At 64.4% G+C, this 114,432-nt stretch carries 106 protein-coding genes and 2 pseudogenes (2 of these 108 cut by a window edge); 52 read left to right on the forward strand and 56 right to left on the reverse strand.

All coding sequences use genetic code 11. The features are described from left to right. Positions 1–448 carry the end of a LysR family transcriptional regulator gene (locus QO014_RS04460; RefSeq protein WP_266347414.1) on the forward strand. The gene continues 458 nt to the left of window position 1, outside the view, so the window shows 448 of its 906 coding nt (coding positions 459–906); its start codon lies off the left edge, out of view; its stop codon occupies positions 446–448. A 90-nt stretch (positions 449–538) separates the two neighbouring features. Here the strand turns inward: QO014_RS04460 and QO014_RS04465 are convergent, their stop codons facing one another. Beyond that, complete coding sequence (locus QO014_RS04465; protein ID WP_266347415.1) at positions 539–1,033, reverse strand: lipocalin-like domain-containing protein; 495 nt, start codon at positions 1,031–1,033, stop codon at positions 539–541. A gap of 148 nt (positions 1,034–1,181) precedes the next feature. On the opposite strand from QO014_RS04465, the pseudogene QO014_RS04470 reads away from it, so the two are divergent. Continuing rightward, positions 1,182–2,043: pseudogene (locus QO014_RS04470) on the forward strand (LysR family transcriptional regulator); the annotation flags it as partial. A 210-nt stretch (positions 2,044–2,253) separates the two neighbouring features. Here the strand turns inward: QO014_RS04470 and QO014_RS04475 are convergent. The 3 genes and pseudogenes from QO014_RS04475 to QO014_RS04485 all read right to left on the reverse strand — a co-directional run bounded on the left by QO014_RS04475 (position 2,254) and on the right by QO014_RS04485 (position 3,995). Then, positions 2,254–2,589 carry an Atu4866 domain-containing protein gene (locus QO014_RS04475; RefSeq protein WP_266347795.1) on the reverse strand — a complete coding sequence of 112 codons (336 nt, stop codon included), beginning with the start codon at positions 2,587–2,589 and terminating at the stop codon, positions 2,254–2,256. 133 nt (positions 2,590–2,722) lie between these two features. Beyond that, a pseudogene (locus tag QO014_RS04480) lies at positions 2,723–2,854 on the reverse strand (nuclear transport factor 2 family protein); the annotation flags it as partial. Positions 2,855–3,071: 217 nt separating this feature from the next. After that, positions 3,072–3,995, reverse strand: coding sequence for an AraC family transcriptional regulator (locus QO014_RS04485; protein ID WP_266347417.1), 924 nt, complete (start codon positions 3,993–3,995; stop codon positions 3,072–3,074). 162 nt (positions 3,996–4,157) lie between these two features. Here QO014_RS04485 and QO014_RS04490 point away from each other — a divergent pair, with 162 nt between their 5' ends. Together QO014_RS04490 and QO014_RS04495 are read left to right on the forward strand one after the other, a co-directional pair. After that, positions 4,158–5,471, forward strand: a complete 1,314-nt coding sequence (locus QO014_RS04490) for an MFS transporter (protein ID WP_266347418.1) — start codon at positions 4,158–4,160, stop codon at positions 5,469–5,471. A 263-nt stretch (positions 5,472–5,734) separates the two neighbouring features. After that, positions 5,735–6,709: an oxidoreductase gene (locus tag QO014_RS04495; protein ID WP_266347419.1), complete on the forward strand. Its 975-nt coding sequence runs from the start codon at positions 5,735–5,737 to the stop codon at positions 6,707–6,709. A gap of 180 nt (positions 6,710–6,889) precedes the next feature. Here QO014_RS04495 and QO014_RS04500 read toward each other — a convergent pair whose 3' ends face one another. Continuing rightward, positions 6,890–7,723 (reverse strand): SDR family oxidoreductase, encoded by an 834-nt coding sequence (locus tag QO014_RS04500; RefSeq protein WP_266347420.1) that lies wholly within the window; start codon positions 7,721–7,723, stop codon positions 6,890–6,892. 94 nt (positions 7,724–7,817) lie between these two features. On the opposite strand from QO014_RS04500, the gene QO014_RS04505 reads away from it, so the two are divergent. The 3 genes from QO014_RS04505 to QO014_RS04515 all read left to right on the forward strand — a co-directional run bounded on the left by QO014_RS04505 (position 7,818) and on the right by QO014_RS04515 (position 10,104). Continuing rightward, positions 7,818–8,717, forward strand: coding sequence for a LysR family transcriptional regulator (locus QO014_RS04505; protein WP_266347421.1), 900 nt, complete (start codon positions 7,818–7,820; stop codon positions 8,715–8,717). A 122-nt stretch (positions 8,718–8,839) separates the two neighbouring features. Continuing rightward, on the forward strand, positions 8,840–9,298 hold the full coding sequence (locus QO014_RS04510) for a MarR family winged helix-turn-helix transcriptional regulator (protein WP_266347422.1): 459 nt from the start codon (positions 8,840–8,842) through the stop codon (positions 9,296–9,298). Continuing rightward, on the forward strand, positions 9,295–10,104 hold the full coding sequence (locus QO014_RS04515) for an NAD-dependent epimerase/dehydratase family protein (protein ID WP_266347423.1): 810 nt from the start codon (positions 9,295–9,297) through the stop codon (positions 10,102–10,104). Before QO014_RS04510 ends, QO014_RS04515 begins: the two co-directional genes overlap by 4 nt. A 112-nt stretch (positions 10,105–10,216) precedes the next feature. Here the strand turns inward: QO014_RS04515 and QO014_RS04520 are convergent, their stop codons facing one another. Then, positions 10,217–10,474, reverse strand: a complete 258-nt coding sequence (locus QO014_RS04520; RefSeq protein WP_266347424.1) for a hypothetical protein — start codon at positions 10,472–10,474, stop codon at positions 10,217–10,219. Positions 10,475–10,749: 275 nt separating this feature from the next. Further along, positions 10,750–11,631, reverse strand: coding sequence for an AraC family transcriptional regulator (locus tag QO014_RS04525; protein WP_266347425.1), 882 nt, complete (start codon positions 11,629–11,631; stop codon positions 10,750–10,752). Between the two features lie 135 nt (positions 11,632–11,766). Between QO014_RS04525 and QO014_RS04530 the strand changes: the two genes are divergently transcribed. Then, a complete protein-coding gene (locus QO014_RS04530) occupies positions 11,767–12,738 on the forward strand; it encodes an aldo/keto reductase (RefSeq protein WP_370877094.1) in 972 nt (323 codons plus the stop codon). Between the two features lie 541 nt (positions 12,739–13,279). Here QO014_RS04530 and QO014_RS04535 read toward each other — a convergent pair. Beyond that, entirely contained in the window at positions 13,280–14,173 is an 894-nt protein-coding gene (locus QO014_RS04535; protein WP_266347427.1) for an AraC family transcriptional regulator, read from the reverse strand. A 275-nt stretch (positions 14,174–14,448) separates the two neighbouring features. Between QO014_RS04535 and QO014_RS04540 the strand changes: the two genes are divergently transcribed. After that, complete coding sequence (locus QO014_RS04540; protein ID WP_266347428.1) at positions 14,449–15,204, forward strand: SDR family NAD(P)-dependent oxidoreductase; 756 nt, start codon at positions 14,449–14,451, stop codon at positions 15,202–15,204. Positions 15,205–15,445: 241 nt separating this feature from the next. On the opposite strand, the gene QO014_RS04545 is transcribed toward QO014_RS04540, so the two are convergent. Continuing rightward, the gene (locus tag QO014_RS04545; RefSeq protein ID WP_266347429.1) at positions 15,446–17,275 is read right to left on the reverse strand and encodes an extracellular solute-binding protein; all 1,830 of its coding nucleotides are present in this window, start codon (positions 17,273–17,275) and stop codon (positions 15,446–15,448) included. Positions 17,276–17,535: 260 nt separating this feature from the next. On the opposite strand from QO014_RS04545, the gene QO014_RS04550 reads away from it, so the two are divergent. Then, entirely contained in the window at positions 17,536–18,267 is a 732-nt protein-coding gene (locus QO014_RS04550; protein ID WP_266347430.1) for an invasion associated locus B family protein, read from the forward strand. A 79-nt stretch (positions 18,268–18,346) separates the two neighbouring features. Here QO014_RS04550 and hspQ read toward each other — a convergent pair whose 3' ends face one another. The 4 genes from hspQ to QO014_RS04570 all read right to left on the reverse strand — a co-directional run bounded on the left by hspQ (position 18,347) and on the right by QO014_RS04570 (position 20,835). Beyond that, positions 18,347–18,679 (reverse strand): heat shock protein HspQ, encoded by a 333-nt coding sequence (gene hspQ / locus QO014_RS04555; RefSeq protein WP_266347431.1) that lies wholly within the window; start codon positions 18,677–18,679, stop codon positions 18,347–18,349. A gap of 76 nt (positions 18,680–18,755) precedes the next feature. Beyond that, entirely contained in the window at positions 18,756–19,925 is a 1,170-nt protein-coding gene (locus QO014_RS04560) for a UbiH/UbiF family hydroxylase (RefSeq protein ID WP_266347432.1), read from the reverse strand. Beyond that, positions 19,925–20,398, reverse strand: coding sequence for a DUF6691 family protein (locus tag QO014_RS04565; protein WP_266347433.1), 474 nt, complete (start codon positions 20,396–20,398; stop codon positions 19,925–19,927). The genes QO014_RS04560 and QO014_RS04565 overlap by 1 nt, the downstream gene beginning before the upstream one ends. Beyond that, on the reverse strand, positions 20,398–20,835 hold the full coding sequence (locus tag QO014_RS04570) for a YeeE/YedE family protein (protein ID WP_266347434.1): 438 nt from the start codon (positions 20,833–20,835) through the stop codon (positions 20,398–20,400). Before QO014_RS04570 ends, QO014_RS04565 begins: the two co-directional genes overlap by 1 nt. 203 nt (positions 20,836–21,038) lie before the next feature. On the opposite strand from QO014_RS04570, the gene QO014_RS04575 reads away from it, so the two are divergent. The 5 genes from QO014_RS04575 to QO014_RS04595 all read left to right on the forward strand — a co-directional run bounded on the left by QO014_RS04575 (position 21,039) and on the right by QO014_RS04595 (position 26,218). Further along, on the forward strand, positions 21,039–21,734 hold the full coding sequence (locus QO014_RS04575) for a CDP-alcohol phosphatidyltransferase family protein (RefSeq protein ID WP_266347435.1): 696 nt from the start codon (positions 21,039–21,041) through the stop codon (positions 21,732–21,734). A 100-nt stretch (positions 21,735–21,834) separates the two neighbouring features. Further along, entirely contained in the window at positions 21,835–22,572 is a 738-nt protein-coding gene (locus tag QO014_RS04580; protein ID WP_266347436.1) for a TerC family protein, read from the forward strand. Positions 22,573–22,743: 171 nt separating this feature from the next. After that, on the forward strand, positions 22,744–23,934 hold the full coding sequence (locus QO014_RS04585; protein ID WP_266347437.1) for an MFS transporter: 1,191 nt from the start codon (positions 22,744–22,746) through the stop codon (positions 23,932–23,934). A gap of 114 nt (positions 23,935–24,048) precedes the next feature. Then, positions 24,049–25,215 (forward strand): MFS transporter, encoded by a 1,167-nt coding sequence (locus QO014_RS04590; protein WP_266347438.1) that lies wholly within the window; start codon positions 24,049–24,051, stop codon positions 25,213–25,215. A gap of 25 nt (positions 25,216–25,240) precedes the next feature. Continuing rightward, on the forward strand, positions 25,241–26,218 hold the full coding sequence (locus QO014_RS04595) for a quinone oxidoreductase family protein (protein ID WP_266347439.1): 978 nt from the start codon (positions 25,241–25,243) through the stop codon (positions 26,216–26,218). A gap of 7 nt (positions 26,219–26,225) precedes the next feature. Here QO014_RS04595 and QO014_RS04600 read toward each other — a convergent pair whose 3' ends face one another. Beyond that, positions 26,226–27,206: a LysR family transcriptional regulator gene (locus QO014_RS04600; RefSeq protein WP_266347440.1), complete on the reverse strand. Its 981-nt coding sequence runs from the start codon at positions 27,204–27,206 to the stop codon at positions 26,226–26,228. A gap of 233 nt (positions 27,207–27,439) precedes the next feature. On the opposite strand from QO014_RS04600, the gene uraH reads away from it, so the two are divergent. From uraH to QO014_RS04655, 11 genes are all read left to right on the forward strand, one after another. Next, complete coding sequence (gene uraH / locus QO014_RS04605; protein ID WP_266347441.1) at positions 27,440–27,790, forward strand: hydroxyisourate hydrolase; 351 nt, start codon at positions 27,440–27,442, stop codon at positions 27,788–27,790. Between the two features lie 3 nt (positions 27,791–27,793). Further along, complete coding sequence (gene xdhA, locus QO014_RS04610; RefSeq protein ID WP_266347442.1) at positions 27,794–29,278, forward strand: xanthine dehydrogenase small subunit; 1,485 nt, start codon at positions 27,794–27,796, stop codon at positions 29,276–29,278. After that, positions 29,265–31,586: a xanthine dehydrogenase molybdopterin binding subunit gene (gene xdhB / locus QO014_RS04615; RefSeq protein WP_266347443.1), complete on the forward strand. Its 2,322-nt coding sequence runs from the start codon at positions 29,265–29,267 to the stop codon at positions 31,584–31,586. The genes xdhA (QO014_RS04610) and xdhB (QO014_RS04615) overlap by 14 nt, the downstream gene beginning before the upstream one ends. Beyond that, positions 31,586–32,596 carry a xanthine dehydrogenase accessory protein XdhC gene (gene xdhC / locus QO014_RS04620; protein WP_266347444.1) on the forward strand — a complete coding sequence of 337 codons (1,011 nt, stop codon included), beginning with the start codon at positions 31,586–31,588 and terminating at the stop codon, positions 32,594–32,596. The genes xdhB (QO014_RS04615) and xdhC overlap by 1 nt, the downstream gene beginning before the upstream one ends. Position 32,597: 1 nt before the next feature. Then, positions 32,598–34,190, forward strand: a complete 1,593-nt coding sequence (locus tag QO014_RS04625; protein WP_266347445.1) for an ABC transporter ATP-binding protein — start codon at positions 32,598–32,600, stop codon at positions 34,188–34,190. Then, entirely contained in the window at positions 34,174–35,259 is a 1,086-nt protein-coding gene (locus tag QO014_RS04630; RefSeq protein WP_266347446.1) for an ABC transporter permease, read from the forward strand. The genes QO014_RS04625 and QO014_RS04630 overlap by 17 nt, the downstream gene beginning before the upstream one ends. Before the next feature lie 5 nt (positions 35,260–35,264). Next, positions 35,265–36,185, forward strand: a complete 921-nt coding sequence (locus QO014_RS04635; RefSeq protein ID WP_266347447.1) for an ABC transporter permease — start codon at positions 35,265–35,267, stop codon at positions 36,183–36,185. Positions 36,186–36,268: 83 nt separating this feature from the next. After that, entirely contained in the window at positions 36,269–37,339 is a 1,071-nt protein-coding gene (locus QO014_RS04640; protein WP_266347448.1) for a BMP family ABC transporter substrate-binding protein, read from the forward strand. A gap of 173 nt (positions 37,340–37,512) precedes the next feature. Then, the gene (locus tag QO014_RS04645) at positions 37,513–38,694 is read left to right on the forward strand and encodes a urate hydroxylase PuuD (RefSeq protein ID WP_266347449.1); all 1,182 of its coding nucleotides are present in this window, start codon (positions 37,513–37,515) and stop codon (positions 38,692–38,694) included. A gap of 137 nt (positions 38,695–38,831) precedes the next feature. Further along, the gene (gene uraD, locus QO014_RS04650) at positions 38,832–39,353 is read left to right on the forward strand and encodes a 2-oxo-4-hydroxy-4-carboxy-5-ureidoimidazoline decarboxylase (protein WP_266347450.1); all 522 of its coding nucleotides are present in this window, start codon (positions 38,832–38,834) and stop codon (positions 39,351–39,353) included. Continuing rightward, positions 39,350–40,627 (forward strand): allantoate amidohydrolase, encoded by a 1,278-nt coding sequence (locus QO014_RS04655; protein WP_266347451.1) that lies wholly within the window; start codon positions 39,350–39,352, stop codon positions 40,625–40,627. Before uraD ends, QO014_RS04655 begins: the two co-directional genes overlap by 4 nt. Positions 40,628–40,679: 52 nt before the next feature. Here QO014_RS04655 and QO014_RS04660 read toward each other — a convergent pair whose 3' ends face one another. Genes QO014_RS04660 through QO014_RS04670 form a run of 3 tightly spaced genes read right to left on the reverse strand, consistent with a single transcriptional unit; the run spans position 40,680 to position 42,803 of the window. Beyond that, positions 40,680–41,180, reverse strand: coding sequence for an isoprenylcysteine carboxyl methyltransferase family protein (locus QO014_RS04660; RefSeq protein WP_266347452.1), 501 nt, complete (start codon positions 41,178–41,180; stop codon positions 40,680–40,682). Then, complete coding sequence (locus QO014_RS04665; RefSeq protein WP_266347453.1) at positions 41,177–42,307, reverse strand: type III polyketide synthase; 1,131 nt, start codon at positions 42,305–42,307, stop codon at positions 41,177–41,179. The genes QO014_RS04660 and QO014_RS04665 overlap by 4 nt, the downstream gene beginning before the upstream one ends. Before the next feature lie 46 nt (positions 42,308–42,353). Then, positions 42,354–42,803 (reverse strand): tetratricopeptide repeat protein, encoded by a 450-nt coding sequence (locus QO014_RS04670; RefSeq protein ID WP_266347454.1) that lies wholly within the window; start codon positions 42,801–42,803, stop codon positions 42,354–42,356. A 225-nt stretch (positions 42,804–43,028) separates the two neighbouring features. Between QO014_RS04670 and QO014_RS04675 the strand changes: the two genes are divergently transcribed. Both QO014_RS04675 and QO014_RS04680 read left to right on the forward strand, forming a co-directional pair. After that, positions 43,029–43,574, forward strand: coding sequence for an RNA polymerase sigma factor (locus tag QO014_RS04675; RefSeq protein WP_266347455.1), 546 nt, complete (start codon positions 43,029–43,031; stop codon positions 43,572–43,574). After that, complete coding sequence (locus tag QO014_RS04680) at positions 43,561–44,400, forward strand: hypothetical protein (protein WP_266347456.1); 840 nt, start codon at positions 43,561–43,563, stop codon at positions 44,398–44,400. The genes QO014_RS04675 and QO014_RS04680 overlap by 14 nt, the downstream gene beginning before the upstream one ends. A 36-nt stretch (positions 44,401–44,436) precedes the next feature. On the opposite strand, the gene rimO is transcribed toward QO014_RS04680, so the two are convergent. Next, positions 44,437–45,765 (reverse strand): 30S ribosomal protein S12 methylthiotransferase RimO, encoded by a 1,329-nt coding sequence (gene rimO, locus QO014_RS04685; RefSeq protein ID WP_266347457.1) that lies wholly within the window; start codon positions 45,763–45,765, stop codon positions 44,437–44,439. 203 nt (positions 45,766–45,968) lie between these two features. Continuing rightward, positions 45,969–46,547 (reverse strand): MarR family winged helix-turn-helix transcriptional regulator, encoded by a 579-nt coding sequence (locus QO014_RS04690; protein ID WP_266347458.1) that lies wholly within the window; start codon positions 46,545–46,547, stop codon positions 45,969–45,971. 25 nt (positions 46,548–46,572) lie between these two features. On the opposite strand from QO014_RS04690, the gene QO014_RS04695 reads away from it, so the two are divergent. Further along, the gene (locus QO014_RS04695; protein WP_266347459.1) at positions 46,573–47,463 is read left to right on the forward strand and encodes an alpha/beta fold hydrolase; all 891 of its coding nucleotides are present in this window, start codon (positions 46,573–46,575) and stop codon (positions 47,461–47,463) included. 337 nt (positions 47,464–47,800) lie between these two features. Here QO014_RS04695 and QO014_RS04700 read toward each other — a convergent pair whose 3' ends face one another. Then, positions 47,801–48,874: an alpha/beta hydrolase family protein gene (locus tag QO014_RS04700; RefSeq protein WP_266347460.1), complete on the reverse strand. Its 1,074-nt coding sequence runs from the start codon at positions 48,872–48,874 to the stop codon at positions 47,801–47,803. Between the two features lie 161 nt (positions 48,875–49,035). Here QO014_RS04700 and QO014_RS04705 point away from each other — a divergent pair, with 161 nt between their 5' ends. Continuing rightward, positions 49,036–50,142 carry a helix-turn-helix domain-containing protein gene (locus tag QO014_RS04705; protein ID WP_266347461.1) on the forward strand — a complete coding sequence of 369 codons (1,107 nt, stop codon included), beginning with the start codon at positions 49,036–49,038 and terminating at the stop codon, positions 50,140–50,142. Positions 50,143–50,423: 281 nt separating this feature from the next. Further along, complete coding sequence (locus QO014_RS04710) at positions 50,424–52,250, forward strand: glycoside hydrolase family 2 protein (protein ID WP_266347462.1); 1,827 nt, start codon at positions 50,424–50,426, stop codon at positions 52,248–52,250. Between the two features lie 87 nt (positions 52,251–52,337). On the opposite strand, the gene QO014_RS04715 is transcribed toward QO014_RS04710, so the two are convergent. The 3 genes from QO014_RS04715 to QO014_RS04725 form a co-directional block, all read right to left on the reverse strand. Beyond that, entirely contained in the window at positions 52,338–53,264 is a 927-nt protein-coding gene (locus tag QO014_RS04715; RefSeq protein ID WP_266347463.1) for a lysylphosphatidylglycerol synthase transmembrane domain-containing protein, read from the reverse strand. A gap of 131 nt (positions 53,265–53,395) precedes the next feature. Beyond that, on the reverse strand, positions 53,396–54,235 hold the full coding sequence (locus QO014_RS04720) for an MBL fold metallo-hydrolase (protein WP_266347464.1): 840 nt from the start codon (positions 54,233–54,235) through the stop codon (positions 53,396–53,398). After that, a complete protein-coding gene (locus QO014_RS04725) occupies positions 54,228–55,037 on the reverse strand; it encodes a TatD family hydrolase (RefSeq protein ID WP_266347465.1) in 810 nt (269 codons plus the stop codon). Before QO014_RS04725 ends, QO014_RS04720 begins: the two co-directional genes overlap by 8 nt. Before the next feature lie 157 nt (positions 55,038–55,194). On the opposite strand from QO014_RS04725, the gene QO014_RS04730 reads away from it, so the two are divergent. Further along, positions 55,195–56,238 carry a glycosyl transferase family 90 gene (locus QO014_RS04730; protein WP_266347466.1) on the forward strand — a complete coding sequence of 348 codons (1,044 nt, stop codon included), beginning with the start codon at positions 55,195–55,197 and terminating at the stop codon, positions 56,236–56,238. A 178-nt stretch (positions 56,239–56,416) separates the two neighbouring features. On the opposite strand, the gene metG is transcribed toward QO014_RS04730, so the two are convergent. The 7 genes from metG to QO014_RS04765 form a co-directional block, all read right to left on the reverse strand. After that, positions 56,417–57,979, reverse strand: a complete 1,563-nt coding sequence (gene metG / locus QO014_RS04735; RefSeq protein WP_266347467.1) for a methionine--tRNA ligase — start codon at positions 57,977–57,979, stop codon at positions 56,417–56,419. Positions 57,980–58,050: 71 nt separating this feature from the next. Beyond that, positions 58,051–59,124: a DNA polymerase III subunit delta' gene (locus tag QO014_RS04740; protein ID WP_266347468.1), complete on the reverse strand. Its 1,074-nt coding sequence runs from the start codon at positions 59,122–59,124 to the stop codon at positions 58,051–58,053. 9 nt (positions 59,125–59,133) lie between these two features. Next, positions 59,134–59,802, reverse strand: coding sequence for a dTMP kinase (tmk, locus tag QO014_RS04745; protein WP_266347469.1), 669 nt, complete (start codon positions 59,800–59,802; stop codon positions 59,134–59,136). Positions 59,803–59,804: 2 nt separating this feature from the next. After that, positions 59,805–60,983, reverse strand: coding sequence for a D-alanyl-D-alanine carboxypeptidase family protein (locus QO014_RS04750; protein WP_266347470.1), 1,179 nt, complete (start codon positions 60,981–60,983; stop codon positions 59,805–59,807). 105 nt (positions 60,984–61,088) lie between these two features. Continuing rightward, a complete protein-coding gene (locus QO014_RS04755; RefSeq protein WP_307257566.1) occupies positions 61,089–62,360 on the reverse strand; it encodes a septal ring lytic transglycosylase RlpA family protein in 1,272 nt (423 codons plus the stop codon). Positions 62,361–62,885: 525 nt separating this feature from the next. Continuing rightward, positions 62,886–64,076, reverse strand: a complete 1,191-nt coding sequence (locus tag QO014_RS04760) for a CaiB/BaiF CoA transferase family protein (protein WP_266347471.1) — start codon at positions 64,074–64,076, stop codon at positions 62,886–62,888. After that, the gene (locus QO014_RS04765) at positions 64,077–65,342 is read right to left on the reverse strand and encodes an acyl-CoA dehydrogenase (protein WP_266347472.1); all 1,266 of its coding nucleotides are present in this window, start codon (positions 65,340–65,342) and stop codon (positions 64,077–64,079) included. It lies immediately after the preceding gene. Between the two features lie 67 nt (positions 65,343–65,409). Here QO014_RS04765 and gcvA point away from each other — a divergent pair, with 67 nt between their 5' ends. The 3 genes from gcvA to QO014_RS04780 all read left to right on the forward strand — a co-directional run bounded on the left by gcvA (position 65,410) and on the right by QO014_RS04780 (position 67,991). Continuing rightward, on the forward strand, positions 65,410–66,357 hold the full coding sequence (gcvA, locus tag QO014_RS04770; protein ID WP_266347473.1) for a transcriptional regulator GcvA: 948 nt from the start codon (positions 65,410–65,412) through the stop codon (positions 66,355–66,357). A gap of 54 nt (positions 66,358–66,411) precedes the next feature. Continuing rightward, complete coding sequence (locus QO014_RS04775) at positions 66,412–66,861, forward strand: MarR family winged helix-turn-helix transcriptional regulator (protein ID WP_266347474.1); 450 nt, start codon at positions 66,412–66,414, stop codon at positions 66,859–66,861. A 356-nt stretch (positions 66,862–67,217) separates the two neighbouring features. Next, on the forward strand, positions 67,218–67,991 hold the full coding sequence (locus QO014_RS04780) for a ferredoxin--NADP reductase (RefSeq protein WP_266347475.1): 774 nt from the start codon (positions 67,218–67,220) through the stop codon (positions 67,989–67,991). 67 nt (positions 67,992–68,058) lie between these two features. Here the strand turns inward: QO014_RS04780 and QO014_RS04785 are convergent, their stop codons facing one another. The 6 genes from QO014_RS04785 to QO014_RS04810 all read right to left on the reverse strand — a co-directional run bounded on the left by QO014_RS04785 (position 68,059) and on the right by QO014_RS04810 (position 76,147). After that, positions 68,059–68,931: a UPF0280 family protein gene (locus tag QO014_RS04785; protein ID WP_266347476.1), complete on the reverse strand. Its 873-nt coding sequence runs from the start codon at positions 68,929–68,931 to the stop codon at positions 68,059–68,061. Positions 68,932–68,941: 10 nt separating this feature from the next. Beyond that, positions 68,942–70,450, reverse strand: coding sequence for a 6-hydroxynicotinate reductase (locus QO014_RS04790; protein ID WP_266347477.1), 1,509 nt, complete (start codon positions 70,448–70,450; stop codon positions 68,942–68,944). Positions 70,451–70,615: 165 nt separating this feature from the next. Continuing rightward, complete coding sequence (locus QO014_RS04795) at positions 70,616–70,969, reverse strand: ArsC family reductase (RefSeq protein WP_266347478.1); 354 nt, start codon at positions 70,967–70,969, stop codon at positions 70,616–70,618. A gap of 81 nt (positions 70,970–71,050) precedes the next feature. Next, a complete protein-coding gene (scpA, locus tag QO014_RS04800) occupies positions 71,051–73,210 on the reverse strand; it encodes a methylmalonyl-CoA mutase (RefSeq protein WP_266347479.1) in 2,160 nt (719 codons plus the stop codon). A gap of 139 nt (positions 73,211–73,349) precedes the next feature. After that, positions 73,350–74,312 (reverse strand): nucleoside hydrolase, encoded by a 963-nt coding sequence (locus QO014_RS04805; protein ID WP_266347480.1) that lies wholly within the window; start codon positions 74,310–74,312, stop codon positions 73,350–73,352. After that, entirely contained in the window at positions 74,312–76,147 is a 1,836-nt protein-coding gene (locus QO014_RS04810) for a PfkB family carbohydrate kinase (RefSeq protein ID WP_266347481.1), read from the reverse strand. Before QO014_RS04810 ends, QO014_RS04805 begins: the two co-directional genes overlap by 1 nt. A gap of 154 nt (positions 76,148–76,301) precedes the next feature. On the opposite strand from QO014_RS04810, the gene QO014_RS04815 reads away from it, so the two are divergent. Continuing rightward, positions 76,302–77,069 (forward strand): GntR family transcriptional regulator, encoded by a 768-nt coding sequence (locus QO014_RS04815; RefSeq protein ID WP_266347482.1) that lies wholly within the window; start codon positions 76,302–76,304, stop codon positions 77,067–77,069. Positions 77,070–77,104: 35 nt separating this feature from the next. Here QO014_RS04815 and QO014_RS04820 read toward each other — a convergent pair whose 3' ends face one another. The 7 genes from QO014_RS04820 to QO014_RS04850 form a co-directional block, all read right to left on the reverse strand. Continuing rightward, entirely contained in the window at positions 77,105–77,833 is a 729-nt protein-coding gene (locus QO014_RS04820) for a 5-formyltetrahydrofolate cyclo-ligase (protein ID WP_266347483.1), read from the reverse strand. Positions 77,834–77,923: 90 nt separating this feature from the next. Continuing rightward, on the reverse strand, positions 77,924–78,862 hold the full coding sequence (locus QO014_RS04825; protein ID WP_266347484.1) for an ABC transporter substrate-binding protein: 939 nt from the start codon (positions 78,860–78,862) through the stop codon (positions 77,924–77,926). Between the two features lie 74 nt (positions 78,863–78,936). Continuing rightward, a complete protein-coding gene (locus QO014_RS04830) occupies positions 78,937–79,998 on the reverse strand; it encodes an ABC transporter permease (RefSeq protein WP_266347485.1) in 1,062 nt (353 codons plus the stop codon). After that, positions 79,995–80,762, reverse strand: coding sequence for an ATP-binding cassette domain-containing protein (locus QO014_RS04835; protein ID WP_266347486.1), 768 nt, complete (start codon positions 80,760–80,762; stop codon positions 79,995–79,997). The genes QO014_RS04830 and QO014_RS04835 overlap by 4 nt, the downstream gene beginning before the upstream one ends. After that, complete coding sequence (locus QO014_RS04840) at positions 80,759–81,058, reverse strand: hypothetical protein (protein ID WP_266347487.1); 300 nt, start codon at positions 81,056–81,058, stop codon at positions 80,759–80,761. The genes QO014_RS04835 and QO014_RS04840 overlap by 4 nt, the downstream gene beginning before the upstream one ends. Positions 81,059–81,069: 11 nt before the next feature. Beyond that, positions 81,070–81,789, reverse strand: a complete 720-nt coding sequence (locus tag QO014_RS04845; RefSeq protein WP_266347488.1) for a hypothetical protein — start codon at positions 81,787–81,789, stop codon at positions 81,070–81,072. Between the two features lie 187 nt (positions 81,790–81,976). Then, on the reverse strand, positions 81,977–82,822 hold the full coding sequence (locus QO014_RS04850) for a MurR/RpiR family transcriptional regulator (RefSeq protein ID WP_266347489.1): 846 nt from the start codon (positions 82,820–82,822) through the stop codon (positions 81,977–81,979). 133 nt (positions 82,823–82,955) lie between these two features. Here QO014_RS04850 and QO014_RS04855 point away from each other — a divergent pair, with 133 nt between their 5' ends. From QO014_RS04855 to QO014_RS04890, 8 genes are all read left to right on the forward strand, one after another. Then, entirely contained in the window at positions 82,956–83,699 is a 744-nt protein-coding gene (locus QO014_RS04855; RefSeq protein WP_266347490.1) for a 5-formyltetrahydrofolate cyclo-ligase, read from the forward strand. A gap of 122 nt (positions 83,700–83,821) precedes the next feature. Then, positions 83,822–85,132 carry an ABC transporter substrate-binding protein gene (locus QO014_RS04860; protein WP_266347491.1) on the forward strand — a complete coding sequence of 437 codons (1,311 nt, stop codon included), beginning with the start codon at positions 83,822–83,824 and terminating at the stop codon, positions 85,130–85,132. Positions 85,133–85,798: 666 nt separating this feature from the next. Next, entirely contained in the window at positions 85,799–86,671 is an 873-nt protein-coding gene (locus QO014_RS04865; RefSeq protein ID WP_266347492.1) for a carbohydrate ABC transporter permease, read from the forward strand. Next, positions 86,664–87,536 carry a carbohydrate ABC transporter permease gene (locus tag QO014_RS04870; protein WP_266347493.1) on the forward strand — a complete coding sequence of 291 codons (873 nt, stop codon included), beginning with the start codon at positions 86,664–86,666 and terminating at the stop codon, positions 87,534–87,536. The genes QO014_RS04865 and QO014_RS04870 overlap by 8 nt, the downstream gene beginning before the upstream one ends. Further along, the gene (locus QO014_RS04875; protein WP_266347494.1) at positions 87,533–88,477 is read left to right on the forward strand and encodes a carbohydrate kinase family protein; all 945 of its coding nucleotides are present in this window, start codon (positions 87,533–87,535) and stop codon (positions 88,475–88,477) included. The genes QO014_RS04870 and QO014_RS04875 overlap by 4 nt, the downstream gene beginning before the upstream one ends. Next, the gene (locus tag QO014_RS04880) at positions 88,474–89,607 is read left to right on the forward strand and encodes an SIS domain-containing protein (protein WP_266347495.1); all 1,134 of its coding nucleotides are present in this window, start codon (positions 88,474–88,476) and stop codon (positions 89,605–89,607) included. The genes QO014_RS04875 and QO014_RS04880 overlap by 4 nt, the downstream gene beginning before the upstream one ends. An 8-nt stretch (positions 89,608–89,615) precedes the next feature. Then, positions 89,616–90,020, forward strand: a complete 405-nt coding sequence (locus QO014_RS04885; RefSeq protein WP_266347496.1) for a secondary thiamine-phosphate synthase enzyme YjbQ — start codon at positions 89,616–89,618, stop codon at positions 90,018–90,020. 15 nt (positions 90,021–90,035) lie between these two features. Continuing rightward, positions 90,036–90,959: a nucleoside phosphorylase gene (locus QO014_RS04890; RefSeq protein ID WP_266347497.1), complete on the forward strand. Its 924-nt coding sequence runs from the start codon at positions 90,036–90,038 to the stop codon at positions 90,957–90,959. Positions 90,960–91,008: 49 nt separating this feature from the next. Here QO014_RS04890 and QO014_RS04895 read toward each other — a convergent pair whose 3' ends face one another. Then, positions 91,009–91,470: a RidA family protein gene (locus QO014_RS04895; RefSeq protein WP_266347498.1), complete on the reverse strand. Its 462-nt coding sequence runs from the start codon at positions 91,468–91,470 to the stop codon at positions 91,009–91,011. Between the two features lie 63 nt (positions 91,471–91,533). Next, positions 91,534–92,148: an NIPSNAP family protein gene (locus tag QO014_RS04900; RefSeq protein ID WP_266347499.1), complete on the reverse strand. Its 615-nt coding sequence runs from the start codon at positions 92,146–92,148 to the stop codon at positions 91,534–91,536. A gap of 133 nt (positions 92,149–92,281) precedes the next feature. Here QO014_RS04900 and QO014_RS04905 point away from each other — a divergent pair, with 133 nt between their 5' ends. Further along, a complete protein-coding gene (locus tag QO014_RS04905; RefSeq protein ID WP_266347500.1) occupies positions 92,282–93,634 on the forward strand; it encodes a dihydroorotase in 1,353 nt (450 codons plus the stop codon). A 4-nt stretch (positions 93,635–93,638) separates the two neighbouring features. Here the strand turns inward: QO014_RS04905 and QO014_RS04910 are convergent, their stop codons facing one another. After that, positions 93,639–94,322 (reverse strand): GntR family transcriptional regulator, encoded by a 684-nt coding sequence (locus tag QO014_RS04910; RefSeq protein ID WP_266347501.1) that lies wholly within the window; start codon positions 94,320–94,322, stop codon positions 93,639–93,641. A gap of 266 nt (positions 94,323–94,588) precedes the next feature. On the opposite strand from QO014_RS04910, the gene QO014_RS04915 reads away from it, so the two are divergent. The 3 genes from QO014_RS04915 to QO014_RS04925 are packed head-to-tail and all read left to right on the forward strand — an operon-like array spanning position 94,589 to position 98,001. Next, positions 94,589–95,629 carry a nitrilase-related carbon-nitrogen hydrolase gene (locus tag QO014_RS04915; protein WP_266347502.1) on the forward strand — a complete coding sequence of 347 codons (1,041 nt, stop codon included), beginning with the start codon at positions 94,589–94,591 and terminating at the stop codon, positions 95,627–95,629. Between the two features lie 18 nt (positions 95,630–95,647). Further along, positions 95,648–96,976, forward strand: a complete 1,329-nt coding sequence (locus tag QO014_RS04920) for a Rieske 2Fe-2S domain-containing protein (RefSeq protein WP_266347503.1) — start codon at positions 95,648–95,650, stop codon at positions 96,974–96,976. Next, positions 96,973–98,001 (forward strand): PDR/VanB family oxidoreductase, encoded by a 1,029-nt coding sequence (locus tag QO014_RS04925; RefSeq protein WP_266347504.1) that lies wholly within the window; start codon positions 96,973–96,975, stop codon positions 97,999–98,001. Before QO014_RS04920 ends, QO014_RS04925 begins: the two co-directional genes overlap by 4 nt. An 83-nt stretch (positions 98,002–98,084) precedes the next feature. Here the strand turns inward: QO014_RS04925 and QO014_RS04930 are convergent, their stop codons facing one another. From QO014_RS04930 to QO014_RS04960, 7 genes are all read right to left on the reverse strand, one after another. Continuing rightward, positions 98,085–99,029 (reverse strand): dihydrodipicolinate synthase family protein, encoded by a 945-nt coding sequence (locus tag QO014_RS04930; protein WP_266347505.1) that lies wholly within the window; start codon positions 99,027–99,029, stop codon positions 98,085–98,087. Between the two features lie 47 nt (positions 99,030–99,076). Continuing rightward, positions 99,077–99,895 carry an ABC transporter permease gene (locus QO014_RS04935; RefSeq protein ID WP_266347506.1) on the reverse strand — a complete coding sequence of 273 codons (819 nt, stop codon included), beginning with the start codon at positions 99,893–99,895 and terminating at the stop codon, positions 99,077–99,079. A gap of 3 nt (positions 99,896–99,898) precedes the next feature. Then, complete coding sequence (locus tag QO014_RS04940; protein WP_266347507.1) at positions 99,899–100,690, reverse strand: ABC transporter ATP-binding protein; 792 nt, start codon at positions 100,688–100,690, stop codon at positions 99,899–99,901. A gap of 100 nt (positions 100,691–100,790) precedes the next feature. Next, positions 100,791–101,579: an SDR family oxidoreductase gene (locus QO014_RS04945; RefSeq protein ID WP_266347508.1), complete on the reverse strand. Its 789-nt coding sequence runs from the start codon at positions 101,577–101,579 to the stop codon at positions 100,791–100,793. An 89-nt stretch (positions 101,580–101,668) separates the two neighbouring features. Further along, complete coding sequence (locus tag QO014_RS04950; RefSeq protein WP_370877106.1) at positions 101,669–102,664, reverse strand: ABC transporter substrate-binding protein; 996 nt, start codon at positions 102,662–102,664, stop codon at positions 101,669–101,671. A gap of 332 nt (positions 102,665–102,996) precedes the next feature. Continuing rightward, the gene (locus tag QO014_RS04955) at positions 102,997–104,571 is read right to left on the reverse strand and encodes an amidohydrolase family protein (protein WP_266347510.1); all 1,575 of its coding nucleotides are present in this window, start codon (positions 104,569–104,571) and stop codon (positions 102,997–102,999) included. Between the two features lie 34 nt (positions 104,572–104,605). Next, positions 104,606–105,637: a nitrilase-related carbon-nitrogen hydrolase gene (locus QO014_RS04960; RefSeq protein ID WP_266347511.1), complete on the reverse strand. Its 1,032-nt coding sequence runs from the start codon at positions 105,635–105,637 to the stop codon at positions 104,606–104,608. A gap of 186 nt (positions 105,638–105,823) precedes the next feature. Between QO014_RS04960 and QO014_RS04965 the strand changes: the two genes are divergently transcribed. The 3 genes from QO014_RS04965 to QO014_RS04975 are packed head-to-tail and all read left to right on the forward strand — an operon-like array spanning position 105,824 to position 107,827. Next, entirely contained in the window at positions 105,824–106,519 is a 696-nt protein-coding gene (locus tag QO014_RS04965; protein ID WP_266347512.1) for a GntR family transcriptional regulator, read from the forward strand. A 37-nt stretch (positions 106,520–106,556) separates the two neighbouring features. After that, entirely contained in the window at positions 106,557–107,237 is a 681-nt protein-coding gene (locus QO014_RS04970) for an SDR family NAD(P)-dependent oxidoreductase (protein ID WP_266347513.1), read from the forward strand. Then, a complete protein-coding gene (locus QO014_RS04975; RefSeq protein WP_266347514.1) occupies positions 107,231–107,827 on the forward strand; it encodes a Rossmann-fold NAD(P)-binding domain-containing protein in 597 nt (198 codons plus the stop codon). Before QO014_RS04970 ends, QO014_RS04975 begins: the two co-directional genes overlap by 7 nt. Before the next feature lie 7 nt (positions 107,828–107,834). On the opposite strand, the gene xdhB (QO014_RS04980) is transcribed toward QO014_RS04975, so the two are convergent. The 3 genes from xdhB (QO014_RS04980) to QO014_RS04990 all read right to left on the reverse strand — a co-directional run bounded on the left by xdhB (QO014_RS04980) (position 107,835) and on the right by QO014_RS04990 (position 113,195). Next, positions 107,835–110,171 (reverse strand): xanthine dehydrogenase molybdopterin binding subunit, encoded by a 2,337-nt coding sequence (gene xdhB / locus QO014_RS04980; RefSeq protein ID WP_266347515.1) that lies wholly within the window; start codon positions 110,169–110,171, stop codon positions 107,835–107,837. Beyond that, a complete protein-coding gene (gene xdhA, locus QO014_RS04985) occupies positions 110,171–111,634 on the reverse strand; it encodes a xanthine dehydrogenase small subunit (protein WP_266347516.1) in 1,464 nt (487 codons plus the stop codon). Before xdhA (QO014_RS04985) ends, xdhB (QO014_RS04980) begins: the two co-directional genes overlap by 1 nt. A gap of 217 nt (positions 111,635–111,851) precedes the next feature. Next, positions 111,852–113,195, reverse strand: coding sequence for a dicarboxylate/amino acid:cation symporter (locus tag QO014_RS04990; RefSeq protein ID WP_266347517.1), 1,344 nt, complete (start codon positions 113,193–113,195; stop codon positions 111,852–111,854). Positions 113,196–113,524: 329 nt separating this feature from the next. Between QO014_RS04990 and QO014_RS04995 the strand changes: the two genes are divergently transcribed. Further along, a protein-coding gene (locus QO014_RS04995; RefSeq protein ID WP_266347518.1) for a sensor histidine kinase crosses the window boundary here: on the forward strand, positions 113,525–114,432 show its 5' portion. The gene runs 880 nt beyond the window's last position; only the first 908 of its 1,788 coding nucleotides appear in the window; it begins with the start codon at positions 113,525–113,527; the stop codon falls past the right edge of the window.

Raw genomic sequence — 114,432 nt, forward strand, 5'->3', positions numbered from 1 at the left:
GGACATGATCGCGCTGCCGCTAGGCCCGCCGCTTCGCTATGCGATCGTGGCCTCGCCGGATTACATCGAAAGGCACGGTCGCCCGCGGTCACCGCAGGATCTCGTCGACCACGACTGCATCAAGCGCAGATTTCCCGGCGGGACACCGGCCACCTGGCGGTTTTCCGATGGAGATGACGAGATTGAAGTCACTCCAACGGGCCGCCTGATGGTGAGCTCTGCCCACAACGAATTGCAGGCAGCGCTGGCCGGCAGAGGAATAGCCCATGTCTTCGATGGCTATTCCAAACCCCATGTCCTGAATGGCGGGCTCGTCGAGCTGCTCTCCGACTGGAGCCCGACATTGCCGCACTGGTTTCTGTACTATCCGAGCCGCCGCCTGCCGAGCGCCGCCATGCGCGCCTTTCTCGACTATGTCAGGAGCTACGACTGGCAGGCCCGAACGTAACGGCACCCCATCGGGCCGGTCGGGTGAGACGTTCGCAACTTCAGTTAGCGACCACGGCTCGATATTCGGTCAAGCAGCACGCGTGCTGCCTCACTCGACGCGCTGCCATTCGATCCTGATCTCAGTGCCTTCGGGACGCCGAAAATGTTCGGTCATGCGGTCTCCGGCGACGACCAGCGTCAGGTCATCGCGGGTCCGGACGCTGCCGACCCAGTTCGGGAATGTCGCCCCTTCCACGCGGTTTCCGCTGAATTCTCCCTTCTCATTGACGGTGTAGGTTCCGAAAAACCCGATACTGCGCGACATGGCCATCCGATTTTCATCATCCGTTCCCTCACCGCGGGCATCGGAAGCAAACCGCGGGACGCCGGCGTCGGTGAGGACTGCCACGAAGTGCATGTCCGGCGTGAAGACGAGAAGACCGTTGGGTTTCTCTCCGTAGACGGAAATATTATCTCCGCCGGGGTCAATCGCCGCCGATATAATCCGCCAAGTGCCCATCACCTGGTTCTGTGCGGTGGTCTGCGCGAAAGCAGAAGACGAGATGCTGAAGGCGAGAGCCAATACAACCGGTCGAATGAACATGCTGTTTCGTTTCCTGTTCATGAGGGCCGTGCTTCCAAGCCGCTGTCGCGGTTCACGGATCCTGGTTCGTACGCCACCGGATGTAGATCGCGGGCATTGGTGACGTAAGGTCTTCAAAATGGGATGACGCGGTGAAGGGAATTCACGAATGGTATGTCCCAGCTTGAACGATCTGGCCGCTTTCGCAGCCTTGGCCAACCACCGGAGTTTCCGCCGGGCCGCCGACGTGATGGGTGTTTCGCACTCCGCACTCAGCCACGCGATCATCGGCCCGGAAGGAAGCTGGGAGTCCGGCTGTTCAACCGAGCGACGCGCAGCGTGTCGCTAACCCAGGCCGGCGCGCGCCCGCTCGCGCGCCGCGACCCGGTTCTTCAGGATCTCGACCAGGCGCTCGATACCCTTTCGGACGAACGCGGAACCCCCAGCGGCACGCTGCGGATCAATGCGAACAAAAGCGGTGCCCGCATCCTGCTCAAAAACGTCGTGCCGCGATTTCTCGATCTCTATCCCGACGTCGAACTCGATCTGGTTTCGAAGGGGCGCCTCGCCGATATCGCGGAGCTGGGTTTCGAGCCGGCGTGCGCCTGCTGGAGGCCGTGCCGCGAGACATGGTCGCGGTAAAGCTTGGGGGCGATGTGCGCTTCATCGCCGTGGCCGCGCGTGCCATCTGGCGGGTCGCGCAACGCCGACCTGCATGAGCATCTCTGCATCCGTCAACGTCTTCCCAGCGGAAAGCGCTATCGTTGGGAGTTTTCCGAGCGCGGCGCCAAGGTCGCGATGTGCCGGGCAACCTCACCCTCGACGACAATGATCTTCTCGTGCAGGCAGCGGCGGCCGGACGCGGCATCGCTTACGTCCTTGGGCATTTCGCCGAGCCGCTTCTGGAATTGGGTCACCTTGTGACCGTTCTTGACGACTGGTGCCCGCCGACATCGGGCCCAGCGCTCTACCATCCGCGTAGCCGGCACGTACCGTCGCCGCTCCGGGCCTTCATCGACCTGTTGAAGCAGTGGACGGTGCGCCGTCCTCAAGGAGGCGGGCACGGTTCATTCAGACAGGCTGCGCTTCGTCGAACCTCGAACGAGAGGGCGCGGCGTGTGCGCGGCCGGATCCCACGCGAGCCCCGCGAGGTGATCGTCGCGGCGGCGACGTCTATGGTCGGGAAAACGCGCCAAGCCGCTGGATCAGTCAGGCGCGTCGCTTCTGCTGCTTGCAGGTCGTCAGGGCTTCGTGACTGGATCTGCTCGGCGGCGCAATACCATGCCGCCGTGATGCAAGGTGTCTGCGTTCACGAAGTCGCCGTCGGCGGTAAAGCCCGTGTCGTCCCAATATTCGATATGCGTATCGGTCACTTCATAACGGCCTTCATAGGCGCGCTCGCGTGTGCCGCGCGCCTCGATATAGCGACCGGTGGGCAGGAGTTCGTGGCGGACACGGCCGTCGTCGGTTACCCACATGCCGGCATAGGGATGGTTGGTCTGCAATGTGGGCTCCTCGGCATGAACATTTTGGGTCAGAAGTGCGGCGGTCATCAGGATCGCGAATGCATGTCGCATGATCGTGCTCCTCAACATCGGCTGTGGCTGTCAACCGCGAAAGCCGAACTGGCGTCGCGGTAGTTCGGAGGTCGGCCGCCCCGCCCGCGGTGCGCGGAGCGGCCGTGGCAGGGCCGGGCCGGCCGCCATGAGGCTATTGCGGGCGCGGCTCGTTGTTCTCGACGACCTGTTGGTAGGCGACGAGATCCAGAAACGCCTCGGCCTCGATGACCAAGCCGTCCTTCATCCGGAACATCCAGAGGAACTGGTTGCGATAGGGGGCGCCCATCTCGGGAAAGAACTTGTTCGTCGTCTTGCTCGTCATGGCCCCATCCTCTCCGGCGTTGGGGCCTCCGGCAAACCGGGCGGTTCATCTCAAACAAGAACGGGCAGCGATGGCCAAGCGCCAACGCCTGATGACTTAGGGCGACATTTGGATGGTCGTCACGGAACTGCCTGCCAGCACCGTACCTGGCCAACGCCACACCGTGCCGCCCCATCGATCACGCTGAACGCACCGTCCGGCTGGCATATCGATTGTGCAGGCGCTGCTGGGTCAAGGCATCCTGTTTGGGGGCAATGCCGAAGGTTCTCGAATAGTCTCGGCTGAATTGCGATGCGCTTTCATAGCCGACCTTGTAGGCGGCTTCCGCAACATTGGCGGCCTCGGTCACCATGAGGCGGCGTGCCTCGAGCAAGCGCAATTGCTTCTGGAACTGAAGCGGCGTCATCGAGGTCAGTGCCTTGAAGTGCTGGTGAAACGACGATGGGCTCATCCGCGCAATGTCCGCCAGTTGTTCGACACGTAGCGTCTCTGCGAAGCTCGTATGGAGCACCGATACTGCCCTTACGACGCGTTCGATGTTCGATTCCGGCAGGGCCAGTTTGCAGATCTCACCGCCATGCGGCCCGCTCAACAGCCAGTAGCAGATTTCGCGCACGATCGAAGGCGCCAGAACCGGGATTGCCTTTGGCGTCGCCAGCAATCTCACCAGGCGAAGAATGCAGTCCGCCAATGGTTGATCGACTTTGGCAACAAAAGCACATGGGCCGGATGATTCTGATTGGACGGGAAGTGCGTCCAATTGTTCGAGCACGTCCCGCACGGTTGCGACGTCGAAATCGATCAAGACGCCGACGTAGGGGGCTTCCTCGCTCGCTTCGACGATCCGACCGGTTGCCGGAAGCCCTACGCTGACAACGAGGCACTCCATCGTCCCATAGCGAAGCCGTTCCTCTCCGAAGTGGATCTCCTTTCCGCCCTCCAGCACGACGCAGAGCGACGGCCGATAGATGTTTCGCATCGGCATCATCGACTGGAACGAGCGGACGATATTGAAGCCTTCGAGAGCCGTCGGAAACAGGCCTTGGCCGCCGCCCTGTTCTTCTATGTAGGCTGTCACGGCAGCTAGCAGCGGTGCATTCATGCGCGGCTCCCGATGATCGAGGGGCCACGGCAACACTTGGCTCCTCACCGGCACATTCACCTTTTCTGCAGGAATAGGCAAGTTTCTTGAGAGTTCGGGCATTCTGATCATTGGACACTCCATCTAGCTTGCGGGTGCAACCAAGCGAGGAGCAACCTCAAAATGGCAGAAATTGTTACCGCGTCAAGAGATCGTTCAGTAGTCAGGGTGCAACCTCTTGCATCAAGCAATGAATATGCAAGGGGTTGGCGGGTCGCCGCCATATTTTCCGTCCTGCTCTTGATCAATGCATTTTCTCAGATCGACCGGATACTTCCGTTCATTCTGGCCGAAAAGATAAAGGCAGAATTGTTTCTGACGGATACCCAGATGGGACTGTTGACGGGCCTCGCCTTCGCGGTCTGCTACGCGCTTCTCTCGCTGCCGCTGGCTCGTGCCGCGGACCGAGGATCGCCGCGGCTGGTGCTGGTGTCGTGCGTCCTGATCTGGAGCGTGATGACAGCACTTGGCGGTTTGGCGGCGAGCTTCATGTTTCTGGCGCTGACGCGTTTCGGCGTTGCGTTCGGAGAGGCAGGGGCGGTCCCTGCTGGCCATGCGTTGATCGCCCGCAAGATCGAGCCCGACCGACGTGGGCTTGCCATCGGTCTCTTTGCAATGGGAATCCCCCTTGGCACCATGGCCGGTTTCGCGGCCGGCGGCGCCATTGCGGATATCTTTGGCTGGCGTGTCGTGCTGACGAGTGCCGGCGCTATCGGCATCCTGATCGGGTTGCTGACCGTCCTCGTCGCGGGTCCGACGCCGCGCCTGCAGATCGCGGCCACGCGTGACGAACCCTTTCTGCGGACAAGCCTCGACCTCCTGACGTCGCCGGCCTTTCGCTGGCTGTTTATCGGCACGATTTTTCTCGGTTTCGCCGGAGCGCCCTTTTACGCTTTTTCCGTCCCGTTTCTGATCCGCACCCATGAATTCACCGCAACAGAGGTCGGCGTTGTCTTCGGACTGCTTCAGGGGCTGATGGGGATTGTCGGCACGCTGGGCGGCGGGCGCTGGTTCGACCATGCTGTGCGCTCCGGCTCGGGCAAGGTGCTGGGTCCCCCCGCCATTCTCTTCATGATCGCCAGCGTGACGACAACTGCGGCGTTGTTCGCTCCTGCGGGCTGGATGGCCATCGTCTTGTTCGTCCCCGCCATGTTGTCGTTCTCGTTCATGTTGCCCTGGGGTTTCGGTGCGGCGCACCTCGTCGCAGGGGTGGGCCGGCAGGCCCAGGCATCCAGTCTCGTGATGATCGGCAGCGGCCTTGTCGGACCGGCCCTTGGGCCCTTGTTCGTCGGCATGGTCAGCGACGCCGCAAGCGCGGCCGACATTCCGAACGGCCTGGCGCTTGGCCTTCTGATCGTGCCCTTGGCAAGCGTTTTGTCGAGCCTTGCCCTTCTCGTCGCAAACCACCGTGTCGGCGTGTTCCTCCGCCAGCGCTGAACTGACGTGTTGATCCTCATGGGAGCCATCCATGAAACAGCGCTGTCTGCAATGCCGGTCCGTCTGTCTCGGAGCCAGATGCCGGCAATGCCATCGCTTCGGAGGACTATCGAGGCGGCACAACGGGCCCGGATCCTGAAGGCGCTATTCGGGTCCTTGAAGGTCGCGTCCCGTCGGCATCGACCTTTGTCCGCTGGAGACGTCCTGCTCCCCGATACCGCTCCGGCGGACGACCTTGCCGAAAAACGAGAAAGGAACTGATCATGCCGGAACCATGGACACTCGATGACATGCCGTCCCAGAAGGGCCGCACGATCCTCGTTACCGGAACCGGTGGCCTGGGTTTCGAGGACGCCAGTGCATTGGCCAAGGCCGGCGGTGAGGTGATCCTTGCCGGCCGCAACCCGGCGAAAGGTGCCGATGCCATCAGGCGCATCAAAGAGAGCCTGCCCGGCGCTTCCGTCGCGTTCGAGCAGGTCGATCTCGGCAACCTCGCCTCGATCGCGGCCCTGGCCGAGCGTCTGAAGCGCGGCCACGATCGTGTTGACGTGCTCATCAACAATGCGGGCGTCATGACGCCTCCGGTGCGCAAGACGACAGACGACGGCTTCGAACTACAGTTCGGAACGAATTATCTGGGTCACTTTGCCTTGACGGCGCACCTGCTGCCGCTTCTGGTACAAGCACGAGATCCAAGGGTTGTGACGCTGTCCAGCATAGCCGCGCGAAGCGCCGACGCCGCGATCGACTTTGACGATCTGCAGGCCGAGCGAAGCTATCGGCCCATGCCGGTCTACAGCCAGTCGAAGCTGGCATGTCTGATGTTCGCCCTCGAACTTCAGCGACGCAGTGACAAGGCTGGTTGGGGCATCACCTCCATCGCAGCGCATCCCGGCATTTCCCGCACGGATCTGCTTCACAACGCGCCGGGTCGCCACAGTGTTCAAGGACTTATGCGATCGTTGCTGTGGTTCTTGTTTCAGCCTGCGTCCCAGGGGGCACTGCCGACCCTGTTTGCGGCAACGTCTCCCAATGCTCGAGGCGGCGGCTATTATGGTCCTGACAGGCTCGGCGAGACGCGCGGTCGCCCGTCCGAGGCGCGGATACCCCCACAGGCGATGCAAATCGATGTTGCAAGGCGGCTCTGGGAAATCTCGGAGCGGCTCATCGGCCTTTCGTTCTACGCTCGGCTCGTGTCGCCGGTTGTCTCAGACCCTGATGCGCGCTTCGTGGGATAAGAGGGCCAAGGATGGCCCCCTTCGCAGATCTCGTCGACGGAATCGCGCCGAACGGCGTCATTGGCCTGCGCAAAGGCAGGAGACGACATGCCGATGGCGAGAGCCGGTATGAGCCGCTCGAATGGACATGCCGTTTCCTGTCTTGTTCATGAGTCTATGCTTCCAAGACGCCGCGGCGCGTCAGAGATCCTGACGGTCGGCGGAATTCGCCACCTCGCGCTGCGCCTCAATTGCGTCCAGGCGCATGGAGAGCGCCTGTGACATGGACGAAAAGGCCGTGCTTCCCAGCGCCAACCGCAACGGCGGCGCCTCGCTCTCGGCGGCGGAGATGATTGCGGCCACGGTGCGGGCCGCGTCGCCCTTTATCTCGAAGCTGCCATCGCTGATCGCGCGGCGGACGGCGCCGGCGGGGCTCTCCTCGTAGACATCCAGGGGGGCTGCACGGACGAGATTAATTCCGAAATTCGTGCCGGTGGGGCCCGGCTCGGCGATGATGAAGTCGATGCCGAACGGAGCCACTTCCTGCGCCACGGATTCGACGAAGCCTTCGATACCCCACTTGGTCGCGTGGTAAAGGCTGAAGCCCGGATAAGCGATCTGTCCACCTTCGGAGGAAACCTGGACGATACGCCCGCCGCCCTGCCTTCGAAGCAGCGGCAATGCGGCACGGATCAAATGGATGGATCCAGCAAGGTTGGTGGCAATCTGCTGATCGATCTCTTCGTTCGTCAGTTCTTCCGCTGCCCCAAACAAACCATAACCGGCATTGCTGACCAACAGGTCTATCCGGCCATGCCGCTCGAAGGCTCCGTTGACGGCCGATGTGATGCTCTCCGGCTCGACCAGATCGAGCGGAACGACGTCAAGGCGTTCGCCGTATCTCTGCTCGAGTTGCTGCAGCGCGTCGGAACGGCGCGTTGTCGCCACCACCTTGTGTCCCCTGGCAAGTAACTGCTGTGTCATTTCGAGGCCGAGCCCCGAGGAAGCGCCTGTGATGAACCACGTCTTGGTCATGTGAACTCCTTGTCTCTAGATCTCCCATGTAAATCGGCGCTATTGGTGATAGTAGGTCGTCAATATGAGATGACGTGGTGAGGGCAGTGCACGAATGGTGCGTCCCAGTCTGAATGATCTGGCCGCCTTCGCGGCGGTGGCCAGCCACCGCAGCTTCCGCAAGGCCGCGGACGTCATGGGGGTTTCGCGCTCCGCGCTCAGCCACGCGATCATTGGACTGGAGGGGAAATTGGGCGTCCGGCTCTTCAACCGGACGACACGCAGCGTGTCGTTGACCGACGCTGGCGCAGGCCTGCTGGCGCGCTTGGACCCGATCCTTCAGGAACTTGATCAGGCTCTCGATACCCTGTCGGAGGAGCGCGGTACCCCAAGCGGCACACTGAGGATCAGTGCGAACAAAAGCGGTGCTCGCATCCTGCTCAAAGACGTCGTGCCGCGATTTCTCGATCTTTATCCCGACGTCGAGCTTGATCTGGTTTCGGAAGGTCGGCTCGTCGATATCGTGGAACAGGGTTTCGATGCCGGTGTGCGCCTGCTGGAGGCCGTGCCGCGAGACATGGTCGCGGTGAAGTTCGGGGGCGACGTCCGATTCATCGCGGTGGCCGCTCCGTCCTATATGGATGGTAGAGCGACGCCGAACACGCCTGATGACCTGCATGGTCATCGCTGCATCCGCCAGCGTCTACCGAGCGGCAAGCGCTACCGATGGGAGTTCACCAAACGCGACGCCGAGATTGCAGTCGACGTCCCAGGCAATCTTACGCTCGACGACAACGATCTCCTCGTTCAGGCGGCCGCAGACGGGCGGGGCATCGCCTATGTCCCCGAACACTTCGCCCAGCCGTTCCTGGGATCCGGCCAGCTCGTGACCATTCTCGATGACTGGTGTCCGCCGACATCTGGCTTGGCACTTTATTACCCTCGCAACCGACACCTGCCATCCTCGCTTCGCGCCTTTATCGACGTGTTGAGACAGGTGGACAGGGGGCGATGACCTGGCGAGGGCAGGGCGCTGCCCTGTTCCTCATCAACCAACCCCTGAACCCGCCCGTCTTGACGTTTGTTTGCTACCTTGCGAATATCGTATGGTAACAAACGACATAGTGAGGACCTCCGATGCGGGAACAGCCGGACACCCAGCGCCTCTCTGTGGGCGCATGGACCAAGCGCTGTTACTTCGCGGGCCGCGCCGTCATGGACGCGACTTTGCGGCCCTACGATCTCGGCTCCACGCAGTGGTATGTTCTCTGGTACCTCGCCAACAACGGCCCGTCCGTTCAGCGTGACCTTGCAAGGGCACTCGAACTCGAGCGCGCAACCTTAAGTGGGATAGTCGCCACTCTGGTCCGCAAAGAGCTGGTCGAGCAGAGCTCGAGCGGCGAAGATCAGCGGCAGCGCCTGCTGAGGTTGACAGCCGCAGGCGAGGGGCTGTGGCGCCAGCTTCCCGATCTCTCCTTCATTCACGAAGCGGCCTTCGGCGACGCCGATGAGACCGAGTTGGCAACCACGATCCGTGTCCTGAAATCGGCGACTGAACGGCTGCAAAACCTGTTGCGAAAGGACTTAAGCAAATGACCGTACTGATCACCGGTGCAACCGGGCTCGTTGGCGAACGACTTCTTCCCCGGCTGGTGGAGGCGGGTTTTGCCTGCCGTGTCTTGCTCCGGGCGGGCAAAACCTCCCCTGAGGGTGTGGAGGTCGCAACCGGTGACATGCTCGATCCTGCGACCCTCCCGAATGCCGTCCGCGGGGTTTCCGCCATAGTGCACCTGGCCGCAGTGTTTCGCACGCAGGACACCGATCTCATCTGGAAAAGCAACGTTGAAGGGACGCGCAACCTGATTGTCGCCGCGAAGGCGCATGCCCCCGACGTGCGATTCATCATGTCGAGCACCAGCAATGTCTACAACAACGACAATCCGCATCCGGGACGGGAAGACGATCCGGTCGATCCACAGCAGGCCTATCCCGCGAGCAAGGTGGCAGCAGAGAAGGAACTGCGCGACAGTGGTTTGAACTGGTCCATCGTCCGCTTTCCATTCGTGTATGGCGACGGCGACGGACATCTCGAATCTCTTCCCAAATACGTCATCACCTGGCATCCGGCGCAACGAATGAGCACGATCCACCATCGTGACATTGCCACGGCGATCAAGCTTGCATTGGACGGCACATTCGATCGGCGTGTCGTGAACGTTGCCGACGAGGCGCCGACTTCCATTTATGAGCTCCTGAGCGTGTTTGGCGCCGGGATGGAATCGAGTGCCGAGCCTCTTTCGAACCCCTGGTACCTGCACGTCGACAGTTCTCTCGCCCGCAGCCTGGGCTTTCGTGCCAGTGTCCGGACAGTCTATCAGGCCCAGCAAGAGGGCTTGCTGTGACACATGCCGCAGATAATCCGGTCGATACTTATGTCATTTGAACTGTCCCGACCGCTAAACCGAAGTCGGGTGTAGTGCGGTAATGGGAATTGGGCGCTGTCTGAAGGTCCGATCAGACTGCTCCTGTCGCAATCGCGCTTTCAGCGGCAGCAATAATGGTTTCGTCTCCTGACCGAGGCTTCCAACCCAAGACCCGTTCTGCTTTGGCGCTTGAGAACACGTGCTGCCGACCAAGCAAAGGAATGACAAAGCGGGCTGGACGATCGAATAGTGCAGCGATCCTGAGAACGATATCGGGGAGTGATCGCGTCGGGACGCTCCGTGCGGCTTGGCCGAGGTGATTGCGCAACGTCTCGGCGATATCGGCCATCCACTTCCTTCCTGAAGGCTGAAGGCACGGCAACGACATAGTCGTTCGAGCATTCTGGACATGCTCATCTGTGTTCATCGGGACCGCTGCTGATCGCGTCTCGATGGGGCAGCGCCACATCACTTCGGCCGCCGCCCTGAAGAGCCAGCGAGGCCGGCGCGATCCGAGGCCCTGGAACCACACACGACATCTATGCGAGAGGCGGAGCGAACCGCTGCCGAAGGGCTAGCGGAGCCCCGCAAGCCTTCTTGGCCTGCGAACAATGCCGCCGGCCTCTATAGGCCGGCCCCAACAGTTGACTGCAAGGAGTCCGCGTCACGACGCGGTGGGGAGCCGAACAGCCTTTTGTACTCACGCGAGAACTGAGAGGCACTTTCGTATCCAACGGCATAGGCCACGGCGGCCGCTTCGGCATGTTCGGTGATCAGGCGCTGGCGCGCCTCGTGCAGCCGGATGTGCTTCTGGTACTGCAGAGGGCTCAGGCCGGTCACCGCCTTGAAACGACGATGAAACACGGACACGCTCATGCCCGCCGTTGCGGCCATGTCGCCAATGCTCAAGCGCTCGGAATAGTGATGGCGGACAAAGGCCATGGCCCTGCGGATACGCGACAGGCGGCTATCGGCACAGGCGATCTGCCGCAGCAAGGCGCCCTGCGGTCCCGTCAGAAGCCGGAACATCAATTCGCGTTCGAGATGGGAGGACATCATCCGGATTTCCTCGGGACGGTCGAGAAGGCCGGCCAGCCGTCGCCAGGCTTCGAGCAGCGGTGCACCAGCCTTCGAAACACCGAAGCCTGACCGGATCGCGGATTCGGGAACGCTCTCCATGTCGAACAGGATTGCCGAAATGACCGCGGGATCGAGATAGAGATTGAGCGCCAGGTAGGGCTCGTCGGTCGAGGCCTCGCAAACCTGCCCCATGGCCGTCACCTCAGCGGCCACCACCATGCATTCGCCCGCCCCATATTCGAGCATGCCGTCGCCGATGAAGGTGCGCTTTCGTCCCTGGAGGACGAGGCAGACCACGGGCTCGTATACCAGCCCAACGGCATCGGTGGGATGGTCGATGCAATAGATGTGAAGTCGCGGCATTGCCGGGTTCCGGTGGCCGGCATGGCGCTGGGCGATGGCCCGGATGTCGTCGAGTTCTGTCATGCCGACATCCGACAGCGCTTGCCTCAAAAGGTCAAGTGATCGGCAGGATCAGGCAATCATTCAGGAGCATCGGACATATGGAAGCGAGCGTGGCACCCCTAAATTCTCCCGGCACAGGCAGGAAAGGAAATAGAAATGCAGAAGCGCAAACTCGGCATCAACGGACCTGAAGTGTCGGCCATCGGCTATGGCGCCATGGGGTTTCACTTGGCCTACGGCGCTGCCGACTCGCAGTCCGGCCTTGATCTCATCAGGCGCGCCTACGAGCTGGGCGTCACCTTTTTCGATACCGCCGAACTCTATGGCTGGGGCGAGAACGAGAAGTTCATTGGCGAGGCCGTGAAGGGCTTTCGCGACGATATCGTCATCGCCACCAAGTTCGGTTTCACCTTCGATAATGGAAGCTACGGCGTCAACAGTCGGCCCGACCATATCCGACAGGTCACCGAGAACAGCCTGCGCCATCTCGGTGTCGACCAGATCGATATCCTCTACCAGCACCGCGTGGATCCCAGCGTGCCGATCGAGGATGTCGCAGGAACGGTCCGGGACCTGATCGCCGAAGGCAAGGTCAAGTATTTCGGTCTCAGCGAGGCCGGCCCTCAGACCATTCGCCGAGCCCATGCGGTCCAGCCGGTGACGGTCCTGCAGACCGAATATTCCGTCTTTGAACGCGATGTCGAAACGGTGCTCTCCACGACGCGCGAACTGGGAATCGGCTTCGTTGCCTATTCTCCGCTCGGACGTGGCTTTCTCACCGGTGCGGTAAAGCCAGCCGCAGAATATGAAGAAAGTGACATGCGCCGGTTCGATCCGCGCTGGCAGCCGGGGAACTTCGAAAAGAACCTCGAAGCCGTCCGCCAGCTCGGTGAGCTGGCAATTCAAAAGGGCATTACCGTCTCGCAACTGGCCCTGTCTTGGCTGCTGGCACAAGGTGAGGACATCGTGCCTATCCCCGGCACGCGTCGCATCGAAAGGCTGGAGGAGAACATCGCCGCTGCCGAGATCATGTTGTCCGCCGACGATCTGGAGCGCATCCGCAACGTTCTGCCCGAAGGTGCTTTTGGCGCCCGCTACGCCGGCGATATGGTTCCCAACTGGGTCTGATAGATAATGGGTGGCTGGCATTGCCCGCTGCCCATTATTGATCGGCCGGGGGCTTTCCACGAGCTATGTCCGCCGCATGCGGTGGCGCCTCCAAATGGAGAAATTCCAACCGGTCCGCTGGCGAGCCGTCGGCCGAGCACGGCAGCAAAGGCCTCGTAGCGTTCGGCGAAGTCGAAGCTCCAGCCGAACTCCGGTTTGCCGCCGATTTCTCGCTCGAGGCGACAACGCCAGCGCACCATGGGAACATATTGAGAGCGAACCCGGGCCGGCAAGGCGGCGTCGTGACGCCCGCCCTGTTGATCAGATCATTGATGCGCCCATGGGTGTCGCTGACCCTTCTGGCATGGCGGCGACTGACGATAGGTTTCCACGGTCGAGGTCCTCTATAATCACCGCAGTGATGACTGCGCGTGGGCCATAATCTGCCTTCCACGTGACGTGAAAGCGGTCGAACAGCCGGGGTGATATGGCACCGTTGGCGTCACGTCGCTTCGAAGCCGTGTTCCTCGGCAAGGAGCACTCCCAATAACGCCAACAACTCCTAAGCGGCTGGCTGCATACGCGCCTTCACCGCCTTGATGTGGCGGGCGGGCGGCGAACCAAACATCCGACTGTATTCGCGCGTGAACTGCGAGACGCTCTCATACCCTACGGCGTATGCGGCGTTGCTGATCATCTGTCCTTCGGCCAGCATCAGCCGGCGAGCCTCTATGAGCCGGAGCTGCTTTTGGAATTGAAGCGGCGACAACGAGGTGATCGCTCGGAAATGTTCATGGAAGGAGGACACGCTCATTCTCGCGACCTGCGCCAGATGGTCGACCCTCAGAGGTCGAGCGAAGTCCTCGCGGATCAGCGAGACCGCGCGCGTGATGCGCTGGGCGTGACTGTCGACGATACCCAGGGCGCGGATGGCGCCTCCATGTCGACCCGAGAGCAGCCAGAAATGCAGTTCGCGGGTGAGTGCTGTCTGAAGAATGGGAACCGACGCGGGACGGTCGAGAAGTCGCATCAACCGCAAGGCCGAGTCGGTCACTTCCGTTTCGGTGGGGTCGACACGCACAGGCGCGCCGGCGACGAAGGGTGAGAAGCCTATCTCCACAACAAGGCTTTCGATCATGGCGAGGTCCATGTCGATGACAAGTGCCAGATAGGGGGCGGCGAGGCTCGCTTGGGTGATCTGGCTGACCGTCGGCACGTGGGCCGTGATCAGGAGAGAATCCCCGGCGCCGAAGTCGAATGTCTTGCTCCCCATCGTGACCCGCTTGCTGCCTTGAAGCACCATTGCGACGAGCGGTTGGTTGATGGCGTACTGCAGAGCGGTTGGCGCCGTCTCGCGAATGATGGTCAGGCACGGAATGGGCGTTTGGATAATGCTGGTGCCATTCGCGTTTGCTTCTGCAAATCGCCGGACAGTTTCAAGCAGGTTCTGGGTCATGGCCGTTGTCTTAGTTCATGACGCGCGGGCCTTCAATCTTCGTCGGAGAACTGGGCAAGAGGTTCCGACTTTCCGGCAAGTTCGGTCAGCTTGCGGCGCGAGGTGGGATCGGGGCGCGGACAGGCGTGACGCGTCGATCACGATTGGGCAAAAAGGGGGGGGGTTGGTCAATCGCGGAGAAATAGGCAAAAACGACCGACGATCCGGCAACAACTGGAGCCGCCGGCTGACGATAGTGACGTCACCACGACGCTCATCATCAAAGGAGTTATCTGATGACCACTATCTCAATCGTTACCGGCGGCAGTCGCGGCCTGGGTCGTAACACCGCCGTCAGCATCGCCCGTCGTGGTGGTGACGTGATCCTGACCTATCTGAACGGCGCCGACGCCGCTCAGGCCGTGGTTGCGGAGATCGAGGGCCTGGGCCGCAGGGCCGTCGCCCTTCCTCTCAACGTCAGCGACATCTCCACTTTCCCGGCGTTCGTGGAACGCGTCCGCGCGGCGCTGCAGTCGACCTGGGGACGGAGCGATTTCGACCACCTCATCAATAATGCCGGTCACGGCGAAATGGCTGCGATCGCGGAGACGACCGAGGCGCAGTTCGACGGCCTCTTCAACGTGCACGTCAAGGGCGTGTTCTTCCTGACGCAGGCATTGCTGCCGTTGCTCGTCGACGGCGGACGCATCGTGAACTATTCGTCGGGGCTGACCCGCGTCTCCAATCCGGGCTTCTCGGCCTATTCGGCCGCCAAGGGTGCAGTCGAGATCCTCACGCTCTACATGGCCAAGGAATTCGCCGGCCGCGGCATCACCGCGAACACGATTGCCCCGGGCGCGATTGAGACCGATTTCCTCGGCGGCGCGGTGAGAGATACCCCAGCCTATAACGAGGCCTTTGCCGGCATGACGGCCCTCGGCCGCGTGGGCGTGCCGGATGATATCGGCCCAGCCATTGCGAGCCTGCTCGGCCCCGAGAACCGCTGGATCACCGCGCAGCGGATCGAAGTGTCGGGCGGTCAGAACATCTGATCGCGACCGACGTTACCGCAGTCGGAGAGCCGGCTGTACCGTCATGGAAGGCCGCCGCATCCCCCACGGCGGCCTTCATATGTTTCTCCCGCTGCGCGATCCGTATCGGAATCGTCGCCGCGGACTGTTTCGATCGCGACAAGCTCGTCTTGCGCTATGGTGGCGACGGGCCGATCAGACAGCTGGAGCGCTTGGGCTCTCCGTTCTTCGCGACGGCACCCAATCGGCACAGCGGGTCTCTCTATGGCGCCGCGTACCAGGTCCCTAGCGTATAGCCGTAAAGCGACTGCGTCTTTGGGTGGTCGACGCGGGTCCAGCGGGCGACCCATTGGTCGGGCAGGTAATAGAGCGGCACGAAGTAATAGCCCGAGATCAGGATGCGATCGAGCGCATGCACGGCGGCGACGAAGTCCTCCTGGCTGCGAGCGGCGAGCAGAGCATCGAGCATTGCATCGATCGCCGGGCTTTTCGCGCCGGTGTAGTTGTATGAGCCCTGCACATCGGCCTGGGCGCTCGACCAGCGGAAATTCTGCTCGTTGCCGGGCGAGAGCGAGGCGGGCAGGGATGTCATGATCATGTCGAAGTCGAATTCCTGCACCCGGCGCTGATACTGGGCCGAATCGACGGTGCGGACCGTCGCCTTGATGCCGATCCGGGCCAGGGTGCGCGTGAAGGCGAGGGCGACGCGCTCCTGCTCGCGGTTCATCAGCAGGATTTCGAACTGCAACGGCGTGTTGCCGTCCGTCTTGAGGAGCGTATTGCCGTTCAGTTTGTAGCCGGCCTCGCCCAGCAGGCTGAGCGCGGAGCGCAGGACATTGCGGTCGCTGCCCGATCCGTCGCTCTGCACCGGCCTGTAAGTGCCGTCCAGGACGGCCGGTTCCACGGCGCCGGGGAAGGGGGCGAGCAGCGCCTTCTCCCTGTCGTCGGCTGGTATGCCGACGGAAGAGAGGATCGAATCCTCGAAATAGCTGGCATTGCGCTTGTAGACGCCGAAGAAGAGGTTCTTGTTCAGCCATTCGAAGTCGAACAGCATCGACAGCGCCTTGCGGACACGGACATCCTCGAAGATCGGGCGCCGCGTGTTGAAGGCGAAGCCGAGCATGCCCTTGGGCGTGCCGGTGGGAATCGTCTCCTTGACGACCTTGCCGTCGCGGACAGCCGGAAAATCGTAGCCGTTTTGCCAGTTCGCCGGATCAGCCTCCGGGTTGACGTCGTAGAGGCCCTTCTTGAAGGCCTCGAACATGGCGCTGCGGTCGCGGTAATACTCGACCCGGATCTCGTCGAAATTGTCGAAGCCGCGCTTGATGGGGAGGTCCTTGCCCCAATAGTTCGGATCGCGCTTCAGCGTGAAGCGCTCGCCCGGCTTGATTTCGTCCATCACATAGGGGCCGCTGCCGATCAGCGGCTTCAGCGTCGACTGGTCGAACGTCTCGGGGTCGATGGCGTGCTTCGGGAGGACCGGCATCAGGCCGAGCAGCATGGGCAGTTCGCGGTCTTTGCCATCGGCGAAGGTGAACTTGACGCCATGGTCGCCGACCTTGTCGATCTGCTTCACCTTCGAATACCAGGAGCGGTAGTTTGGCCGGCCTTTTTCCCGCAGGATATTAAGCGAGAAGATGACGTCATCCTGCGTGACGGGCGTGCCGTCCGAAAAATGCGCCTTGGGATTGATGTTGAACAGCACCGAACTGCGGTCGTCGGGCACCTCGACGCTCTCGGCGAGCAGGCCATAGAGCGTGAAGGGCTCGTCGCGATTGCGCGTCATCAGGGCTTCGAAGACATTATTGCCGAGCGACACGTCCCAGATACCGCGCGCCGTCGTCTCCGCCCCCTTCACGATGAAGGGGTTCAAACTGTCGTAAGTGCCGACGAAGGCGAAGGTGATGGTCCCGCCCTTCGGCGCATTCGGATCGGCGAAGGCGAGATGATCGAAATCGGCCGGCAGGGCCGGCTCGCCATGCATGGCGAGCGCATGGACGGGGTCCGCTACCGCGGGGAGGGGAGCGATCAGACCCAGACTTGCCGGCAGCAGGAGCAGGGCCGCAAGAGACCATCCGGTGCGAATTGGCATGAGGCGTTCCCCTCGACGGTTTCGTGGCTGTCACCATTCGGCGACTCGACGAAAAAACCGTAGCACGTCGCGCTTGGCAACGGTCTCGCCGCTGGAAATCGGGTTTCGAGCGGGCTATTGATGCGCCGCTGCTGCGACGTCACCGTCTCGCCTCAATTGCTGGTCATCCAGCCCGAAGCGCGCGGATCGGTTCGCTCGGCTGTCTCTGTGCCGGAGGAAGCCGAGGCGCAGGCTTAGAGAAAAACGCAAGGACACGCTCGATGTCGCATCGTTGGAATTCTGGTTTGTTTCGGGTGCCGCATCTGGCTGCAGCCGCGCTGCTCATGATCGCGTCGGCGCCTGCCGCCTTCGCGCAGGACGCGCCGGCTCTGGACCTGACGGCTCCCGCCGCCAAGGCGCCGGCTGCCAAGCCAGCCGCGCCCGACGCAGCCGCTCCGGCCGCTGCCGCCGCCGGCGGTGCGCCGGCCTCCGCCTGGATCAAGGAATGCGGACAGGATCCGCAGTCGAAGAAGAAGCTCTGCATCACCACGCAGGAGCTTCGCGCCGAGACGAATCAGTTCATCGCATCGCTCCAGCTGCGCAAGCTCGATGGCGATCCCAAGATGGCGCTGACCGCGATCGTCCTGACCGGCCAGCTCATTCAGCCGGGCCTCCGCGTCCAGGTGGATGACGGCAAGCCGGCCGAACTCAAATATGTGATCTGCGACCCGACCGTCTGCTACGCGCAGGCCGAGGTCGACGATGCCTTCGCCGCTTCGATGAAGAAGGGCAACAAGGTCGTCGCCATCTCGCTGAACCCGCAGGGCAAGCCGATGGTGTTCCCGTTCACCCTGTCCGGCTTCACCAAGGTGTTCGAAGGCGAAGGTCTCGATCGTGCAGCCGGCAAGGCGCGCCGCGACGCTCTCCAGGAGCAGCTCCAGAAGAACGCCGAAGAGAACCGGCAGAAGCTGATCGAGCAGCAGAACAAGGAACGTGGCGGCTCGGGCAACTAAGCCCGATCCTTACGCCCATCAAAAAGGCGCGCTCGTGGAGCGCGCCTTTTTTGTTTCCGCCATTGGTCGCGGGCTGGTGTCAGTTCAGGCCGCGCCGGTGCGAGACATAGACCGGCCCGTTCTGCTCGACGAAATAATCCTGGATCTGCGAGTGCCGCAGCGGCTCTTCCGAATCGTCGACGACGAGGTTCTGCTCGGAAACGTAGGCGACATATTCGCTTTCCGCATTCTCGGCGAGCAGGTGATAGAAGGGCTGGTCCTTTGAGGGCCGCACCTCCTCCGGGATCGACAGCCACCATTCTTCCGTATTGTCGAAGACCGGATCGACGTCGAAGATCACGCCACGAAACGGGAACACCCGGTGGCGGACGACCTGACCGATCTGAAACTTCGCGTTGCGTGCCTGACCCATTAAAACGCCCCTGATTCGACGGGTTCGCCAAAGGCCACGATTAGCCGGCGCTGTCAATATTGCCGGATCGCCGTCACTAGAGATGCGGCGCCAGTCCCTGCCGCATGACGGCGCGCTTCAACATGGGCACCCGGTCGAGCGCGAACAAGCCGATGCCGCGCATCATCTGTACGGGCAGGAACCCGGTCAGAAGCGTCCGGTTGAGCGCGTCCACAGCCGTGGTCCTCGACAGGATGTCGCCGGTCCGCTGGCGGTCATACGCCGCGAGCGCCTCGGACGCGCCGGGATCGGCAAGATGGTCGCCGACGACGCCGGCAAAAACGGCAGCATCGCGCAAGCCCAGATTCAGGCCCTGGGCACCGATCGGCGGAAAGACGTGCGCCGCCTCGCCGATCAACGCGATGCGACGGGCCGCGAAGTGGCGGGCGGTCTGCCCCGAAAGCGGGAACACCTGCCGCGAGCCGTCGATCCGGATCCGCCCGAGCAGCGCATGCGAACGCCGCTCGAACTCGAGCGCCAGGGCCTCGTCGTCGAGCTTGGAGAGCCGTTCCGCCTCTTCGGGCCGCTCGACACAGACCACCGCCGAATGGAGGCCGGGGAGGGGAACGAGCGTGAACGGGCCGGTCTCGGTGTGAAACTCGGTCGACGTATCATCATGCGGCAAAGCGTGCGCGATATTCACGACGAGCGCCGCCTGGCGGTAGGACCAGCGCCGGACGGGAAGGCCGGCCGCGTCGCGCGCCTTCGAATTGCGGCCGTCCGCGGCACCGACGAGCTTCGTCGTGATCACGCCGCCATCGCTCGCGACGATCTCGACATGCGCGTCGCCGACGCGAAAATCATCAGCGACGCCAAAGTAGCGCGCAATGCCTGCTGCCCGCGCCGCGTCCTCGAGCGCCGCGACCAGATCTCCGTTCGGAATATTGTAGCCGAATGCCTCGCGTCCGATTTCTCCGGCATGGAACTCGACCAGCGGGGCACGCACCAGCCGCCGCGTCGCGTCGACGATCCGCATGGTGCGGAGTGGCGAGGCCTTGGCCTCGATGGCACCCCAGATCCCGGCCTCCTTGAGAAGGTCAACCGATACACCAAGCATGGCGACCGTCCGCTGGTCGCGCGGCGGAGATGCTGGTGCCAGAACGGCGACGTCGGCGCCTTTACGCGCCGCGAGCAGGGCTGCGACCAGTCCTGCCGGACCGGCGCCGACCACCACGACGTCGTGCCGGCTTGCATGTTCCTGTGTCATCAGATCGATCCTTCATCCTCGGCCGCCGCGGCGCCGCGGCTGCGCCCGATCAGGCGAACAATGGTCGCGCCAAGGCCCATCGCCACGATGAATATCAATATGCCTGGAAAGGCCATGACGATATCGGCGATTGCCGGACCGGGACAGAGCCCCGAGAGCCCCCAACCTATGCCGAAGATCGCGGCGCCGATCACGAGCCGCGCATCAATGCGCCGTGCCGGCGGCGCGGAAAATGACGGCGCCGCCAGCGGCTGCCGGCGGCGATGGCCGATCCTTACTGCAGCCATCGTAACGATCACGGCGGCCGCCATGACGAAGGCGAGGCTCGGATCCCAGCCGCCGGACCTCATGGCGCCGATATCGAGGAACGCCTTGACCTTGGCGGGCGAGGTCATGCCGGAAATGGCGAGCCCGAGGCCGAAGATGAGGCCGGCGACAAGCGCGGTCAGATGAAAGACGAGGGGCCGCCGCATCACACGCCATATCTGGCGACGAAGACGGTCGCCATGGCGGTCAACATGAAGACAATGACCGCCACGATTGAGCGTGGCGACAGTCTCGCGAGCCCTGCCACACCGTGGCCCGAGGTGCAGCCATGGGCGAGCGCCGTGCCCATGCCGACCAGCAGTCCCGCGATCGCCAACCCCAACGGGCCGAGGTCAAGTTCCGGCCGCGCCTGCGGCATGTCGGCTATGAGCGCCGGGCCGAGCGCCAGCCCCGTCATCGCGCCGACCGGCAGCCCGACCAGAAAGAGCAGGCGCCAGGGCTGAAAGCCCTCCGGACCCGAGATGACGCTCGCAAAGATATTCGATACGCCCGCGATGCGGCCGTTGACGATCCAGAGCAAGCCGACGCCGAGCCCAATGAGGGCTCCACCGAGCGTTGCGGAGATGGGCGAAAATCCAAGCATCTGTGATCCCTGCGACGGGGGATCGTGGCGGACTGCCATCCGCGCCGCAATCCTGTCTGATGTCGCAGGCGACAGGACGCCGCACAGTCCCTTGCCAGCTTCGCGCGCAGCACGTATCGACAGGACGCCCGGGCGATGCAGGGCAAGACGGCAGCAATCTGGCCGCGCGGGGCGCCGGTCCGTCGAGTGATTTGGGGAGTGACATGGCGACGACGAAGAGCTGGGCCGTCCATCTCCTCACGGCGAGCGGGGCAGGCCTTGCCCTTCTAGCGGCGCTGGCGGTGATGCGCGGTGCGTGGACCGAGGCCTTCATCTGGCTCGGAGCCGCCCTTTTCGTCGACGCCGTCGATGGCCCGCTTGCGCGCACGGTGCGTGTCGGAGACCTCGTCCCGTGGTTCGACGGCGCGATCCTCGACCTGGTGATCGACTACACGACCTATGTCTTCATCCCGGCGCTGATCCTGGCGCGGTCCGACCTGCTGCCGCCATCGCTGGCAGCGCCCGGGGCTGTGCTGGTCGCGGTGATCGGAGCGCTCTATTTCGCGGATACGCGCATGAAGACGCGCGACTATGGTTTTCGGGGCTTTCCGGCCGTCTGGAACATGGTCGTCTTCGTCCTGATGGTCTTCATGCCGCCGCCTCTGGTTTCGGCGGCGATCATCCTGGCCTTCGCGGTGTTGAGCTTCGCCCCGGTGGAATTCGTCCATCCTGTTCGCGTGCAGAAGCTCCGCCCGGTGACGCTGGCGGTGACGCTGGCATGGGCCATTTTCTCGCTGCTTTCAGTCTTTGCCTCGCTGGAGCCGGGCGCGCTCGTCCTCGCCGGCCTCGGGGCGACGACCGTCTATCTGACGGTCATCGGGGCCGTGCTACAGTTCACACGAAACGAAAACGCATACTAACAGTTATGCCATGACCATCCGGGCGTCCTGCGACGCAGCGGCACCGTGAAGCGACGATCTCGACAGCGTGCCCGCATCGACGGGCTGGGGGAAATGACGGATGAACTTCGAGCTTCTGTTCCTGACGAGCACGTGGGCCAGCCTGCTGACGCTGACGGCCATGGAGATCGTGCTCGGCATCGACAATATCGTGTTCATCTCCGTTCTGGTGAGCCGCCTGCCGCCTGATCTCGCCAAGCGCGCCCGCCAGATCGGCCTTCTCCTCGCGCTCGTCTTCCGCATCCTGCTGCTGCTCATCCTCTCCTGGCTGATCGGCCTCACCGAGCCGGTCGTGACGCTGTTCGGACGCGGTCTATCCTGGCGCGACATCATCCTGCTCGCTGGTGGCCTGTTCCTGATCTACAAGGCGACGCACGAGATCCATCAGGGCGTCGAAGGCGATGAGCATGACGAGACCAAGCCCGCCACGGCCGGCTTTGGCGCGGTGATCGCCCAGATCGTCGTCATCGACATGGTCTTCTCGATCGATTCGATCGTCACGGCGATCGGCATGGCCGAGCATGTCGAGATCATGATCGCCGCCGTGCTGATTTCCATGGCCGTGATGTATGCGGCATCCGGTGCGATCGCATCGTTCATCCAGCAGCACCCGACCACCAAGATGTTGGCGCTCGCCTTCCTGCTAATGATCGGCATCGCGCTCGTCGCCGATGGCATCGGCTTCCATATCCCGCGCGGCTATATCTACACCGCCATGGCGTTCTCGGCGCTGGTCGAAGTCCTGAACATCTGGTCCAAGAACAACCGCGCCAAAGCGAGACTTAGGCGGCCGGAATAATCGCCCCAAACAAGCCCGCGCCGTCCCTTATCCGACGGCGCGCTGCTTGCGCAGCAGGCGTATCGCCTCTATAAAAGGCAAATCATCAGAAGGATGGCGAGTCCGTGAGCAGCGGAGATACGCCCCTGTCGCCTTAGCGACAGATTCCGCTCAACATTCGGCAGTTTCGGCATGGCACTCTCCTTCGCTTCCGCGCGCCTCATCATGGCGCTGTTCTTTGTCTATTCCTGCGCATTGTCGAACTGGCTGATCCGTATTCCGGACGTCCAGCACCGGCTGCAGCTCGACCCGGCGGCATTGTCGATCTGCCTGCTCGGCGTGCCCGTTGGCCTGGTCATCTCGATGGCTTTTTCGGGACTCGTCGTCGAACGCCTTGGCCCGCGCCGGGCGATCCGCCTCGGCTTTGTCATCTTCCTCGTGCCGCTGCTGCTGCCCGGCTTCGCTACCAGCTCCACCATGCTGTTCTTCGCGCTCATGCTGGTTGGATTGGGCATGGGTCCGCTCGAGGTCGGCCTCAATGTCACCGCCGACCGGATCGGCACGGCCATTGGCCGGACCGTGATGTCGCGCTGCCATGGCTTCTGGAGCCTCGGCCTGATGGCCGGCGGCATCACCGGCTCGGCCGCCGCGACCTTCGGCCTGGCGCCCGAGCATCACATGGTGTTGGTGGTACTGGTCCTGATCACGCTCGGCGAGTTGCTGGCGCTGCGCCTACCGCCGCTCAGGCCCGAACCCGCCGCGCCGGGCGAAAAGGCGCCGGTCTTCGTCCTGCCGCCCCGCAACATCATCCTGCTCTGCCTTTTCGCCTTCGGCATGCTGCTCGTCGAGGGCGCCATAACTGACTGGAGCGCGATCTACCTGCGCGATGATTTCGGCGCCGTGCCGCCTGTCACCGGCTTCGCCTTCACAGCATTCGGCCTCTTCATGGCCGGCGGGCGCCTCGCCGGCGACTGGCTCTCAATGCGCTATGGCCCAGCCACCATGGCGCGGATCTGCTGCCTGATCGGTCTTGCCGGCATCGCCGCCATGGTGCTGGCCGTCGACCCGATGATGGTCATCATCGGCGCGGCCGCTGGCGGCTTCGGCGTCTCGATCATCTTCCCGCTCGCCGTAACGGCCGCTGCCGCGCGCGGCGGATCGCCGGCCGTGAACGTCTCGGCGCTGTCGCTGCTTTCTTTCACCGGCTTTCTGGTCGGGCCGCCGGTGATCGGCTTCGTCGCGCAGTTCGCCGGATTACGGTTCGGTATCGCGACGCTGTTGCTCGCTGCCGGCATGAGCCTGCTCCTTTCGGGCCAGGTACGCGTTCGCCGGCCGGCAGAGATCGTCGAAGACGCGCCGGTCGGCCAGCGCGAAGCGGCCTGATCGGGCGACGCCCGATCGCGCGGAAATTTGTTGCTGCCTTCGGGCACGCCGCGCCTTAGCATCGAGACAGCGCCGAATCCCGACGCCCTCAATCCAGCATCGAAGTCGTCCGACATGCGCAACGTCCGCCTCATCATGGCGATCTTCCTGATCCAGTCCATCGCGATGGGAAGCTGGTTTCCGCGCATTCCGGAGGTGCAACAGGCGCTCGGCCTCGGGCCGGCCGAACTCGCCATGGCCTTGCTCGGCCTCCCTGTCGGCGTTCTGCTGAGCCTGCCCTTTGCCGGTGGGCTCGCAGCCCGGATCGGGGCGCGTCACACCATTTTCGGTGGCTTCGTGCTCTTCCTCGCCGTTGCGCCGCTGCCGGCCTTGGCCTGGAACATCCAGACCTTGTTTCTCGCGCTGATGCTGATCGGCATTGCGGTATCTGCCCTCGAGCTCGGCATGAATGTCGCCGCCGACGCGATCGAGCGCATGGAGAAACGCAAGATCATGAGCACCTGCCATGGCTTCTGGAGCCTCGGACAGATGCTGGGCAGCCTCATCGGCGTTGGCTTCGCGGCCCTGACGGTCCCAGTGGGGTGGTCGCTTGCGACCGTCTCGCTCATCGTCGTCCTGCCGGCTCTCGCGCTCGCCTGGGCGCTGCCCGATCTATCCGCTGGCGAGCCTGCGCCGGAGGCGAAGAAGAAATCGTCCTTCTCGCTGCCCTCCAAGGCCTTGATCGGCCTCTGTCTCTTCGTGTTCGGCATCGCCATGACCGAGGGGGCGGCCGCGGACTGGTCGGCCGTCTTCCTGCGTGATGTCATCGGTTCGCCGACGGCGCAGGCCGGCCTCGGCTACACCGCCTTCGCCTTCGCGATCGCGGCCGGACGGTTCCTCGGCGACAGCGTGACGCTGCGCCACGGCCCCGTGCCGATTGCGCGCATATGCGGCCTGCTGACGATGATCGGCATCGTCGCGATCGTGACCAGCGGGGGCGCGCCGCAGGCCATGCTCGGCCTTGCCATTCTGGGCTTCGGGTGCTCGGTCGGCTTTCCGCTCGCCGTCAGCGCGGCCGCCGGGCTCGGCGATCGGCCCGCGGCGGCCAATGTCGCCGTTCTCTCGCTGTTCGCGCTCGGCGGCTTCCTCGTTGGCCCGCCCATGATCGGCTTCGTCGCCGAGCATGCCGACCTCCGCTATGGCCTCGCCACCTTGCTGCCGGCGCTGCTGCTGAGCACGCTGCTCGCGGCCGGCCTGCGGCCTCGAGCGTCCGTCAATAAGCTGGCATCGGCGAAAGCCTGAGCCTTTCGAACAAGGAATACGCACCATGGTCCAGGCGATCCGCATTCACGCCAATGGCGGTCCCGAGGCGCTCTCCTGGGATACGATCACGGTTGGCGAACCCGGCCCCGGAGAGGTGAGGGTCCGGCATAAGGCCATCGGCCTCAACTTTATCGACGTCTATTTCCGCTCCGGGCTTTATCCGCCGCCAGCCCCGTTTCCGTTCATCCCCGGCAGTGAGGGCGTCGGTATCGTCGAGGCGGTTGCCGATGGGGTCAGCGAGCTGAAGGTCGGTGACCGCGTCGGCTATGCGGGGTCGATAGGCTCCTATTGCGAGGCTCGTCTCATTCCAGCCGATCGTCTGGTGCCCATTCCCGACACGATCGGCGACAGCACCGCAGCCGCAGTGCTGCTCAAGGGCATGACGGCGCGCTATCTGTTGCGCGAAACCTTCAAGGTCGGGCCGTCGACAACGGTTCTGTTCCATGCGGCGGCGGGCGGCGTCGGCCTCATCGCCTCCCAATGGGCGGCGTCGCTCGGGGGGACCGTGATCGGCACAGTCGGATCGCAGGAGAAGGCGGACCTCGCGCTGGCCAATGGCTGCGCCCACGTCATCAACTATCGGACTGAGGACTTCGTCGCGCGCGTCAGCGAGATCACAGGCGGCCGAAAGGTCGATGTCGTCTATGATTCCGTCGGCAAGGATACGTTTCCGGGATCGCTCGATTGCCTGAGGCCGCGCGGCCTCTGGGTTTCGTTCGGCCAGTCCTCAGGCTCCGTGCCGCCATTCGATATCGGCATCTTGAACCGCAAGGGTTCGCTCTTTGCGACGCGCCCGTCACTCTTCGGTTATGTCGCCGAACGGACAGACCTGCTCAAGACGGCGGCGGACCTGTTCGCGACGATCGCCTCCGGCGCCATCTCCGTGCCGGAGCCGCAGACCTTCGCGCTGTCTGATGTCGCCGCCGCACAGACGGCGCTCGAGGAGCGCCGCACCACGGGCTCCGTGGTCCTGCTGCCATAGCGCCCGCTCAACCCGCGTGCAGGCGCGGATCGTCGGTCGTGTCGAAATAGGTCTTGGCGAGATCGAAGAACGCCGCCGGCGCGAAGCGTAGCCCGCCGCCGACCTTGACCACCATGGCAAAGCGGTTGAGCGGCAGCCCCTTATCCGCGATCGGCCGGAACACGATGTCGCCAGACGCGATTTCGCGCTCGATGCCGAGCGTGGTGATGAAGGCGACGTAGCGGCCGGTCTTGGCGAGTTCGAACAGCATCCGCACCGAATTCGCCTCGACATAGGAGCGGGGCGCGCGTCGGTCATGGTCCATGAACGGGTCGATGATGTCGCGAATGGAGAGGCCGCGTTTCGGCAGCGCCACGGGATGGGCGAAACAGGCATCGAAGGTGAGGGCATCCGCCGAGGCGAGCGGGTGATCGGGCCTCATGACGGCGCCGATCGGCAAATCGCGCCGGATCGCGACGTCGATGTCACGCCGCGGCTTGGTCAGGAAGGTGAAGCCGATATCGACCTCGCCCGAAACCACGAGGTCGACCACTTCCGAGCCGACCACCATGCGGACATCGACATGAAGCCGGGGATAGCGCTGGCCGAATTCCGAGATCAGGCCCGGGAGGATGGTGAGGCCGACGCTCTCGACCGTCGCGACCTTGATCGTTCCCGATTTCAGGCCCGCCAGCAGGTCGAGTTCGGAGACGGCCGATTCGAGCGGCGCCGTCAGGCTCTTCGCGTGGCGCAGCAGCACTTCGCCCGCCGGCGTCAACCGCAACCGCCGCGACTCGCGGGTGAAGAGCGGCATGTCGAGCGACGTTTCCATATGGGCGATCTGCCGCGCGATCGCCGAGGACGCGACGTTCAGCCGCCGCGCCGTCTCGCGCATCGAAAGCGTCTCGGCCACCATGATGAAATAGATCAGCGACGGCGTATGGAACAGGCGCGCCAGCGACGCCGGCGAAAGGCCGAATTTCGCGTTCTGCGACGAGCGTTCCGTCATGACACCGGCTCCTGTTGCTGCCTTTTCGGCAGCACTACGCGCTGCAAGAGGTGATATCATGCGCGGCCGGAGCGACCTAGCATAGGTCGACAGCGTCGAATGTCGGTCTATGGAGACAAAGTGCCGCCATTAAGGGCAGTGGGCGAACCGATATTCCGTTTGATTAAGTCTTGTGCATCTCACTATGGTTGGTTGCGAGCGATGCTCGCGCCGCAGTTCTTGATGGAATGAAGATGGGCCGTCTGACAACGCATGTTCTCGATACGGCCGCAGGCCGGCCAGCAGCCGGGCTGACGATCGAGCTTTATCGCCTGGCGCCCGAGCCGGTGCTGGTGAAGACCGTGGTGACCAATGCCGATGGCAGGGCCGACGGCCCGCTGCTCGACGGCGACGCCTTCACCAAGGGCGTCTACGAGTTGCGCTTCCATGTCGGGGCCTATCTCAAGACCGGCACGGCGGCGCTGCCCGATCCGCTCTTCCTCGATCTCGTGCCGATCCGCTTCGGCATTGCTGAGCCGGGGCAGCACTATCACGTGCCGTTGCTAATATCGCCCTTCGGCTATTCAACCTATCGCGGTAGCTGACCCATGCGCGAGAGCATTCGATTCGTCCGCCAAGGCAAGATCGTCGAGATCGCCGATCTCGATCCGATGGCGACGCTGCTCGATCATCTTCGCCTCACCGAATGTGCCACCGGCACCAAGGAAGGATGCGGGGAGGGCGATTGTGGCGCCTGCACGGTGGCGATCGGCCGTTCGCGCGGCGGCAAGGTCGTCTATGAGGCCGTGAATTCCTGCATCCAGTTGCTCGGCATGGTCGACGGCACCGAGATCGTCGCGGTCGAGGATCTGGCGAGCGGCGATACGCTGCATCCGGTCCAGGCGGCGATGGTGGAGAAGCACGGTTCGCAGTGCGGCTTCTGCACGCCCGGCTTCGTCATGAGCATCTTCGCGCTCTACCAGCATTCGGAAGGCCCCGTCGCACGCGGCGAGATCAATGATTGGATCGCCGGCAATCTCTGCCGCTGCACCGGCTACAAGCCGATCATCGACGCGGCGCTTTCGGTCTGCGAGGGACCACGGGCCGACAAATACCGCGCTGCCAGCGCGGATACGGCCGGGCTGCTCGATTTCCTGTCGGACGACAAGGACATCTTCATCGGCGACGACACGCGCTTCTTTGCGGCGCCCGCCTCGGTCGAGGGGCTTGCCGCGCTCTACCAGAAGCATCCCACCGCCGTCATCGTCGCGGGCGGCACGGATGTCGGCCTCTGGATCACCAAGCAGCTGCGCGACCTGCCGAAGATCATCCATATCGGCCGCGTGAAGGGCCTCGACGGGATCGAGGATACGGGCCGCGAGGTGCTGATCGGCGCGACGGCGACCTATGCCAAGGCCGAGCCCTATATGCGCGCGATCGATCCGGATCTCGGCGAACTCTTCCGCCGCATCGGCTCGAAGCAGGTGCGCGCCAGCGGCACGGTTGGCGGCAATGTGGCCAATGGCTCGCCGATCGGCGACACGCCGCCGGCATTGATTGCGCTCGGCGCCACGATGGAGCTTCGCCGCGGTGATCGCGCGCGCGCCCTGGCGGTCGAGGATTTCTATATCGAATATGGCAAGCAGAACCGCGCCTCCGGCGAGTTCGTCACCGGGCTCATGGTGCCGAAGCTGAAGCCGGGGCAGGTCTTCCGCTGCTACAAGATCACCAAGCGCTTTGACCAGGACATTTCCTCGGTCATGGGCGCATTCCGCTTCACGCTCGATGCGGACAGCGTCATCCGCGAGGCGCGGATCGCCTATGGTGGCATGGCCGGGATCCCGAAGCGCGCCAAGGCGGCCGAGGCCGCCCTGCACGGCACCTCGATCCGCGATTCAGCCGCCTGGTCGAATGCGTTTGCCGCGCTGCGGCTGGATTTCGCGCCGCTCGATGATCACCGTGCGAGCGCCAATTACCGTGCCGAGACGGCGCATGCCCTGCTCGGCAAGGCCCTGCTGGAAGCAGCCGGCACGCCGACGGGACGTACGCGCCTGATCGGTCGCCGTGAGGAGTTCACCGATGCCGCCGAGTGATGTGATGGTCCCCGATGCGGAACTCTCGGTCGTCCGCAAATCCTTGCCGCATGACAGCGCCCCGCGCCATGTGACGGGCTCGGCGGCCTATATCGACGATATTCGCGAGCCGGCCGGCACGCTGCACATTGCGCCCGGCTATGCGCCGATCGCGGCCGGCAAGATCACGGCGCTTGATCTCGACGCTGTTCGTACGGCGCCCGGTGTCGTCGCCGTCATGACGGCCGATGATATTCCCGGTGCGAACGATGTCAGCCCGAAGCTGCTCGGCGACGATCCGGCGCTGGCCGGCGACACCATCCGCTTCCACGGGCAGGTCGTGTTCATCGTCATCGCGAAGACGCGCGATCAGGCGCGCCGCGCGACCAAGAAGGCGAAGTTCACGACGGTCGCCGAGACTCCGATCATCGACGTCGACGACGCAACCGACCTCGTGCTGCCGGACTACGCCTTCATCCAGGGTGATCCGGAGGCGGCGATCGCCACAGCGCCGCGCATCTTCGAGGACAGTTTTCGCGTCGGCGGTCAGGAGCACTTCTACCTCGAGGGGCAGATCGCCATGGCGGTGCCGGGCGAGGCAGGCGAGATGCTCGTCTATTCCTCGACGCAGCATCCAAGCGAGGTCCAGCACCTCGTTTCCCACGCTTTGCACGTGCCTTCGAGCGCGGTGACGGTCGAGATCCGGCGCATGGGCGGTGGCTTCGGCGGCAAGGAGAGCCAGGCGTCACAATGGGCGGTGCTGGCGGCGCTCGCCGCTGCCAAGACCAAGCGCCCCTGCAAGATGCGGCTCGACCGCGACGACGACATGATCATGACCGGCAAGCGGCATGATTTCCGCGTCGACTACCGCGTCGGTTATGATGACGAGGGCCTGCTGCAGGGCGTCGACGTCACCTTCAATGCGCGCTGCGGCCATTCGGAGGATCTGTCCATGGGCGTCGTCGACCGGACGATGTTCCATGCCGATAATTCCTATTTCTATCCGCAGTCGCGCGTGCTCGCCCGCCGCCTGCGCACCAACACCTGCTCCAACACGGCGTTTCGCGGCTTTGGCGGCCCACAGGGCATGGTCTTCGCCGAACGCATGATGGACCAGATCGCCTATCGGCTCGGCAAGGATCCGCTCGACGTCCGCAAGGCGAATTTCTACCGCGATGGCAGCCGCGATCGCACGCCCTACGGCATGCAGGTCACGGATAATCTGCTACACGAACTGGTCGCCGAGTTGGAGACCAAGTGCGATTATCGCGCCCGGCGCGCAGAAATCACGGCCTGGAACGCGCAGAGCCGGATCCTGAAGCGCGGGCTGGCTCTGACGCCGATCAAGTTCGGCATTTCGTTCACGCTGATGATGCTGAACCAGGCCGGCGCGCTGGTGCATCTCTACCGCGACGGTTCGCTGCATCTGAACCATGGCGGCACCGAGATGGGGCAGGGGTTGTTCCTCAAGGTAGCGCAGGTCGTGGCCGAGGAATTCGGCGTCGACATGGGCAAGGTCGCGATCACGGCGACGCGCACCGACAAGGTGCCGAACACCTCGCCGACCGCCGCCTCGTCCGGCACAGACCTGAACGCCATGGCGGCGCTCAACGCCTGCAAGATCATCAAGGATCGCCTCTTCGCCTTCATCGAGGAAAAGTGGCAGGTTCCCCGTTCACAGGTGAAGTTCCGCGACAACCAGGTGTTGCTTGGCAACCGTGTGATGAGCCTCGGCGAACTCGCCAACGCCGCCTATGTCGACCGGGTCCAGCTCTCCTCCGCCGGCTTCTACAAGACGCCGACCATCGCCTGGGACCGTGACAAGGCCGAGGGCCGGCCGTTCTTCTACTTCGCCTATGGCGCGTCCTGCACCGAGGTGACGATCGACACCATGACGGGCGAGATGAAGGTCGACCGTATCGACGTCCTGCACGATGTCGGCAAGTCGCTCAATCCGGCCATCGACATCGGCCAGATCGAAGGCGGCTTCGTCCAGGGCATGGGCTGGCTGACGACCGAAGAGCTGGTCTGGGACAAGCAGGGGCGGCTCAGGACCCATGCGCCGTCCACCTACAAGATCCCTGCCGCCTCTGACATTCCCGAGCATTTCAAGGTCGAGCTGTTCGAGTCGGATGGCGCGCGCGTCGATACGATCTATCGCTCCAAGGCTGTAGGCGAGCCGCCGCTGATGTTGCCGATTTCGGTTTTCTGCGCGATCAACAATGCGGTGGCGAGCGTCAATCCGGGCACGGTGCCGATGCTCGACGCCCCGGCGACGCCCGAGGCCATCATGAAGGCCGTGCGGGCGATGACAGCGGGAGCCGACTGATGCTGGTCTGGCAGCGCCTTCTCGATGCGATCGACCGTCATGGCAAGGCTGCCATGGCGACGGTTATCGGGACGCGCGGCTCGGCCCCTCGTGAAGCGGGTGCGCGCATCGTGGTGCTGCCGGACGCCTCCTTCTTCGGCACGATCGGCGGCGGGACGCTGGAATGGCGGGCGATCGCCGATCTGCAGGCGGCGCTGGCTCGGACGTCCGAGCCCGGTCACGATGTCCGCTCGATCGCGCTCGGGCCGGAACTCGGCCAGTGCTGCGGCGGCCGGGTGGATCTGGCGCTCGAAGTATTCGATCGGTCGCGGCGGGATGAAGTCGCGCGGCTCGCTGCGGCGGAAGTGGAGGGCGCGTTCCGCACCCGCGCGATCCGCGACGGCGATGGCCCGTTGATCCGCGAGATCGATCCGAAGGGCACCGTGCCGATCGGCTCCGTCGAGAAGCATGGGCCCGTCATCGAGGAGGGCTTCGGCGATGATCGCCGCGTGCTCTATCTCTTCGGCGCCGGCCATGTCGGGCGGGCGCTCGTGCTGGCTCTGGCCCCGCTCCCCTTCGACGTCGTGTGGGTCGATCCGCGGCCAGAATCCTTTCCGAGCCATGTTCCCGGCAATGTGCGCTGCGTGCAGGCCGGCGATCCTGCCTCAGTGCTGGAGGGTGCTGCCGATGGCGCCTTCGCACTGATCATGACGCACAATCACGCGCTCGATCTTTCGATCGTGCACAAGGCTCTCGATACGCCGACGCTCGCCTATATCGGCCTGATCGGCAGCGCCACCAAGCGGGCGCGCTTTGCAAGCCAGCTTGCGCAGGCGGGTGTTCCGAAGGAGGATGTCGCTCGGGTGGTAACGCCGATCGGGCTTCCGGGCATCCATTCCAAACTGCCGGCGGTCATCGCCGCGTCGGTTACGGCCGATATGCTGACACGCGACGAGGCCCTGCGGCTTCAGGCGCGCGACGACGCGAATGCATCCTATCCAACATCAACCTTTGCCATGAGAGGCAGCTGAATTGGACGGCACCGGGGGCGGCCGCAGACAGCGGCCACAAGGTACAGCACTCGTCGAGGCGAGAGGCATCACGAAGCTGTTCGGCAGCTTCAAGGCCAATGACGACATCAACCTGTCGATCCGCCCCGGCGAGATCCACGCCCTGCTGGGTGAGAATGGCGCCGGCAAGTCGACGCTGGTGAAGATCCTCTATGGCTCGCTGCAGCCCTCCGAAGGCGAGATCCTCTGGAAAGGCCAGAAGGTCGGCATTCCGAGCCCGTCGGCCGCGCGCCGGCTCGGCATCGGGATGGTATTCCAGCACTTCTCGCTGTTCGATGCGCTGACCGTCACCGAGAATATCGCGCTCGCCCTGCCTGACCGGAAAAGCCGCTCTGCGCTCGCGCGCGAGATCGAGAAGGTCTCGGCCGAGTTTGGATTGCCGCTCAATCCCAATTCGGTGATCGTCGATCTCTCGGTTGGAGAGCGCCAGCGCGTCGAGATCGTGCGCTGCCTGCTGCAGAACCCCGAACTGCTGATCATGGACGAGCCGACCTCGGTGCTGACGCCGCAGGAAGCCGATGATCTCTTTCTGACGCTCGACAAGCTGACCGCGCGCGGCTGCGCCGTGCTCTATATCAGCCACCGCCTCGAAGAGGTGAAGCAGATCTGCCACCACGCGACGATCCTGCGCCATGGCAAGGTCGTGGCGGAATGCGACCCGCAAAAGGAATCGGCCGCCAAACTCGCGAGCCTCATGGTCGGCGCCGAGATCCACGCGCTGTCGTCCGAGGTTCCCGTGCCGGAGAACACGCGCACGCGCCTTTCGATCCGCAGCCTGTCGCTGCCTGAGCCCCACCCCTTCGCGGTCGCGTTGCACGATATTTCGCTCGATGTCCGCGCTGGCGAAATCGTCGGTATTGCTGGCATCGCCGGGAATGGACAGGGCGAGTTCTTCGATGCTGTCTCCGGCGAGCAGCTCGCCGCCACGGCTACCGCCATCAACATTGACGGCAAGCCCGCCGGCCGGCTCGGCGTGACGGCGCGCCGCCGCCTCGGCGCCGCCTTCGTACCCGAAGAGCGCATCGGCCATGGCGCCGTGCCACGCCTGCGCCTGTCGGACAATGTGCTCCTGACCCGTCATTCGACGGGCGACCAGTTGATGCGTGTCGGCGTGATCGATTTCGAGGGCACACGGACGCTCGCCGAGCGCGTCAGCCGCTCCTTCGACGTGCGCAAGGCCTCGTCGGACCCCGAGGCTGGGTCGCTTTCAGGCGGCAATCTGCAGAAATTCATGGTGGGGCGCGAGATTGACCGTCAGCCCGGCGTGCTCGTCGTCAGCCAGCCGACCTGGGGCGTCGATGCGGGCGCCGCCGCCGTCATCCGGCAGGCGCTGATCGATCTGGCGCGCTCCGGCTCGGCGGTGCTGGTGATCAGCCAGGACCTTGATGAGATCTTCGAAATATCGGACCGCGTCGCCGTCATGTCGCGCGGCTATCTCTCGGAGGCGCTGCCGGCCAAGAGCGTCACGCGCGAGGCGATCGGACTGATGATGGCGGGCCTCGGCGAAGGTCGCAGGAGCAATGGAGAGGAACTGGCGCATGCGCATCATTCTTGAGCGTCGCCCGGACCACAGCCAGACCATGGTGCTGCTGTCGCCGGTGCTCGCGATCGCGCTATCACTGGTCTCCTTCTTCATCATCTTCGCCGTCTCGAAGATCGATCCCTTCCAGGCGCTCTATGTCTATTTCATCGAGCCGCTGACGGCGCTCTGGTCGATCGAGGACTTGCTCGCCAAGGCGATCCCGATCATCCTGATCGCGATCGGCCTCTCGTTTTGCTACCAGTCCGCGGTCTGGAACATCGGCGCCGAGGGCCAGCTCGCGGCCGGCGCACTCGCAGGATCGATCATACCGGTGCTGCAGCCGACCTGGCAGGGCCCATTGGTCGTCACGGCCATGATGGTGATGGGCGTTCTCGGTGGCATGGCCTATGCTGCCATTCCCGCCGTCCTCAAGATCCGCTTCAACGCCAATGAGACGCTGACGACGCTGATGCTCGTCTATGTCGCCAACCTCTTCCTCGATTATGTGGCGCGCGGGCCGTGGCGTGATCCCGGCGGCTATAATTTCCCCAATAGCCGCGCCTTCGACGAAGGCCAGATGCTGCCGATCGTGGCCGGAGATTCCATACGCCTTTCGATCGTCTTCGTGATCATCGCCGTGATTGCCGCCTGGTTCCTGACCAGCAAGACGATCACCGGCTTCAAGATTCGCGTGCTCGGCATGTCGCCGCGCGCCGGAGCCTTTGGCGGCTTCAGCCGTAACAAGATGGTGATGATGACCTTCCTGATTTCGGGCGGCCTTGCGGGGCTCGCCGGCATCTGCGAGGTCGCGGGCCCCATCGGGCAACTCCGCACGACGGTTTCGCCAGGCTATGGCTTTACAGCCATCATCGTCGCCTTTCTCGGGCGGCTCCATCCCTTCGGCATCCTCATCGCCGGCCTTCTGCTGGCGCTGTCCTATATGGGCGGAGAGGGGGCGCAGGTAGCGCTCGGCCTTTCCGACCAGACCACCCAGGTCTTCCAGGGCATGCTGCTCTTCTACGTCCTCGCCTGCGACAGCTTCATCTATTACCGGCTGAAGATCGTGCGCCAGCGCGCCGTCGATCCAGCCCTGGCCCGGTGATCGTCATGACCATGCTGGAAGGGATTCTCCTCACCATCGTCACCGCCGCAACGCCGCTGCTCTTCGCCGCCCTCGGTGAACTGGTCGCCGAGAGGGCAGGCGTGCTCAATCTCGGCGTCGAAGGCATGATGGCGGTCGGCGCCGTGTGCGGCTTCGCCGCCTGCAACATGACCGGCATGCCGCTGATGGGGGCGCTCGCCGGCATCGCGGCCGGCATGCTCGCGGCAGGCCTGTTCGGCGTCGTCGCGCTCTTCTTCGTCGCCAACCAGAATGCGACCGGTGTCGCGCTGACCCTGTTCGGGCTGGGGTTATCCGCGCTGATCGGCGATGCCTTTGTCGGCATTCCCGGCGTGGCCGTGCCACGGGTCAACATTCCTTATCTGAGCGACCTGCCGGTGGTCGGTCGGCTCGTCTTCGGCGAGGATCCGTTCGTCTATGTCGCCATCGCGCTCGCGATCGGCGTCTGGTGGTTCCTGTTCAAGACGCGGGCCGGTCTGATCCTGCGCTCCGTCGGCGACAATCACAATTCGGCGCATGCGCTGGGCTTTTCCGTGTTCCGTACGCGCTTTCTCGCCGTGCTGTTCGGCGGTGCCTGCGCGGGTCTCGGCGGCGCCTATCTCTCGCTCGTCTATACCCCGCAATGGACACAGGCGATGACGGCAGGCCGCGGCTGGATCGCGCTGGCGCTCGTCGTGTTCGCGAGCTGGCTGCCGGGCCGGCTCGTCATAGGGGCGCTGCTCTTCGGCGCGGTCAGCATCCTGCAGCTGCATGCTCAAGCCATCGGCGTTGGCATCCCGTCGCAGTTCCTGTCGATGCTGCCTTACATCGTCACGATCGTCGCACTGGTCCTGATCTCCCGGAACCGGGCGCTGCTGAGCGTCAATACACCGGCCTGCCTCGGCCGCCCGTTCGTGCCGGACGTTTAGTGACGGTTCGGGTGCGGCTTTAACGTTGCGCTCGAACCGATTGTTCTACCTGATAAAATGCACCCAGAGAGGGAATAACGGAAATGCGGAAATACCTCGTTGCAATCGGCGCGATCGCGATCGCGGCCGGGGCGGTCAGCGCCGCCAATGCTGCCGACAAGGTCAAGGCCTGCTTCGTCTATACTGGTCCGCATAATGATGGCGGCTGGAGCCAGCAGCATGACGAGGCGCGCCTCGCCGTCGAGAAGCACTTCGGCGACAAGGTCGAGACGGCCTATGTCGAGAACGTGCCCGAGGGCCCCGATGCCGAGCGCGCCATCGAGCGCCTTGCCCGTTCGGGCTGCAACATCATCTTCACGACCTCGTTTGGCTTCATGGACCCGACCCTCAAGGTCGCTGCCAAGTTCCCGAAGGTGAAGTTCGAGCACGACGCCGGCTACAAGATGGCCGAGAACGTCTCGATCTACAACATGCGCTGGTATGAGGGCCGCTACGTCCAGGGCCAGATCGCCGCGAAGATGTCGAAGACGGGCGTCGCCGGCTACATCGTCTCGTTCCCGATTCCCGAAGTCGTGATGGGCATCGACGCCTTCATGCTCGGCGCGCAGTCGGTCAATCCGGACTTCAAGGTCAAGATCGTCTGGGCCAACACGTGGTTCGATCCCGGCAAGGAAGCGGATGCGGCCAAGGCCCTGATCGACCAGGGTGCGGACATCATCGTCCAGCACACGGATTCGCCGGCCGCCATGCAGATCGCCGAAGAGCGCGGCCTGCATGCCTTCGGCCAGTCGGCCGACATGTCGAAGTTCGGCCCCAAGGCCCATCTCGCCTCGCTGATCGACAACTGGACGCCCTACTACATCGAGCGCGTCCAGGCGGTTCTCGACGGCACCTGGAAGTCGACCGACACGTGGGAAGGCATGAAGGCCGACTTCGTGCTGCTGCAGCCGCTGCAGAACATGCCCGATGACGTCAAGGCCATGGCCGAGGACACGATCAAGAAGATCGAGTCGGGCGAACTGCAGGTCTTCAAGGGCCCAATCACCAAGCAGGACGGCACGATCGGCATTCCGGCCGGCACAGTCGCCGACGACAAGACCCTTCTCGGCCTGAACTGGTACGTGAAGGGCATCGACGACAAGCTGCCGCAGTAAGGGCGCACCCGGCTGGCGTTCCGCACGGAGCGCCAGTCCCCCCGGGGCCTGCGTGATCCGAGACCGGTACGCACGGCCCGATCGATCCTGCGATGGCCGGCTCTGGCCGGCCATTTGCATATTCATCGCCATCAGTCCCGTTCAGGTCGCCTCACCAAGGCTGAAGCAGCTTCATGTCCTCATTCTATGTCGAATGGCTGAACCTCCTGATCCGCTGGTCCCACCTGATCGTGGGCATCGGCTGGATCGGCACGTCGTTCTATTTCATCGCGCTCGATCTGAGCCTGAAGAAGCGCGAGAAGATGAACCCCGGCGTCTATGGTACGGCTTGGGAGGTTCATGGCGGCGGCTTCTACCATGTCGAGAAATACCTCGTCGCGCCGCCGGCGCTGCCGTCTGACCTGATCTGGTACAAATGGGAGGCCTATCTCACCTGGGTCTCCGGCTTCCTTCTGCTGATCGTGCAGTATTACTGGAACGCCAACACCTTCCTGATCGATCGATCCGTGCTGCCGCTGCTGCCGTCGCAGGCGATCGTGATTTCGGTGCTGACGCTGGTCGGCGGCTGGCTCATCTACGATCAGCTCTGCAAGTCGCCGATCGGCAAGAACACGCCGCTGCTCGCCGTCTGCCTGTTCGTGCTGATCGTCGGCGCAGCCTATCTGCTGACCCATGTCTTCTCGGGACGCGGTGCGCTGATCCATGTCGGTGCCTTTATCGGCACGATCATGGCGGTGAACGTGTTCGGCATCATCGTCCCGAACCAGAAGAAGATCGTCGCCTCGCTGCTGAAGCACGAGGCGCCCGATCCGCGCCTCGGCGCGATCGGCAAACAGCGCTCGGTGCACAACAATTACCTGACGCTGCCCGTGCTGCTGATGATGGTGAGCAACCATTATCCCTTCCTGACTGGCCATCCGCAGAGCTGGATCCTCGTCGCCTTCATCCTGCTGCTCGGCGGATCGATCCGCCATTTCCTGAACCGCCATGAAGCGCACGATCCGCTGCTCAAATATGTCTGGACCGTGCCCCTGGCGGCGGCCGCCCTCGGCGTATTGCTGGTGATGACGGCGCCGAAGCCGCTCGATATCGATCCGAGCCTCACGGTCAGCGATGCGCAGGTGCTGACGCTGACGGCCAAGCACTGCACCATGTGCCATGCGGCGCGGCCGACCCATGACGGCTTCGACGCGCCGCCAAAGGGCGTGCTGCTGACATCGACGGATCAATTGATCCTGCACAAGGACCAGATCATGGCGCAGGCGGTCAACGGAACAGCCATGCCACTCGGCAATGAGACGCACATGACCGAAGAGGACCGCAAGACCCTCGGCGCCTGGCTGCAGAGCCATTAGGCCGCTACCAGCGGCAGGCCGGGGACCCACGCGCTCCAGCCGCCATGTGTCACATCGATCCGGGCGGAAAACCGGTTTCCACTTTTCCGCCCGATGCTCTAGACAACGGACCGGGATTTTCAACCGTTCGGGACGTGATGCCAAACCAGCCGCTGACGATCGACGCCGTCAACCGCATGGATGAAGTGGCCTTCGTGGCGAGCTTCGGGGATATTGCCGAGCACTCGCCATGGGTGGCGCGCGCGGCTTTCGCGGAGGCTCCGTTCGCGGACCACGCGGCGCTGGTGGCGGCATTTCATCATGCGATCGAATCCGCCCCGCATGACGCGCAACTCGCCCTCCTGCGTGAGCACCCCGATCTCGCCGGCAAGGCGGCGATTGCCGGTACGCTGGCGCCCGAATCTTACAACGAGCAGACCGGCGCCGGCCTCGATCGCATGACGGCGGAGGAGTTCGCGCTGTTCACCGCGCTCAACAACCGTTATCGCGCGCGGCACGGCATTCCCTTCATCCGCGCGGTCAAGGGTTCGACCAAGGCGCAGATCATCGCCGCCTTTCAGGAGCGGGTCGAAAACGAGCCGGAGGTCGAGTTCGCGACCGCGCTGACACAGGTTGGCCGGATCATCCGTTTCCGCCTCGAAGATCGTGTCGCCGCATGACCAGCGAACTGACGACCCGGGCACTCGGCGAGAAGGCCCAGCGCATGATCGACGCGCTGGCGGCCATCTCGGCCAGCCCCGAGAATCTGACGCGCCTCTATCTGACGCCCGAGCACAAGCGCGCGGCGGAACTGGTCGAGGTCTGGATGCGCGAAGCGGGACTTTCCACCCGCATGGACGCGGCCGGCACGATGCGGGGTTCGCTCCCGCCCGGCAAGGCAGGCCGTAGCGGCAACAAGGCGCTGCTGATCGGCTCCCATATCGACACGGTCATCGATGCCGGCCGCTATGACGGCAATCTCGGCGTCGTGGTCGGCATTCTGGCGGTCGAGACGCTGAAGGCGAGGGGGGTCGAGCTGCCCTTCGGCCTCGACATTCTCGCTTTCGGCGACGAGGAGGGGGTTCGTTTCCCCGTCACGCTGACCTCGTCGGCCGTTGTCGCGGGCGTCTTTGACCAGAAGGCGCTCGATGTTGCCGACGAACAGGAGATCACGCTGCGCGACGCTCTCGTCGCCTTTGGCGGCGATCCGAAGCGGCTGCGCGACGAGGCCTATCAGCGGCCATCCGTGCTCGGCTATCTCGAGGTTCATATCGAACAGGGGCCGGTGCTGGAGCGGGCGAACGAGCCGCTTGGCGCGGTCACGGCTATTGCGAGCCAGAGCCGCCACCGCATCCGAATCCGCGGCGAAGCCGGCCATGCCGGCACAGTGCCGATGGGCATGCGCCATGACGCGCTCACCGCGGCGGCCGAGATCATCCTTGCCGCGGAGGAGATCGCGCGGAAGGACAAGAAGAACTCGCTCGTCGCGACCGTCGGCCACGTCGAGGTGATGCCGGGCGCGTCCAATGTCATCCCCGCGGATGTCCGTTTCTCGCTCGATGTCCGCGCCGCCAACGACAAGGCGCGCAAGGAGGCCGTCGAGGCGATCACCCTGGTGGCGCGCAAGATCGACAAGCGGCGCCATGTTGTCGTGGGCGTCGAGACGATGCTGGAGAAATCGGTCGCGGAATGCGCGCCGCGCCTGCAGAAGGCGATCGGCACGGCGGTGACGGCGATCCAGGGCAAGCCGGCGCGGAGCCTGATGTCGGGCGCCGGCCATGACGGGCAATCCATGGTCCATCTCGGCGAGTTCGGCATGATCTTCGTGCGCTGCCGCGCCGGTATCAGCCATAACCCCAACGAATTCGTCACGATCGACGATATGGGCCTCGCCGTCGAAGCGCTGGTCGGCACGATCCTCGAGCTGGCCAAACAGGAAACGGCCGGGCGATAGGGCAGGGCACCTTTCCCGCCCCATCGATTTTCTCGAGGCAGCGCTGGCTTAGTTAGCGCCGCACCGCCAGCACCCTGCCCTCGACACGAATACGATAGGCGAGGAGCGCCAGATTGAGGACGCCAAACAGGGCCGCCAATACGGGCAGGTCGAGGATCAGGGGCAGCAGCGGGATCTCGATCGCCACGACGAGGTAGTTCGGGTGGCGCAGCAGGCGATAAGGGCCACGCCTTTGTAGCGGGGCTCCATCGAGCGTGATGATCCGCGTGGTCCAGTACGGCCCGAGGCTGGCAATGATCCAGATCCGGAGCAGTTGCAGGACGCCGTAAAGGGCCAGCAGGGGCCAGATGACAGGCGGGGCAGGGGGCGTCAGCAGGAACAGCGCCACCAGCCAGGACGTGTGCAGGGCAATGAACATCCAGTAATGGTCGCCCCCGACCTCGCGGCCACCGCGCGCCAACAGGCGCGCGGTGTTGCGACGGGCGTGGACGAGTTCCAGGAGCCGCTGCAGGACGACGGCGCCCAGCAGCAGATAGGCCCATCCGAATGTCACGAAGGACGGCTCGCCTGCGCGACATCGACGATCTGGAACGCCGCCGTGAAGCCTGGCCCAAGCGCGGAAAGCAGCAATCGGCCAGACGCGCCACCGCGCAGCAATTCATCGAGCACGAAGAGAACAGTCGGCGCCGACATGTTGCCGTTCTCGCGCAGGACCGTTCGTTCGGCGTCGAGCTCGCCCGGCCCGTAGCCGAACACCTTCTCCAGTTCGTCCATCACCTTCGCGCCGCCGGGATGGCAGCATGGGCGGTCGATGTCGGAACGCGCGAGGCCGTTGCTGGCGAGGAACCCGTCCAGAGCGGCCGGATAATCGTCGGCGATGATCTGCGGGATGCTCTGCTGGAAGATCACGTCGAGGCCGTTGCTGTCGATGTTCCAGCCCATCACGCCGAGCGTGTCAGGCCAGCAATGCTCGCCGCTCGCGCCGAGCGTGATCGAAGCGCCGTCACCGGGCGCACCGCTGGTCAGCACGGCCGCTGCCGCGCCATCGCCGAAGAGCGCACAGGCGACGAGATTGCTCTTCGTCAGGCGATCATAGCGGAAGGCGAGGGAGGACAGCTCGACCACGATCAGCAAGCAGTTCATGCCGGGCCTGGAACAAGCCAACTGCGCCGCGCGGGTCAGGCCGAGCACGCCGCCGGCGCAGCCGAGCCCGAAGATCGGGAGGCGGATCACGTCGCGGCGGAACGGCAGCAGGTTCATCAGCCGCGCATCGATGCTCGGCGTCGATATGCCCGTGGAGCTGACGAAGACGATGGCGTCGATCTCGTCGGCGGCAAGGCCGGATGCCGCGAGCGCACGCTCGGCGGATTCCTTGGCGAGCGCCGTCGCATGCTCGACATAGAGCCGCGATTTCTCCTCGAAATCCGCCTGCCCCATGAACCACTCGACCGGCAGGCAGGAATGCCGCGTGTCGATCGCCGCATTGATGAAGACCTGCTCCAATTGCGGGAAAAAGGGCATTCGCGACGCGAACACATCGCGGGCGCGTTCGAGTGCGACCTTCTGGGGAACGTGGTTGGGCGGGGTCGCGGTGACCAGGGCACGGATCGACGCGACAGGTGCCGGCGCCGCAAGGGGCGCCGGCTGCCGGACCTGGTCCGGCAGCACGGTGATTGTCATACGCTATGCCTCAAAGGCTTCGGGAAAAGCACTAGGGTCTGATCCCTCAGTCGACCGGCTTGCCGGCGATCGCCGCCGCGAGCTCTTCATACTGCTCGCATTTGGTGTCGCCGCATAGCTGCTTGACGGTGTCGAGCTCCGCCTTGGCGAGTTCGTACTTGCCCGAGCTCACATAGCCTTCGCCCAGATATTCATGGGTGTTGATGTTGCGTGGATCGATCGCCAACGCCTGCATGTAATAGCCGATGCCAACATCGGTCTGACCCATCTTGCGGTGGCTGTAGCCGATATAGGTCAGCACCATCGAATCCTGCTTGTTGTCGACGGCATCGAGGACGTCGAGCGCATCCTGATACTGCCCGGCGAGCGCCATGGCGCGGCCCTGCTGCAGCAATTCCTTGTCGGTCAATCCGCTCGAGCGCGGCTTGACGCAGCGCTGCACGGCCGTGCTCCAGACGAGACCGTTCTTGCAGGTCGGGGTCTGGGGCGACTGCATGCCGCTCCCGCCGCCGCTGCTGCTCCCACCGCCACCGCCGCCGCCACTGGAGGCGAGGGCAGGGCCGGCCGCGGCAAGAAGTCCTGCGAATGCGACCGCGAGGGCCGATCGCGTGGTGCTTTGGAACATGCTAGTCATCTTGATAGTCTCCGGCTGGTACCTCCCGCCGGTCGCGGCGGAAGTCGCACCAAGAACAACCGCACCCGGCGACTTATTCGTTCTTCCATGAACACGAGCAGTCACGAAACAGTGAGGGACGGTCTAGCGACGCATCTCGCCGCGTTGTGGCGCTATGGGCTCGTCCTCTCCGGCAATCGCGACGTCGCGGAGGATCTGGTCCAGGCGACCTGCCTGCGTGCGCTGGAGCGCCGTTCCCAGTTCCAGCCCGGGACGCGACTCGATCGCTGGCTGTTCTCCATCCTGCATTCGATCTGGATCAACGAGGTCCGCGCGCGCGTCGTCCGCCAGGGTGCCGGCTTCGTCGATGCCGAGCTGGCGCTCGTCGTCGATGGCGGGCGCGAGATCGAAACGAATATATTGGCGTCTCAGATGTTAACTGAGATCGGCAGGCTGCCGGAGGCCCAGCGGGAAACCGTGCTGCTGGTCTATGCGGAAGGCTATTCCTACCGCGAGGCGGCCGACCATCTGAATGTGCCCATCGGCACGATCATGAGCCGGCTCGCCGTGGCGCGCGAAAAACTCGCGCAAGCCACCGGCGACCGTCCGGCCAAGGAAGAGGACGAGACGCGAGACCGCGATGAACGACGCTGACCGCCATCCCGACGAGGAACTCGTCGCCTTCCTCGATGATGAGCTCGCCTCGGAAAAGGCGCGCGACATTGTCGACGCGGCGCGAACGGACTCTGATCTCAGGGAGCGTCTCGCCTTTCTCGATTCCGGCGGGCGCCTGGTGCTGCCTGCGCTCGACGCTATTCTCGACGCCGCACCGCACGAACGGCTGCAAGGCCTGCTCGCAGCGGCAATTGCACGACAAGCCGATGATCCCGTGCCGATCGTCTCATCCACCGCGACACGGCCGTCGCCCTGGCAGAGGCTCGGCTGGGGGCAGCTCGCGGCGGCCGCCGCCGTGCTGCTCGTCATCGGTGGCGCCACCGGTGGCCTGATCGCGAGCAATTTCGGGCCCGCCGATCAAACGGAAGTCGTGACGGTGGGGCATGAGAACTGGCGGCAGGCCGTGGCCGAATACTGGCTGCTGACGACCGCCGATACGCTCGCCATCGCGCCGACGCCCGACGTCGCGCGTGAGCAACTGGCGCTGGCGGGCAGGGGGCTCGGACTGGATCTCGACAAGGCCGCGGCGCCCCCGCCTGCCCTCTCGTTTCGCGGCGCGCAACTCTTCGACTTCCAGGGCCGGCCGCTGACGCAGATCGCCTATATCGACCCGGATCACGGGCCGATCGCCTATTGCATCATCAAGACCGGTAACCCCAAGGAAACTGGACTCACCGATGAGACGCTGGACGGCTTCAACATCGTCCATTGGGCCTCGGGCGGCCATTCGCGGATGCTGATCGGCCGCGCGCCGCCGGAAACGCTGCGCGCCTATGCGGAGCAATTCGCCGCCAGCGCGGGGTGAGGGCGTCTCGGACGACCTCCCCGCCGTCGCCTGGCCTCAGACGACCTGGCCGTAGAGATCGTAGGGATCGGCACGTTCGAGCTTGACGGTGACGATGTCACCGACACGGATCGGCCGGCGCGACGTCACATGCACGCTGCCGTCGATCTCCGGCGCGTCCCAGACGGTACGACCCTTGGCGGAAAGCCCATTGCTCTCGTCGATGATGACCGGCACGCGGCGGCCGACCTTCTTGGCGAGCCTCTTGGCGCTGATCGCCTGCTGACGCTGCATGAAGCGGTCCCAGCGGTGCTGCTTGACCTCTTCCGGCACATGCGGGCCGAGATCATTGGCCGGGGCGCCATCGACCGGCTCGAACTTGAAGCAGCCGACGCGATCGAGCTTCACTTCGTCGAGCCAATCGAGCAGGAACTCGAAATCCTCGTCGGTTTCGCCGGGGAAGCCGACGATGAAGGTCGAGCGCACGGCGAGGTCCGGACAGATCTCGCGCCACTTATGGATGCGATCCGCCGTCTTTTCCTGATTGCCGGGCCGGCGCATGGCCTTCAGCACGCTCGGGCTCGCATGCTGGAAGGGAATGTCGATATAGGGCAGGATCTTGCCCTCGGCCATCAACTCGACCACGGCGTCGACATGAGGGTAGGGGTAGACATAGTGCATGCGCACCCAGGCGCCGAGCTCTCCCAGAGCCGCCGAGAGGTCAAGGAACTTCGCCCTCACCTCACGGTCGCGCCACAGGCTGGTCGCATATTTCAGGTCGACGCCGTAAGCGCTGGTATCCTGCGAGATGACGAGCAGCTCCTTGACGCCGGCCTTAACCAGCCGCTCGGCCTCGCGCAGCACGTCGGCGGCGGGACGGCTGACCAGGTCGCCGCGCAGCTTCGGGATGATGCAGAAGGAGCAGCGATTGTTGCAACCCTCTGAAATCTTGAGATAGGCGTAGTGGCGCGGCGTCAGCTTGATGCCCTGCGGCGGCACGAGATCGATGAAGGGATCATGCGCCGGAGGCACGGCCGTATGGACCGCGCCGAGCACGCTCTCATATTGCTGCGGGCCGGTAATGGCGAGCACGTTCGGGAAGGCATCGCGGATCTGCTCGGGCTCGGCGCCCATGCAGCCCGTCACGATGACCTTGCCGTTCTGCTTCATCGCCGTGCCGATCGCCTCAAGCGATTCCGCCTTGGCGCTGTCGAGGAAGCCGCAGGTATTGACGATGACGACATCGGCGCCGTCATGGTGGCGCGAAAGTTCGTAACCCTCGGCGCGCAGATGCGTCAGGATGCGCTCGCTGTCGACGAGCGCCTTGGGGCAACCCAGGCTGACGAAGGAAATGCGCGGGGCGTCGCGAGTGACGGGTTCGGTCATGTGGTGGCTTTCGATCAGGTTCGGTGTGCGCGCCATCGGCTCGGGCACTTGTTCGCGCCGCGTGCGATCAACTGGAAATCCGCGCAATGTTGCGCCTATCTGTCCAAGCCGCGTTGTCGTGTCAATGGGCGGATGAGCTTTGGGCGTCTGGCCAGACGCATCTCGGCGCCTGCACCCGTCGCGCGGGATCGCGCCGTGGCCGGCTACCGGGGCATATCGCCGAGGTCCTGCGCGACCCAGCCCGGCGCGTCCAGCCGCACCGGCGACGGCCCCACCAGCACGGCCAGGCTTGCCTCGAGTCTCGCGAGCTCTTCCGCACCGATCCGCTGTTCCCATTCACGGCGCAGCTCTTCAAAGATCGCCTCGCCTTGCCGCATCACCTCAAGACCGAGAGCCGTCACTTGAAGCAGCTTTCGCCGGGCGTCGTGCGGATCATCGGCCCGCACCACATATCCACGCTCCTGCAGCAGGGCGATGGTCTTGGCAGCCGCCTGTTTCGAGACGGCCAGACGGCGGGCCAGTTCCGACGCATTGCCGGCGCCCGCAGCAATGGCGCGCATAGCGAAATCATGCGCCGGCCGCACATCGTCATAGCCGCGGCGTGACAGCTCCGCGCTGGCCGCATCCGCCAACTGGCGGAAGCCTCCGAGAAGAAGCAATGCGAGATCGGCACCCGTTCTGACCATGAGCCGACAATAGGAGAGCGGCCCCAGAATGACAACCAGGTTGACTGAATGCTGGACATCGACAACCTGATTGTCTATCACTCCCGAGAACGACAACCATGTTGTCTATCTGGAGATTGAAATGAACCTTGCACCAATTGGGTCTACACTTCCGGGCGTCACGCACCATCGCGTTGCGCTCAATGGAGCGGAACTGCACTATGCGGCAGCGGGGCGGGCAGGGCCGCCTATCCTGCTCGTCCATGGGTTTCCCGAGACCTGGTGGGCGTTCCACAAGCTCATTCCGCTGCTTGTCCGGAGCCACCGCGTCTTCGCGGTCGACCTGCGCGGTTTCGGCGATTCGAGCCATGAGCCGGGCGACTACGACAGCGCCACCGTTGCCGAAGACCTGTACAGGCTCATCAAGCATCTCGATGTCGGCCGCGTGCATGTGGTCGGGCAGGATATCAGCGGAGCGGCCGTTTTCCGCCTTGTCGCTTCGCATCCCGACGACATTGTCAGCTTGACCGCTATAGAGATGGGGCTGGCCGGTTTCGGGCTCGAAATGCTTGCCGACGTCACGCATGGCGGCGCCTGGCATATCGGCGTCATGGCCGCTGCCGGCATACCCGAAATGCTGCTCGCCGGTCACGAGCGCGAATTCATCGCCTGGCTTTTCAACTCGATGAGTGCCAATCCGTCTGCGATCGGCGGCGCCGACATCGAGGAATTCGCGCGCAGCTATTCGCGTCCCGAGGGTTGGCGCGGAGCGACCGGTCTCTATCAGTCCATGCTGCGGGAAGGCGCCGAGATCAAAGCCATCGCCGAGACCGGTGCACTGAAGATGCCCGTGCTCGCGATCGGTGCCGGCGGCGGCACCTTCACGGTCGACACCATCTCGAAGGTTGCGGCCGGCCCGATTCGATCCGTCCTGCTTCAGGGCGTGGGCCATTATGCAGCGCTGGAGGCTCCTGATGAGGTGGCAAGCGCCATTGCCGATTTCGTGGCGGGCGGAGACGGCGTATCTGGTTGATCTGCCGACGGAAACTGGTCGACCGCCGCAGTGGGGCTCTTCAGCCTTCGCGCCGTAGGGCCGGTGTCCTTGCCAATCTCGGCGGCCAGCACAAATAAGTTCCATAATATATCTTATGCGAATTGCGGATCTATGGGTCAGGCAGTGCTCGTGGATTGGTGGCAGCGCCTGCCCTGCCTCATGCGGTGCCACGCCGCCTGCTCTATCGCTTGATCCGGGCTGCGCTTTGCCCGGATCAAGCACGCCGCGGCCTGTCGGCGGTCGCGGCATGATCCCGGCTGGCGGCTGTCCTTGATCACGCCATTCTGGCCGGAGCGGCTCGCTCAGGCGCCGGTCGTCACATGCCGGGCTTCAGCATGGTCGTGAACGCGCTCGTGATCAGGCCTGTCAGTTCGGCGTGGATATCGGCGCGCTGTCTGATCCCGCCGTCGTCGCAGACCGTGTCCGTATCGCCGACCGACTTCAGGAATGCGGCGCCGTCCGGCTGGCATAGCGCCAGGAAGCTAAAATGCACTGCGTCATCGACCTGCGCATACCGGCCCTGCGGCGTCAGGCTCGCCAGCGCGTCCGCCTTGACGGCGACCGGGATATTCGCCGGGCGACCGAGATTGATGAACTGCAGCGGGATCGCGATCTCCCTAAGGCTCCCTGCATCATAGGCCTGGGCAACCGACGGATCGACCAGCACGGCGGCACGGATACGCCGATCGAGATTGGACTGCTCGAAGCGGGCCTTGTCGATCATGCGCAGATCGAGCGCCGCTGTGGTCACGGGCGCCCCATCGACAAAGCCCTTGCCGCCGGCGAACCACGCGCAGTCCGGCATGGTCGGATAGGTATCGCAATAATGCGCATAGGCCTCGCGGTTCGCCCGCGCGCCGACAAGCTCCAGTGCTGTCGCGCCGCCCAGCGAAAAGCCGAGCACGCCGATGCGACCAGCCTCGACAGAGGCGCGCCATTCCGGCTCGGTCGTGAGCGCGGTCAGAACGTCCGACATGTCGCGCGTCCGCTCCCAGAGTTTCGGCGTATCGGCCGGCGTCGAGTCGCCGCTGGTCGTGCCTGGATGGTTCGGCCCCGCGACAACGAACCCGGCCTCGACGAGCGGTCGGGCGATCCAGCCCAGATCCCGGATCCGTCCGCCGGAGCCGTGCGAGACCAGGATGAGCGGGAAGGGACCGGGGAGAGCGGGGGCGTCGGCGAAGGCGGGGGCGCCCTGGAAGACCCTGCCCTCGCCCAACAGCGTCGTCTTGCCGCCAGCCGCGGCCGGGTACCAGACGGTAACGGCGAGGTTCTCGCCGCGCTCGGCCGAGGCGACTGCGATCGTGCGGACCCCGACGGCGTCGGCAGAAAGCGCCGGGGCGGCGGCGCCAGCAAGGAACATCAGCGATAGAGCAATGAGAAGAGGTTTCATGTTGGACTCTTGGGAGGCGGTGGACCGGAGGAGGTCGACTTGACCGCCCGTCCCTATTCCCTCGACCTCCCGTCGGCGTCCTCGATCGCGTTTCAGGTCGTCCCGGATCGCGATTCAGATCATGATGCCGGCTCGATCCAGTTACGGTCTGCGGAGCGATCTTGCTTTTCGTGCCTATCCCTTTCGTCGTCGCGCTTCTCCTTATCCTGCTGTTGATCGCGCTACTGCGCCGGGGCGACGAGGCGAGGGGAAGCCGGTCGTTCCTGGCGCTGATCGCGCTCTGCGCCATTCACTCGGTGATCGTCGGCTTGCGCTGGGGCTACGGCATCGCCGAATTGCGCTATCCGCTGCCTATTCTGGCGGCCTGCCTGCCTCCCCTCACCTTTGTGAGCTTCCGCAGCCTGGTCCGCGATGAACGCCCATCCGATCGCCCCGACTATGTGCTCTACGCCGCGCCACCCTTGCTGATCATCGGGCTGTTCTTCACCTGGCCGATCCTGATTGATCTCGTCCTGATCGTTCTCTTCATCGCTTATGCGATCGCGATCCTGGCGCTCGGCCGTTCGGGTCCCGATGCGCTTGATGAGGCACGGTTCGACGATGCGGTCGCGGCCTATCGTGCTTTGCGCATTGCCGCCGCTGCGCTCTGCATGTCGGCGCTGTTCGATCTCCTGGTGTTCATCGATTTCGAATGGACCAAGGGCACGAATGCGGCGGCACTGGTCAGCAATGCCAATCTCCTCGGCCTGCTGCTGATCGGCCTCACGGCCTCGGTCGCGGGGCGAAGCCGAGCCATGCCCGAGACGACGGCGCCCGAGCCGATCGTTCAGCCTCCTCCCGTACTCGACAGCGCCGCGGATCGCGACGTGCTCACCCGGATTGATGGCATGATGCGAGCCGAAGGCCTCTATCGCGACGCCAATCTCAACCTGTCGCGGCTGGCACGGCGCGCCGGAATGCCGGCCCGGCAGATCTCGGGTGCGGTCAATCGGCTGACCGGCTCGAACGTCTCGCAATATGTAAACGATTTCCGGATCGCCGAGGCCTGCCGGTTGCTGGCGGAGACGGATCACACCGTCACGACGATCATGTTCGAATCCGGCTTTCAGACCAAATCGAACTTCAACCGCGAATTCCGCCGCGTGACCGGCCTGGCGCCGGCTGCCTGGCGGGACGAGGCGAAGGTTCGCTCACGCGTCGGCCCCGCAGGCACACGCGAGGCGCGCCCGCCGCCGAGACAGAGTGCGGCGACCGGCGATGCGCGCTAATTGTGAACCCCGCGCGCGAACAATGCGGCGGAGCACCACAGGCGCGAGAATACAGGTCTTCTTCCGTCGCGCGGCCCCTGCGTCGAACTGGGAGCGGATTGACACGATGGCACACCATCTTATCATAATACCATAAGTCGGTACGACGCCGCGCCGGGAGGAGGCGAGGCACGGATTGCGTCGCCCTACCCTCGTTTTCACGCTCCGGCAATCGGATCGTCGAGAACGAGGTTCACATCGGCTTTTCGGCCTCAAACAAAATGCTCTCCAGGAGGAATGCCTTGGCCTATAGCGATCACCCGCGCCCGCAGCTCGAACGCACCGATTGGGTGTCTCTCGACGGGCCGTGGAATTTTGCCTTCGACGACAAAGCCCTGTGGCACGGTCCGTCGGAGCCCGATTTCGCGCTCACGATCAATGTTCCCTATGTGCCGGAGGCGCCGCGGAGCGGCCTTCATGACGAGGCATTTCATCCCGTCGTCTGGTATCGCCGCACCGTCGAGCTACCAGAGGGCCTCGCCCTCGATGACGCGCACGATGTGATCCTGCATTTCGGCGCGATCGACTATGAAAGCGACATCTGGATCAACGGCCAGCATGCCGCCCATCATGTCGGTGGCCACACGCCGGTGCGGGTAGGGCTGCGCGCCTATGGCGCCGGGCCAGACTTCGAGATCGTCGTACGAGCGGCCGATGATCCGCTCGACATGCACAAGCCGCGCGGCAAGCAGGATTGGCTGCGCGAGCCGCATGGCATCTGGTATCCGCGCACGACCGGCATCTGGCAGAGCGTCTGGCTCGAGCGAGTCGGAATCAGCCATATCGACCGCCTGCACTGGACGCCGGACTTTGCCCGCTTCGAGATCCGGCTCGATGCCCGCATCGCGAGGCCGCACGGTCACAAGCTCCGCGTCACGCTTTCCCATGCCGGCACGATGCTGGTCGCCGATGAATATGCCCTGACCGGCAAGGATACGGGGCGCGTCATCGCCCTCCCCGATCCGGGCATCGACGACGCCCGCGCCGACTTCGTTTGGTCGCCCGAGCATCCGCGCCTGCTCGACGCCGAGATCGAGCTGATCGACGCCGATGGCGCGGTGGTCGACAGCGTCCGGAGCTATACGGCGCTCAGGACTGTCGGCATCGCCAATGGCCGCTTCATCCTCAACGCACGGGACTATTTCCTGCGCCTCGTGCTCGACCAGGGCTATTGGCGCGAAGGCGTCATGACGGCCTCGGATGAGGAACTGCGCCGCGATGTCGAGCTCACCAAGTCGCTGGGCTTCAATGGCGTGCGCAAGCACCAGAAGATCGAGAATCCTCGGTTCCTCTATTGGGCCGATGTTCTCGGGCTGCTGGTCTGGGAGGAAATGCCGAGCGCCTATGCCTATTCGAACGAAGCGGTAACCCGCCTCGCCGCTGAATGGCAGGAAGCGATCGAGCGCGACTATTCGCATCCTTCGATCGTCGCCTGGGTGCCCTTCAACGAGTCCTGGGGCATTCCTGAGCTGCCGCGCGTGGCGGTGCAGCGAAGCTATCAGCAGGCGCTCTACCATCTGACCAAGACGCTCGATCCGAGCCGTCCCGTCAGTGGCAATGATGGCTGGGAGCAGATCGCGACCGACATCTTCGCCGTGCACGATTATCATCCGAGCGGCGACGTGCTCGATGGTCGCTACCGCGACGAGACGGTCTTCCGCAACACGCTGAAGACCTTCCGCTCGGCCGGCCGCGTGCTGGAGATCGACGGCCATCCCTGGGCCGGCCAGCCGGTCATGGTCACGGAATTTGGCGGCATCGCCTATTTCCTCGACCAGACGGCGGGCTGGGGCTACAGCCAGGCCAAGGACGCCGAGGACTTCCTCGAGCGCTATGCCGACGTGCTGCGCGGGGTGACCGATTCCGTGTTCATCGCCGGCTATTGCTATACGCAGCTGACCGACACCTATCAGGAACAGAACGGCGTCCTGACCATGGACCGCACGCCCAAGGCCGATGTGGCGCGTATCCGCGCGGCCAATCTCGGCGTTCCGCTCGAGCAGTTGCCGGCCGATCCGCTCGGCTACAATGCGCGCTGGCTGAAGAACCAGGCGCCGCGCAAGCCCTAGAACGGCGAAGGCGGCGGCCCGTCCCCCAACAGGGAGGGCGGCCACCTTTGATCAATCAGGGGGAGGGCAGGTTCCCTGCCCTCCCCGTCAGTCCTTCCGGCCGAGCTGCGTCTTCTCGAAGATGAGGACGACGACCAGCGACATGGCGAACGGGATCAGCAGGTAGAGAAGCCGGAACACGATCAGCGCGGCGAGCACGTCGTTCGGGTTCATTTCGGGCATGGCGGCCAGGAAGGTGACTTCCAGCACGCCGAGCCCGCCCGGCGCGTGCGAGAGCAGCGCCAGTGTGAACGAGGCCAGGAACACGCCGAGCACGATCAGATAGCCGGGATTGCTCTCGGCCGGCAGCGCGAAATAGATGATCGCAGCCGCGCTGGCGAGTTCGATCGGGCCGGCCAGCAATTGCCGCCCGACGATCGGCAGCCGCGGATACTGCAGGAAGAAGCGGCCGAACTGGCGCGGCGGAAAATGCAGCCAGGATCCGACGACATAGAGGATCACCAGGGCGAGCAAGGCGAGGCCGATCACGAAGGACACGGCGACGGGCACATCGACGAGGCGCTGGACCACCTCCGGCTCGATGATCAGCACGAACGCGCCCATCAGCGTCGTGCCGAGCGCGAAGGTGAACGAGCAGAAGACGATCAGGAGGCCGATCTCATGCGCCGTCAGCCCGCGCGTCGAATAGGCCCGATAGCGCACGACCGCGCCGGAAATGACCGAGGCGCCGATATTGTGCGAGAGCGCATAAGTGGTGAACGAACACAGCGTAACGAAGAGCCACGAAACCTTCTTGCCGAGATGCGCGATGGCGATCCGGTCATACCAGGCGAGCGCACCATAGGCAGCCAGCGTGGCGATGATGGCCAGAGCCCAATTATGCAGGCTGATCGCGTAGAGGCTGTCGGCGACGGCCGCAAACGAGATCCTTCGGAATTCGCGATAGAGAATATAGCAAGAGATGACAACCGCCCCGATCCCGAAGATCGACCAGGCAGCGTTACGAATCTTCATCAGGCGGGATCCCCTTCCCTCACGCCGACATCGAGCCGGACCGACACATGGCCGGAGCTTCGCATGTGAAGGCGGACTGAACCAGAGCCGCCGACAGCGAATTATTGCAAAATGTTACTAAGCGTGAACGCTCAAAGCGAGACATCGAGAACCATGCCGTCGAAAGCCGGCTCGACGTCGCCAGGAACCTTTGCCGCGAGCACCCGATAATCGAGGTCGCCATGCATGTGGGTGAGCACGGTCCGGCGGGGGCGCAGCCGCTCATGCCAGCCGAGCGTCTCGTCGACGCTGAAATGGCTCGGATGCGGCCGCCAGCGCAGCGCGTCGACGATCCAGAGCGAGAGCCCGTCGAGCTTTGGGACAGTCTCGGACGGCAGGGCGCTCACATCGCTAGAATAGGCGAAATCGCCGATCCGGAAGCCGAGACTGTCGATTTCGCCATGGATCTGGCGGAACGGCAGGATATCGAGCCGCCCGCCGGGGCCGTCGACGGAAAACGCCGTGCCGGGCTCGATCCGCACGCGCCCGAGAATCGGCGGATAGCTGCCGCCGGCCGGGGTGTGGAAGCAGTAGCCGAACGCCTCCTCGAGCCGTTCCTGCGTGAAATCGTCGGTGTAGACCGGCACCAGGCGGCGCGAATCGAGCCAGAACGAGCGCAGGTCGTCGATCCCGTGCGTGTGATCGGCATGGGGATGCGTGAACAGCACGGCGTCGAGCCGGTCGACGCGCGCGTCGAGCAATTGGTTGCGCATGTCGGGGCCGGTATCGACCAGCACGCGGGTCGGATAGGGGCTGTCATTGCGGAACCCGTCGATCAGGATCGACGAGCGGGTGCGACGGTTCTTCGGCTCCGACGGATCGCACGCGCCCCAGTCATTGCCGATGCGCGGCACGCCGGGCGACGCGCCACAACCGAGCACGGTGATCCTGAGCCGTTCGGCCCGTGGCGCGTTTTCGGCCGCCTCAGCCATGATGCGCGGGCTCCTGCGCATAGGCGCTCGCCGGAACCTTGCTGAACAGGCGGCGGAAATTGGCCGTGGTGATCGCGGCGATCTCATCGGGCGAGACGCCCTTGATCTCCGCCAGCACGCGGGCCGTCTCGCGCACGAAAGCCGGCTCGTTGCGCTGGCCGCGATGGGGCACGGGTGCGAGGTAGGGCGCGTCCGTCTCGACCAGCAGCCGATCCAGCGGCACATCCACCGCCACATCGCGGATGGACTGCGCGCTCTTGAAGGTCAGGATGCCCGAGAAGGAGACGTGGAGCCCGAGTTCAAGCCCGACACGGGCGAGTTCCGGCCCGGAGGAGAAGCAGTGCAATATGGCCGGAAAGGTCCCCTGCCCCATCTCGTCGCGCAGGATCTCGATCATGTCGGCGTCGGCGTCGCGCGCATGGATGACGAGCGGCAACTGGGTGATCCGCGCCGCCGCGATATGGCGCCGGAACCCGACAGCCTGTATCGCGCGATGCTCGGCGCCATAGAAATAGTCGAGCCCTGCCTCCCCGATCGCCACGACCTTCGGATGCGCGGCCAACGCGACGAGCTCATCCGTCGTGATGTCGGGCTCCTCATGCGCGCTGTTCGGATGGGTCCCGACCGAGCAGTAGATCTCGTCATGCGCCTCGGCCAGCGCACGAATGCGGTCGAACTGGCGGACGCGGGTCGAGATGGTCACCATGAGGTCGATGCCGGCCTCATGCGCCCGCTCGATCAGCGCGTCGCGATCGGCTTCGAACTCGGGAAAATCGAGATGGCAGTGGCTGTCGACGAGCATTGTTCTCTGGGGCTGGCATGGCGTTGAACGGGCGCTTGCACAAGGCGTGCCCGATGCTGTGAGTAAACGCTTCGACCGTCCCTGTCGACCGTTCTGGACAGTCTCGGGCAGAGGCCTCACACTGCTGCCCAAAGGACATCCTGTCCGGGATTCGGTCTTGAACCCAGTCGAACCTGCTCTCTTTTCCCTCGTGCCGCGGCCCCTCAAGGAAGAGGTCCTGCTCTGGCGGCTTGGCGACGCCCTCCCCACCATGGCGGAGACGACGCTGCGCCTTTCCTTCGCTCATGGCGCCGAACGCAGCCGGCATCGCTACCAGGTCGATTTCGAGCGTGTCGGCGACCGTCTCATCGTGATTCTCGACCGGCAGCGGCTCGCCCATGACCTGCCGCTCTATCAGATGATGTGGCGCCGGCTGCCGACCTTCGTCCGCCTGCTGTCGCGCGCGGCGCCGAACCTTCCACCGGTCGCGACCAACATTTCCGATGGCGGCGGCAACCAGCCGAACGAACTCGCCTTCTGCTCAGACGAAGAGCGCGCGATCCTGGTGCCCGATCCGGCCTTCATGACGCCGAGCATCTACGAGCCGTTCCGCGAACTGGCCGACAGCCGGCCAGACCGTTGGAACAAGCGCGAGGACACGCTGCTCTGGCGTGGTGCCGTGACCGGCCAGGGCCATACGACGACCGCGGCGATGGACATGGACGATCCGAGCCTGAAGCAGCGGGTCCGCCTCTGCCTGGCGTTGCGCGGCCTTTCCGATGTGGACGTCAAGCTGGTGGTAACCGGTCACGACCGCGGCGCGCACCAGGCGACGGATGCGCTGCGGGCGCACGGCATATTGGGCGAATTCGTGCCGCCTTCGCGCTGGATCGACGTCAAGTTCGCGATCGACATCGATGGATCGAGCAATAGCTGGGCGAACCTCTATACGCGCCTCTTGCTCGGCTGCTGCGTCCTCAAGGTCGCCTCCCCCGGCGGTTTCCGCCAGTGGTACTATGACGAGTTCGTGCCCTGGACCCACTATGTGCCCGTGGCCTCCGACCTCTCCGACATCGTCGAAAAGGTCGAATGGTGCCGCGCCCACGACCAGGCGTGCCGCGAAATCGCCGCCGCCGGCCAGGAATTCGCCTTGAGACGCACGCCGGAATCCGAAACAGTCGCCGCCGTGCAGAAGATCAATGATCTGCTGGCGGGGACGTAGGACAGATCAGGCTCAAGAATGTCGGCGGAACGGATGGCCTGCACGTCCGCACGCAACACGGTCGGTGTTGGCGATGGGTCCGCCGCCAAGGCAGCTCGGTCCGGTGCCTGATCCGACCGTGTGGATGCGCTGAGTGCCCTCCCCGCGAGCGGGGAGGGAATAGAACACGCCCCCTGCCCTAAGCTTCGGACGGCGTCGCCTCAGCCTCGACATAGCGCGGGAATACGCCGGCCGGCGTCGGCAGCTTTGTGCCGGGGACCAGCCTTCCAGCCGGTCCGAGCGCTGCGAACAGGCGGCCCTCCTCGCTGACGCCGAGCAGGTCGAGCAGCTTCGCCGACGAGTCCGGCATGGCGGGCTGGGCGAGGATCGCGATCTGGCGGATCAGTTCGGCCGTGACATAGAGCACGGTCGCCATGCGGTCCGGATCGGTCTTCCGGAGCTGCCACGGGGCATTGTTGGCGAAATAGCGGTTCGCGTCGGCAACGAGCCCCCAGACGGCGTTCAGCGCCTGATGGATCTGCTGGCCGTCAAAGGCGGCGCGGCAGATCGGCAGCAGGCCATCGGCGACGGCGAGGATCGCCTCGTCCTCGGCCGTCAGCGTGCCCGGCGACGGCAGCACGCCGTCGAGGTTCTTGCCGATCATCGAGAGCGAGCGCTGCGCCAGATTGCCGAGATCATTGGCGAGATCGGCATTGATGCGGTTGACGATCGCCTCATGGCTATAGTTACCGTCCTGGCCGAACGGCACCTCGCGCAGGAAGAAGAAGCGAACGGGATCGACGCCGTAATGCTCGACGAGCGAGAACGGATCGATGACGTTGCCGACCGATTTCGACATCTTCTCGCCCCTGTTGAACAGGAAGCCATGCGCGAAGACGCGCTTCGGCGGCTCCAGCCCGGCCGAGAAGAGGAAGGCGGGCCAGTAGACCGCGTGGAAGCGGACGATATCCTTACCGATCACATGCAGATCGGCCGGCCAATAGCGCTTGAACGAGGCGCTATCGACATCAGGATAGCCGACGCCGGTGATGTAGTTGGTCAGCGCATCGACCCAGACATACATCACATGCTTGGGATCGCCGGGCACCGGAATGCCCCAGTCGAATGTCGTGCGCGAGATCGAGAGGTCCTTGAGCCCGCCCTTGACGAAACTCACCACTTCGTTGCGGCGCTCATCCGGCCCTATGAAATCCGGGTTCGCCTCGAAATGGGCGAGCAGGCGATCCTGATAGGCGGAGAGGCGGAAGAAATAGCTCTCCTCCTCGACCCAGTCGACCGGGGTGCCCTGCGGGCCGTAGCGCACGCCATCGGGACGAACTTCCGTCTCGGATTCGGCGTAATAGGCCTCGTCCCGGACGGAATACCAGCCGGCATAGCTATCCTTGTAGATGTCGCCCGCCGCTTCCATGCGCCGCCAGATTTCCTGCGAGGCCGCATAATGGCGCGGCTCCGTCGTGCGGATGAAGTCGTCATTCGAGCAATTGAGCGCGGTCGTCATCGCCTGGAAGTGCGGCACGTTGCGATCGGCGAGTTCACGGGCGGTGATGCCCTCGCGCGCCGCCGTCTGCACCATCTTGATGCCGTGTTCGTCCGTTCCCGTGAGGAAGCGGACGTCAAACCCGTCGAGCCGCTTGAAGCGCGCCAGCGCATCGGTCGCCAGCATCTCATAGGCATGGCCGATATGAGGAACACCGTTCGGATAGGAAATTGCCGTAGTGATATAGAATTTGGGCGCCGTCATCGCCGTCCCGCCTTTCATTTGATCGCGACCAAGGGCTTACGAACCGGCCGAGGCCGGTCGTCAATCAAGCTTCACATTCGGGTCGCGCGGGCGAGCATGGCGAGTGACGTAAGCACGAATTGTTTGCGGTCGAGATTGAGACCCTCGACCTCGGCTGAAGAGTGGCGGACTTTCTCCCATACCTCCGCGAAGCGTGCAAGCGGCGTCGCCGCTATCGCGGCCGGCAGCACGGCTGCATCCGGCTCCGGCAGACCGCGCGCCCGGCGGCCGAGCCAGTCGAACATCAGATCCTGATAGTTCTGGAAGGCTTCGTCCGCCCCGCGCTGGGCGACGATATCGCCGAGCGCATGCGCGGCCGATGCGTCGAAGCGGGGGAACTGCGCCGTGACCCGCGCGAAGGCGCGCCCGATCGCGATGGCGTCATCGTCGAGAAAGCGGATCGCGCGGCGCAGGCTGCCCTCACCGGCCAGTGCGGCGAAACGCCTGACATCCGGCTCGGCATCGGTAAACTGCGCCAGCGCCCGCTCTATCCCCGCTGGCTCGAGGGGCGCGAGATCGAGTCGGCGGCAGCGAGAGCGGATCGTCGGCAGCAGGCGCCCCGGCGCATGGGAGAGCACCAGGAACAGCGAGCGCTTCGGCGGTTCTTCAAGAATCTTCAGCAAGGCATTGGCGGCATTGGCATTCATATCATCGGCCGAATCGATGATCGCGATCCGCCAGCCCGCCTCGCCCGCCGTCGAGCCGAAGAAGGGGATCGTCCGCCGGATCTCGTCGATCGTGAGGCTCGACATGTAGCGCTTGCCCTTTTCATCCCAGGGGCGCGCGAGCGTCAGCACATTGGGATGCGAGCGCGCCGCGATCTTGCGGGCGGCCGGCGCATCGGGCGCGATGGCGAGGCTGTCGACATCCGGCGCTCGCGCGGGATCGGGATGGGTGAGCGCAAAACGCACAAAGCGATAGGCGAGCGTCGCCTTGCCAATGCCGCGCGGCCCGCCAATCAGCCAGGCATGGTGCATGCGGCCACCCCGATAGGCCTCGACGAGAAGCCTCTCGACCCCGGCATCGCCATACCATTCGGCCTGCTCTTCGGGCGCCGGCCAGCCGTCGAGTTGATCGAGACGCGCAATATCCGCGGCTTCCGCCATGCTTCGTTCCTAACCCAGCCTGTCGGCAAAACGCTTGAGCACCACCTGCCAGACCGCTTCGGCGACCTCCTCCTCACTCCGATTGGCGTCGATCACGACACAGCGGTCGGGGTTCGCGGTCGCGATCGACAGGAAGACCTGCCGCCGGCGCTCGTGCCGCTCCACGGTTTCGCGTTCGAAACGGTCGGGCGCATCGCCATCGTCCCTCCGCCGCGCCGCGCGCGCCAAGCCAATCTCGACCGGCAGATCCAGCATGAGCGTCAGATCGGGTCTCACGCCGTCGATCGCAAGCGCCTCGAGGCCGTTGAGCAAGTCCGGGTCGACGCCATCGCCACCCTGATAGGCGCGGGTCGAATCGATGAAGCGATCGCACAGGACCCATTCGCCGCGCGCGAGCGCCGGGCCGATCACCCGGTCGACATGGTCGGCACGGGCAGCGGCGAACAGAACCATCTCGGCCTCTGGCCCGAGTGGCTCCGCAGCACCGGACAGGATGAAGGCGCGCACGCTTTCGGCGAGCGTCGTGCCGCCAGGCTCGCGCGTCAGCACCACGACGAGCCCCTTCTCGCGCAGGCGGGCTGCGAGCCGCTTGATCTGGGTCGATTTCCCGGCCCCTTCTCCCCCCTCGAAGGTGATGAAACGCCCTGCCCGCTCGATTCCGTCCAAGCCTGTCGCCATGTTCAAAGCCAGCCGATCAGCAATTGTGCGACCGCGTCGAGTGCGCGCTGGCGCATCGTGCCGGTGGCCACGTCCGCCGTGGTGAAGACCGGTTTCTCGACGGCGAGGTCGTCCCCGATCCAGACGCGCACGACGCCGACCTGCGTGTCGCGCTTGACCGGGGCGATCAGCGGCCCGGCATAGATGACCCGCGCACGCACCCGGTCGCGCGTGCCCCGCTGCAGCAGGATATCGAGCGGCTCCCGCGTCGCGAGCGCCACCGCACGGACAGCGCCGCCATAGACGCGCGCATCGGCGATCCGCGCGCCGCTGTCGAAGAAGCGGATGCGCTCGAAGGCCGTGCTGGACCAGTCGAGCAGCTTGCGGGCCTCGTCCGCCCTGTCCTTTTCGGTCGCGAGCCCGCTCACCACCAGAACGACCCGGTGTCCGTCGCGCACGGCCGACGCGGTCAGGCCGAAGCCGGAGGATTCCGTATAGCCGGTCGAGAGGCCGTCGACACCGAGATTGGCGCCGAGCAAGGGGTTGCGGTTGCGCTGGTAGATCCGGTTCCAGGTGAACTCCGGCTCGGCGTAGATCCTGTAATAGTCGGGATAGGACTGGATGAGATATTCGGCGATCGTCGCGAGATCGCGCGCATTCACCTTCTGCCGCGGGTCCGGCAATCCCGTCACATTGGCGAAGACCGAACCCGTCAGGCCGAGTGCGCTCGCCTTGTCGTTCATCCGCGTTACGAAGGCCCCTTCCGATCCTGCAATTCCTTCCGCCAGGATGATGCAGGCATCATTGCCCGCCTGGACGATCGCGCCCCGCAGGAGATCGGACACCGGGATCGAGGATTTGAGCGCGGCGAACATGGTCGCGCTGCCGGATGGCGCACCGCCGGTCCGCCAGGCATATTCACTGACCGGAAAGGACTGGTCCAGGGTGATCTGGCCGGCGCGGAGCGCATCGAAGACCACGGCCATGGTCATCATCTTCGCCATGGCGGCCGGCTCGAACAGCGCGTCATCCGCCTTGCGATAGAGCGTCACGCCGGAATCGAGGTCGATCAGGATCGCGTTGGTCGCCTTGCTGTCGAAGCCCTGCGCCTCCGCTGGCCCCGGCCGGGCCAGGCCGACCAGAAGCGCAATCGCGAGCAGAACGACAAACGACCGCAAAGGCGACGATCGAACCAACATCATGACGCCGTTCATTCGGACCAAGGGCGACTTATATCGCGCCGCCTCTGGTTAACAGGCAAGGCAACCGCAAGGCAACGCCGATGCAACGGTCAGCGCGCGTGTTGCTCAACGGGTGAGGATATAGGCCCCGGGGGCGCCAGCTTCGGCGACGACCGCCATGGCGTCCTTTTCACCGAGCGCCCGATCGGTCACCACGAGCTGGACCGATTCCATCGGCCGTCCACCGACGACGATGCTCGTGCCGGTGACACGGCCATAAGCGGCAAGGCGCTGCGAAATCGCGGCGACGTTGCTCTGGTCGGAGAAGACACCGACCTGGATGATGGTGAGATCGGCGCGCCGCTCGGCCGCGATCCGCGCGACGGCCTCGTTCAACGCCGACTGCAAATCGGGCCGTGCCGGAGCAATCGCCAATGCGTTGGCTGCTTCCTGGGCCGGCGTCAACGCGGCATCCGAAGCGTAGGAAGACCGGGCCGAAGCAACCTGCAGCGTCGGGGCGTAATAATACCCCTTTGCCGGAGCGACTGCGGCCGGTTCGATGCCTTCCGAACTGTAGGCCACGGGCTGCGACGTGGTGTAGGTGCCCAGCGTCCGCTCGCCATAGGTCGTGCCGAGGGCCGCATTGTCGGCAGCCTGCGTGCCGTAAACGGCGGCAGCCGGCGCGGCACTGGCCACCGCGACCTGACGGTTCGCCTCCGCGGCAGCGGCAACCTGGAAATGATAGGGATCGAAGGAAGCGTCGCCGACATAGGCCTCTTCCGGCCTCGCACGCGGCACGGGAGCGCTGGCCATGGCCACCACGGCACGCGGCGCCACCACGGGGGCAGCGGCCATCGCAACGGCGACGGTCGGCGTCGTGCGCGGCGCCTTCAGGCTGGCCAGCATTGTATCGCCGGAAACCGTGCTGCCCGGTCCGACATAGGTCGCCAGCAGCATCTGCTTGTCGTGGCCTTCCATGCGGGCGGGGCCGACATATTCGACCTTCACCTTGGCCGTGCCATGACCTTTGACCTCGAGCAATTCCGCGGTCCTCGACGACAGGTCGATCACGCGGTCACGCTCGAAGGGGCCGCGATCGTTGACGCGCACGACGACCGAGCTGCCATTGCGCAGATTGGTCACCCGGGCATAGCTCGGCAGCGGCATGGTGGGATGCGCGGCCGAGAGCATGTCCATGTCGTAGACTTCGCCATTGGCCGTCCGTCGACCATGGAAGGCGGAGCCATACCAGGACGCGTAGCCCACCGATTCATAGCGCGGATCATGAGCCGGCTTATAGACCCGACCCTTGACCGTATAGGCCTTGCCAACCATGTAGCGGCCGCCGCCCTGAGGCACTGGCTGGCCGTATTCGACGACCTTGGGGCTGGCTTTCACGCCATATTTGGATTCGGGAAAATACTCTTTGGAGCGGGTCTTCTTAGGCGGCGCAGTCGCGCATGACGCAAGCACCGACGCCGCCGCAATCATCGCAGCTGCCTTGAGCACCGTCCGACCCGTCGGTGCCTCCGAGTACAAAACACCCGGAAATGGCTTGGCTTTCGTCCCCATCCTGCCTCACTCGATACCAGCAACGGCGACGATTGTCGACTGACACCGTCCGCTGTTGTCCGAATTTCTAGCCTGACCGAAAATCCGCAGTCGGAGTCTGGAATCCTTCAGACGTTTCCGCAAGCCATTCAGCCCGCCGCGCATTACAGAACGATTAACAAAGTGTGGCGGAAATGCGTCGACGTTGATCCGGAAGGGGTTGAGGGCCGGTATGGTTAGCAAATCTTTCTATCTTGAAGCGCCTCCCGACCATGCAAAGCACGGCAAGGAGCTCAGTCGCTTCCAACCCTTGCGGCGGCATCTCGTCCGTTTGATCTCGATGTACCCTAGGCTCACGCCAGTGACGAGCCTTCATGTCTCTGAACCCCAGGGGCTGTGGCCGGACGCCAGTGCGGAGCGGATCGACCTGTCCGAGCTGCCGAGGTCCGGGCTGGCGGTTTCGGCGACGGCCGGCTCGCCGTCGAAGACGATCGGGGAGCGGACGGAGGGGACAGTCGAGCCGTCGTCCCGGGCGAGGGCGCGCGCCATGCCGCGATGGACGACCTGCGGATCGGCGAAGACGCCTTCGAGATCGTTGATGGGGCCGGCCGGGACGCCCGCCTGCTCCAGCGCCGCCAGCATGTCGGCGGAGGAGCGGTTCGCGATCGCCTCGGCGAGGATCGGGACCAGTTCGGAACGGTTGGCGACGCGGGCGGCATTGGTGGCGAAACGCGGATCGGCCGATAGCAGGTCGAGGCCGAGCATCGTGCAGATACGGCGGAACTGGCCGTCATTGCCGGAGGCGATGATGATGTCGCGATCGGCCGTGCGGAAGAGCTGGTAGGGCACGATGTTGGGATGGGCATTGCCGAGGCGATGCGGCGGCACGCCAGAGGCCAGATAGTTCATCGCCTGGTTGGCCAGCACGGCAACCTGCGTATCGAGCAACGCCATGTCGATATGGACGCCCGCCCCCGTATCGCGGCGCTGGTAGAGCGCGGCGACGATCGCGTTCGAGGCATAGAGGCCGGTGAAGATATCGGCATAGGCCACGCCAACCTTCTGCGGCTCGCCATCTGGCTCGCCTGTCAGGTCCATGATGCCGGCCATGCCCTGGATGATGAAATCATAGCCGGCGCGCGGCGCATAAGGCCCGTCCTGGCCGAAGCCGGTAATGGAGCAATAGACCAGGGCCGGATTGACGGCGCTGAGGCTCGCATAGTCGAGCCCGTATTTCTTCAGACCGCCAACCTTGTAGTTTTCGAGCACGACATCAGCCTCGGCGGCGAGCGCCAGGACCATGGCGTGATCCTCGGAATTGTCGAAATCGGCCGTGACCGAGCGCTTGCCGCGATTGGTCGAATGGAAATAGGCGGCGGTCTTGCCTGCCCCGTGCTCGCCCGGAATGAAGGGCGGTCCCCAGGCCCGCGTATCATCGCCGGCGCCGGGTCGCTCGACCTTGACGACATCGGCACCGAGATCGGCCAGGAGTTGGCCCGCCCAGGGTCCGGCGAGGACACGGGCGAGTTCCAGAACGCGAACACCCTTGAGCGGCTTCATCATTCAGAACGCCGCTATGCCGGTGATGGCGCGCCCAATGATCAGCGCGTGGACATCATGCGTGCCCTCATAGGTGTTGACCGTCTCGAGGTTCACCATGTGGCGCATGACGGGGAATTCTTCAGAAATGCCGTTGCCGCCATGCATGTCGCGCGCGGCGCGCGCAATATCGAGCGCCTTGCCGCAATTGTTGCGCTTGACGATCGAGATCATCTCGGGCGCCAGCTTGCCCTCGTCGAAGAGACGCCCGACGCGCAGCGCCGCCTGCAGGCCGAGCGCGATCTCCGTCTCCATGTCGGCGAGCTTCTTCTGCACCAATTGCGTCGCGGCGAGCGGCCGGCCGAATTGCTTGCGATCGAGCGTATATTGCCGCGCGGCGTGAAAGCAGGCCTCGGCCGCGCCCATTGCGCCCCATGAAATGCCGAATCGGGCGCGGTTCAGGCAGCCGAACGGACCCTTGAGCCCGGAGACATCGGGGAGCAACGCGTCTTCCGGCACGACGACGCCGTCCATGACGATCTCGCCGGTGATCGAAGCGCGCAGCGAAAGCTTGCCCTTGATCTTCGGCGCCGTCAGCCCGGCCATTCCCTTCTCCAGGACGAAGCCACGGATCGCGCCGTCATGCGCATCAGATTTCGCCCAGACGACGAAGACATCGGCGATCGGCGCGTTGGAAATCCACGTCTTGGAGCCCGTCAGGCGGTAGCCGTCTGCGACCTTCTCGGCCCTGGTCAGCATGCCGCCGGGGTCGGAGCCAGCATCCGGCTCGGTCAGGCCAAAACAGCCGACCCATTCTCCGGTCGCAAGCTTCGGCAGGTATTTCTTCTTCTGCGCTTCCGAGCCATAAGCGAGGATCGGGTACATCACGAGAGACGACTGCACGCTCATCATCGAGCGATAGCCGCTATCGACGCGCTCGACCTCTCGCGCCACCAGGCCATAGGCGACATAGGAGGCACCGGCGCAGCCATATTCCTCCGGCACCGTGACACCGAGCAGGCCCAGTTCACCGAGTTCGTTGAAGATGGCGCGGTCGGTGTGCTCGTCGGCAAAGGCCTCGATCACGCGAGGCTGGAGCTTCTCCTGGGCATAATCGCGGGCGGTGTCCCGGATCATGCGCTCCTCCTCGGTCAACTGGTCGTCGAGCAGGAATGCATCATCCCATTGGAATTTCTGGTAGCCGGCCAAGTCATCCTCCAGCGGAAGCCCGATATCGTTGGCGTCGATCTTGATCCGTTCGAGACGGGTTCGCAAACGATGATCGCTCATGAGTTGATGAGCTTTCGTCATGAACCAGGCTTGACGGGGCTCGGGCGCGGGACGAGGAATGAGCGCCATGGAGTCCATGCTCGCCCGCCGTTTCCTGCCGCCGTTCGCCGCGCTCGTCGCCTTCGAGGCGGCGGCCCGCCATGGCAGCTTCACCAAGGCGGCCGATGAACTCGACTTGACCCAGGGCGCGATCAGCCGGCAGGTCAAGCTTCTGGAGGATCAACTCGGCCTTGCCCTTTTTGTCCGCGTCCGGCAACGCGTCGCGCTCACCGATGCCGGCGCGTTCTATGCCGGAGAGATCCGCCAGATCCTGCAGAAATTCGTCTCGGCGACGGCCAATGTGATCGCCTATCGCGGTCGGGGCGGGCTGCTCTCGATCGCGACGCTGCCGACATTTGGTACGCGATGGCTGGTGCCACGCATTGGCCGCTTCATCGCGCGCCACCCGCAGGTCGAGATCAGCTTTTCAACGCGCGTGCGACCGTTCGATTTCGCGACCGAGCCCGTCGACGCGGCAATCCATTTCGGGGCCGAAGACTGGCCGGGCACCACCATGCACCGTCTGATGGGCGAGACACTGGTCGTTGCCGCATCGCCGGCCTTCATCCGCCAGCACGCAGTCGAACGGCCCGGCGATCTCGCCCGGTTGCCGCTCCTGGTTCAGGCGACCCGGCCGACGGCCTGGGAAGATTATGCCCAACTCGCTCAGATTCCAGATCTTGCGGGTCCCCGGCTTCATTTCGAGCAATTTGCCCTCGTCCTGCAGGCGGCCGTCGCCTCGATCGGCGTGGCGCTGGTGCCGCATTTTCTCGTGCGGCCGGAACTGGAAGCCGGCAGCCTCGACGTGCTGTTCGATGTCCGGCTGGAGACCGAGAAGGGCTACTATCTCGTCTATCCCGAAGGACGCGACCGCCTGCCGGCGCTAGCCGATTTCCGCGACTGGCTGATCGAGGTGGCCGGTTCAGAAGCCCTGCCCGGTCCGCCTTCATTGACGGCAGAGGCGCCGACCGCATAGTTGTTTGTATACAAACGGCGATGGCAGATCGATGCACAGGGCGGGGAGCACGTCATGACGGATCCGGCGACGATCGGACACGAAGCGAACGCCGCCGATTACGTGCTCGACGATCAGGTCGGCTTCATCCTGCGCCAGGTGTCGCAGCGCCATTCGGTGCTCTTCTTGGATCGCTTCGGCGATGTGCTGACGCCGACGCAGTGGGCGTCGATGATCAAGCTCCATGAGCGCGGTCCGCTCTCGCAGAACCTGCTCGGCCGCATGACCGCCATGGACGTCGCAACGATCAAGGGCGTCATTGACCGGCTGACCGCGCGCGGGCTGACGGAAGTGCGCCCCGACGAGACGGATGGACGCCGACGGCTGGTGGCGCTGACGGCGGAGGGACACGATCTCGTGTCGGCATGCCTGCCGCTCGCCTCGGCCGTCACCGAGGATACGCTGGCGCCGCTCAGCAAGGGCGAGCGCGCAAGCCTCCTCGCTTTGCTCAAGAAGCTCCGCTGACGGGTCTGCCATGCGGAAATGGCGGGGTTCCGCCAATTGACAAGATCCGGCCGCGCTGCAATATTGTTAGCATACAAATGAATAGCGCGCGCCAGGCGAGTCATTCTCCAGAGTATCGGCGAATGACGTTTCAATCTTCGGGCTGAAACGGAAAAATGATACCTGGCATTTGACTCCGCTTTGCGGAAAAACGCCACGCAGATGAATTGTGACGATGGCCTGATGGATGTCGCATGCGAGGGCAAGCCGATCGGATCGGCAGCCTCCGGCGAATATCGGCCAAACTGCTTCAACCCGCCGGCCACGAACGTCCGTTGGCCGGCTTATTGATATCCTCTCGGATCAAAGCCGCGGTCATGAGCAATTTCTACGAAGAAACCGTTCTCAGCGTCCATCACTGGACCGACACGCTCTTCAGTTTCACGACGACGCGCGACCCGACGTTCCGCTTCAAGAACGGCCAGTTCACGATGATCGGCATCAAGGTGAACGAGAAGCCGCTGTTGCGCGCCTATAGCGTCGTCAGCACGAACTATGACGACAATCTCGAATTCTTCTCGATCAAGGTCCCGGACGGTCCGCTGACCTCGAAGCTGCAGAATTTGAAGGTCGGCGATCCGCTCATCGTCGGCAAGAAGGCGACCGGCACGCTCGTCCTCGACAATCTGAAGGACGGCAAGCACCTTTATCTGCTCGGCACCGGCACGGGCCTCGCGCCCTTCCTCTCGATCATCCGCGATCCCGAGACCTATGAGCGCTACGAGAAGGTCGTGCTCGTCCATGGCTGCCGACAGATCTCCGAGCTCGCCTATGGCGAGAAGATCACCAAGGATCTGCCGGAAGACGAATTCCTCGGCGACATGATCCGCGAGCAGCTGATCTACTACCCGACGGTCACGCGCGAGCCTTTCCGCAATCGCGGCCGCATCACCGACCTGATGACCTCGGGCAAGCTCTACGAGGATGTCGGCCTGCCGCCGATGAACGGCGCCGACGACCGTTTCATGCTCTGCGGCAGCCCGCAAATGCTGGTCGATCTCAAGGCGATTTTCCTCGAGAACAACCTTGTTGAAGGCAATCACGGCGAACCGGGCGACTTCGTCATCGAACGCGCCTTCGTCGAGCGGTAGGCCGTTCCCCTCTCAGGTTCACGATTGCGTCATTGCCAGGCCCCGCCCGGCAATGACGGCAGCCGGCTCATGCCGAGGATCTTTGGAGCAACGCTCCTTGCCCCTCCGCCACGCGTGTAGAGCCCTGGAGATGCAGCGCCGCCGACACGATCAGGCCGCGAGCCTGCAACTGGCCGGCCATGGCGACACCGCGCCTCAGCGCTTCCTCGACATCGCTGTCCGCTAGTCTGCCGACATCGCGCGTCACCAGCCGGGCTCCGAGATCGCTGTCGGGCTGAATGTCCGTGCCCGGTTCCCGAATGATCGCCGGATGATCCGGCAGGTCGACCGCATTGGCGATGACGGTTGCGGCCGCGTCGGCCATGGCTGCACTCGCGGCGAGCACCGTCACCGCGTCGGCTATGCCGAGCGAGAAGCTGCGGCCCCGACGGCCGCTGGTCGCGATGCCGCGGATGGGATCCGCCTCCGAAATCTCCGTCGTTCCAAAGAGGCCCGGACGGTCCGGCCGATCGACGAGGCCGATACGGAAGCGCTCGCCGGGCGCGAGATGCAGCGCGATGTCGCCGCCATTATTGACGAAGGCACGGTCGAGCCGGGCGCCATCCAGCATCGCGCCGAGGATTTCCTCGGCCACGGCACCTGCCACGGCCGCCATCGGCGTGATGAAGATGTCGGCTGCGAAAGGCATGACAGCTGCCAGCATGCGCCGCGCGACGACGCCGTTCGGTGGCAGATGGCTGGGACCCGCCGGCGCGCGCAGCATGAGGAGTTCGTCGCAGAGCTCCTGCAACAGGCCATCGAAACGGCGGACCGCACCGGCATAAGCTGCAGCGACGGCCGTATCGGTCCCGAAGGCGCCAATTACCAAGTCGATCGGCCCCTGCTGCAGGTGCAGCCGTCGCCCATCTGGCAGCATGCGCGCGACGGGCGGATCGAACATGGCAGTTGCCTCAGCCGATCGCGTGCCGGAGGCCGCCCGGCTGCATTGGCCATGGATTGTCGCGATGGGGCACGACGCTGCGACGGCCCTCCCCGGTCAGGCTCGAGAGTGGGCGCACGCAGTCCATATAGCCGCCCAGCGCCTCATAGTCGGAGAGCTTGAGCGTGAATTCGATCGGCGCCACCAATGCGGGCGTCGGCACATAGCCGAAGGCGTTTTCCGGCAGGCGCGTCACGTCGACCATGAAGGTGATGCCGCCGCCGGGCCAGACGTAGACTGGCGCGCCGCCGCATGTGACGGATGTCAGCGCGTCCTTGACCGAGCGGGTCAGGCGAACGGGATTATCCGTCACACCGGCCCGCAGCGAACCGCCGGCGCCAGCCATGAAGAGAACTGTGGAAAGCGCGGGCTCGCAATTCTCCGCGATGCGCTCGACGGCGCTGACCAGCACGTCCGGCATCTCGACCTGGACCGGCCGAAGATCGTCGTCGAGCTGATAATAGGCCGAATGCTCGCCCGTCGTGGAGGTCATCAGCAGCCTGAGGCCCGGATAGGCGACCTTGGGATCGAACGGCCCGAGGATCGAGAGAGGATCGTCGATATCCGTGCCGCCCCATCCGGTCCCCGGCTGTGCGACCTGGAAATAGCGCCCCGGCGTCGAGCGGCGGCCTTTCAGCTTAATGCCCGTATCGGGAATGCCGAGCAGCTTGCCCGCCTGGTGTTCCGACAGGACGCCGGTGATGTGATCGTCGACGACGACGACCTCGTCGGCCTTGCCGAGCCATTGCTTGGCGAAGATGCCGATGGTGGCCGAACCGCAGCCGACACGCATGCGCGTCTCGGTCTGGCCGTTCACGATCGGCGGCTTGCCGGCTTCCACGATCAGCGTCGCGCCGCCATCGATCGTCATCTCGACGGCCTTGCCGTTGCAGAGTTCGAGCAACGCGTCACAGGTGACGCGACCCTCTTTCTTCGAGCCGCCGGTCAGATGGTGCACGCCGCCGAGCGACAGCATCTGCGAGCCGTATTCGCCGGTGGTGACATGGCCGATCGCCTCGCCCGCCACGCGCACCAGGCTCGTCTCCGGCCCGACGAAGCGGTCGGTATCGATCTTCACCTTGACGCCGCAATAGCTGAAGATGCCCTCGGTCACGACCGTGACCATGTCGACGCCATCAACCTCCGACGAGACGATGAACGGCGCGGGCTTATAGTCGGGATAGGTCGTGCCGGCACCAATCGCGGTGACGAAGGTGTTGCCCTCACGCACGACGCTGCCATCCCAGGCGCCCGAGCGGGCGAAGGGAACGAGTTCGCCGCCCTGCTCCAGCGTGCGCTCCAGCAGCACATGCGGATCGACCCGGACGAGCGCGCCATCGGCGTTGGCGTAGCGATCACAGGCGCCCGTGGCACCCGGCCGGATGTAACACATCACCGGACAGGCATCGCAGCGGATCTTGTCGTCCTTGGCCGGCATGGCCTCGGAAGCGAGAGGCGCGGCTTCGTCACGCAGAGACATGGCGACCCCATCAATGGCTGCCGGCCCCTGCCCACTCCGCGCTTTGGCGACGCTCAGGCTGGCCCGGTCAGGCCGGAGGAACTGCTCGGGAAACTCATTTGTATACTAACATTATTCCAATGAAGGGAAACCGCTGTCAAGCCGTGAGGCGCGGCGGTTTCGGGATCACGGCGCCAGCGCCTCCGCATAACTCTCCGGCTTGAACCCGACGAGAAGCCGACCGTCGCCGAGATCGAGCACCGGCCGCTTGATCATCGAGGGCTGGGCCAGCATCAGTCCGATCGCCTTCTCCGTGTCGAGATCCTGTTTCGCCTCATCCGGCAATTTTCGAAACGTCGTGCCGACGCGGTTGAGAACTGTTTCCCAGCCGAATGTGGCGACCCATTGGTCGAGATGCGCACGGTCGATGCCCTCGGCCTTGTAGTCGTGGAACGCATAGGCCACGCCATGCTCGTCCAGCCAGAGCCGGGCTTTCTTCATCGTGTCGCAGTTCTTGATGCCATAGATCGTGATGGTCACGCTGGTCCTCGAAAATGAGCGGTACTGGCCGACAGTCTCCTGGCTCACCCTGCATGAGACAAGGGCCGTCAGCGTCGGTCGTCAGGCGTTGCGCCGGCGCCCCTCCATCAGGTCGAGCACCGAGCGGGCGGCATCGAGCACCGGCGTGCCGGGGCCGAATACGGCCGCAACGCCATGGTCGAGCAGGAACTGATAATCCTGGCGCGGCACGACGCCGCCGCACACCACGATGATATCCTCCCCGCCGCGCGCCTTCAGCGCGGCAACGAGCTGCGGCAGCAGCGTCTTGTGGCCCGCGGCGAGCGACGAGACGCCCAGCACATTGACCTTGGCCGCAATCGCCATGTCGGCGGCTTCTTCCGGCGTCTGGAACAACGGCCCGGCCAGCACTTCGAAGCCAATATCCCCGAAGGCCGACGCGATGATCTTGGCGCCACGATCATGGCCATCCTGGCCGAGCTTCGCGACCATGACCTTGGGCCGTCCGCCGAGGCTCGCGGAGAGACCGTCGAGGCGCGAGACGAGCGCCTGATATTCCGGTTCGTCATGATAGGCGCGGCCGTAAATGTCGCCGACGACTTCCGGCACGGCGACGTAATCTCCAAAGGCCCGGCGCATCGCGTCGGATATTTCGCCGACTGTCGCACGTGCCCGCGCAGCCTCGACGGCCGCCTCCAATATGTTGCCCTCGCCGGACCGCGCCACGGCCTCTAGCTGCGCAAGCGTCGCTGCGACGCGGTCGGGATCGCGCTGGCGCTTGGTCCGCTCGAGCCGCGCGATCTGCGACTGGCGCACGGCGGCATTGTCGATATCGAGAATGTCGATCGGGTCTTCCTGCTCCAGCCGATAGCGGTTGACGCCGACGATGACCTCCTCGCCCCGGTCGACGGCCGCCTGCCGGCGCGCCGCCGCTTCTTCGATCATCCGCTTCGGCAGGCCGGAGGCGACGGCCTTCGTCATGCCGCCCATCGCCTCGACCTCGCCGATCAACGCCCAGGCCTTTTCGGCCAGATCGTTGGTGAGGCTTTCGACATAATAGGAGCCGGCGAGCGGATCGACGACATGGGAAATGCCGGTCTCATGCTCCAGGATCAACTGCGTGTTGCGGGCGATGCGCGACGAAAACTCGGTCGGCAATGCGATCGCTTCGTCGAACGAATTGGTGTGCAGCGACTGCGTGCCGCCAAGGACGGCCGCCAATGCCTCATAGGCCGTGCGGACGATGTTGTTGTAAGGGTCCTGCTCCTGCAGCGACACGCCCGACGTCTGGCAGTGCGTGCGCAGCATCAGGGACGACGCCTTCTTCGGGGCGAATTCCGTCATGATCCGCGACCAGAGCAGGCGCGCGGCGCGCAGCTTCGCCGCCTCCATGAAGAAGTTCATGCCGATCGCGAAGAAGAACGAGAGCCGGCCGGCGAACGCATCGACATCGAGCCCCTTGCGAAGGGCGGCGCGGACATATTCGCGACCGTCGGCCAGCGTGAAGGCGAGCTCCTGCACCAGCGTCGCGCCCGCTTCCTGCATGTGGTAGCCGGAAATCGAGATCGAATTGAACTTCGGCATCTCGCGCGCCGTGTACTCGATGATGTCGGCGACGATCCGCATCGATGGTTCCGGCGGGTAGATGTAGGTGTTGCGAACCATGAACTCCTTGAGGATGTCGTTCTGGATCGTGCCCGAAAGCGCCGCGCGCGAAACGTGCTGCTCCTCACCGGCGACGATGAAATTGGCGAGGATCGGGATGACCGCGCCGTTCATCGTCATGGAGACCGACATCTGATCGAGCGGAATGCCGTCGAAGAGGATCTTCATGTCCTCGACCGAATCGATCGCCACACCCGCCTTGCCGACATCGCCGACGACGCGCGGATGATCGCTGTCATAACCACGATGGGTTGCCAGATCGAAGGCGACCGAAAGGCCCTTCTGGCCGGCGGCGAGCGCCTTGCGGTAGAAGGCGTTCGATTCCTCCGCCGTCGAGAAGCCAGCATATTGGCGGATCGTCCAGGGCCGGCCGGCATACATCGTCGCACGCGGCCCGCGCAGGAAGGGTTCGATGCCCGGGAGCGTATCGAGATGGCCGATGCCGGCGAGGTCGTCCCGCGTATAGAGCGGCTTGACGTCGATGCCCTCGGGCGTGTGCCAGACGAGCGTATCCGGCGAGGCCTTCAGTTCTCGCTCGGCAAGCGCGCGCCAGGCATCGAGGCTGGATTTGGTCTCCGGAGTCGGCTTGTCCGTCATGATGGTCTCCCGCTGCCGTCATCGATAATCCCGACAGCGACCCGCCGCCAGCCCGTTCGAGGGCCTGCGGCGGAATGGCGACTATCTCATGTCGCGGCGCGCACGGCCCCGAGGACGCGCTGCTGCGTATCGGTGACGATCAGGCCGAGGCGGAGGGGCGGCAGAGCGAGGGAACGAGAAGTTCGAAGAAGCGCGTCGCGTTGACGGCGCTCGCCGCCTTGATCGTCGGCAGATGCGTCCAGCGGAAATTGTCGCGCCGGTCGACGACGGTCTGGCCGAGGGTCAGCGAGGATTGTGTCTCGACCGCGACCTGGATGTCTTCAAGCGTCACGAAAGCAGGATCGATCGCGGCGGCTACAGCGAGCGAATCGATCAACCCGCAATAGGATTTGAAGCCCCTCCGCTCGACGAATGCGACCACGCCGAGAAGGAATTCAGCCGCCGGCGTCGCCGCTGCCTCAAGCGTTTTTCGATCGGTAGCGCCGAGCTCGATCGTGCTGTGCGTGACCACGTCGAGGCCGAGCGCCGTCAGATTGAAGCCCGCCTTGAAGACGATATCGGCCGCTTCCGGATCGACATAGATGTTCCATTCGCTGGCCGGATTGTCGCCCGTCGCCCGCGTCGATCCCTCGCTCTGGAAGCCGAACGCGCCCCCGATGATGATCAGTTCCTTCACCTTCCTGGGCAGGTCGGGATCTTTGATCGTGGCGAGCGCGATGTTGGTCAGCGGACCGAGCGCCAGGATGGTGAGGTCGCCGCCTTCGGCATTGGCCGTCTCGACGATGAGGTCCGGCGCAAAGCGCGGGTCGATCGCACGGGTCGACGGCGCGAGGCGCAGTTCGCCGAGACCGTCATCGCCATGGGAGAACGGATCGCGCGGATAGGGTCGAACCAACGGCTTCAGCGGGCCCATGGCGACGGGAATGGCCGGCGCACTGAAGCGGTCGAGCACCCGCGTCGCATTATCGGCGCAGCGGTCGGCGGTGAGATTGCCTGATACCGTCGTAATGGCGCGGATCGCGAGCTTGCCGGACCCCATCGCGAAGGCAATGGCGACGGAATCGTCAATGCCGGGATCGCAGTCGATCAGGATCGGTTTCATCAGGCGACGTCCTTGTTCGAGGTCTGGATGTGGGTACGGGCGGCGGCCGCGAGGCGTTCGGCCCAGCGGTCGACATCGAGCGCGTTCACCTCTGCCACCGTCTGCCGCCATTCGGCCGGGATAGCGCCCTCGCCGGCATAGGCGCCACAGATCGCGCCCGCCATGGCGGCTATCGTGTCCGTATCGCCGCGCAGATTGCCCGCAATCTCGATCGCGACCCTGGGATCGCCCTTGGCGTAATCGGCGATCGCAATGGCGGCCGGCACGGATTCCGTCGTCGGCTCGCCAGCGCCCACAATGTCGGAGATCAGGCGGACGAGTTCGACCTTGGATCGGGCTCCGGCGGCGAGCCGCCGGCCATGCTCGATCCGCGAGGCGACATCGGCGGAATAGATCCAGTTGCCCCGCCGCTGGCCGATCCGGGCGCCCTCGAGCGCCTGCTCCATCACATGGTCCCAGTCCTTGCCGGCAATGGCGGCTGCAATGGCGGCCGCGAGCGCATTGGCGCCGGAAATAGCCGGGCTCGTATTGTGGGTCGGCAGGCAGGCGGTCGTGACGATATCGGTGAGCCTCTCCAGCGAGAGACCGGCCAATGCGCCAAAGACGCCAATCGGCGCAATGCGCATGGCCGCGCCATTGGTCACGCCGAACTTGCCGATCTCCTCGACCGGAGCGCCGGCCTGATAGGCCATCAGCGCGCGCTTGGTGCTCGGTCCGACGGCGAGCGAGTTCTCGCCGCCAACGCCGACGAACCACTCATTCAGCCGGGCAGCTACCGTCGCGGGGCCGAAGCCGTCTTCGAGCGCGTCGGTCAGCGCCAGGGCCTGCTCAGTATCGTCGGTGATCCGCCCCGCGGGGTAGCCGGCATGATAGGGGCTGTCGGCCGGACCGGGCTGCATCGTCATCCGCCAGGGCGGCGCCGGCAGGAAGGAATTCGGCATGCCGAACGCGTCGCCGCAGGCCGTGCCCCACAGCGCGCCGCGCACGCGCTCCTCGAACGTCGGTGGCGCATCGACCGCGGGTTCTGTCACGAAAGCCGCCCATGAGCCCCAGCCCTCGCAGGCCCTCGCCGCGATTTCCGCGGCAATCCGCCCGGCATCGGCATTCGAATCGCCCTGCAGCGTGCGGGCGAGAAACGTGCCGCCGAATGTGTCGCCCGCGCCCGTCGTATCGACGACATTGGCCTTCACGGCTGCAATCGGGATTTCCGCGCTGTTCTGGCGAATGACGGCGCCTTCTTCGCCGCGCGTAACGACGAGCGTCGACGCGGCAAGCGTTCCGAGCGTCTCGAACTGACGCTCATCGACGATGACCGTGTGCCAGCGATGCCGGCGGGCCTCCAGCGCCGGCTCGCCGACCAGGCTTGCCGCAATGCCACGCCGTTCTGCGGCGGCCAGCAGGATCTCTGTCCACTCGCCCCAGACCGGGGCGATGATGAGATGGGTGACATCGGCGAGGATCGCTTCGACATCATAGGGGCGAACGCTGAGCAGCCGCGTGGACCAGGACGATCGTCGTTGGCCGTCATAAACCATGACACAGCGGGCCGGCTCGTCGCTGACACGGGGCGAGCGAGAGAGATCGACACCAGCCTGCCGGAGCATGGTCAGCGTCGCCTCATGCGACCCCTCCGCCGGCAAGGGATGCCAGAGCGCGGCCGGCAGGCCCTGATGGCGTAGCGCGAGCGCGATGGTCATCGCCGCGCCGCCAGGCAGCCACTCTCCCGAAGCGCTGGGGTTCGGATAGAGCACAGCCACCTCCGACGAGCCCGGATGGCGATCCGCCGCGAAGATCAGATCGAACATAGCTGCGCTGCCAGCGACGAGAATCGTCATCGCATATCCTTTCCGGCTCATCCGAATTCATGTTTGGCGCTTAGAAGAGGTATAGTCTATAATACCTCTTGCGATCAAGAGCCACGGGATCAAAACGCTTGCCTGCAACCGCGTGACAGGGCACCCAGTCTGCGAGAGGACCGAAGGGGAAAGAATGCGATCCGAACCGATCATCCAGGTTGACCGCGACCTGATCGACCACGCCTCGCCGGTCCCCGTCTTCATGCAGGTCGAGCAGGATCTGCGCCGTCAGATCCTGAATGGCGCGCTGAAAAGCGGCGGACGACTGCCGCGCGAGACGGAACTCGCCAAGCTCTATGGCATCAGCCGCATGACCGTGCGCCGCGCCCTGGAAGGGCTCGCCGATGCGCGTCTCGTGCGCCGCGCCCATGGCGTCGGCACGATCGTGACGCCCCCGCCCCTGCCCGTCACCTGCGATCTCGGCCTGATGATCAGCTTCGCCGAACAGCTTCGCCGCCAGGGTCATGAGGCGGCAACCACGGTCGACATGCAGGCACGGGTCGTTCCGCCGGCCCAGATACGCCAGGCGCTCGCCATAGACGACACTGAACAGACCGTGGTGATCCGCCGCGTCATCGCCATCGACCATCGCCCGATCGTGATGAATACGTCATGGCTGCCGGCAGCGCTTTTTCCCGGGCTCGACCGGGAAGAACTCTCCGGCGGGTCTCTCTGGAGCACGCTTCTCGCCCGCTACGATGTGCGGACGGTCCGCGCGGACAACATGGTGGAACTGGTGAACGCCTCGGCCGACGAGGCCCGCCTTCTCCATGTCGAAGAAGATGCTCCGCTGCTGCGGCTGACCGGCACGGTGTTCGGCGAGAACGACCGGCGCCTCGAATATTCAACGGCGCTCTGGGCCGGCAATGTGCGGTTCCATTTCCTGTCGCAGACGAGTTGACGGCCGCCAATTTCGTCTGGTTCGATCGCGCGTGGTCAGCCTCTCTGGGCCTCGCGCAATTCGCGCAGCGGCGCGGCGTCCATGATCGATGGATCCACCAGATCCCAGGCGAGCGAGGCTGGCTGAACGCGGGCGCCGGTCATGAGCGTGCGCGTCGGCGTCACGATGATGTCGGCGGTCACATCGGATGAGCCGACAGGCAGGTCTTCCTCGGCGAGTTGGATATCGTGGACGATCGCCGCGACCGGGGTCGCTGCCCCCACGACGCCGATCTCCGAGAAGATGCCCCATTCGAGATCGAGATAGGCATGGCCCATCCCGAAGCGCAGGCCTCTCCGCGTGATGGCCGACGCGCCGGCAATGACGAGGTCGAAGACGCCATGCGCGCGCAATTCGGCCAGCGAGACGAGCCGGCCGAAGTGATCGACGCCGTCGAGCCAGGCCGCGAAGGGTGCGTCGCCGGCCGGCACGTCGGCGGGATCGAGCAGGATGAAACCGCGATGGAGGCCGTAAGACGGCAGGACCATCGTCTTGCCATCCTCGATCAGGCGGCGGCGAAGGGGAACGAGCCCGTTATCGGGCGTGACGAAGACGTGCCGGGCCGCCGCATAGACGGGCTCCGCCGCGAGGCGCTCGGCAGCTATGTCACCGCCCTCAAAGCCGGGAATGAACTGCGTGAAGTCGAAATGGAAACGCGAATCCGGCTGCGCATGGAGCCGCATTTCGCGGCTGATCGCCTCGGCTATGGTCCGTCTGGCGGACATGTCCTTGGTTCCTGATGCAGGGAAGAGGATAGGCTGCGCCGCCGGGAGAGAGCGGCGCAACCGGATCGTCGCTGGAACCGCGCAAATGGCTCAGCAGCCGGCCTTGTATTCGTACTTGTCCGCCATTTCGGGCTCAGACGCCTTGATCGTCACGATCTCGGTGAACGTCGTCTTCTCAACCGGCTTTCCAGCGGCCAGCGCGGCGGCGGTTTCCACGGCGAGTTCGCCCTCGCGGCGCGGATCCTGCGCGATCAGGGCATGGATCTGGCCGTTCTTGAGCGCGCTCACCTCGGGGCCGGCGGCATCATAGGCCACAACCTTCACGGCTCCCGCGTTCGCCTGCCGCAATCCGGTGACGGCGCCGATGGCGCCCAGATCGTTCGTCACGAATATGCCCGCGACGTCGGGATCCTTTGCGAGGATCGCCGTGATCATCTCGGTCGCTTGCTGCGGGTTCGTATAGAACTGCTGTCCGAGATAGGTGATTCCTGGATAGCCCTTGATCTCGGCTTCGAAGCCGGCGGTGCGCTCGTCCTGGGCCGTCGTGCCGGGCGGGTTGGTCATGACGACAACCTTGCCCTTGCCGGCGAGGAGCTCGTTCATCGCGATGGCAGCGCGCTTGCCGCCTTCCTTGTTGTCCGTGACGATCCTCGTCTTGACGAAGCTGTCGTCATTGATCGTCTGATCGGCCGTCAGCACATGGATGCCGAGGGAATCGAGCTGCTTCATCGGGGCGATCAGCGCCTGCGCGTCGACGGGAACGATAGCGGCTGCGGTGGGCTTCGCGGCCGCTATGGCATTGACGATCGGGATCTGCTGGTCCGGGCCCCACTGATCGGATGCCGATACCGTCAGATCGATGCCGAGCTCGGCTGCCTTCGCCTTCGCGCCACAGGCCATGGCTTCGTAGAAGGGGCTGCCCTTCACGCCCAGCACGAGCGCTAGGCTCGTATCGGCGGCAAAGGCCGGTCCGGTGGCGAGGGTCGCCGCAATCGTAGCGAACACCGCAATATGTGAAACGCGCTTCATGTCCTTGTTCCTTCTCTGGCTGGTCTCGTGATGTCCGGGTGCCGTTTCCGGCCCCGGATTCGTGGTTCTTGGCTTCAGGCGCGCTCGCGGGCGCGTCGCTTGAGCTGATCGGTGAAGACCGAAATGATGAGCACCGCCCCCATCGCGACGGTCTGCCAGAAGGGCGGGATGCCGATGATGACGAAGCCGTTCAGCAGCACGATCGGAATGAACACGCCGATGACGGTGCCGATGATGCTGCCGGTGCCGCCGAAGAGGCTCGTGCCGCCGAGAATGACGGCGGAAATGGTGGCGAGATTGTCCATGGCGTGGCCAGCGATGGTCGTCGTGCCGTAGCGAGCGAGCGACATGATCGCCGCGACGCCGGCAAGCCCGCCCGAGATCGCATAGATGACGATCAGCCTCTGCGCGATGCGGATGCCGCTCCGCCGCGCCGCCTCGCTATTGGAGCCGATCGCGTAGACATGGACGCCGAAGCGGGTGAGATGCAGGACGATCGCGCCGAGGATCGCCGTCAGGACCGCGATCTGAACCAGATTGGGCAGGCCGAAGAGACCCACCCCGCCCAGCCCCATGACCAGAAGCTCGGGGACTGCCCTGACGTCGATGCCTCCCGTCAGGATCTGGGCGCCCCCGAGCGCCATGCCGAGCGTTCCGAGCGTCACGATCAACGGAGGTATCCGCGCGACCGCAACCAGGAATCCGTTGAGCGCGCCCCAGAGCGCGCCGGACAGGATGGCAGCCACTGCGCCAATGACCACCACGCCGAGACTGGCATTGGTCGTGCCATAGGCGCCGCCGCCCTGATCGCCGGCGAGCATGAGCATGACGCGCGCAGCGACAACAGAGGAAAAGACGAGCACGGCCCCAATGGAAAGATCGACGCCGGCCGCGATCATGACGAAGGTCTGCCCGACAGCAAGAACGAGCAGGATCGCCGCATTGACCGCGATATTGGACAGGTTGAAGGAGGAGCCGAACTGCGTCGGCCGCAGGATCGTGAAGATCGCGATCAGTGCGATCAGCAGCAGGAAAACCCAGCCGCCGCCGACCAGACGGCTCCAGTCTCTCGGGGCGCCTTCCTCGGCCGCAACATCGGACGATGCTGTTCCGATTTTCCGCCAGCCAATGTTCATGACGCCCCCTCCACCGCGAGGCCGCTGGTCATGGCCGCCACTAGGCTTTCGATGGTCGCGTCCCGCGCCTTGAAGCGCGCAACGCGGCGACCGAGCCTCAGCACCTCGATCCGGTCGGCCACCTTCAGCACCTGAGGCATGTTGTGGCTGATCAGGACGACGGCGACGCCCTGGTCGCGAACCTGGCGTATGAGGTCGAGGACGCGCTCGGTCTGCACCACGCCGAGCGCGGCCGTTGGCTCATCCATGAAGATGACCTTGTCAGCCCAGAGCGCCGCGCGCGCGATGGCAACAGATTGCCGCTGGCCGCCCGAGAGCGAAGCAACCGAAACATGCTGCGACCTGAGCCGCACCCCCAGCCGCTGGAACTGTGCCTCGGCACGCATCCGCATGGTTCGCCGATCGACGAAACCCAGCGCGCCGCGCCAGCCGGCAAAGAGCAATTCGCGCCCGAGGAAGAGATTGGCCGCCGGCGTGAGATTGGGCGCCAGCGCCAGATCCTGGTAGACCGTGGCGATTCCCTTGGCCTGGGCGTCAGTCGGCGCCGCGAAGGCAACCGGCTGGCCATCCAGCAGGATTTCGCCGTTATCCGGCTTGTCCGTGCCGGAAAGTATCTTCACCAGCGTCGATTTTCCCGCGCCATTATCGCCGATCAGCGCGCAGATTTCGCCGGCATGAACGGCGAAATCGGCCCCGTCGAGCGCCGTGACGTGGCCGAACCTGCGCTTGATGCCGCGCGCCTCAAGGAGCGGCGCGCCTGTCATTCGATCGGACCGAAGCCAATATTGTTGGCGTAGGCGAACCACTCATTGTAGCCGGCAATCGTAAGCCGGACCCAATGCTCATAGGCCGCCTCGGCATTCGGAAAACTCCATATTTCGACCGTCTCGAAATCATGGTTGCCGCGAATGTGATAAGCGCCGACGCGTGCAGCGCCGACGGATTTCGAACGCTCGGCCGAGGCCGACCATTCGGCCTTCAATGCCGTCTGGCGTTCGTCGGAAAGGTCGTACCAATGCGGCCTTGGACGGGCATAGTGAATCCAGATCGTTTCGCTCATCGGTGGCGCCCTCAGTTCGTCGCGAGGAAATCGGCGAGCGGACGACGCCGGCCGACATAGTGGCGGGATGTGGTGAAGCGGAAATCGAGCACGCGCTCATGCTCGTACATCGCGTGATCGATCAATTCGGGACTGGTCGCCTCCCAAATGCTGAGATGCTGCCAGCCATGCATCCAGTCGGTGCGGTGACGGCCCGTCATGTTGATGTTGGCGTCGAGGTCGGCCTGAAAGGCTATGTCGCAATCGGCGTCGTTCCTGCGCCGCTCTTCGGGGCTCGCTGCCGTCCGCGCATCGTTCCACTCCCAGAAGGCGACGAAGCCCCAGGGTCGATCGACCGGATCACCAATGCCCTTCACGGTGGAGAGCTCGCGCGGCCCGATCAGCCATTCGGTATCGAAGCGCCGGTTCCAGCCTGCGGCCTCGAGCCGTACAGTGCCCTCGAGCGCCGCGGTCACGCTCGGCGCCTCGAAGACGCCGGCGAGATCGATATTGTGGGCAAAACCGGTATCGAAGACCATCGGCTCGGCGACCGACGGATCGAACATCGCCCGGACCGAGAGCTGCCAGCCCTCGTCTGCCAGTTCAGCCAGTACTTGCCCGATGGCGAGGCGCTGGGCCTCCCCGAATACCTTCGGCGAGGCCGGCACGCGCTTTGCCAGGAATATGACGGCGCAACCGGTACTGAGCTGGTCGACCGAGAAAACCTGGGTGGCACCTGGGATTAGGGACATCGGGACACGCCTCCGCCGCAACGTCCGAGCCTGGGCGCAGACGAAACATATGTTTCCGCATCTAATCTAGTGGAAGCATTGTTTCACAAGCTGGCGAAGCTGTCACCGGGTCTGGACGTTCGTTTTTTAGGCAGGATGACAATCGCGCCGCCTGCGATCCGTCAGGCAGCGGCGATCCGGATCGCCATCAGTCCGTCCGGAGTTGCTCGCGCAGGCCTTCGATCAGGTCCGAACGCACCAGGGCAGTGTTACCGAGCTTGTCGATCGTTGCGAGCTGCAGCAGCGCGATCATGCTCATGAGTGCGGTGTAGGAGGCGCCTGCCCCGTTTTGCGGGAGCTGGCAGATCAGCGGGATGCCGCCGTGCCGCTTGACCTTGGCCTGGCTGGCCGGATCCGTGATGACGACAATGTGGACGCGGGCCGTCTGCGCGAACTCAAGCAGGCCCGGCACCATGGAGGGCCACGGCCGCGTTGCGATGACGAAGAGGAGATCGCCCGGCCCCATCGACGCCAGTTCCTCCGGCCAGGTCTCGGCATCCTCGCTGAGCAACTGGACCGCAGGACGGACCTGGGCGAAGAGCGAGCGGGCCAGTCGGGCGCTGCCCGAATGCGGACCGGAACCGGCGATCCAGATCCGCCGCGCCGAGGCGAGATGTTCCGCGACCTCGGCGAGAAGATCGGAGCGCAGGAATTCGAAGGTGCGGGTGAGGCTCGCAATTTCCGACTGGAGATGGCCGGAGACGGTCGAGGCTCCCGTCGGACGTTCCATCGAGACGACGATGTTCTGGGTCGGGCCGGTACGATTGCGCTCCTCGCGAGCCTGAAGTCGCACCTCGTTGAAATCGCTGTAACCGAGGCTACGGAACAACCGCGCCGCCGTCGCCTTCGACACGCCGGAGAACTGCGCGAGCTCCGTGGCCGAAAACGTGAGGATCTCATCGGAACGGTCGAGCAGCACCGCAGCGAGGCGCTGCTCGCTCGGTGTCAATTGCTCGAAGCGCTCCTGGATGCGGAGCGAAAGAAGGGTACCCATCGATCGACTTTCGACGACTAGGAACGGATTCGCAACGCGCGAGTTTTGCACATTTTTTTGGCGTGACAAGAATTGCGGTCTGGAACTAATGTTTCAGCATGATCGTTTCAGAAACAGTTGTGACGGAGTGACGATGAGCAGGGCCAAGATCGTTCGGGAGCGCATTTGGGAAAAGCTGCGCCCCGTCGCCAAGCCGGATTCCCGCTTTCACCTGAATTTCGCGGAAGTAATCCCCGATTTCGAAGGCAGCGAAAGCGCAACCGACAGGCTCGTGGCGCAGCCTTTCTACAAGAAGGGCAACTACGCCTTCATCACGCCGGACAATGGCCTGGTCGATCTGCGGCGCCGCATGCTGGAGGCCGGCAAGACGCTCGTCGTCTCGACCTATGGCATCTATCGCGGCTTCTATCTGCTGGAGCCGTCGGCCGTTCCTCCGGGTCAGGCGCTCTACGCCGCCTGGCTCGATGGGCTCGAGCATTTCGGGCGCCCGATAACACTGGCAGAAATCGCCGATCGCGGCCGTTTCGATTTCATGGTGACCGGCGCCTCCGCCGTCTCGCTCGACGGCGTCCGCTTCGGCAAGGGCCACGGCTTCTTCGACCTGGAATGGGGCATGTTCACCGAAATCGGCATCGTCGACGAAGCCACACCCGTCACGGCCGTCGTCCACGATGTTCAGGTCGTCGAGGAGAAGCTGCATCCGAGTGAGACCGACATTCTGGTCGATGCGATCGCGACGCCGACCCGTTTCATCGAGGTGAAGCGTGCTCATCGGCCCCGCGGCATCAAGTGGGACATGCTGGCGCCCGAGCAGATCGCCGCGACACCGCCGCTTCTCGAATTGCAGCGCATGCGCGGCATGGCCGCGTCGGCGTGAAGCCCGAAACTGCCGCTTGCAAGGCGTGCAGTGAGGCGCAATAAAGGTACTTAAATATAGACCTCTTCCAGATCGCGACCACACGGGGAAACGGGTGGCCGCACCAAGCACAGGGGAATTCGATGCTCGCTCGCCTTCGAAATGCTGCCCGCCTGCCGCTTCTCGCGGCGCTCATGGTGACATCCGCCGCCATCGCGCCGGCCATGGCCCAGGAAAAGCTCGTCGTCTTCGGACCGTCGAGCTGGGATACCTTCGCCCCCGGCTCGCCCGAGGATGTCGTCAAATCGACCACCGAGGCCTTCGACGCCAAGTTCAAGGCCGCGCATCCGGAAGTCGGCGAAATCGTCCATGACAGCCGTGGCACCATCGCCGACGGCCTGGCGCGCCTGCGCAATGCACAGCTCGCCGGCGATCAGGTCGACGTCATCGTCTGCGCCGCCAATCCGGTGAACACATCCTATGCCCGCCTCGGCCTGATCAGCCCGGTCGACGACATTGTCGGCGCGATGGCCGATACGTTCACGGAGGGCTCGACCGCGAATTTCACGGTGGGCGGCAAGGTCTGGGGCGTGCCGGTTTCGGCCGTCAACGTCACGACCTTCTTCTACAACAAGGACCTCTTCGACCAGGCCGGCATCGCGGTCCCGAAGACCTATGAAGAGTTCAAGGCGGCAGGGCCGAAGCTGGCCGCGCTCGGCGTCATTCCCGTCATCCATCAGGGCAAGAACGCCTGGATGTGGCCGCTCTATTACATGAGCTCGCTCGCCGAGACGACCGACAACAAGCAGCTCGCCTTCGTGCAGGACCTGCTGCAGGGCAAGGCCAAGTTCACCGATCCGGTCAGCGTCGAGGCGCTGAAGCTCTCGCGCGCCTGGGTCGATGACGGCCTGCTCGATCCGCAGTCGAACGAGCTCGACGAGGACGCCATGAAGGCGGTGTTCTATTCGGGCAAGGCGGCAGCCTATTTCGGCGGCTCATGGGATGTTCCCGGCGTGGCGTCGAATGCCGGCTTCAAGTGGGGCGTGTTCAAGTTCCCGAAATATGAGAGCCAGCCGGGCAATCCGGTCGCCTTTGGCGGCGCGGAAAGCGGCCTCTGCATCTCCTCGTCTTCGAAGAACCCCGACCTCGCCAAGGCCTATGTGACCTTTGCGGCTCAGGATGCGAACGCCAAGATCCTGCTCGATCCGCTGAAGCCGATAGCGACCTCGCACAAGGGCGTCGCCGGATCGGACGACCCGATCTCCAAGGATCTGCAAGGCTATCTGCCGGCCGACAAGTTCCTCGATTGGGTCTGGCCGCGCGAGTTGACCGAGACCATCCAGCGCGAAGTGCAGTCCATGATGGGCGGAACCGAGACGCCGGAGCAGGCCGCGGCCAACATGCAGGCGAAGTTCGACGCCATGGTCGCCGCCGGCTACGTCTACGGCAAGTAAGGGGCCCGTGGTCGTGTTGAAAGCCGATCGAACCGTGACGTCCTGCTCTTGTCCCCTCCCCCTTGTGGGGAGGGTTAGCGAGGGGTTACCGGCTCGGTCTCTTCGAAAAGGCCTGTCTTCGACGCGCCCAACATCGGCGCTGCCACGCCCACCCCGGCCCTCCGCAAAAGGCGGAGAGCGAAGATCCCCCCTTCCTTCCCCTCTCCCGCTTGCGGGGGAGGTCGGGAGGGGGTTTACGCGCTCCGCCCGCGGGCATTCGAACTCCGACATCCAAGACTACGGCCCATCACGCCCCCTCTCCAACTCTCCCCCGCTTTGCGGGAGAGAGGGCCCGGCACGTCGTTTGCTGCATGGCGGTATGACGCCTGGCCGCAGCTCACGCCGCTTGAAGCTGCGCCTTGCATGCCGGCACAAGGGGGAGCGCGCCGCGAGACCTTCGCTCACCACGCTTCTGGTCCCCGGCATGACGCCGTTTTTCATCTTCACGCTGCTGCCGGAAGTGCTTCTTCCTTCCCCTCTCCCGCTTGCGGGGGAGGTCGGGAGGGGGTTTACACGCTCCGCAATCGGGCATTCGAACTCCGACATCCCAGACCACGGCCCGTCACGCCCCCTCTCCAACTCTCCCCCGCTTTGCGGGAGAGAGGGCCGACCGCGCGCTGCATTGCCATGAACACGTCCGCCACCCCTTATGCGCTGCTTGTCCCCGGCATGGCGCTGCTGTTCGTCTTCATGCTGCTGCCGATCGGCTATGGCCTCTGGCTCAGCGTGCATGATTTCGACGGCCTGCATGTCGGCGCCTTCGCCGGCCTCGCGCACTACAGGGAAGTTCTGAGCGACCCGTCCTTCCTGCAGGCGCTCGGTCATACCGTCATCTTCGCGATCATCGTGGTGATCGGGAAGAACGTCGTCGGGCTTGCTTTGGCGAGCCTCGTCAGCCTGCCTTTGCGCGGCTCGCGCGCTGTCCGAACGATCCTGTTCCTGCCTGTCACGTTGAACATCATCGTGATCGGCGCGTTCTGGACGTTCTTCCTCTCCGCGCGCCGCTTCGGCGGGCTTTTCAACGAGATCCTCTTTTCGCTCGGCCTTGGTTCGCTCGAAGCCTCCTGGCTCGCGACGCCGGGCGTCGCCCTCGTGACCGTCGCGCTGGTCGAGGTCTGGCGCTGGTCGGGCCTGCACATGCTGATCTTTCTCGCCGGCATGCAGACCATCGACCCCTCGCTCTATGACGCGGCACGCCTCGACGGCGCCAATGCCTGGGCTCGCTTCCGCAATGTGACGCTGCCGCAATTGAAGCCGATCCTCTTCGTCTCGACCCTGCTCGCGCTGATGGGCGCCTTCGTGCGGTCCTTCGATGTCGTCTGGGTGCTGACCCGCGCCGGCTTCGGCACGGATGTCGTGGTCACGCATCTCTATAACGAGGCGTTCCAGTTCGGCCGTTTCGATCGCGCCGCGGCCATGGGCTACATCCTGTTCGCGATCATCGCGGTGATCAGCTTCGTCTATGTCGCCGCCTCGAAGGGCGGGCGCGCCAATGTCTGACGTGCTCGCCGCCACGCCCCGCATCGGTGCCGGCCGTGGAGTCGCAATGCCGCCGCTCGGCCAGACGTTAGGCTACGCCGCGCTGGTCATCGCCGCTGTCCAGGCGCTCGGCCCCGTGGTCTGGATCATCTTCGGCTCGTTGAAGTCGAAGCCGGAATTCTACACCAATGCCTGGGGCCTCCCCCGCGCCTGGATGTTCCGCAACTATGCCGACGCCTTCGTGGTGGCGAAGGTGGGCGACTATGTCTGGAACAGCCTGATCGTGGTCGCGCTCGGCCTCTTGATCCTGCTGTTCACCGCATCGACCACGGCCTACGCGCTCGCGCGCTTCAAGTTTCGCGGACGCGAAGCGATCGCCGCGCTGATCCTGATGACGATGATGGTGCCGCCCGACATTCTCACCATCCCGCTCTTCGTCGTGCTGCGCTCGCTCGGCCTGCTCGGTTCGTTCTTCGGCCTCGCCTGCATCTATGCCGTTGGTGGCTTCGGCATGTCGGTCTTCCTGCTGCGCGGCTATTTCATGAGCGTGCCGGTGGAGCTGGAGGAAGCCGCGCGGATCGACGGCGCCGGCCCGCTCTCGATCCTGCGCCATGTCATCCTGCCCATGACGCTGCCCGGTTTCCTCTCCGTCGTCATCATCCAGGCAATGGGCATGTGGAACGATCTCTACCTCGCCTTCGTCTTCCTGCGCGATCCGGCGAGCGCGACGGTCCCCGTGGGCCTGCTCAACTTCTTCCACCGCGAATCCATCGATTGGCCCCGCCTGCTCGCAGCCCTCACCGCCCTCACCATTCCGGTCCTGATCCTCTACGCCATGTTCCAGAAGAAATTTGTCGAAGGCTTCACCTCTGGAGCCGTCAAATGACCTTGCCGATCCTCGCCATGACCAATCTGATCATCGACGATCTCTGGCTCGCCGATGGCACGCACCATCCGGCAACGCTCGGCGGCGCAGTCGTCTATGCCGCGACCGCAGCCGCCTTCTGGTGGCCCGAGGTCGCCATGATCACCGGCGTCGGCAGCGACCTTGAAAAGGTCACGCGCGGTCGACTGCGCGATTTCGGCCTCAGGACCGAAGGCGAGATCGTGCGCGACAAGCACACGATCCAGTCAAGGCTGGTCTATTTCGAAGATGGCGAGCGCACCGAGACGCCGGCCTATGGTCCCGACCATTTCGCCGGCATGGAGCTGACGCCGGACGAGATTCCGGCTGCCCTGCTCCCCGCTGCTGGAACCTACATCTTCCGCAATCTCTGGCCGGAATTCTGGGCGAGCTATGAGACGCGGCGCGGTGATCTCGGCACGACGCTTTGGGAATTGCAGGGCGATGTCGCCGAGATCCGGCACTGGCCGGCCATCCGTGCCATCCTGCCGTCTGTCGACATTTTCTCACTCAATCTGACCGAGGCGCGTGGCATTCTCGGCATAGATGATCCCGATGCGATCCTGCGCGAACTCAATCGCGCGGGCGCCCGGACCGTGGTGCTGCGCATGGGCGGGGAAGGGGCGTTGATCGGCGATGCCCACCGCCAGCTCCGGCTGCGCCCTCCCCCTACCCCCGTCATCGACGTGACCGGTGGCGGCAATGCCTTCTGCGGTGGCTTCCTGGCCGGCTGGTGCCTCAAGCCCGGCGACCTCGAACATGCAGCGCGCTGCGCGGCCGCTTCCGCAGCCCGTGCGCTTGCGCAATATGGCCCCGCTAATCCGCGCGAGCGCGCAGGGCTTGCCGCCCTCGCAGCGACCACCGAAATCGATCGCCGCGAGGCGAGCCCTGCCCTCAGTTTCAACGAAACGAGTTCGAGATGACAGAACAGCGCGACAATTTCCTGAGCCAGATCCGCAGTCTCGGCGAATTGGTGAAGACGGAGACGATGGCGATCGAGGCGCGCGCCCGCCTGCTTCTCACCACGCCCGAGATCTACGGCATCCGCCAGATCATCCTGACTGGCTCCGGCGATTCCTTCTTTGCCGCGGTCGCGGCCGCGCCGGCGATCCGTGCCTGGACCGGACTGCCGGTGCAGCCCATGGTCTCGATGGAGGCCTCCCGCTATATCGACCACGGCGTTGCCCGTGAGAGCGGGCGCAATCGCGGCATCCTGGTCGTTGCCCTCTCCAATTCCGGCGAGGGCGCTCGCGTCGTCGAGGCGGCGACCCGGCTTCGGGCTTTTGGCGCGCTGACGCTGGCGCTGACGGCCAACAATGACAGCCGCCTGGGCAAGGCCTGTGAACGCGTGCTGAACGTCGCCGTGCCGTCCGGTGCGCCGGCGCCCGGCACGCGCTCCTATGTCGCCTCGCTGCTCGGCGCCTATCTCCTCGGCATCCGCATCGCCGAGGTGCTGATGACCAAGACGATGGACGAGGCCAATGCGCTGCGCAAAGAGCTGACGGACCTTTCGATTGGCCTCTCCGGCCTTTCGGAGAAGCTGGAGCCGATCGTGGAGCGCACCGTGGGCGGCTGGGCTGGCTTCCACGCAGCCAATTTCATCGGCAGCGGCCCCTCCTTCGGCACGGCCTCCTTCGCGGCGGCGAAGCTGGTCGAGGCCGCTGGCGTCCATGCGACACCACAGGACGCCGAAGAATTCCACCATCTCGACTTCTTCGTCGACAACCCGGCCAGTGTGCCGGCGATCCTGTTTGCGCCGGCCAAGGCGTTGTCGCGCACACGGGCCAAGGAACTGGTCGATACGCTCACCATGATCCAGCGCCCGTTCCTGGTCGCGACCGACGATCCGGATTTCGCTCCAGCTGACAGGCTCCTGCTTCTGCCGGCGACCTCGGAGCTCTTTGCGCCGATCGTCCAGACCGTTCCGGCGACCCTGGTCGCGGCCTTTTGGGCGCACGCTATCGGCGCCAAGCACTATCGCGGCCATGCCGGCCTCTGGGCTGGTGCCCAAGGCGCGACGATCGTCCGCAACAGTCCCATCGAGCTCGATTGAGAGAAGACATGGTCAAGACCTACAAGCTGTCGACGGACAGAAACGGCCTCATCGACATCACGCCGCAGGTCGAGGCGGCGCTCGCCGAATCGGGCCTGTCGGACGGCATCCTGCTCGTCTCGATCCCGCACTCGACTGCGAGCCTCACGGTCATGTCACCCTGGGACCCGCTCGGTCTCGAGGACGTGCATGACGAGATCAACCGGATCGTGCCGACGCGGATCGATTTCAAGCATCAATACGATACGCCTCAGGATGCCTCCGCCCATGTGAAGGCGGCGATCGTCGGCCATTCGCGCTCCTTCTTCTTCGAGGGCGGCAAGCTCGGCCTCGGCCATTCGCAAAAGATCTATTTCTGGGAGTTCGATGGGCCCCGCAGCCGGCAGTTCCAGATCCAGTTCGTCGGCCAATAGGGAAGCGACGCGCCCATGAGCAAGTATGACCACCTTCCCGCCGTGAACCGCGAGACCTGGGGAAACTACAAATATCGCGACAACGTGCCCCTGGAAGGCCTGATGATCGACGGCAAGCCCGCCTTGACCGGCATCGATCCCGAAAAGGTCGGCGACTACGTCCTGGTCTTCGTGCGCGATCCGCTCTGCGCCTATGACGATGATCCGGCGACGCAGCTTTCCCAGCGGCTGGAAGATCCGGTCCTCGTCGGCAAGACGGGCATGTTCACGACCTGGTCGGGCCACTACAAGGGCGCGCATGTCACTGCGATCTCCGGCGGCTCGGGCTCGCCCGAGGCCGAGCTCTGCATGGTCGAGTTTCTCGAACACACCAAGGCCTCGACCTATCTGCGCGTCGGCGGCTCCGGTGGCACGAACGAACAGGTCCGCCCCGGCGATCTGGTCATCGCCAAGGGCATTGTCCGCGCCGATGGCCTCTCGGCCACCTATGTCGATGGGGGCTGGCCGGCAGTCTGCAGCCCGGATGTCGTGATGGCGCTCGCCGAGGCCGCGCAGGCGCTTGGCGCGCGTTACCATATCGGCCTCACGCGCTCATCGGATTCCGATTTCATCGGTGGCGGAAGGCCATCCGTGCGCGGCTATCTCAGGCCGCAAAACGCCATGGTCGTCGACGAGTGCCGTCGCACGGGCGTGCTGAACGGCGATCGCGAGGCATCCGGCATCGTCACGCTCGCAACCCTCTTCGGCAAGCGCGGCGGCTCGGTCTGCTCTGTCGCCGACAACATCGCGACCGGCGAGGTCTTCAAGGCCGGTGCCGGCCACAACGCCGCAATCGACGTCGCGCTCGAAGGCGTCGCGCTGCTCGCCCGCATGGACCGCGCCCGGGACAAGGCGGGAGCCCCATATTGGCTCCCCTCGATGGGATTGGCCGAGGCGTAGCCGAGAAGAGAGAAAGTGCCGGCGCACGTCGCCCCGGTGCGTTCTCCGATCAGTCGCGAAACTCGATCACGGCCTCGATCTCCACCGGAATGCCGAATGGCAGCGACGCCACGCCGACCGCCGAACGTGCATGGCGGCCGAGCTGGGGAAAGACCTCGCCGAAGAGGTTCGAGCATCCGTCGATGACGAACGGATGCCGGGTGAAATCCGGCGTCGTGTTGACCATACCGAGGAGCTTGACGATCCGGCTCACGCGGTCGAGGCTCCCGAGTTCAGCCTCGATGACGGCGAGCAGGTTCAGCCCGACGAGACGCGCAAAGCCCTGCGCCTCCTCGGCCGTGAAATCGGCCCCGACCTTGCCGACGATGGGCCGGCCCTCGGCGTCGGCCGGAGCCAATCCCGAGATGAACAGCAGATTGCCGGTCCGAACGGCCGGCGTGAAATTGCCAACTGGTGCCGGCGGGCGCGGCAGGACGATGGCGAGGCTGGCGAGCCGCTCGGATATCGACATTTCTAGACCTGATGGAGAAAGGCGCCGCGCCTCCGCAGGCAACGGCGCTGGATTTGGCGATGGCTATTTGAGATCCGAGAACCCGGTCGCGACGAAGAGTTCCGACTGCAGCGAGGTGAGCCTGGCCGAGCTGCCGGGCGGCGGCCAGATCCCTTCCTTGCTCGCCTGGGCGCGTGCCTTCACGCGGTCCTCGATCGTCTTGTAGGGCCAGAAATGCACCATTTTCTGCGGCGCGCCTTCGACCGAACCCATGACCATCAGGAGCTTCGACATCGTGTTGCGCCGGTCGACGACCTTGCTCCAGGCCTCCGCCGTCTCGGGCAGGCCGCCGGGCTGCAGCGTGTAGGTGCGGATTTCGTAGAAGGGTCCGTATTCGCCCGGCTCGATCGGATCCATGAAGAAAAGCGGCTCGAAGGCCGTGCTGCTGATTCCGCCAAGATAAGCGCCGATGCCGTAGGGATTTTCCGTCTGCATCAGGCGCGCGCGCTCGGCCGCCAGTGCCTCCGCATTCTCATAGGCCGTCAGGAAGGCGAAGCGGTTGAGTACGCCGAACTCGCAGGAGAAGCAGCCGAGCGGCCGGCCCGTGCTCGAAAAATCCTTGTAGGTCTGCGGCAGGAGCGGCAGCACTGCGCCCAGCGTATTGGGCAGCAGCGACAGGATGGTCAGGTCATACAGCATTCGATCGTCCCGGAATTGAGCCATTCATGGCAAGGCTTTCCAAACTCGCACGGCATTGGTACACCATAGGAATTCCATGTGCACGCCGAAATTCACTCGGCATCTGGCACCATGCATGCGGAGAGGAAACAGGATGTACGATCTCGTGGTGATGGGGCGCGTTGTGGCTCCCGCCGGCATTGTCGAGGGAGGCTGGATCGCCGTTTCGGGCGGTCGCATCGCCGCAATCGGGACGGGCGCCGCGCCGATGGCATCGACCAGCCACGACTATGGCTCGGCCTATCTCCTCCCCGGAATCATCGACGGCCAAACCCATGCGGGCAGCCAGATCGGCTTTGCCGGGATGGCGCCGACCACCCGGGCGGCGGCCATGGGCGGCGTCACGACCATTGTCGACATGCCCTATGACGATCCCGATCCCGTGACGACCGGCGCCATTCTGGCCGGGAAGATCGACGCGATCGAGCGGCTCGCCGTTTGCGACGTCGCCCTCTACGGCACGGTGCCGACGACGCCCGATCCGGACCACATTGCAGAGCTGATCGCGGGTGGTGTCTGCGCGTTCAAGATCTCCTCGTTCGAGGCGCATCCCCATCGCTTCCCGCGCATCGGCAACGCCGCAACCCATCTGCTGCTCGAAACGCTCGGGGGCTCCGGCCTGCCGGTAGGGCTGCACAATGAGGATCAGGAGATCGTCCGCAGCCTTGCCGCCAAATTCCGGGCCGAGGGCCGCACCAGCCCGTCCGACCACAGCCCCAGCCGACCCGAGGTCGCGGAGCTGACGGCGACGGCGAACTTCCTCGAACTCGGCGCCGCGACCGGTTCACATCTCCATATCGTGCATATCTCGATCGCCGACGGCTTCGACCTGGTGCGCTCCTACCGTGACCGCGGCGTGAACGCGACCGCCGAAATGTGCGTGCATTATCTGCTCTTCGATGCGGCAGACGACGCGCCGCGCCTCGGCGGGCTGCTCAAGGTCAATCCGCCCATCCGCACGGGGCAGAAGGATGCGCTCTGGGAGGTGCTGGAAGCGGGCGGGTGCACGTTCGTATCGTCGGACCACAGCGCCTGGCCGCTCGACCGCAAGCAAAATGCCTCGATCTTCGACGTCGCAGCGGGCATGCCGGGCCTCGAGACACTGCTGCCGGCCTTCTTCACTGGTGCAGCGGCCCGTAAGTGTGCCGATGACGCGGCCCGCATGACGGCGGATCTTCTCAGCGACAGGGTGGCGAAATTCTTCGGCCTTCCCCACAAGGGCCGGCTCGCGCCGGGTTTTGATGCCGACATCGCCGTGCTCGATCCGACTCCGGGCGTCTACGAGTCAACGCGCAATGCCGACGGACCTGGCTGGAGCGCCTATGATGGCGTGGAGTTCGCCGCAACGCCGGTCGCGACCTTCGTGCGTGGCCGGCAGGTCTGGGATGGGACGTCCATCACGGCGCCGGCCGGGCACGGCCAGTTTGTCGCCCGTCCGCCGCGCTGACGCCCTAGCGAATGGCGCCGGACAGCCGGTCGATGAGCGCCAGTTTCACGACTTCGATGTGCTTGGCCATGGCGGCCCGCGCCCGCTCGCCATCGCCGCTCTCGATCGCATCGAGCAACAGCGTGTTCTGCTCGACGCCAAAGCTCGGTGTCACGGACTTGCGCGAGGCGTTGAAGATATGGGTCCGGCGCCGGAGGTCGCGAATCATCGAGGCCATGAGCACGTTGCCGGCCGTGTCGGCGATCTCGCCATGCAGCAGGTCGTCGACCTCCCAGATGTCGCTCAAGGTCGGCTTGGGGTTCTTGGCGATCTTCTCCAGGGCGGCGCGGATGATGGCGAGCCGTTCAGGCGGGATGCGACCGGCGGCGAGCCTTGCGGCTTCCGCCTCCAGCAACTGCCGCACATTCAGGATCTCGACAAAGGCTTCGGTTGAGAACGGACTGACGGTGACGCCGCGATTGGGCTGCTTGTAGACCAGTCCTTCCGCCTCGAGCCGCCCCAAAGCCTCGCGGATCGGCGTGCGCGACGCGTTGAGCTGTTCGGCCATGCGCCGCTCGGTAATCACGTCGCCCGGCCTGAGCTCGCCCCGGATCAAAAGGTCGATCAGTTGCTCATAGACCTGTTCCGTGAGGTTGGGACGGTCTGCCGATCCCGCGACATCCAGAACCAATTCATCGATTTCGCCCAAGCGCCTATCTCCCAGCTTTGCGAGGCAGTCATATATCTCACTGTGCGCCGTTGGAAGACACTAGGGATAACTACGGTATTCCAGGAGATCCCTCGATTTGGCGCCTGTCGATGCAATCATGCCGACAATTCGCGCACGACACACCCCTGCCCGCGTTTTCAGCAGAACCTTCGTCACTGGGGCTTGCAATTCGAGACGGCTTGGCTATTAGCTATTGGTATACCAATGGCGTGCAATTAGTCCGCCGATCGCATAGAGGTCTTCCCATGCCCATAAAGCCCTGGCGCGCGACCAGCATCCAGATGCGCAGCGAACGCGCGACGCAGGCGCCGGACGACGCTGCCGCCAAAGCGCTCATGCTCCGGAACCTCGATCGCCTGATGCGCCTGATCGGAGAGGCCTGCGCTTCGCCGCTGAAGCCCGATCTCGTTGTTTTCCCCGAATTCGCGCTGCAGGGCCCACCATTGCAGATGCATGTGCGCGAATGGATCGATCGGGCCTGTTCGACCATTCCCGGTCCGCTGACCGAACCGCTGCAGGAACTGGCCCGGCGCGAGCAGATCTACATTGCCGGCAACATGTTCGAGGCGCCGACGGAGTGGCCGGGGCGCTATTTCAATTCGTCGTTCCTGATCGACCGCAACGGCGAGGTGATCCTCAATTATCGCCGCATCAACACCGCCGCCTTCCCCTCGCCGCACGACTTCATGGCCGACTACATGGCCGCGACGCCGCAGGAGCAGGTGTTCCCCGTCGTGGAAACCGAGCTTGGCCGGCTTGCGGTCATTCCTTGCGGCGAAATCAATATTCCGGAGGTCGCGCGCGTCTTCATGATGCAGGGCGCTGAGGTGATCCTGCATCCGACCAACTCGAAATATACGGTCGGCCAGGAGGCCGCCAAGGTCGGGCGCGCGACCGAGAACATGTGCTACCTCGTCAGCGCCAACGTTGCCGGCCCGATCGGCTTCTCGCCCGACAATACGATCATGGGCGGCCGCTCGCACATTCTCGACCATCACGGCAATACGATCGCGTTCCAGGAGGATGCGTCCGAAGGCGTCGGCGTTACCGGCATGATCGATATCGAGGCGCTACGTACCGATCGACGCGCCGATACCGGCATGCACAACCCGCTGCTGCGGGCGCGCTTCGAGATGTACCGTCCCTATTACGCGAGCGCGGAGTTCTACCCCGCCAACCATTTTCTCTCGTCGCCGATGACCGACACAGCGCAGACGCGCGAAAGCGTCGCGATCGCGCGCGCCAATCTCGAAAAGCTGCGCGTGCTGCAGCCCCTGACGAACTGAGCCCAGGAGACCACCACGATGATCACCGCCGAAGAAAACGAACAGCTTTGCCGCGTTGGCAAAGGCACTCTGATGGGCAACTTCTTCCGTCAGTTCTGGATGCCCGTCTGCCTTTCCTCCGAACTCAAGGCCGATGGTGATCCGGTTCGCCTGATGATCCTCGGAGAGAAGCTCGTCGCCTTCCGTGACAGCGAAGGGCGCGTCGGCGTGTTCGACCATCGCTGCCCGCATCGCTGCGCATCGCTCTTCTTCGGCCGCAACGAGCTGGGCGGCATACGCTGTGCCTATCATGGCTGGAAATTCGACGTGACCGGCAAGTGCCTCGACCAGCCCAATCTCGAGGATAAGTCCAAATATCCGGCGGGAACCCCGGCGATCGCTTACCGCGTTCAGGAATCCGGTGGGCTCGTCTTTGCCTATATGGGCGAGCGCCAGGAAAACCCGCCGCCACTGCCCGAGATCGAGGCGATCATGGGCGAGGGCCATGACGGCAACATCGCGCTCACCCACCGCGATTGCAATTACATGCAGGCGCTGGAGGGAGACGTCGACACCTCGCATCTCGGCTTCCTGCATGTCGGCGGCATCGACGGCGAGAAGCTCGACCTGAGCGATCCGGAGGCCTTCACGGTCACCGAGAAGGCGCCCAAGATCAACGTCTCCGTCATGCCGTTCGGCACCATGTACTCCGCGCAGCGCAATGCCTATGAGGGCACCGAGCACCATCGCTTCGCGAGCTATATCTTCCCCATCTGGGTGACCTACCCCTCGGGGCTGATGGATGACAACGTCACCGTCAACGCCTGGGTCCCGATCGACGACGAGAGCACGATGATCTTCAACATCGACCTCGGCCGGATCAATGGGCGCAGGAAGAACCTGAAATACAAGGATGGTACGCTGGTTGGCGGCCTCGCGCGTCCGCTCGAATATTTGCCGACCACGACCGACTGGAAGGGCCGCTGGCGTCCGGTGAAGGATGCCTCCAACGACTATGGCATCGATCGCGAATGGCAGCGCAATGGCGACAGCTACACCGGCATTGTCGGCGTTCCTCTGCAGGACCAGGCGATCCAGGAGAGCATGGGGCCGATCGTCGATCGCACCATGGAGCATCTGGCGGCCAGCGACCGCATGGTCATCCTGACGCGCCGCGTCATGCTCGACGCCGCGAAGGAATTTGCGGAGACCGGCAAGCTGCCCGACGTTGTCGATCACCCGGAGCTTTGCCGCGACGCGCGCGGCGGCGACATCGTCGTGCCCCATGGCACCGACTGGCTCGACGGCTATGAAGAGAAGATGGCCGCCATCAAGGGCTATCGGCCGAAGCTCTTTGCCGCCGAATGACGACCGCCATCAAAGATCGATCCGACGCGAGCCTCGCGTCGGATCCCCTTCACCTGCCATCGAGCGTGGCCGAATCCGGCCCGCTACAGCTCCGCGTCGAGGCGATCCGCTTCGAAGCCGAGACGATCCGCTCGATCGAGCTCCGCGCACCGGACGGCTCTGCGCTGCCGCCCTTCACGCCCGGCGCACACATTGATCTCGCTTTGCCGGGCGAACTCTCGCGCAGCTATTCGCTGATCAATGCGGCGAGCGACGGCGACCGCTATGTCGTGGCAGTCAACCGCGATGCGGCAAGTCGAGGCGGCTCGGCCTATCTCTGCGAGACGTTGCGGGTTGGCGAGATCCTCTCGGTCATGCCGCCGCGCAACAGCTTCCCGTTGGTCGAGACCGCGAGCGAAAGCGTCTTCTTCGCGGGAGGTATCGGCATCACGCCGATCCTCGCCATGATCCGCCATCTGGAGGCCATCGGCCGACCATGGCGCCTCTTCTATGCCGTGCGCGATCGCGCCAATGCCGCGTTCCTGGCGCAACTCGCGCGCCTGGAAGCAGTTCAGCCCGGTCGCGTGCATCTGCATGTCGACAAGGAGGCGGGTAGCGTCATGGCCGTGGCGGCACGCATCGCCGACGTGCCGGCCGATGCGCATCTCTATTGCTGCGGCCCCACCCCGATGATCGCCGCCTTCAAGGACGCTGCGGCCGGGCGCTCGGACCACTATGTCCACGTCGAGCATTTCGTCGGTACGGCCGCCAAGCCGACGGGCGAGTTCAAGATCATTCTCAAGCGCAGCCAGAGGGAATTCACCGTTTCGGCCGGCAAGACGATCATGGATGTCTTGATGGAAGCCGGCGTGCGCGTCGCCCATTCCTGCCGCGAAGGCGTCTGCGGCACATGCGAAACCCGCGTGATCGAAGGCGTCCCCGATCACAAGGACAATGTGCTTTCGGCGCGCGAGCGCGCCTCCAACAAGCTGATCATGATCTGCTGTTCAGGCGCCAAGACGGACCGGCTGGTCCTCGACCTTTAGCGCCCCTCGCCAGACGACATCCTCAAAGCAAGATCGTCATTGCCGGGTCACACCCGGCAATGACGACGATCTTCAATGGGCCCTCAAGAGGCCGCACGCGCCAGCGACGCGCCGCTCTGCGCCAGGCGACGCATCAGCCGCCCATTCAGGGAGTCGAGCTCGCGATGGTCTTCCGCGTTCAGGCGCGGGCCGGGCGAGCGCACATGGGCCGAGGCGATGGCGCCGCGTCGGCGCAGCATCTCCTTGCGCAGCGCGATGCCGATGACCGGCATGGCCTCATGGCGCAGCAGCGGAAGATAGATGTCGTAGAGATCCTCGCCCTGTTCGGCCTCGCCGCGCGCGAAATGAGCGCAGACCTCGACCAGCATCTCCGGATAGGCGAACCCCGTCATGGCGCCGTGTGCGCCGCGCCGCAATTCCTGCGGCAAATAGAGCCCGCCATTGCCGACGAGGATGCTGATCTTCCGCCCCTCGGCGGCGAGCAGGCGGCTGAGCTTGTTATGGCCCGGCCAATCCTCGTGCTTGAACATCACGACATTCGGATAGCGATCGACGATCCGGCGGATCGTCCCGACCGAAATGTTGACGTTGGTGACCAGGGGGAAGTCCTGCAGCACGACGGGCGCGTCACCGAGGCGATCGAGGACTTCGCTGAAATAGCCGTAGATCTGCTCTTCGGTGCGAACCGTCGGCACCGGGGCGAGCATGAGGCCCGCCGCGCCCTGCCCCATCGCCTCATCCGCGAATTGCACCAGCGGATCCGTGCCGGCGGCGGAAACGCCGACCACGACCGGCACCCTGCCGTTGACGCGCTTCATGTAGCGGTCGAGCACCAGGCGGCTCTCGTCGGAGGTGAGCTTGTGCGCCTCACCCATCATGCCAAGCACCGTAATGCCGCTCACCCCCTTTTCGAGGTAGAACTCCACCACCCGGTCAATGCTCGCCTCGTCGATCCGGCCATCATCAGTAAAAGGCGTGACTGCGATGACGAAGACGCCGCTCGCGCGCTCGTCGAGCTTGTTGTTCATTGTATTCTCCCAGAATTTCGATGCACGGCCGCCCGGCGGCCGGCTGGTCAGGCGTCCGTTTCGGACGGGCCGCGATGGCGCCACGGGATGACGACACGCTCGAGCCGCTCGATCACCATGAAGAAGACGATGCCGATGATGGTGATGAGGATGATGGCCGCGAACTGGCGCGTGATGTTGAAGCTGGAGCCCGCGACCAGGATCAGATAGCCGAGCCCCTTATCGGCGCCGATGAACTCCGCGACGATGGCGCCGATCACCGATAGAACGGTCGCGAGCTTGAAGCCGGCGAACATGCTCGGCAGCGCCTGCGGCAGGCGGAACTTCCAGAATTGCTGCCAGCCCGACGCACCCATGGAGCGTGCCAGATAGATCATCTCGCGCGACGCGGATTTGAGCCCCATCACCGAATTGATGACGATGGGAAAGAAGGAGAGCAGCACCACGATCACGATCTTGGGCGCGAGGCCATAGCCGAACCAGGTGAGCAGAAGCGGCGCGATCGCCACCTTCGGCACGGTCTGCGAGGCGACGATCAGCGGATAGATCGACCGCTCCATGAAGCGGGAATAGGTGATGAAGACCGAGAGCGGCACGCCGATCAGGACGGCGCAGAGAAAGCCGAACACGACCTCGCCGGCGGTCACCATGGCGTTGGGCAACAGCCGATGCCAGTAGGCGCCGAATTCGACCAGGATGGCCGAAGGCGCCGGCAACACATAATTGGGGATCTCGGCGACCTTGACCGCAAGCTCCCACACGACGACCAGCACAATCACGGACCAGAGCGCAGGCGGCACCATGGCGAGCAGGCGATTGAGGAGATTGACCTTGGGCACGACTGGCGTTTCAGCGGCGATCGACATGGCTCAATACTCCTCCCGGAAGACACCGAGACCCTTGAAGATCTGGGTGAGCTCGCGCGTATATTCGATGAAGCGTGTGTCTTCGCGCATGGCGAGGCGGCGCGGACGCGGCAGGTCGATATCGATGATCCGCTCGATGCGCCCGGGGCGGGGCGACATCACCACGACGCGGTCGCTGAGGAAGATCGCCTCCGAGATCGAGTGGGTGATGAAGAGCACCGTCATGTCGTTGTCGGAGCAGAGGCGCAGCAGATCGATCTGCAACTGGTCGCGCGTCATCGCGTCCAGCGCGCCGAAGGGCTCGTCCATCAGCATCAGCGGGGGATGATGCAGCAAGGCGCGGCAGATGGAGACACGCTGGCGCATGCCGCCGGAGAGTTCCTTCGGATAGGAATTCTCGAACCCCTGCAGCGAAACCATCTTGAGCAATTGCAGCGCGCGTTCCTTCGCCTGCTTCAGATCGCCCTTCCGGATCTCGGCCTGCATCATCACGTTCTGCAGCGCGGTGCGCCATTCGAGCAGCACATCCTGCTGGAACACGATGCCCGCATCGGCATTCGGGCTGTCGATATGCTTCTTGCCGACCATGATGCGGCCGGTGCTGACCGGCAGCAGGCCGGAGACGAGCATCATGAGCGTGCTCTTGCCGCAGCCGCTCGGCCCAAGCACGGAAACGAATTCGCCCGGCTTGATATTGAGGTTGATGTCCTTCAGCGCGTGGACTTCGCCCTGACGGCCATTGAACGTCTTGGAGACGCCCGAAATGGAGATATAGGACTCGGCGGCACTGTTCATGGCGCGCGGTGCTGGCATGACATTCATGTGGTGCGGACGACCTTTCGGCCGGTCTCCTCTGTTGCCCCGAGGGCCTGATCTCTTCCGTCCGTGACGCGGCCTAGATCGAGCGGATAGCGCCGCCATCGACCCGGATGACACTTCCGGTCACGTAGCTCGCGGGCGCGCTGGCGAGAAAGGCGGCGACGGCGCCGAATTCCTCGACGGTGCCGTAGCGACCGGCAGGAATGGATGAGGCGGATTCTTTGGTGATCTCGTCTTCGCTGCGTCCGGACCGCTTCGCCTGGGCGCTGTCGATCGACTGTGTGCGGGCGGTCGCGATGCGTCCGGGTGCCATCACGTTGACGGTCACACCATCCGCCGCAACTTCACCCGCAAGGGTCTTCATGAAGGCGACCAGCGAGGAACGCAGCGCATTCGAGATCGGCAGATGCGGAATGGGCTGGATGACGCCGCTGGAGGCAATCGTGATGATCCGCCCCCATTTGCGCGCCCGCATGCCGGGCAAGAGCGCGAGAGTCAGGGCCATGATCGGCTGGACCATCTTGTCGAACTGTCGGCTCATCTCGTCGACGGAGACGCCGCTCGGCAATCCGGTCGGCGGGCCGCCGGAATTGTTGACCAGTATATCGACCACACGGCCGTCTCGCTGCGCCCCATCCAGGATCGCATCGACCGCCCCGGGCTCGCCGAGATAGGCCACGACGAGGTCGCAGCGTGCCTGTTCGTCAGCGGGCAAGTCGGCACGCGCGGCCGTCAGCCGTTCCATGGACCGCGCGACGAGCGTGACGCTGGCGCCCTCTCCAAGCAGCGCGCGCGCTACACCGAGGCCGAGCCCCTGGCTCGCCCCGAGCACGATCGCGTGCCTGTCCTTCAATCCCAGATCCATGTCGTCCAGTTCCAAATCGTCGCCTCGATGGCGATAGGAAAGCAATTTGGGCACCACCGGCCGGGCCGGCAGTGCCCAAATTTCAGCCGCTACTGAGGCAGGTAGCTGCCGTCATAGATCAGCGCCGGGGTCAGGCCGGGCTTCATGCCGCTGTACTTTTCCAGCAGGCTGATGGTCTGCTGAATGTCCTCGGGAGCGATCCAGCCGAAGGGCTTGCCCTTGCTCGCCGCGGTCTGGCGATAGTTTGGCATCACCTTGATTTCGCCGAGGATGATCTCGCGATCGGAGTCCGGACGGGCAGCCATGATGATGTCCGCAGCGCCTTCGGGGTCCTTGTCGACATCGGCCTTGCCCTTGGTGATCGCGGCGAGGAAGCCACGGACGACGTCGGGGTTCTTGGCGAGGTAGTCCTTGCGGACGATCACGCTGCTGCCGAGGATGTTGACGCCATAGTCCGCGAAGAGGATCGGCGTCTCGATCGGCTTGATCTTGCCGATCTTGTCGCCGTCGGGATTGGCCCAGACGTTGACGAAATCGATATCGCCCTTGAGCAGCGCGACCTGCTCGCCGGTATTGATGATGATCGTCTCGACCTTCGACATGTCGATGCCGTTCGCTTCCGCAAAGGCCGTGATCATGCCGTCCTGGAGGTTGCCCGCGTCGGTGCCGAAGCGCTTGCCCTCGATATCCTTGGGCTTGAGAATGCCCGAGCCCTTGAGGGAGACGATCGACGATGGATCCTTCTGCAGGAGGCCGGCCACGGCGATGATGTCGTTGGCGCCGGAGGCCTGCTGCGCCTGCGCCGTCGCGCCGAGACCGGCAATGCCGATATCGAAGTCACCGCTGCCGACTGCCTGGATCGTACCGGTGCTGCCATTGCCGTCGACGATCTCGACGTCCAGCCCCTGCTCCTTGAAATAGCCCTTGGCGGCGGCCACGAACATCGGGGCGTCGACGCCGCCGGTGATATAGGCCAGCCGCAGGTGAACCTTCTTGAGATCCTGCGCCAATGCCGGCGAAAGGCTCACGGCGCCCATCATCGCCAGCGCTGCGAGCGGCGCTGCTGCCCGCATGAATTTGTTCATCATTTGCATTCCCCGTCCTACCCTCTCGGTGTTGGCATTCAGACGGTATGCCAAGGGAATATCTTGAGTCAATCAGCTTTGTCGCAACATTGAGCAAGATCATTGACCGCCTATTAGATAGGCAAAAAGCCTCGATGGCCGGCAGTCCCCGAGGACTGAACAACCGTCGACAAGTCCATGATTGGAAAACGAAACTCAGTCTTTAGCTTCGCCGCGAAACAAATTCCGCAGCGCCATGCGCCGTCATATTGTGCGATGTCGGCGAGGCACGAGGCGTCCCAGGCGTGGGTCCGGAGCGCGGGTGGCCCGGTCCAGACCGCCCCGCGCGTGCATCAACGACCGTTGAGCCGGTACCAGGGCGTCGGCTCCGGCAGGTCCCAGTCGCGGTAGAAATCCTCGATGAAGGGCAGGATGCGTCGCGAGAATCCGGCGCGCGCCAACTCGTCAGGACGATCGGGGCGATCGAGATCGGCACCAAGCGCCGCGAACACCGCCTCCCGATCGACAAAGGTGAAGCGGCCGTCGCGATAGACGACCCGGCCCTCGATCATCGTGGCCGTGACGTGCTCGGTCTTTGCGCGATGGATCAACGTCATGACCGGGCTGACCGTGTCGGCGGTGAACGGCCGCGTCATGCCGGCATAGTCGAGAACGACCAGATCGGCACGCTTGCCAATGGCGATCGAACCGATATCGGCACCGAAGCCCGTCGCGTTGGCGCCGTTCTCGGTCGCCATGCGGAAGATCTGGGCCGGCGTCAGCGGTGTTTCATAGAGGCCGGGAACGCAATGCAGATGCTTGACCAGCCGCATCTCCTGCAGCATGTCGCGATCATCGTTCAGTCCTGCTTCGTCGATGCCCAGCGCAACCGGGATTCCGCGCTTGAGGAATTCCTTGACCGGCGCGATGCCGCTGCGCAGTCGCAGGTTCGAACTGGCATTGTGGCAGATGCAAACGCCATGGCCGTGGATCAGGTCGAGGTCGTTCTCATCGACCCATGTGCCATGCCCGAGCGTCAAATGCGGGCCGAGAAAACCGATATCGGCGAGATGCGCCACCGAGGACTTGCCGAACCGCCGGCGCGAGAATTCCTTCTGATAGGGCGTTTCCGACAGATGCAGATGGATGCCGATCCCGTATTTCCGCGCCCATTCCGACGTCAGAGTGAGTAGGCGATCGGATGCACGCTCGAGATTGATCGGCGCCAGCCAGAGGCGGACCAAAGGGTCGCTTCGCGCGCCGAAGCGCTCGATCATCGGCTGGAGATAGTCGGTCTCGAAATCCTCGAGCCGGAAATGGGTCCGCCTCAAAAATGCCGATGCCTCCTCGCGCAGGCCCGTTGGCAGCGTGGCGATGAAGACATCATCGTCGGCATAGACAAGGCGGTGCTGGTCGCGATTGCAGCAGGCATAGCTGACGCGCATGCCGATATCGCGATAGGCCGCGATCACGGCGCTCGCATGTTCGGGCCAGCCCGTGACCGGCGCCGGCATCATGCGGCCGAGATGCTGGACCGCCGTGACGCCGGAGGCGATCAATTCGAAGGCCGAATAGAGCGTATCGAGATAGGGATCGGGGCCGCGATGCCGGATCTGGTGCGTCAACCAGAGTTCGAGCGGCAGGTCGGGACTGCCGAGTTGCACCGGCGTCATGCCGACATGGTGATGACTGTCGACAAGCCCCGGAATGACAAGACTATCGGCATTACCGATGATCTCGATGCCGGGATGCGAAGCGGAGATATCGGCAAACGGACCGATGGCCGCGATCCGGCCATCGACCTGAAGGATCGCGGCATCGTCCAGGGTCTCGACGATATCGTCGTCGAGCGCCCGCGTCAGTATATGCCGGCCGCGGACGATCGAGGTCCCGGCAGGATGGGCGCTCGCGCCCGTTCCCGTAATCATAAGGCGCGCTCCAATCCTGCTGGTATGTGAGACGTCAGTCGGCGCGCAGGACGCCTGCGGCCTCGGCATTGGCGATCGCGCGCTCATGGACCGGAACCAGGTCCGCGACCGTCTGGATCGGCGTTTCGGCCAGCGCATTGGCGGGATAGAGCTCGGCCGCCGCATAGTGCGACTTGTACATTTCCAGACGCTGGCGGAGCAGTCCGTTGCCCATGCCAGTGTCGCGCCGCGCGGCCTGAAGCGCCTCGATATCGATCATCGCCGTCACGGAGATGCTTTCCTGCGCCTCGCCATCGAAGGCCAGGTAATTGCCGTTGAAATCGATGATCTGGGAATGGCCGCCCTTCTCGTCGCCGGAGAGCGAGAAGCCGATGCCGCCGGCGACATTGGTGCTGATCAGATAGCACATATTCTCGGCCGCCCGGCAGATCTTGGCCGCCTCGGCCTTCGGCCCGATCGGTTCATTGGAAGGATGCAGCAGTACTTCGGCGCCGCGCAGCATCAGCACGCGCGACAGTTCGGGCACGCTGATCTCGCCACAGGGGAAGATCGCGAGACGTCCGAGTTCGGTATCGGCAACCGGGAAAATGCCATCCTCGCCATAGGCGGCGCGATAGGCGTCAAGAATATCGTGGGGCGACGTCCAGCTTGCCGTGTTGATACGCCGATAGCGTAGGATCACCTCACCCTTCGGGTCGAGCAGGAACGACGAGTTGAAATAGCGATCCGGCCAGAGCGGATCGACCTCGAAATGATTGCCGGCAATGTAGATGTCGAGTTGGCGGGCGACCTCGGCGAGACGATCCGTGATCGGGCCGGGGATCGTGGCGCAGGCCCGCTCGATCCAGACATCGACCGGGGTCGCGCGCGGCGGCCCTTGAAAAGCGAATTCCGGCAGCACGACGAGACGCGGCGGGGTCGGGCCGGCGCAGGCGGCTTCGATCATGGCGATGGCGTTGGCCAGGTTGCCATCGATGACGGCCCATGCCTCCTCGCGGCTCGTCGCGTTGCTCGCGACCACGCTGCCCATCTGAATGCAGGTCGCCCGCCAAGGTTGAATGGCCATTCTGTTCTCCGCCTGTCCCATTTCATGGGTTCGTTTTAGGTGTTCCATTGGAATACCAACGGCACACGCAAGCCGTCAAGCATGACGCCCGTAAACCCGCACAAATTGCCGATTGGGGTCAAAAAGCGGGATCATTGACATTTGGTATATCGATGGTCTACCAAACGACAAAGCGAGGGGCATGGAATGGATCTGGTCATACCCGTTCAGGAGGCGCGCGAGCGTTCGACTGCGGGCAGCGCAGAGGTCAGTCTCAGCGAATTCGCCTATATGCAAATCCTTGAGCTGATGCTCTCGGGCAAACTCCAGGCCGGCGCCGTCCTGCAAGAGAGACGGCTGGCTGAGATGCTATCAATCTCGCGCACGCCTGTCCGCGAAGCGCTCGGCCGTCTGGAGGCTGAATCACTCGTCTCACGGCGTCACGGACGCGTTCTCGTCGTGTCGGACGTCAGCGTCGAAAGCTATGTGAGCCTACTCGACCTCAGGCGCATCCTCGAGGTCGAGGCAGCCGCCCGCGCGACCGGGCGCATTACCGTCGAACAGGCCAAGGCCGTCGAGGTCGCGATCGACGAACTGCTGCGCGTGACCGTCATCACGCCCGCCCATCATTGGGCTGTCGACGAAATGGTGCATGGCACGATTGCCGAGGCGGCCGGCAATCCGATGGTCGTCTCCGCGATCCGCGATCTCCGGCGGCGGACCCATATCTTCAACACTTCGCGCATTCCCCATCGCCTCCTGCCCGGCGCATCGGAGCATCTGGACCTGCTTCACGCAGTGACCGGCAACGATCCAGAAATGTCGCGCCGGTTGATGGGGCAGCATCTCGACAATGTGCGCGATGCGATCATCGATTTCATTCTGGGAACGCGCCGGTCATGACCGGCGGCGGCCGGAGCGCGGTGAAAGGCAGTCTGACGTGAGTACCATTCTGATCGCGGGCGCCAGTCGCGGCATTGGTCGCGAATTCGTGCGGCAATTGCTTGCGCGAGGCTGGCGCGTGCTGGCGACAGCGCGAGACCGGGCGGCTTGCACGGCGCTCGCTGAACTCGGCGCCGAGCCCTTCATCCTCGACATCACCGATGACGGCTCCATCGCCGCGCTCGCCGAGAAACTCGCCGGCGTTCCCCTCGATGCCGTGCTCGCCAATGCCGGCATTTCCGGCGATCAGGCCATGCCGATGGAAGCCGTGACATGGGCCGAGATGCACGGCGTGATGGATACCAACACGCTCGGTGCCGTGCTGCTGGTTGCGGCGCTGAAGCCCAATCTCCTGTCCGGCGAGCGGCGGCTGGCGCTCGGCATGTCCAGCCTGATGAGTTCGATCTCATCCAACAATTGGGGCACGCAATATTGCTATCGCGCCTCGAAGACGGCGCTCAATGCGATGTGGCGTTCGCTGGCCGACGAATGGTGCGGCGACGGCATCACCTGCGCGCTGCTGCGCCCCGGCTTCGTGAAGACCGACATGACCAGCCATAGTGATCGCGGCCTTGATGTCGATGTCAGCGTCGCCGGCATGGTGGGCGTAATCGAACAGCTCGGCATAGCCGATACGGGTCGCTGCATCGGCTATGACGGGAAGGACGTGCCATGGTGAGCGGGGCGAATTCAGCGGCGCATGTCGTGATCGTCGGGATCGAAACGCCGATCGGCGCCACACTTGCCGGCCTCTACCAGAGCACCGGCGCAAACGTGACCGGTTCGAGCCTTGATGGCGACATGGAGACGGAGGCCGCGCGCCTCGGCGAGAAACCAATCGACATCGTGATCTTCGCCGATGCCTTCAACGCACCAGCGCGCAATGCAGTCGAACTCGAGCGAAGCGATTTCGAGGCCGGATTATCTCGGCTGGCCTTCAAGCCGTTATGGCTTGCCAATCGGCTCAGATCCGCCCTCTCCGCTTCCGACGGACCCGGCAAGATCGTGCTCGTAACCCGCACCGCCGCCACGATGACCGAGCCGGATCCGGCAGGCAGCTATCTGGAGCGCCCCTTCCGTGCGGCGGCGCATGCGCTCTGGAAGTCCATGTCGGTCGAATGGCAGCCGCTCGGTATCGACTGCCTCGTCATCGCAATCGACGACGCCACGACAGTTAACGCCGATCTGCTCACTACGATCGCCGATACCAGCGTGTCGCCCGAGGGCTGCGTGCTGCAGGACGCCGCGGGCAAGCCCCTCGGCTGGTAGGCGCCGCTCAGCTGCCGCGAGCCAACCGTTTCAGACGCTCGATCGTCAGCAGGACACGCTCGGGCGTCGCCGGGGCGTCCATGCGCGGCGCGATCCGATAATCGGCGACGCTGGCGGCAGCCATGCCCAGCGCTTCGAACACCGAGAGCGCCAGCATGAAGGGCGGCTCGCCAACCGCCTTCGAACGGCCGATCGTCGGCGCGCGGTTCTCCGACCACTCCGCCAGACGGACATTGAAGATCCTCGGCACGTCGGAGACGACGGGAATCTTGTAGGTCGATGGCGCATGGGTCCGCAATTGGCCCTTGGCGTCCCACCAGAGCTCCTCGGTCGTGAGCCAGCCCATGCCCTGGATGAAGCCACCCTCGATCTGGCCGATATCGATCGCCGGATTGAGCGAGCGGCCAACGTCATGCAGGATATCGACCCGGTCGACCATGTATTCGCCGGTGAGCGTGTCGACAGTGACCTCCGAGCAGGACGCGCCATAGGCGAAATAGAGGAACGGCTTGCCTCGGCCGGCGTCGCGGTTCCAAGAGATGCCCGGCGTCTTGTAGAAGCCGGCGGCCGAGAGCTGGACACGGCCGAGATAGGCCTGCTCGGCAAACTGAGCCCATGAAAAGCGCTTGTCGCCGACGACCACTGCGTTCGGCTCGAACAAGACGGCGCCCGCGGCGACGCCGTATTTCTCCGCGGCGAATGCGATGAGCCGGTCGCGGATCTGCTGCGCCGCGTTTTCGGCCGCCATGCCGTTCAGGTCCGAGCCGCTCGATGCTGCCGTCGAGGACGCGTTGGGGACCTTGTCGGTCGCGGTCGCCGAGACCTTCACGTGCTCGAGGTCGATCTGGAACACGTCGGCCACGACCTGGGCGATCTTGGTGTGGAGCCCCTGCCCCATCTCGGTGCCACCATGGTTCAGATGGACCGACCCGTCGCGATAGACGTGAACGAGCGCGCCGGCCTGGTTCAGCGCCAGCATGGTGAAGCTGATGCCGAATTTGAGCGGTATCAGCGCGATGCCGCGTTTCAGGATCGGCGATTTCTCGTTGAAGGCCAGGATTTCGGCGCGGCGCCGCGCATAATCCGCGCTCGCCTCCAATTCGCCGACCAGCCGCTCCAGGATGTTGTCGGTGATGGTCTGGTGATAGGGCGTGACGTTGCGCTCGGCCTCGCCATAGAAATTCGCCTTGCGGATTTCGAGCGGATCCTTGCCGAGCGCGTAGGCGATGTCCTCGATCCAGCGCTCGCAAGCGAGCATGCCCTGCGGCCCGCCATAGCCACGAAACGCCGTATTCGAGACGGTATTGGTGCGAAGCGGCAGCGAGCGGACGCGCACCGCCGGATAGAAATAGGCATTGTCGGAATGGGTCAGCGCGCGATCGGTGACGCCGCGCGAGAGATCGGCCGAATGGCCGCAGCGCGCCGCAAAAACGGCGTCCACCGCCTCGATCCGGCCTGCATCGTCGAAGCCGACATCATAATCGACAACGAAATCGTGTCGCTTCCCCGTCATCTTGATGTCGTCGTCGCGATCCGGGCGGAGCTTCACAGCGCGCTTGAATGTCCGTGCGGCGATGGCAACAATGCAGGCGAAGAGATTGCTCTGCGATTCCTTGCCGCCAAAACCGCCGCCCATGCGCCGCACGATGATGGTGACGGCATTGTCGGCGACGCCGAGCACGCGCGCCACCATGCGTTGCACTTCATCAGGATGTTGCGCGCTCGAATGCACGACCATGTCGCGATCCTCGCCGGGAATGGCGAGCGCGATCTGGCCTTCGAGATAGAAATGCTCCTGCCCGCCGATGGTGATCGATCCGGCGACACGGCGCGGTGCATCGGCCAGGCCGGCAACGACATCGCCACGCTCCAGCGTCAGTCCAGGCGTCACCAGCGCATCACCGGCAAGGCGGGCGGCGGCGACGTCGAGCACGGGCGGCAGTTCGCGATAGGTGACCTTCGCCAGGCGCGCCGCACGGCGAGCAGCTTCGCGCGTCTCCCCGAGCACGACGAAAAGCGGCTGGCCCGAGAAGGTGACTTCGCGCGCGGCGAAGACCGGCTCATCATTCTTGTGCGACGGGCTGATATCGCGTTCGCCGGGAATATCATCCGCCGTCAGCACGCCGACGACCCCCGGCGCCGCACGCACGGCATCGAGGTCCAGCGTGACAATCTCGCCATGGGCGATGGTCGAGAGCCCGAGATAGGCGTGCAGCGTGCCGGCCGGCTCGATCAGGTCGTCAATATAGTCAGCGCTTCCGGCAACGTGCTTGTGGCCGGAATCATGCCGATGCGGCTGGCTCATGCCGCCAATGATCGCCTTGCGCTCGACGAGCGTGTCCATCAGGCCACCTCGTGCCGCAGGATGTGTATTTCGTGCCCGCCCTGCATTTCCAGGAAGAAGCGTGACAGAAGGTTCTTTGCCACCAGCATGCGGTATTCGGCCGATGCGCGCCAATCAGACAGAGGCTGGAAGTCCTCTTCAAAAGCGGGCAAGGCAGCCTCGATGGTGGCCATCGTCCATGGCGCACCGATGAGCGCCGCTTCGACCGCCCGCGCTCGCCTGGGTGTCGCCGCCATGCCGCCATAGGCGATCACGGCGTCGCTGATCACGCCACCCTCGACGCGGATCCGGAACGCGCCGAGCACGGCCGTGATATCCTCGTCGCGCCGCTTGCTGATCTTGTAGGCGGCGAAGAATGTGTCAGCGGCCGGGATGGGAACGGCGATGCTTTCGATGAATTCGCCTTTCGCCCGATCCTGCTGGCCATAGGCGATGAAATAGTCTTCGAGCCTGACCGTTCGCCGCGTGTTCCCTCGGCGCAACGTGATTTCGGCGCCCAGCGCGATCAGCGGCGGTGGCGTATCGCCGATCGGCGAGCCATTGGCGATATTGCCGCCAATCGTGCCCATATTGCGAACCTGCCCGCCGCCGATACGGTCCAAGAGCGGAACCAATTGCGGGATGTGCGCGGCAATGGTGGCGAACGCCCCGCTATAGCTGACGCCGGCACCGATGCGGATGATGTCGCCGTCGACCGCGATCTCATCCATCAGGCCTCTGATGAAGACGACTGGCGCGATATCGCGCATGAACTTGGTGACCCACAGCCCAACATCGGTCGATCCGGCGACGAGCGTGGCGCCCGGCATGTCCAGCAGGATATCCGCGAGATCGTCGACATCAGCCGGAATGACGAACTGTCCCTTCGGCGTCTCCACAACGACCCGATGCCCGTCCTGAAGCGCCTGCAGCCTGCCGCGCATGGTCTCCCGCTCGACCTCGATCGTGTCGGTGGCGGCATCGCCATAATGGGAGATCGCAGCGGCCGCGCGCACGATCGGCGCATAGCCTGTGCAGCGACACAGATTGCCCTGCAGCGCCGTTTCGATCTCCGGCAATGCAGGTTCGGGATTGGTCAACCAGAGCCCATAGAGCGACATGACAAAGCCGGGCGTGCAGAAGCCGCACTGGCTGCCATGATAGTCCACCATGGCCTGCTGCACCGGATGCAGCGATCCATCGGCGCGCGCCAGATGCTCGACCGTCACCACGTGACAGCCATCCAGCGATCCGACCAGGCGGATACAGGCATTGATGCTCTCATAGACCAATCCGGCCTCGTCGAGCCGGCCGACCAGCACCGTGCAGGCGCCACAATCGCCCTCCGCGCACCCCTCCTTGGTTCCGCGCATCACGCGGTCGAGCCGGAGGAAGTCGAGCAATGTCCGATCGGGCGCGACGTCGGACAGGGTGACGAGGCGATCGTTCAGGTAGAAACGAATATGGGAGCGAATGGGTGGCACAGTCGATCATCCCATGGAATGCCTATGGTACGGCATTGGTATTCCACGATATCGACCTTGGCAAGACGAGATGACCGGCGCGATGGCGCGCAGAGCTGAACGCTTCTCAACAAGGAACCCGGCTTTGGGCGACGAACGAACCTGGCCGAGGTCTGTAGACGAGGCGATCCGCCCTGCATGACAGGGCGGATCGATGATGGGTCCGACGTGGTTCACCCTATTCGGCGGGAATAGCGACCGGGCCGATCGGCGCGTCGATGAGATCGCCATCGACCAGCTTGCCCGCCAGCGCAAGGCGCAGCTGCTCTTCGTCGAGCTCTCCCTCCCAACGGGCCACGACGATGGTCGCAACCGCATTGCCGACGAAATTGGTGATCGCGCGGCATTCAGACATGAAGCGATCAATGCCGAGGATCAGCGCCATGCCGGCAACCGGGACCGAGGGAACAACAGAGAGCGTCGCGGCGAGAGTGATGAAGCCCGCCCCGGTGATACCCGCCGCGCCCTTGGAACTCAGCATCGCGACGAGCAGAAGCAGGATCTGATCGCCGAGGCTCAAATGGATGCCGGTCGCCTGCGCGATGAACAGGGCGGCGAGCGTCATGTAGATGTTGGTGCCGTCGAGGTTGAAGGAATAGCCGGTCGGGATGACGAGGCCGACGACCGATTTCTTGCAGCCAGCGAGCTCCATTTTCTCCATCAGGCTCGGCAGCGCCGCCTCGGAGGACGACGTGCCGAGGACGAGCAGGATCTCTTCCTTGATGTAGCGCAGCAGGGCGAAGATCGAGAACCCGTTATAGCGGGCGACCGCGCCGAGCACGATCGACACGAAAAGGAACGACGTCAGGTAGAACGTGCCGATCAGCATGGCGAGATTGGCGACCGAGCCGATGCCGTATTTGCCAATGGTAAAGGCCATCGCCCCGAAGGCGCCGATCGGCGCGGCCTTCATCAGCATCGCGACAAGGCGGAACATCACCTGCGACAGGGAGTTGAACACCGCCATCACGGGTTCGCCATGGTCGCCGATCGCAGCCAGCGCGATACCGAACAGAACGGCGAAGAACAGCACCTGCAGGATATCGCCATTGGCAAGCGCGCTGACCGGCGTCGTCGGGATGATGTTGGTCAGGAAGCCGATGATCGTCTGGTCGTGCGCCTTGGCGGCATAGTCCGCGACGGCCTTGGGATCGAGTGTCGTCGGATCGATGTTGAGGCCGGCGCCGGGCTGAACGACATTGCCGACGAGGAGGCCGATGGCGAGCGCGAACGTCGAGAATGTCAGGAAATAGAGCATCGCCTTGCCGGCGACTCGGCCGACCTTGCCGAGATCGCGCATGCCGGCAATGCCGGTCACGACGGTCAGGAAGATCACCGGTGCGATGACCATCTTGACCAGCTTGATGAAGGCATCGCCCAGCGGCTTCATGTCGGCGCCGAGGCTCGGATAGAAATGGCCGAGCGCGATGCCGGCAGCGATCGCGATGATCACCTGGAAATAGAGATGCTGATAGATCTTGCGAGGGGCGGCATGAGCCGGTGCGAGAATGGCGTGCGCCATCGGGGTTGTCCTCTTTCTCGGCCCGTCGACGCTTCGTTGCCTGGAGCGTCGTGAGGAACCTGATGGTTTGATCGGTGCCGGCGCAGTCCCACGCCGCAAGCACAGATCCTTGCGCAAGGCGCATGCCAGCCTCCCGATTGGCGCGGGTCTCGTTCAACTAATTGATTTAACGCGATTATTTATTGTGGCATCGAAAGGTCATTGACGGTCCGTGTGGATTTCCGCACATATCGTCATGATCGATGTGCGGCATTCCGCACGACGCTGGCTGCGCGAGGCCGATATTGACCGCACAGGTGCATGCGCGCCCGTCACGATGGAGCCGGCTCTTGCCGAGGCTTCTTCTCATCGTCCTCGCGCTCGTTTTGCTCATTGGCCTCGATCGCTTTGCACGCTTCGGCGCGGAGCGCTGGGCCCTCTCCCAACTTCGTACGGACGCGCAGGCGGCGGCGGAACTGCGCGTGTCGCTGGTGCGCAGCGAAATCGAGAAGCAGCGCACTCTTCCGATCGTCCTGGCACAGGATCCCGATATGCGCGCGGCCCTGGAAAGCCGAGACGCCGCGCGGCTCGATGCGCTCGACGCCAAGTTCGAGCAATTGGCGATCGGCACGCGGGCCGGCGCGATCTATCTGCTCGACAACAAGGGCGTCGCGATCGCCGCCAGCAATTACCGGACGGCCACGAGCTTCGTCGGCAGCAATTACGCGTTCCGTCCCTATTATCTGAGGGCCATGGCGGAAGGCAGCGCCGAACATTTCGCCTTCGGCACGGTCAGCAAGCGCCCCGGCCTCTATCTGACGCGCCGGCTCGATGGTCCGAACGGACCGCTCGGCGTGCTCGTGGTCAAGGCCGAATTCGAGGCGATCGAGGCCGATTGGCGTCGTTTCGTCGAGCCCACCTTCGTGACGGACGATCGCGCGATCGTGCTCGTCACCAGCGTGCCGGAATGGCGCTTCCAGACCACCGGGACAATCCCCTCCGAGCAAAAGGCAGAGATCCGGACGAGCCTGCAATTCGGCGATGCCGAGCTGACGCCGCTTCCCATCACGGTCGATGATGCCGCTTCGGCTACCATTCGCGCCAAGCTGCCCGCTGACCCACGCGGGCGCCAGTTCGTCGAGGCCACGGCCGCCGTACCGACCACCGACTGGATGCTGCATGTGCTGGCGCCGACGGAGGCGGCGGTCAATCTCGCCACGGCGGCTGGGCGCTCGCTCGCCCTGCTTGTCGGCGTGCT

The organism is Kaistia dalseonensis, from assembly GCF_030814715.1.
In the GTDB taxonomy this organism is placed as follows: Bacteria; Pseudomonadota; Alphaproteobacteria; order Rhizobiales; family Kaistiaceae; genus Kaistia; species Kaistia dalseonensis.

Coding starts and splice junctions, on each gene's coding strand:
- QO014_RS04490 (WP_266347418.1), top strand. CDS start 4,158: ATGGCAGAAATTGTTACCGCGTCAAGAGATCGTTCAGTAGTCAGGGTG.
- QO014_RS04860 (WP_266347491.1), top strand. CDS start 83,822: ATGCTCGCTCGCCTTCGAAATGCTGCCCGCCTGCCGCTTCTCGCGGCG.
- QO014_RS04670 (WP_266347454.1), bottom strand. CDS start 42,803: ATGCAGTCGCCCCAGACCCCGACCTGCAAGAACGGTCTCGTCTGGAGC.
- QO014_RS04935 (WP_266347506.1), bottom strand. CDS start 99,895: ATGTCGATCGCCGCTGAAACGCCAGTCGTGCCCAAGGTCAATCTCCTC.
- QO014_RS04575 (WP_266347435.1), top strand. CDS start 21,039: ATGGCGACGACGAAGAGCTGGGCCGTCCATCTCCTCACGGCGAGCGGG.
- QO014_RS04545 (WP_266347429.1), bottom strand. CDS start 17,275: ATGCCAATTCGCACCGGATGGTCTCTTGCGGCCCTGCTCCTGCTGCCG.
- QO014_RS04965 (WP_266347512.1), top strand. CDS start 105,824: ATGGATCTGGTCATACCCGTTCAGGAGGCGCGCGAGCGTTCGACTGCG.
- QO014_RS04895 (WP_266347498.1), bottom strand. CDS start 91,470: ATGTCGATATCCGAGCGGCTCGCCAGCCTCGCCATCGTCCTGCCGCGC.
- QO014_RS04520 (WP_266347424.1), bottom strand. CDS start 10,474: ATGGCCGATATCGCCGAGACGTTGCGCAATCACCTCGGCCAAGCCGCA.
- QO014_RS04635 (WP_266347447.1), top strand. CDS start 35,265: ATGACCATGCTGGAAGGGATTCTCCTCACCATCGTCACCGCCGCAACG.
- QO014_RS04865 (WP_266347492.1), top strand. CDS start 85,799: ATGAACACGTCCGCCACCCCTTATGCGCTGCTTGTCCCCGGCATGGCG.
- QO014_RS04835 (WP_266347486.1), bottom strand. CDS start 80,762: ATGACAGGCGCGCCGCTCCTTGAGGCGCGCGGCATCAAGCGCAGGTTC.
- QO014_RS04955 (WP_266347510.1), bottom strand. CDS start 104,571: ATGATTACGGGAACGGGCGCGAGCGCCCATCCTGCCGGGACCTCGATC.
- QO014_RS04810 (WP_266347481.1), bottom strand. CDS start 76,147: ATGACGATTCTCGTCGCTGGCAGCGCAGCTATGTTCGATCTGATCTTC.
- QO014_RS04990 (WP_266347517.1), bottom strand. CDS start 113,195: ATGGCGCACGCCATTCTCGCACCGGCTCATGCCGCCCCTCGCAAGATC.
- QO014_RS04820 (WP_266347483.1), bottom strand. CDS start 77,833: ATGTCCGCCAGACGGACCATAGCCGAGGCGATCAGCCGCGAAATGCGG.
- xdhC (WP_266347444.1), top strand. CDS start 31,586: ATGCTGGTCTGGCAGCGCCTTCTCGATGCGATCGACCGTCATGGCAAG.
- QO014_RS04600 (WP_266347440.1), bottom strand. CDS start 27,206: ATGACGGAACGCTCGTCGCAGAACGCGAAATTCGGCCTTTCGCCGGCG.
- QO014_RS04695 (WP_266347459.1), top strand. CDS start 46,573: ATGAACCTTGCACCAATTGGGTCTACACTTCCGGGCGTCACGCACCAT.
- QO014_RS04760 (WP_266347471.1), bottom strand. CDS start 64,076: ATGATGAAGCCGCTCAAGGGTGTTCGCGTTCTGGAACTCGCCCGTGTC.
- QO014_RS04585 (WP_266347437.1), top strand. CDS start 22,744: ATGGCACTCTCCTTCGCTTCCGCGCGCCTCATCATGGCGCTGTTCTTT.
- QO014_RS04515 (WP_266347423.1), top strand. CDS start 9,295: ATGACCGTACTGATCACCGGTGCAACCGGGCTCGTTGGCGAACGACTT.
- QO014_RS04940 (WP_266347507.1), bottom strand. CDS start 100,690: ATGAACAGTGCCGCCGAGTCCTATATCTCCATTTCGGGCGTCTCCAAG.
- QO014_RS04715 (WP_266347463.1), bottom strand. CDS start 53,264: ATGAAGATTCGTAACGCTGCCTGGTCGATCTTCGGGATCGGGGCGGTT.
- tmk (WP_266347469.1), bottom strand. CDS start 59,802: ATGGCGACAGGCTTGGACGGAATCGAGCGGGCAGGGCGTTTCATCACC.
- QO014_RS04950 (WP_370877106.1), bottom strand. CDS start 102,664: ATGAACAAATTCATGCGGGCAGCAGCGCCGCTCGCAGCGCTGGCGATG.
- QO014_RS04700 (WP_266347460.1), bottom strand. CDS start 48,874: ATGAAACCTCTTCTCATTGCTCTATCGCTGATGTTCCTTGCTGGCGCC.
- QO014_RS04665 (WP_266347453.1), bottom strand. CDS start 42,307: ATGACAATCACCGTGCTGCCGGACCAGGTCCGGCAGCCGGCGCCCCTT.
- QO014_RS04500 (WP_266347420.1), bottom strand. CDS start 7,723: ATGACCAAGACGTGGTTCATCACAGGCGCTTCCTCGGGGCTCGGCCTC.
- QO014_RS04590 (WP_266347438.1), top strand. CDS start 24,049: ATGCGCAACGTCCGCCTCATCATGGCGATCTTCCTGATCCAGTCCATC.
- uraH (WP_266347441.1), top strand. CDS start 27,440: ATGGGCCGTCTGACAACGCATGTTCTCGATACGGCCGCAGGCCGGCCA.
- QO014_RS04630 (WP_266347446.1), top strand. CDS start 34,174: ATGCGCATCATTCTTGAGCGTCGCCCGGACCACAGCCAGACCATGGTG.
- QO014_RS04530 (WP_370877094.1), top strand. CDS start 11,767: ATGCAGAAGCGCAAACTCGGCATCAACGGACCTGAAGTGTCGGCCATC.
- QO014_RS04540 (WP_266347428.1), top strand. CDS start 14,449: ATGACCACTATCTCAATCGTTACCGGCGGCAGTCGCGGCCTGGGTCGT.
- QO014_RS04495 (WP_266347419.1), top strand. CDS start 5,735: ATGCCGGAACCATGGACACTCGATGACATGCCGTCCCAGAAGGGCCGC.
- QO014_RS04815 (WP_266347482.1), top strand. CDS start 76,302: ATGCGATCCGAACCGATCATCCAGGTTGACCGCGACCTGATCGACCAC.
- QO014_RS04825 (WP_266347484.1), bottom strand. CDS start 78,862: ATGAAGCGCGTTTCACATATTGCGGTGTTCGCTACGATTGCGGCGACC.
- QO014_RS04905 (WP_266347500.1), top strand. CDS start 92,282: ATGTACGATCTCGTGGTGATGGGGCGCGTTGTGGCTCCCGCCGGCATT.
- QO014_RS04580 (WP_266347436.1), top strand. CDS start 21,835: ATGAACTTCGAGCTTCTGTTCCTGACGAGCACGTGGGCCAGCCTGCTG.
- QO014_RS04535 (WP_266347427.1), bottom strand. CDS start 14,173: ATGACCCAGAACCTGCTTGAAACTGTCCGGCGATTTGCAGAAGCAAAC.
- QO014_RS04550 (WP_266347430.1), top strand. CDS start 17,536: ATGTCGCATCGTTGGAATTCTGGTTTGTTTCGGGTGCCGCATCTGGCT.
- QO014_RS04675 (WP_266347455.1), top strand. CDS start 43,029: ATGAACACGAGCAGTCACGAAACAGTGAGGGACGGTCTAGCGACGCAT.
- QO014_RS04850 (WP_266347489.1), bottom strand. CDS start 82,822: ATGGGTACCCTTCTTTCGCTCCGCATCCAGGAGCGCTTCGAGCAATTG.
- QO014_RS04875 (WP_266347494.1), top strand. CDS start 87,533: ATGACCTTGCCGATCCTCGCCATGACCAATCTGATCATCGACGATCTC.
- QO014_RS04830 (WP_266347485.1), bottom strand. CDS start 79,998: ATGAACATTGGCTGGCGGAAAATCGGAACAGCATCGTCCGATGTTGCG.
- QO014_RS04570 (WP_266347434.1), bottom strand. CDS start 20,835: ATGCTTGGATTTTCGCCCATCTCCGCAACGCTCGGTGGAGCCCTCATT.
- QO014_RS04805 (WP_266347480.1), bottom strand. CDS start 74,312: ATGAAACCGATCCTGATCGACTGCGATCCCGGCATTGACGATTCCGTC.
- QO014_RS04525 (WP_266347425.1), bottom strand. CDS start 11,631: ATGACAGAACTCGACGACATCCGGGCCATCGCCCAGCGCCATGCCGGC.
- hspQ (WP_266347431.1), bottom strand. CDS start 18,679: ATGGGTCAGGCACGCAACGCGAAGTTTCAGATCGGTCAGGTCGTCCGC.
- QO014_RS04925 (WP_266347504.1), top strand. CDS start 96,973: ATGACGACCGCCATCAAAGATCGATCCGACGCGAGCCTCGCGTCGGAT.
- rimO (WP_266347457.1), bottom strand. CDS start 45,765: ATGACCGAACCCGTCACTCGCGACGCCCCGCGCATTTCCTTCGTCAGC.
- QO014_RS04900 (WP_266347499.1), bottom strand. CDS start 92,148: ATGCTGTATGACCTGACCATCCTGTCGCTGCTGCCCAATACGCTGGGC.
- QO014_RS04560 (WP_266347432.1), bottom strand. CDS start 19,925: ATGACACAGGAACATGCAAGCCGGCACGACGTCGTGGTGGTCGGCGCC.
- QO014_RS04785 (WP_266347476.1), bottom strand. CDS start 68,931: ATGTTCGATCCGCCCGTCGCGCGCATGCTGCCAGATGGGCGACGGCTG.
- QO014_RS04840 (WP_266347487.1), bottom strand. CDS start 81,058: ATGAGCGAAACGATCTGGATTCACTATGCCCGTCCAAGGCCGCATTGG.
- QO014_RS04595 (WP_266347439.1), top strand. CDS start 25,241: ATGGTCCAGGCGATCCGCATTCACGCCAATGGCGGTCCCGAGGCGCTC.
- QO014_RS04720 (WP_266347464.1), bottom strand. CDS start 54,235: ATGGCTGAGGCGGCCGAAAACGCGCCACGGGCCGAACGGCTCAGGATC.
- QO014_RS04880 (WP_266347495.1), top strand. CDS start 88,474: ATGACAGAACAGCGCGACAATTTCCTGAGCCAGATCCGCAGTCTCGGC.
- QO014_RS04485 (WP_266347417.1), bottom strand. CDS start 3,995: ATGAATGCACCGCTGCTAGCTGCCGTGACAGCCTACATAGAAGAACAG.
- QO014_RS04680 (WP_266347456.1), top strand. CDS start 43,561: ATGAACGACGCTGACCGCCATCCCGACGAGGAACTCGTCGCCTTCCTC.
- QO014_RS04725 (WP_266347465.1), bottom strand. CDS start 55,037: ATGCTCGTCGACAGCCACTGCCATCTCGATTTTCCCGAGTTCGAAGCC.
- QO014_RS04790 (WP_266347477.1), bottom strand. CDS start 70,450: ATGTCTCTGCGTGACGAAGCCGCGCCTCTCGCTTCCGAGGCCATGCCG.
- QO014_RS04930 (WP_266347505.1), bottom strand. CDS start 99,029: ATGAACAACAAGCTCGACGAGCGCGCGAGCGGCGTCTTCGTCATCGCA.
- QO014_RS04510 (WP_266347422.1), top strand. CDS start 8,840: ATGCGGGAACAGCCGGACACCCAGCGCCTCTCTGTGGGCGCATGGACC.
- QO014_RS04565 (WP_266347433.1), bottom strand. CDS start 20,398: ATGCGGCGGCCCCTCGTCTTTCATCTGACCGCGCTTGTCGCCGGCCTC.
- scpA (WP_266347479.1), bottom strand. CDS start 73,210: ATGACGGACAAGCCGACTCCGGAGACCAAATCCAGCCTCGATGCCTGG.
- QO014_RS04890 (WP_266347497.1), top strand. CDS start 90,036: ATGAGCAAGTATGACCACCTTCCCGCCGTGAACCGCGAGACCTGGGGA.
- xdhB (WP_266347443.1), top strand. CDS start 29,265: ATGCCGCCGAGTGATGTGATGGTCCCCGATGCGGAACTCTCGGTCGTC.
- QO014_RS04740 (WP_266347468.1), bottom strand. CDS start 59,124: ATGGCGGAAGCCGCGGATATTGCGCGTCTCGATCAACTCGACGGCTGG.
- QO014_RS04765 (WP_266347472.1), bottom strand. CDS start 65,342: ATGAGCGATCATCGTTTGCGAACCCGTCTCGAACGGATCAAGATCGAC.
- QO014_RS04775 (WP_266347474.1), top strand. CDS start 66,412: ATGACGGATCCGGCGACGATCGGACACGAAGCGAACGCCGCCGATTAC.
- QO014_RS04780 (WP_266347475.1), top strand. CDS start 67,218: ATGAGCAATTTCTACGAAGAAACCGTTCTCAGCGTCCATCACTGGACC.
- QO014_RS04640 (WP_266347448.1), top strand. CDS start 36,269: ATGCGGAAATACCTCGTTGCAATCGGCGCGATCGCGATCGCGGCCGGG.
- QO014_RS04855 (WP_266347490.1), top strand. CDS start 82,956: ATGAGCAGGGCCAAGATCGTTCGGGAGCGCATTTGGGAAAAGCTGCGC.
- QO014_RS04975 (WP_266347514.1), top strand. CDS start 107,231: ATGGTGAGCGGGGCGAATTCAGCGGCGCATGTCGTGATCGTCGGGATC.
- QO014_RS04945 (WP_266347508.1), bottom strand. CDS start 101,579: ATGGATCTGGGATTGAAGGACAGGCACGCGATCGTGCTCGGGGCGAGC.
- gcvA (WP_266347473.1), top strand. CDS start 65,410: ATGGAGTCCATGCTCGCCCGCCGTTTCCTGCCGCCGTTCGCCGCGCTC.
- QO014_RS04645 (WP_266347449.1), top strand. CDS start 37,513: ATGTCCTCATTCTATGTCGAATGGCTGAACCTCCTGATCCGCTGGTCC.
- QO014_RS04505 (WP_266347421.1), top strand. CDS start 7,818: ATGGTGCGTCCCAGTCTGAATGATCTGGCCGCCTTCGCGGCGGTGGCC.
- metG (WP_266347467.1), bottom strand. CDS start 57,979: ATGACGGCGCCCAAATTCTATATCACTACGGCAATTTCCTATCCGAAC.
- xdhA (WP_266347442.1), top strand. CDS start 27,794: ATGCGCGAGAGCATTCGATTCGTCCGCCAAGGCAAGATCGTCGAGATC.
- QO014_RS04845 (WP_266347488.1), bottom strand. CDS start 81,789: ATGTCCCTAATCCCAGGTGCCACCCAGGTTTTCTCGGTCGACCAGCTC.
- QO014_RS04475 (WP_266347795.1), bottom strand. CDS start 2,589: ATGCGACATGCATTCGCGATCCTGATGACCGCCGCACTTCTGACCCAA.
- QO014_RS04885 (WP_266347496.1), top strand. CDS start 89,616: ATGGTCAAGACCTACAAGCTGTCGACGGACAGAAACGGCCTCATCGAC.
- QO014_RS04915 (WP_266347502.1), top strand. CDS start 94,589: ATGCCCATAAAGCCCTGGCGCGCGACCAGCATCCAGATGCGCAGCGAA.
- QO014_RS04870 (WP_266347493.1), top strand. CDS start 86,664: ATGTCTGACGTGCTCGCCGCCACGCCCCGCATCGGTGCCGGCCGTGGA.
- QO014_RS04960 (WP_266347511.1), bottom strand. CDS start 105,637: ATGGCCATTCAACCTTGGCGGGCGACCTGCATTCAGATGGGCAGCGTG.
- QO014_RS04750 (WP_266347470.1), bottom strand. CDS start 60,983: ATGATGTTGGTTCGATCGTCGCCTTTGCGGTCGTTTGTCGTTCTGCTC.
- QO014_RS04920 (WP_266347503.1), top strand. CDS start 95,648: ATGATCACCGCCGAAGAAAACGAACAGCTTTGCCGCGTTGGCAAAGGC.
- QO014_RS04465 (WP_266347415.1), bottom strand. CDS start 1,033: ATGTTCATTCGACCGGTTGTATTGGCTCTCGCCTTCAGCATCTCGTCT.
- xdhB (WP_266347515.1), bottom strand. CDS start 110,171: ATGGACACGCTCGTCGAGCGCAAGGCGATCATTGGCGGCATGAGCCAG.
- uraD (WP_266347450.1), top strand. CDS start 38,832: ATGCCAAACCAGCCGCTGACGATCGACGCCGTCAACCGCATGGATGAA.
- QO014_RS04655 (WP_266347451.1), top strand. CDS start 39,350: ATGACCAGCGAACTGACGACCCGGGCACTCGGCGAGAAGGCCCAGCGC.